The 115,343-nt window shown below is 43.2% G+C and carries 106 protein-coding genes (1 of these 106 running past the window's edge); 62 read left to right on the top strand and 44 right to left on the bottom strand.

Going from position 1 to position 115,343, the window contains the following annotated elements; translation table 11 throughout:
* Together BLP33_RS24205 and BLP33_RS27580 are read left to right on the top strand one after the other, a co-directional pair.
* Window positions 1-745, top strand: the 3' portion of a protein-coding gene (locus BLP33_RS24205; protein WP_090534036.1) for an alpha/beta hydrolase. Its footprint begins 47 nt before the window's first position; 745 of the gene's 792 nt are visible here — the last part of the coding sequence; the start codon falls outside the window, past its left edge; the stop codon is at window positions 743-745.
* Between the two features lie 31 nt (window positions 746-776).
* Window positions 777-917, top strand: a complete 141-nt coding sequence (locus BLP33_RS27580) for a hypothetical protein (RefSeq protein ID WP_175490104.1) — start codon at window positions 777-779, stop codon at window positions 915-917.
* 407 nt (window positions 918-1,324) lie between these two features.
* Here the strand turns inward: BLP33_RS27580 and BLP33_RS24200 are convergent, their stop codons facing one another.
* Window positions 1,325-2,383: an alpha/beta fold hydrolase gene (locus BLP33_RS24200; protein ID WP_090534034.1), complete on the bottom strand. Its 1,059-nt coding sequence runs from the start codon at window positions 2,381-2,383 to the stop codon at window positions 1,325-1,327.
* 330 nt (window positions 2,384-2,713) lie between these two features.
* On the opposite strand from BLP33_RS24200, the gene BLP33_RS24195 reads away from it, so the two are divergent.
* From BLP33_RS24195 to BLP33_RS24185, 3 genes are all read left to right on the top strand, one after another.
* Window positions 2,714-5,005, top strand: coding sequence for a GH92 family glycosyl hydrolase (locus tag BLP33_RS24195; RefSeq protein WP_090534032.1), 2,292 nt, complete (start codon window positions 2,714-2,716; stop codon window positions 5,003-5,005).
* A 443-nt stretch (window positions 5,006-5,448) separates the two neighbouring features.
* Complete coding sequence (locus tag BLP33_RS24190) at window positions 5,449-6,567, top strand: Gfo/Idh/MocA family protein (RefSeq protein WP_090534030.1); 1,119 nt, start codon at window positions 5,449-5,451, stop codon at window positions 6,565-6,567.
* 284 nt (window positions 6,568-6,851) lie between these two features.
* The gene (locus tag BLP33_RS24185; protein WP_090534028.1) at window positions 6,852-7,118 is read left to right on the top strand and encodes a DUF4342 domain-containing protein; all 267 of its coding nucleotides are present in this window, start codon (window positions 6,852-6,854) and stop codon (window positions 7,116-7,118) included.
* Between the two features lie 52 nt (window positions 7,119-7,170).
* On the opposite strand, the gene BLP33_RS24180 is transcribed toward BLP33_RS24185, so the two are convergent.
* The gene (locus BLP33_RS24180) at window positions 7,171-8,058 is read right to left on the bottom strand and encodes a dienelactone hydrolase family protein (RefSeq protein WP_090534027.1); all 888 of its coding nucleotides are present in this window, start codon (window positions 8,056-8,058) and stop codon (window positions 7,171-7,173) included.
* 331 nt (window positions 8,059-8,389) lie between these two features.
* Between BLP33_RS24180 and BLP33_RS24175 the strand changes: the two genes are divergently transcribed.
* Window positions 8,390-9,427 (top strand): hypothetical protein, encoded by a 1,038-nt coding sequence (locus BLP33_RS24175; protein WP_090534025.1) that lies wholly within the window; start codon window positions 8,390-8,392, stop codon window positions 9,425-9,427.
* Window positions 9,428-9,463: 36 nt separating this feature from the next.
* Here BLP33_RS24175 and BLP33_RS24170 read toward each other — a convergent pair whose 3' ends face one another.
* The 7 genes from BLP33_RS24170 to BLP33_RS24140 form a co-directional block, all read right to left on the bottom strand.
* Window positions 9,464-10,066 carry a DUF1684 domain-containing protein gene (locus BLP33_RS24170; protein WP_090534023.1) on the bottom strand — a complete coding sequence of 201 codons (603 nt, stop codon included), beginning with the start codon at window positions 10,064-10,066 and terminating at the stop codon, window positions 9,464-9,466.
* A gap of 536 nt (window positions 10,067-10,602) precedes the next feature.
* A complete protein-coding gene (locus BLP33_RS24165; RefSeq protein ID WP_217633221.1) occupies window positions 10,603-11,004 on the bottom strand; it encodes a nuclear transport factor 2 family protein in 402 nt (133 codons plus the stop codon).
* Window positions 11,005-11,021: 17 nt separating this feature from the next.
* Entirely contained in the window at window positions 11,022-11,561 is a 540-nt protein-coding gene (locus BLP33_RS24160) for a carboxymuconolactone decarboxylase family protein (protein ID WP_090534021.1), read from the bottom strand.
* Between the two features lie 20 nt (window positions 11,562-11,581).
* Complete coding sequence (locus BLP33_RS24155; RefSeq protein ID WP_090534019.1) at window positions 11,582-12,154, bottom strand: DUF417 family protein; 573 nt, start codon at window positions 12,152-12,154, stop codon at window positions 11,582-11,584.
* A 67-nt stretch (window positions 12,155-12,221) separates the two neighbouring features.
* On the bottom strand, window positions 12,222-13,079 hold the full coding sequence (locus BLP33_RS24150) for a helix-turn-helix domain-containing protein (protein ID WP_090534017.1): 858 nt from the start codon (window positions 13,077-13,079) through the stop codon (window positions 12,222-12,224).
* Between the two features lie 419 nt (window positions 13,080-13,498).
* On the bottom strand, window positions 13,499-14,701 hold the full coding sequence (locus BLP33_RS24145) for an aminotransferase class V-fold PLP-dependent enzyme (RefSeq protein ID WP_090534015.1): 1,203 nt from the start codon (window positions 14,699-14,701) through the stop codon (window positions 13,499-13,501).
* A 126-nt stretch (window positions 14,702-14,827) separates the two neighbouring features.
* The gene (locus BLP33_RS24140) at window positions 14,828-15,295 is read right to left on the bottom strand and encodes a GNAT family N-acetyltransferase (protein ID WP_090534014.1); all 468 of its coding nucleotides are present in this window, start codon (window positions 15,293-15,295) and stop codon (window positions 14,828-14,830) included.
* Window positions 15,296-15,386: 91 nt separating this feature from the next.
* On the opposite strand from BLP33_RS24140, the gene BLP33_RS24135 reads away from it, so the two are divergent.
* Both BLP33_RS24135 and BLP33_RS24130 read left to right on the top strand, forming a co-directional pair.
* Window positions 15,387-16,832 carry an aminotransferase-like domain-containing protein gene (locus tag BLP33_RS24135; protein WP_090534011.1) on the top strand — a complete coding sequence of 482 codons (1,446 nt, stop codon included), beginning with the start codon at window positions 15,387-15,389 and terminating at the stop codon, window positions 16,830-16,832.
* Window positions 16,833-16,907: 75 nt separating this feature from the next.
* Window positions 16,908-18,605, top strand: coding sequence for a fibrobacter succinogenes major paralogous domain-containing protein (locus tag BLP33_RS24130; protein WP_090534007.1), 1,698 nt, complete (start codon window positions 16,908-16,910; stop codon window positions 18,603-18,605).
* Window positions 18,606-18,635: 30 nt separating this feature from the next.
* Here the strand turns inward: BLP33_RS24130 and BLP33_RS24125 are convergent, their stop codons facing one another.
* Genes BLP33_RS24125 through BLP33_RS24115 form a run of 3 tightly spaced genes read right to left on the bottom strand, consistent with a single transcriptional unit; the run spans window position 18,636 to window position 20,971 of the window.
* The gene (locus BLP33_RS24125) at window positions 18,636-19,058 is read right to left on the bottom strand and encodes a DUF1801 domain-containing protein (RefSeq protein ID WP_090534005.1); all 423 of its coding nucleotides are present in this window, start codon (window positions 19,056-19,058) and stop codon (window positions 18,636-18,638) included.
* Window positions 19,059-19,100: 42 nt separating this feature from the next.
* Complete coding sequence (locus BLP33_RS24120; protein ID WP_090534003.1) at window positions 19,101-19,841, bottom strand: LytR/AlgR family response regulator transcription factor; 741 nt, start codon at window positions 19,839-19,841, stop codon at window positions 19,101-19,103.
* Window positions 19,838-20,971 carry a sensor histidine kinase gene (locus tag BLP33_RS24115; protein WP_090534001.1) on the bottom strand — a complete coding sequence of 378 codons (1,134 nt, stop codon included), beginning with the start codon at window positions 20,969-20,971 and terminating at the stop codon, window positions 19,838-19,840. The genes BLP33_RS24120 and BLP33_RS24115 overlap by 4 nt, the downstream gene beginning before the upstream one ends.
* 786 nt (window positions 20,972-21,757) lie before the next feature.
* Between BLP33_RS24115 and BLP33_RS24105 the strand changes: the two genes are divergently transcribed.
* Window positions 21,758-24,223 (top strand): TonB-dependent receptor, encoded by a 2,466-nt coding sequence (locus tag BLP33_RS24105; protein ID WP_090533997.1) that lies wholly within the window; start codon window positions 21,758-21,760, stop codon window positions 24,221-24,223.
* A gap of 59 nt (window positions 24,224-24,282) precedes the next feature.
* Here BLP33_RS24105 and BLP33_RS24100 read toward each other — a convergent pair whose 3' ends face one another.
* Window positions 24,283-25,179: an AraC family transcriptional regulator gene (locus BLP33_RS24100; protein WP_090533995.1), complete on the bottom strand. Its 897-nt coding sequence runs from the start codon at window positions 25,177-25,179 to the stop codon at window positions 24,283-24,285.
* 239 nt (window positions 25,180-25,418) lie between these two features.
* Between BLP33_RS24100 and BLP33_RS24095 the strand changes: the two genes are divergently transcribed.
* The 4 genes from BLP33_RS24095 (at window position 25,419) to BLP33_RS24080 (ending at window position 33,486) form a co-directional block, all read left to right on the top strand.
* Window positions 25,419-26,453: an aldose epimerase family protein gene (locus tag BLP33_RS24095; RefSeq protein WP_090533993.1), complete on the top strand. Its 1,035-nt coding sequence runs from the start codon at window positions 25,419-25,421 to the stop codon at window positions 26,451-26,453.
* Between the two features lie 65 nt (window positions 26,454-26,518).
* Window positions 26,519-27,904 carry a sugar porter family MFS transporter gene (locus BLP33_RS24090; RefSeq protein WP_256382339.1) on the top strand — a complete coding sequence of 462 codons (1,386 nt, stop codon included), beginning with the start codon at window positions 26,519-26,521 and terminating at the stop codon, window positions 27,902-27,904.
* Window positions 27,905-27,918: 14 nt separating this feature from the next.
* The gene (locus tag BLP33_RS24085; RefSeq protein WP_090533990.1) at window positions 27,919-31,257 is read left to right on the top strand and encodes a DUF5107 domain-containing protein; all 3,339 of its coding nucleotides are present in this window, start codon (window positions 27,919-27,921) and stop codon (window positions 31,255-31,257) included.
* Between the two features lie 15 nt (window positions 31,258-31,272).
* Window positions 31,273-33,486: an alpha-galactosidase gene (locus tag BLP33_RS24080; protein ID WP_254780245.1), complete on the top strand. Its 2,214-nt coding sequence runs from the start codon at window positions 31,273-31,275 to the stop codon at window positions 33,484-33,486.
* Between the two features lie 243 nt (window positions 33,487-33,729).
* Here the strand turns inward: BLP33_RS24080 and BLP33_RS24075 are convergent, their stop codons facing one another.
* Window positions 33,730-34,728 carry a hypothetical protein gene (locus tag BLP33_RS24075; RefSeq protein ID WP_090533986.1) on the bottom strand — a complete coding sequence of 333 codons (999 nt, stop codon included), beginning with the start codon at window positions 34,726-34,728 and terminating at the stop codon, window positions 33,730-33,732.
* Window positions 34,729-35,026: 298 nt separating this feature from the next.
* On the opposite strand from BLP33_RS24075, the gene BLP33_RS24070 reads away from it, so the two are divergent.
* Entirely contained in the window at window positions 35,027-35,815 is a 789-nt protein-coding gene (locus tag BLP33_RS24070) for a helix-turn-helix domain-containing protein (RefSeq protein ID WP_090533985.1), read from the top strand.
* 19 nt (window positions 35,816-35,834) lie between these two features.
* Here BLP33_RS24070 and BLP33_RS24065 read toward each other — a convergent pair whose 3' ends face one another.
* The gene (locus tag BLP33_RS24065; RefSeq protein WP_090533983.1) at window positions 35,835-36,329 is read right to left on the bottom strand and encodes a DUF6265 family protein; all 495 of its coding nucleotides are present in this window, start codon (window positions 36,327-36,329) and stop codon (window positions 35,835-35,837) included.
* A 212-nt stretch (window positions 36,330-36,541) separates the two neighbouring features.
* On the opposite strand from BLP33_RS24065, the gene BLP33_RS24060 reads away from it, so the two are divergent.
* The gene (locus tag BLP33_RS24060; RefSeq protein ID WP_090533981.1) at window positions 36,542-36,976 is read left to right on the top strand and encodes a pentapeptide repeat-containing protein; all 435 of its coding nucleotides are present in this window, start codon (window positions 36,542-36,544) and stop codon (window positions 36,974-36,976) included.
* Between the two features lie 383 nt (window positions 36,977-37,359).
* Here BLP33_RS24060 and BLP33_RS24055 read toward each other — a convergent pair whose 3' ends face one another.
* Entirely contained in the window at window positions 37,360-39,237 is a 1,878-nt protein-coding gene (locus tag BLP33_RS24055; RefSeq protein WP_090533979.1) for a M1 family metallopeptidase, read from the bottom strand.
* A gap of 146 nt (window positions 39,238-39,383) precedes the next feature.
* Here BLP33_RS24055 and BLP33_RS24050 point away from each other — a divergent pair, with 146 nt between their 5' ends.
* The 6 genes from BLP33_RS24050 (at window position 39,384) to BLP33_RS24025 (ending at window position 43,700) form a co-directional block, all read left to right on the top strand.
* The gene (locus BLP33_RS24050) at window positions 39,384-39,620 is read left to right on the top strand and encodes a hypothetical protein (RefSeq protein WP_090533977.1); all 237 of its coding nucleotides are present in this window, start codon (window positions 39,384-39,386) and stop codon (window positions 39,618-39,620) included.
* A gap of 189 nt (window positions 39,621-39,809) precedes the next feature.
* Entirely contained in the window at window positions 39,810-40,370 is a 561-nt protein-coding gene (locus BLP33_RS24045) for an NUDIX domain-containing protein (RefSeq protein WP_090533975.1), read from the top strand.
* 39 nt (window positions 40,371-40,409) lie between these two features.
* Complete coding sequence (locus BLP33_RS24040; protein ID WP_090533973.1) at window positions 40,410-41,141, top strand: lysophospholipid acyltransferase family protein; 732 nt, start codon at window positions 40,410-40,412, stop codon at window positions 41,139-41,141.
* A gap of 554 nt (window positions 41,142-41,695) precedes the next feature.
* A complete protein-coding gene (locus tag BLP33_RS24035; RefSeq protein ID WP_090533971.1) occupies window positions 41,696-42,169 on the top strand; it encodes a ribonuclease H-like YkuK family protein in 474 nt (157 codons plus the stop codon).
* Window positions 42,170-42,228: 59 nt separating this feature from the next.
* The gene (locus BLP33_RS24030; protein ID WP_090533970.1) at window positions 42,229-43,065 is read left to right on the top strand and encodes a sulfurtransferase; all 837 of its coding nucleotides are present in this window, start codon (window positions 42,229-42,231) and stop codon (window positions 43,063-43,065) included.
* Between the two features lie 161 nt (window positions 43,066-43,226).
* Window positions 43,227-43,700, top strand: coding sequence for an SRPBCC family protein (locus BLP33_RS24025; protein WP_090533968.1), 474 nt, complete (start codon window positions 43,227-43,229; stop codon window positions 43,698-43,700).
* Between the two features lie 32 nt (window positions 43,701-43,732).
* On the opposite strand, the gene BLP33_RS24020 is transcribed toward BLP33_RS24025, so the two are convergent.
* Entirely contained in the window at window positions 43,733-44,482 is a 750-nt protein-coding gene (locus BLP33_RS24020; RefSeq protein WP_090533966.1) for a DeoR/GlpR family DNA-binding transcription regulator, read from the bottom strand.
* Window positions 44,483-44,548: 66 nt separating this feature from the next.
* Between BLP33_RS24020 and BLP33_RS24015 the strand changes: the two genes are divergently transcribed.
* A complete protein-coding gene (locus tag BLP33_RS24015; protein WP_090533964.1) occupies window positions 44,549-45,109 on the top strand; it encodes a 5' nucleotidase, NT5C type in 561 nt (186 codons plus the stop codon).
* Window positions 45,110-45,179: 70 nt separating this feature from the next.
* On the opposite strand, the gene BLP33_RS24010 is transcribed toward BLP33_RS24015, so the two are convergent.
* The 4 genes from BLP33_RS24010 to BLP33_RS23995 all read right to left on the bottom strand — a co-directional run bounded on the left by BLP33_RS24010 (window position 45,180) and on the right by BLP33_RS23995 (window position 50,168).
* Window positions 45,180-46,028 carry a hypothetical protein gene (locus BLP33_RS24010; protein WP_090533962.1) on the bottom strand — a complete coding sequence of 283 codons (849 nt, stop codon included), beginning with the start codon at window positions 46,026-46,028 and terminating at the stop codon, window positions 45,180-45,182.
* 20 nt (window positions 46,029-46,048) lie between these two features.
* Window positions 46,049-47,425 carry an acetylxylan esterase gene (locus tag BLP33_RS24005; RefSeq protein ID WP_090533960.1) on the bottom strand — a complete coding sequence of 459 codons (1,377 nt, stop codon included), beginning with the start codon at window positions 47,423-47,425 and terminating at the stop codon, window positions 46,049-46,051.
* The gene (locus tag BLP33_RS24000; protein ID WP_139160062.1) at window positions 47,400-48,632 is read right to left on the bottom strand and encodes an acyltransferase family protein; all 1,233 of its coding nucleotides are present in this window, start codon (window positions 48,630-48,632) and stop codon (window positions 47,400-47,402) included. The genes BLP33_RS24005 and BLP33_RS24000 overlap by 26 nt, the downstream gene beginning before the upstream one ends.
* 585 nt (window positions 48,633-49,217) lie before the next feature.
* On the bottom strand, window positions 49,218-50,168 hold the full coding sequence (locus BLP33_RS23995; protein ID WP_090533956.1) for a tRNA modification radical SAM protein MnmL/YtqA: 951 nt from the start codon (window positions 50,166-50,168) through the stop codon (window positions 49,218-49,220).
* Between the two features lie 204 nt (window positions 50,169-50,372).
* On the opposite strand from BLP33_RS23995, the gene BLP33_RS27235 reads away from it, so the two are divergent.
* Entirely contained in the window at window positions 50,373-50,597 is a 225-nt protein-coding gene (locus BLP33_RS27235; protein WP_139160061.1) for a hypothetical protein, read from the top strand.
* 48 nt (window positions 50,598-50,645) lie between these two features.
* Here the strand turns inward: BLP33_RS27235 and BLP33_RS23990 are convergent, their stop codons facing one another.
* From BLP33_RS23990 to metK, 10 genes are all read right to left on the bottom strand, one after another.
* Window positions 50,646-51,437, bottom strand: coding sequence for a DUF5995 family protein (locus tag BLP33_RS23990; protein WP_090533954.1), 792 nt, complete (start codon window positions 51,435-51,437; stop codon window positions 50,646-50,648).
* 66 nt (window positions 51,438-51,503) lie between these two features.
* Complete coding sequence (locus tag BLP33_RS23985) at window positions 51,504-52,250, bottom strand: sulfite exporter TauE/SafE family protein (protein ID WP_090533953.1); 747 nt, start codon at window positions 52,248-52,250, stop codon at window positions 51,504-51,506.
* 72 nt (window positions 52,251-52,322) lie between these two features.
* On the bottom strand, window positions 52,323-52,805 hold the full coding sequence (locus tag BLP33_RS23980) for a DoxX family protein (protein ID WP_090533951.1): 483 nt from the start codon (window positions 52,803-52,805) through the stop codon (window positions 52,323-52,325).
* Between the two features lie 200 nt (window positions 52,806-53,005).
* Window positions 53,006-53,398, bottom strand: coding sequence for a hypothetical protein (locus BLP33_RS23975; protein ID WP_139160060.1), 393 nt, complete (start codon window positions 53,396-53,398; stop codon window positions 53,006-53,008).
* A gap of 868 nt (window positions 53,399-54,266) precedes the next feature.
* Window positions 54,267-55,292: a hypothetical protein gene (locus tag BLP33_RS23970; RefSeq protein ID WP_090533947.1), complete on the bottom strand. Its 1,026-nt coding sequence runs from the start codon at window positions 55,290-55,292 to the stop codon at window positions 54,267-54,269.
* A 148-nt stretch (window positions 55,293-55,440) separates the two neighbouring features.
* The gene (locus BLP33_RS23965) at window positions 55,441-56,016 is read right to left on the bottom strand and encodes a hypothetical protein (protein ID WP_139160059.1); all 576 of its coding nucleotides are present in this window, start codon (window positions 56,014-56,016) and stop codon (window positions 55,441-55,443) included.
* A 149-nt stretch (window positions 56,017-56,165) separates the two neighbouring features.
* Complete coding sequence (locus tag BLP33_RS27230; RefSeq protein WP_139160058.1) at window positions 56,166-56,522, bottom strand: hypothetical protein; 357 nt, start codon at window positions 56,520-56,522, stop codon at window positions 56,166-56,168.
* 245 nt (window positions 56,523-56,767) lie between these two features.
* Window positions 56,768-57,844 carry an AAA family ATPase gene (locus tag BLP33_RS23955; protein WP_090533940.1) on the bottom strand — a complete coding sequence of 359 codons (1,077 nt, stop codon included), beginning with the start codon at window positions 57,842-57,844 and terminating at the stop codon, window positions 56,768-56,770.
* Between the two features lie 722 nt (window positions 57,845-58,566).
* Entirely contained in the window at window positions 58,567-59,085 is a 519-nt protein-coding gene (locus tag BLP33_RS23950; protein ID WP_090533938.1) for a hypothetical protein, read from the bottom strand.
* A gap of 454 nt (window positions 59,086-59,539) precedes the next feature.
* Complete coding sequence (gene metK, locus BLP33_RS23945; RefSeq protein WP_090533936.1) at window positions 59,540-60,790, bottom strand: methionine adenosyltransferase; 1,251 nt, start codon at window positions 60,788-60,790, stop codon at window positions 59,540-59,542.
* A gap of 217 nt (window positions 60,791-61,007) precedes the next feature.
* Here metK and BLP33_RS23940 point away from each other — a divergent pair, with 217 nt between their 5' ends.
* From BLP33_RS23940 to BLP33_RS23785, 31 genes are all read left to right on the top strand, one after another.
* Window positions 61,008-61,895, top strand: a complete 888-nt coding sequence (locus tag BLP33_RS23940) for a diacylglycerol/lipid kinase family protein (RefSeq protein ID WP_090533934.1) — start codon at window positions 61,008-61,010, stop codon at window positions 61,893-61,895.
* 5 nt (window positions 61,896-61,900) lie between these two features.
* Entirely contained in the window at window positions 61,901-62,236 is a 336-nt protein-coding gene (locus tag BLP33_RS23935) for a translation initiation factor (protein WP_090533932.1), read from the top strand.
* 431 nt (window positions 62,237-62,667) lie between these two features.
* Window positions 62,668-63,501, top strand: coding sequence for a MotA/TolQ/ExbB proton channel family protein (locus BLP33_RS23930; RefSeq protein WP_090533930.1), 834 nt, complete (start codon window positions 62,668-62,670; stop codon window positions 63,499-63,501).
* An 87-nt stretch (window positions 63,502-63,588) separates the two neighbouring features.
* Window positions 63,589-64,212, top strand: a complete 624-nt coding sequence (locus BLP33_RS23925; RefSeq protein WP_090533928.1) for an ExbD/TolR family protein — start codon at window positions 63,589-63,591, stop codon at window positions 64,210-64,212.
* Between the two features lie 6 nt (window positions 64,213-64,218).
* Window positions 64,219-64,764, top strand: a complete 546-nt coding sequence (locus BLP33_RS23920) for an ExbD/TolR family protein (RefSeq protein WP_090533926.1) — start codon at window positions 64,219-64,221, stop codon at window positions 64,762-64,764.
* A gap of 40 nt (window positions 64,765-64,804) precedes the next feature.
* Window positions 64,805-65,635, top strand: coding sequence for an energy transducer TonB (locus BLP33_RS23915; RefSeq protein ID WP_090533925.1), 831 nt, complete (start codon window positions 64,805-64,807; stop codon window positions 65,633-65,635).
* A gap of 223 nt (window positions 65,636-65,858) precedes the next feature.
* Window positions 65,859-66,779, top strand: a complete 921-nt coding sequence (locus BLP33_RS23905; protein ID WP_090533923.1) for a PstS family phosphate ABC transporter substrate-binding protein — start codon at window positions 65,859-65,861, stop codon at window positions 66,777-66,779.
* A 17-nt stretch (window positions 66,780-66,796) separates the two neighbouring features.
* Complete coding sequence (locus BLP33_RS23900) at window positions 66,797-68,494, top strand: tetratricopeptide repeat protein (RefSeq protein ID WP_090533922.1); 1,698 nt, start codon at window positions 66,797-66,799, stop codon at window positions 68,492-68,494.
* 176 nt (window positions 68,495-68,670) lie between these two features.
* Complete coding sequence (locus tag BLP33_RS23895) at window positions 68,671-69,042, top strand: NADH-quinone oxidoreductase subunit A (RefSeq protein WP_090533920.1); 372 nt, start codon at window positions 68,671-68,673, stop codon at window positions 69,040-69,042.
* A gap of 122 nt (window positions 69,043-69,164) precedes the next feature.
* Window positions 69,165-69,707: an NADH-quinone oxidoreductase subunit B gene (locus tag BLP33_RS23890; RefSeq protein ID WP_090533918.1), complete on the top strand. Its 543-nt coding sequence runs from the start codon at window positions 69,165-69,167 to the stop codon at window positions 69,705-69,707.
* Complete coding sequence (locus BLP33_RS23885; protein WP_090533916.1) at window positions 69,707-70,210, top strand: NADH-quinone oxidoreductase subunit C; 504 nt, start codon at window positions 69,707-69,709, stop codon at window positions 70,208-70,210. The genes BLP33_RS23890 and BLP33_RS23885 overlap by 1 nt, the downstream gene beginning before the upstream one ends.
* 138 nt (window positions 70,211-70,348) lie before the next feature.
* Window positions 70,349-71,560, top strand: coding sequence for an NADH-quinone oxidoreductase subunit D (locus BLP33_RS23880; RefSeq protein WP_175490103.1), 1,212 nt, complete (start codon window positions 70,349-70,351; stop codon window positions 71,558-71,560).
* Window positions 71,553-72,077, top strand: coding sequence for an NADH-quinone oxidoreductase subunit NuoE family protein (gene nuoE, locus BLP33_RS23875; RefSeq protein ID WP_090533912.1), 525 nt, complete (start codon window positions 71,553-71,555; stop codon window positions 72,075-72,077). Before BLP33_RS23880 ends, nuoE begins: the two co-directional genes overlap by 8 nt.
* Window positions 72,078-72,080: 3 nt before the next feature.
* Window positions 72,081-73,439 carry an NADH-quinone oxidoreductase subunit NuoF gene (gene nuoF / locus BLP33_RS23870; RefSeq protein WP_090533910.1) on the top strand — a complete coding sequence of 453 codons (1,359 nt, stop codon included), beginning with the start codon at window positions 72,081-72,083 and terminating at the stop codon, window positions 73,437-73,439.
* Between the two features lie 115 nt (window positions 73,440-73,554).
* Window positions 73,555-74,544, top strand: coding sequence for an NADH-quinone oxidoreductase subunit G (locus BLP33_RS23865; RefSeq protein ID WP_371328329.1), 990 nt, complete (start codon window positions 73,555-73,557; stop codon window positions 74,542-74,544).
* Window positions 74,544-75,587 (top strand): NADH-quinone oxidoreductase subunit NuoH, encoded by a 1,044-nt coding sequence (gene nuoH / locus BLP33_RS23860; RefSeq protein WP_090533907.1) that lies wholly within the window; start codon window positions 74,544-74,546, stop codon window positions 75,585-75,587. Before BLP33_RS23865 ends, nuoH begins: the two co-directional genes overlap by 1 nt.
* A 4-nt stretch (window positions 75,588-75,591) precedes the next feature.
* Entirely contained in the window at window positions 75,592-76,089 is a 498-nt protein-coding gene (locus BLP33_RS23855; RefSeq protein WP_090533905.1) for a NuoI/complex I 23 kDa subunit family protein, read from the top strand.
* 57 nt (window positions 76,090-76,146) lie between these two features.
* Window positions 76,147-76,650, top strand: a complete 504-nt coding sequence (locus BLP33_RS23850; protein WP_090533903.1) for an NADH-quinone oxidoreductase subunit J family protein — start codon at window positions 76,147-76,149, stop codon at window positions 76,648-76,650.
* Entirely contained in the window at window positions 76,650-76,979 is a 330-nt protein-coding gene (nuoK, locus tag BLP33_RS23845; RefSeq protein WP_090533902.1) for an NADH-quinone oxidoreductase subunit NuoK, read from the top strand. The genes BLP33_RS23850 and nuoK overlap by 1 nt, the downstream gene beginning before the upstream one ends.
* Before the next feature lie 143 nt (window positions 76,980-77,122).
* Complete coding sequence (nuoL, locus tag BLP33_RS23840; protein ID WP_090533900.1) at window positions 77,123-79,036, top strand: NADH-quinone oxidoreductase subunit L; 1,914 nt, start codon at window positions 77,123-77,125, stop codon at window positions 79,034-79,036.
* Window positions 79,037-79,061: 25 nt separating this feature from the next.
* Complete coding sequence (locus BLP33_RS23835) at window positions 79,062-80,537, top strand: complex I subunit 4 family protein (RefSeq protein WP_090533898.1); 1,476 nt, start codon at window positions 79,062-79,064, stop codon at window positions 80,535-80,537.
* Between the two features lie 22 nt (window positions 80,538-80,559).
* On the top strand, window positions 80,560-81,942 hold the full coding sequence (locus BLP33_RS23830; RefSeq protein WP_090533896.1) for an NADH-quinone oxidoreductase subunit N: 1,383 nt from the start codon (window positions 80,560-80,562) through the stop codon (window positions 81,940-81,942).
* A 55-nt stretch (window positions 81,943-81,997) separates the two neighbouring features.
* Window positions 81,998-82,642, top strand: coding sequence for a DedA family protein (locus BLP33_RS23825; RefSeq protein ID WP_090533894.1), 645 nt, complete (start codon window positions 81,998-82,000; stop codon window positions 82,640-82,642).
* A 33-nt stretch (window positions 82,643-82,675) separates the two neighbouring features.
* Window positions 82,676-83,224 (top strand): inorganic diphosphatase, encoded by a 549-nt coding sequence (locus tag BLP33_RS23820; RefSeq protein WP_090533892.1) that lies wholly within the window; start codon window positions 82,676-82,678, stop codon window positions 83,222-83,224.
* A 4-nt stretch (window positions 83,225-83,228) separates the two neighbouring features.
* Window positions 83,229-84,569, top strand: coding sequence for a hemolysin family protein (locus BLP33_RS23815; RefSeq protein ID WP_090533890.1), 1,341 nt, complete (start codon window positions 83,229-83,231; stop codon window positions 84,567-84,569).
* Window positions 84,570-84,583: 14 nt separating this feature from the next.
* A complete protein-coding gene (locus tag BLP33_RS23810; protein WP_090533888.1) occupies window positions 84,584-85,291 on the top strand; it encodes a 16S rRNA (uracil(1498)-N(3))-methyltransferase in 708 nt (235 codons plus the stop codon).
* The gene (locus tag BLP33_RS23805; protein WP_254780243.1) at window positions 85,291-85,953 is read left to right on the top strand and encodes a DUF4159 domain-containing protein; all 663 of its coding nucleotides are present in this window, start codon (window positions 85,291-85,293) and stop codon (window positions 85,951-85,953) included. Before BLP33_RS23810 ends, BLP33_RS23805 begins: the two co-directional genes overlap by 1 nt.
* 228 nt (window positions 85,954-86,181) lie before the next feature.
* The gene (locus BLP33_RS23800) at window positions 86,182-86,682 is read left to right on the top strand and encodes an acyl-CoA carboxylase biotin carboxyl carrier protein subunit (protein WP_090534109.1); all 501 of its coding nucleotides are present in this window, start codon (window positions 86,182-86,184) and stop codon (window positions 86,680-86,682) included.
* Window positions 86,683-86,834: 152 nt separating this feature from the next.
* Window positions 86,835-89,903, top strand: coding sequence for a SusC/RagA family TonB-linked outer membrane protein (locus BLP33_RS23795; RefSeq protein ID WP_244311223.1), 3,069 nt, complete (start codon window positions 86,835-86,837; stop codon window positions 89,901-89,903).
* An 18-nt stretch (window positions 89,904-89,921) separates the two neighbouring features.
* Window positions 89,922-91,286 carry a RagB/SusD family nutrient uptake outer membrane protein gene (locus tag BLP33_RS23790; RefSeq protein ID WP_090533883.1) on the top strand — a complete coding sequence of 455 codons (1,365 nt, stop codon included), beginning with the start codon at window positions 89,922-89,924 and terminating at the stop codon, window positions 91,284-91,286.
* Between the two features lie 172 nt (window positions 91,287-91,458).
* A complete protein-coding gene (locus BLP33_RS23785) occupies window positions 91,459-91,845 on the top strand; it encodes a nuclear transport factor 2 family protein (protein ID WP_090533882.1) in 387 nt (128 codons plus the stop codon).
* A 69-nt stretch (window positions 91,846-91,914) separates the two neighbouring features.
* Here BLP33_RS23785 and BLP33_RS23780 read toward each other — a convergent pair whose 3' ends face one another.
* Window positions 91,915-93,573: an SUMF1/EgtB/PvdO family nonheme iron enzyme gene (locus BLP33_RS23780; RefSeq protein WP_090533880.1), complete on the bottom strand. Its 1,659-nt coding sequence runs from the start codon at window positions 93,571-93,573 to the stop codon at window positions 91,915-91,917.
* 242 nt (window positions 93,574-93,815) lie between these two features.
* On the opposite strand from BLP33_RS23780, the gene porV reads away from it, so the two are divergent.
* On the top strand, window positions 93,816-94,985 hold the full coding sequence (porV, locus tag BLP33_RS23775; RefSeq protein WP_090533878.1) for a type IX secretion system outer membrane channel protein PorV: 1,170 nt from the start codon (window positions 93,816-93,818) through the stop codon (window positions 94,983-94,985).
* Window positions 94,985-95,467: a 2-C-methyl-D-erythritol 2,4-cyclodiphosphate synthase gene (gene ispF, locus BLP33_RS23770; protein WP_090533876.1), complete on the top strand. Its 483-nt coding sequence runs from the start codon at window positions 94,985-94,987 to the stop codon at window positions 95,465-95,467. The genes porV and ispF overlap by 1 nt, the downstream gene beginning before the upstream one ends.
* A gap of 97 nt (window positions 95,468-95,564) precedes the next feature.
* Here the strand turns inward: ispF and BLP33_RS23765 are convergent, their stop codons facing one another.
* The 7 genes from BLP33_RS23765 to BLP33_RS23735 all read right to left on the bottom strand — a co-directional run bounded on the left by BLP33_RS23765 (window position 95,565) and on the right by BLP33_RS23735 (window position 105,048).
* Window positions 95,565-99,020: a glycosyltransferase gene (locus BLP33_RS23765; protein WP_090533875.1), complete on the bottom strand. Its 3,456-nt coding sequence runs from the start codon at window positions 99,018-99,020 to the stop codon at window positions 95,565-95,567.
* Between the two features lie 66 nt (window positions 99,021-99,086).
* On the bottom strand, window positions 99,087-99,266 hold the full coding sequence (locus BLP33_RS23760) for a FeoB-associated Cys-rich membrane protein (RefSeq protein ID WP_243770706.1): 180 nt from the start codon (window positions 99,264-99,266) through the stop codon (window positions 99,087-99,089).
* A 41-nt stretch (window positions 99,267-99,307) separates the two neighbouring features.
* Window positions 99,308-100,501, bottom strand: coding sequence for an ATP-grasp domain-containing protein (locus BLP33_RS23755; protein ID WP_090533871.1), 1,194 nt, complete (start codon window positions 100,499-100,501; stop codon window positions 99,308-99,310).
* 291 nt (window positions 100,502-100,792) lie between these two features.
* The gene (locus BLP33_RS23750) at window positions 100,793-101,620 is read right to left on the bottom strand and encodes a type 1 glutamine amidotransferase (RefSeq protein ID WP_090533869.1); all 828 of its coding nucleotides are present in this window, start codon (window positions 101,618-101,620) and stop codon (window positions 100,793-100,795) included.
* A gap of 132 nt (window positions 101,621-101,752) precedes the next feature.
* A complete protein-coding gene (locus BLP33_RS23745; RefSeq protein WP_090533867.1) occupies window positions 101,753-102,850 on the bottom strand; it encodes a carboxylate-amine ligase in 1,098 nt (365 codons plus the stop codon).
* 125 nt (window positions 102,851-102,975) lie between these two features.
* Complete coding sequence (locus BLP33_RS23740; RefSeq protein WP_090533865.1) at window positions 102,976-104,202, bottom strand: ATP-grasp domain-containing protein; 1,227 nt, start codon at window positions 104,200-104,202, stop codon at window positions 102,976-102,978.
* A gap of 138 nt (window positions 104,203-104,340) precedes the next feature.
* Window positions 104,341-105,048, bottom strand: coding sequence for an esterase family protein (locus tag BLP33_RS23735; RefSeq protein WP_090533863.1), 708 nt, complete (start codon window positions 105,046-105,048; stop codon window positions 104,341-104,343).
* 164 nt (window positions 105,049-105,212) lie between these two features.
* On the opposite strand from BLP33_RS23735, the gene BLP33_RS23730 reads away from it, so the two are divergent.
* The 4 genes from BLP33_RS23730 to typA all read left to right on the top strand — a co-directional run bounded on the left by BLP33_RS23730 (window position 105,213) and on the right by typA (window position 108,543).
* Window positions 105,213-106,001: an alpha/beta hydrolase gene (locus tag BLP33_RS23730; RefSeq protein ID WP_254780241.1), complete on the top strand. Its 789-nt coding sequence runs from the start codon at window positions 105,213-105,215 to the stop codon at window positions 105,999-106,001.
* Between the two features lie 40 nt (window positions 106,002-106,041).
* A complete protein-coding gene (locus tag BLP33_RS23725; RefSeq protein WP_090533860.1) occupies window positions 106,042-106,257 on the top strand; it encodes a type II toxin-antitoxin system VapB family antitoxin in 216 nt (71 codons plus the stop codon).
* Window positions 106,257-106,640, top strand: coding sequence for a type II toxin-antitoxin system VapC family toxin (locus BLP33_RS23720; RefSeq protein ID WP_090533858.1), 384 nt, complete (start codon window positions 106,257-106,259; stop codon window positions 106,638-106,640). Before BLP33_RS23725 ends, BLP33_RS23720 begins: the two co-directional genes overlap by 1 nt.
* A gap of 91 nt (window positions 106,641-106,731) precedes the next feature.
* A complete protein-coding gene (typA, locus tag BLP33_RS23715) occupies window positions 106,732-108,543 on the top strand; it encodes a translational GTPase TypA (RefSeq protein WP_090533857.1) in 1,812 nt (603 codons plus the stop codon).
* A 32-nt stretch (window positions 108,544-108,575) separates the two neighbouring features.
* Here typA and BLP33_RS23710 read toward each other — a convergent pair whose 3' ends face one another.
* Together BLP33_RS23710 and BLP33_RS23705 are read right to left on the bottom strand one after the other, a co-directional pair.
* Window positions 108,576-111,386: a S8 family peptidase gene (locus BLP33_RS23710; RefSeq protein WP_175490102.1), complete on the bottom strand. Its 2,811-nt coding sequence runs from the start codon at window positions 111,384-111,386 to the stop codon at window positions 108,576-108,578.
* A 97-nt stretch (window positions 111,387-111,483) separates the two neighbouring features.
* Entirely contained in the window at window positions 111,484-112,314 is an 831-nt protein-coding gene (locus BLP33_RS23705) for a M57 family metalloprotease (RefSeq protein ID WP_090533853.1), read from the bottom strand.
* Window positions 112,315-112,597: 283 nt separating this feature from the next.
* On the opposite strand from BLP33_RS23705, the gene BLP33_RS23700 reads away from it, so the two are divergent.
* Complete coding sequence (locus BLP33_RS23700; RefSeq protein ID WP_090533851.1) at window positions 112,598-112,936, top strand: PadR family transcriptional regulator; 339 nt, start codon at window positions 112,598-112,600, stop codon at window positions 112,934-112,936.
* Window positions 112,933-113,595, top strand: coding sequence for a hypothetical protein (locus BLP33_RS23695; protein ID WP_090533849.1), 663 nt, complete (start codon window positions 112,933-112,935; stop codon window positions 113,593-113,595). Before BLP33_RS23700 ends, BLP33_RS23695 begins: the two co-directional genes overlap by 4 nt.
* Before the next feature lie 68 nt (window positions 113,596-113,663).
* Here BLP33_RS23695 and BLP33_RS23690 read toward each other — a convergent pair whose 3' ends face one another.
* The 3 genes from BLP33_RS23690 to BLP33_RS23680 all read right to left on the bottom strand — a co-directional run.
* Complete coding sequence (locus BLP33_RS23690; protein WP_254780239.1) at window positions 113,664-114,122, bottom strand: aspartyl protease family protein; 459 nt, start codon at window positions 114,120-114,122, stop codon at window positions 113,664-113,666.
* Between the two features lie 248 nt (window positions 114,123-114,370).
* Complete coding sequence (locus tag BLP33_RS23685; protein WP_090533847.1) at window positions 114,371-115,000, bottom strand: response regulator; 630 nt, start codon at window positions 114,998-115,000, stop codon at window positions 114,371-114,373.
* 73 nt (window positions 115,001-115,073) lie between these two features.
* Window positions 115,074-115,343: sensor histidine kinase (locus BLP33_RS23680; protein ID WP_254780237.1), on the bottom strand; the 270-nt coding region annotated here is incomplete at its 5' end.

The raw sequence follows: 115,343 nt of genomic DNA, 5'->3' as shown, positions 1-115,343 counted from the left end.
AGTCTTTTTGTCTACTTTCAGCCCAAAAAACAGCTTGGCTCAAACTACACCTGCTGTAAAGAACATTGTGATAGTACACGGCGCTTTTGCCGATGCATCGGGATGGGAAGGCGTATATAAAATATTAAAAAAGGATGGATACAACGTAACTGTTGTGCAAAACCCGCTTACTTCGCTCAATGATGACGTTGCCGCAACCAATCGCGCCCTGGAAAAACAGGATGGCCCCGCGGTGCTGGTAGGGCATTCATGGGGCGGTTCGGTAATTACCGAAGCCGGCGTATCGCCCAAAGTAACAAGTTTGGTATATGTTGCGGCTTTTGCACCGGAAGTTGGCCAGTCGACCCTGGATGTTTATCAGTCGGGCCCGGCACTTGCCAAAAATGGTATCCTGCCTGCCGATAAAAATGGCCTGGTATATTTTGATAAAGCGCTCTTTCACGAATGTTTTGCAGCTGATTTGACTGAAGCGAAAGCAGATTTTATGTTTGATTCACAACAGCCGATTGTTGGCTCAAGCTTTGTAGCCCCATTAACACAGGCCGCCTGGAAAACCAAACCAACTTATGGCATTGTAGCCACCATGGACAAAGCCATCAACCCCGAACTGGAACGTGCAATGTATAAACGTGCCGGTGCTGTAGTTACAGAGGTTAAAGGCAGTCACGTTATATTTATATCGCAGGCCGCCGCCGTGGCCCGCGTAATTGAAGCTGCTGCAAAAAATGGTTCTGAAAAAAAATAAGGTAATGTTATTTTAATTCATTTACTAAAAGATGGAAAGGGGCGACCGTTTTAACGGCTGCCCTTTTCCTGTTGAAGAGCGGTATACAATCTTTGCCATGATGGTATTGGATACCGCTACGAGTTCCAACAGGTTGTTCCGCAGATTTAAGGTAGCCCGTAAAACCAATTGATAAAGCCAGTCTGGTAAAATATATAGTATAGCAAGCGCAGGTCAAACCCATAGAGGTTTAAATTACGCAAACTCATCTGTTGCCTGCTGTGCTATAATAGACTCTCACAGATTTAATTAGCTTATAAATAAAACGATCAGTTTAAAGCAATCAATTTGAGTTGCCGCCCGGGCGGGATTCGGGCATTGAAGGGGGCTATTTCTGCAGTCTTGCCCTTTGTAAGATTTGATTGCTGGTAACAGATTTTAATGAATAGAGCTCAACGATGATTGCACCAGAGGTGCAAAAGGGTTTTAGAAAGACAGACAGGTGTGAGCACCTGATTTTAAGTAAACAAAAAACCAGGATCTGAAATGCATTTTAACATTTCCTTTCCTGGTTTACTGTGTTATTTAAAAAAGGGATTATTATCTGGCAAAGCTTTCGGCCTCTATAATGGCGTCAGCAAAGGCTTTAGGGGCTTCCTGAGGCAGGTTGTGGCCTATGCCCCCGGTAATAGTATGATGTGCATATTTACCTTTAAAGCGCGCGGCATAATCAGCAGGCTTAGGGTGAGGAGCGCCGTTGGTATCGCCTTCAAGGGTTACAGTTGGTACAATGATTGGAGGTGCGGTTGCTAATTTTCTTTCCAGGTCATCATATTTTGCCTCACCTTCGGCAAGGCCCAGGCGCCAGCGGTAATTATGGATCACGATGGCAACATGGTCGGGATTGTCAAAAGACGGGGCGGTTTGCGCGAAAGTGGCGTCGTCAAATTTCCACTTAGGTGATGCTGTTTCCCAGATGAGCCGGTTAAAATCACGCCTGTTTGCCTCGTAGCCCAATTGGCCGCGCTCGGTACTGAAATAAAACTGGTACCACCATGATAGTTCTGCTTTGGGCGGTAATGGTTTTTTATTTGCTTCCTGGCTGCCTATCAGGTAACCACTTACCGAAACCATTGCTTTGCAGCGCTCGGGCCATAATGCCGCCACAATGTTAGCTGTACGAGCGCCCCAGTCAAACCCGCCGATGATTGCACGGTCTATTTTCAGGGCGTCCATTAGTGCGATAACATCGGTAGCTATTGCTGCCTGCTGCCCGTTCCTGAAAGTTTGTGCCGAAAGAAATTGTGTCGTGCCGTGGCCGCGCAAATGAGGCACAATAACCCTGTAACCGGCTTTGGCAAGTATAGCTGATACCTCAGTATAGCTATGTATATCATATGGCCATCCATGAAGCAGGATAACAGGCTGTCCGTTTGCCGGGCCGCTTTCCGCGTAGCCAATATTAAGCAGGCCTGCATTTATCTGTTTGATCGAGTCGAAAGAGGCTGTAGAAAAAAGAGTATTGTTTTGCCGTGCCGGTGAATCTGCCTGTTTGGTTTCGGCTTTAAGTAAACCGAGACCGCCTAACTCTGCTGCTGCAACTGTTAATGCGGAGATACCAAGAAAGCGGCGACGGCTGAATGTTGTTTCGTTGTTCATGTTTTTCGGATTAGTTTGATTAATAATTCGCCTTCAGATGCTTTCCTCATCATCGGGCATAACAAAAGTACACCGGCACCAGGATTATAGAAGTGGTTGATACATGAACCGGACAAATGGTGACTTCAGTTAGACATATTCCCCGCCAGATTTGCCATTATCTGAAATAGTTGGAAGTGGCAGTGCTAGTTGGAGCGCAGTAACAACTAATCCTTACGGTTTATCGGTACCGGCCAGGTTGTATAACATCATTATTTTACTTGTGCATGTAACAATTAGCAACGATTGCTGTATTTTGCTGAAATTTTTTTGTTAATACGCTGTCCGAAAATGAAGTTCATCCCCAAAATTGCAAGCCGGTTTATTTATATCATTTTCTTGTTGTTTCCGTGGCCGGTTTTTGCCCAAAACCTGGTTAAATATGTACAGCCCATGGCCGGTACAGCTATTGCCACTACAGCTTCCGCACTAAAACATGGACAGGCGGCTGATACACGGTTTGCCAACACTATTCCCGCGGTTACTGCCCCCTTTGCCATGACACAATGGACACCCGAAACCGAGAGCGGCGAAACCAAGTGCGTACCTCCATATTATTATAAGGACGGCCTGTTCAACGGCCTCCGTGGTTCGCACTGGTTAAGCGGGTCATGTACGCAGGACTATGGCAGCTTTACCATTATGCCCATCACAGGCAAGCTAAAAACAGCTAATTATAGCGCCGCATTTAAACATACTGATGAACTGTCCTCTCCTCACGTTTATAGCATCAATCTTAATCAATATAAAGTGAGTGCCTCGGTAACCTCCACAGAGCGTTGCGGTATGATGCAGTTTACCATGCAGCAGGCCGACAGCCTTTATTTATTGATCAAAGCCAATAGTGATTATCATGAGGGTTTTGTGAAAGTAGATAAGCAAACGGGTGAGATATCGGGCTATAATCCTGCTCATCGTATTTACCAGGGTTGGGGAAAAAGCGCGGGTTTCAGCGGTTTCTTTGTGATCAGGTTTGAACAGAGTTTAGGTAAAACGGGCACTTTTGCAGGCGATAAAATATTTATTGCGGATAGCATCAAAAACGACGCAGGTACAGGGATTTATGCCGGATTTAAGCTCAATAAAGACGAAAAGCTAACGATCAGGATTGGCACTTCGTTTACCAGTTTGGAAGGCGCCCGCAAAAACCTGGAGGCCGAAATGCCGGGGTTTGATTTTGATAAGATGGTAGAAAGCAGCAGGGTAAAATGGGAAAAGGCCTTAGGGCAAATCAATATTTCAACTAAAAATGAGCAGGATAAACGGATCTTTTATACGTCATTTTACCATGCCATGCAGCATCCGCGTCTTTTTAATGATGTTAATGGCAGATACCCGCGGTTTGCCGGCGATTATCAAATGGAACAATTATCAAACGGCAATTATTATGATGATTTTTCGATGTGGGATATTTACCGGGCACAGTTGCCACTGTTTGAGATCCTGAACCCATCTTTGATCAATAACCTGGCAAAATCACTGATCCTGAAAGGTAAACAGGGTGGCTGGATGCCAGTGTTCCCCTGCTGGAATAGCTATACATCCGAAATGATCGGCGATCATACGGCTTCTGTAATCAGTTCGGCATATTTAAAGGGGATCACTGATCTTGACGCTGAAGAAGCTTACCAAATTTTAAGGCATAACGCTTTTGAACTACCCGCCAATCGCGCCGATTATGTAGAAGGCAAAGGCCGCAGGGCGTTGGATAGTTATTTGAAATATCAATACATCCCGTTAGAAGATAGCGTACGCGATGCCTTTCATAAAATGGAACAGGTGAGCCGTACAATGGAGTATGCTTATGATGATTACGCGCTGGCGCAATTTGCAAAAGCTTTAAAAAAATCTGCCGATTATACCACACTCACCAAACGGGCAAAATATTATGCCAATGTATTTGATGCTGCAAGTGGCTTTGTTCGCGGTAAACATGCTGATGGCACGTGGGTATCTTCCTTTGATTCTGATAAAAAGGCGACTTATATTACAGAAGGTACCGCACGTCAATATACCTTTTATGTACCGCAGGATGTCCCCGGCTTGGCAAAGTTGATGGGTGGTGCGAAGAAACTGGAACAGTCGTTAGATAGCCTGTTTGAAAAAGGCGAATACTGGCATGGCAATGAGCCGGGGCACCAGATCCCTTTTATGTATAATTACACACCATCGCCATGGAAAACGCAAGCCGCTGTACGCAAGATCCTGGCTGCGGAATACAGTGATGGTCCAGGTGGTTTGGGAGGAAATGATGATGCCGGCCAAATGTCGGCCTGGTATTTGTTCGCTGCTATGGGTTTTTACCCGGTAAACCCGGTTTCGGGCGAGTACCTTTTGTGTTCACCTTTCTTTGATAAAATTGCTATCACGCTTCAAAACGGCAAAAAGTTCGAGATCATCTGTCATAAATCAAGCCCTAAATCAATCTATATCCGCTCGGTGAAATTGAATGGTAAAATATTGCCTAATAATTTTATCCGTTACAACGATATCAGCAACGGCGGTAAGCTCGAAATATATCTGAACGATCAACCGGGAAATAACTGGGCAGTTAAACCATTAAATCAACCTAAGGGTATGTGATATAATGGAGCTTAGCATCGGAAGGTATTTAAAAACAGATCGAAAAATGTGATGGCGTATAAACCATATTTTAGGGGTGTTTCGCAAGGGCTGCGTTAGGGATAGAAGCGTAAAGCCCACAGCGCGGGTTAGGTTTGTGCGCAGGCAAGGCGAGGACTTGCAGCGGATAGCCCGGCCGCAGGCAACGTCCATGTTATAAAATAGATAAAAAAAATGCTTAATAATCAATGTCTTATGATGGTTTCATTGTGATGGGCAAAGCAATCCCAAACAATGGAGAGCTACTCTATAGGTCGGGCCGGGCTTCGTTCCACGCATTACGATTTTCTTATTTGTTTTTAGCTTCTTTTAGAAGGAAGCTCTTCATTCCCTGTAAAAATCAGATGACTTAAGTGTATTTTACCCGGAAATATGTAAATTGTCATAAACCAAAAAACATACCTATGAATTCTCGTCGTGATTTTTTACAAAAGTTGGGCTTATCGGCCCTGGCCCTGCAACTTGTACCACACTCAGGATGGGCAGCAGAAACAGATAAAACTGAACAGGTTTATGACGGTCCGGTATTACGTGTGGCCATTATGGGACTTGGAGGCTATGGAACCATAGTAGCAGAAGCTATGCGGAAATGTACCAAAGCTAAACTGGTTGGGGTAATTAGCGGAACCCCATCAAAAGTTAAAGCATGGCAAAGCAAATATGGCATCCCCGAAAAAAATTGCTACAACTATGAGAATTTCGACAACATCAAAAATAACCCCGATATCGACGCGGTATACGTTATTACACCCAACGGTTTGCACCGCGATTTTGTGATCAGGGTAGCTGCAGCCGGTAAACACGCTATATGCGAAAAGCCAATGGCCGTGAATGCCAAAGAGGGGCAGGAGATGGTTGATGCCTGTAAAAAGGCCAATGTAAAATTGTTGGTTGGCTACCGGATGCATTTTGAACCCAAAACGCTTGAAGTGATCAGGATGAGGCAAAACGGCGAGTTTGGGAAGATCAGGTTTTTTCAGGGGCAATGCGGGTTTACCATCGGCGATCCCACACAATGGCGGTTGAATAAAAAGCTTGCCGGTGGCGGCTCTATGATGGATATTGGGATCTATGCCATCAACGGATCACGCTATATGACCGGTGAAGAACCGATATGGGTTACCGCCCAGGAAACTAAAACCGATACGGTGAAATTTAAAGAAGGGGTTGATGAAACCATCCAGTTCCAGTTCGGCTTCCCAAGCGGGGCGGTTGCGTCTTGCCTGTCAACCTACAATATGAACAATCTCGACCGATTTTTTCTTGATGGAGAAAAAGGCTTTGCCGAAATGCAGCCTTCTACCGGCTACGGGCCAATTAAAGGCCGCACCCATTTGGGCGAGCTTAACCAGCCCATTACCACACACCAAACCGTGCAGATGGATGAAATGTGCGAGATTATATTTAATAACAAAAAACCGGTAGTACCGGTAAACGGCGAAGAAGGAGTGAAAGACCTTAAAATTATTGATGCCATTTACCTTGCTGTTAAAACCGGGAAGAAGGTGGAGATAAGTGTTTAATATTGTTCAAAGGTAAAAACATACGTATGTGCCGAATTTATTTCGGCACCTCATTGGATATTCACGCTTGCCAGGTTTCACAATTAATTCGTGCAGAGTTGTTCACCGCTTTACTTTGGAAATGGGGTGCCGAAATAAATTCGGCATGAGGGGTTTGCTTTTTTTAACCAATTGAGAAGCCTTTGCAGTAAGGAAATTAATATTCCACCTGCTATCGGCATATTTAGCCGAACCTGTAACAAGCCGCTGGTATGCTCATCTAAATATAAAAACTTAGAAAAAACATGAGCACCAAAGAAACATTTTCAATTAACGGTGAAGCGTTATTGGGAAAGATAAAAGAGATAATTAACGAAGGTAAAGCCAGCAGGATCACCATTTCGGACAAGCACGGTAAAGAGCTAATGACTTTTCCGTTAAGTGTTGGCCTTTTCGGGATGATCCTGGCACCGGTTTTTGCTGCCGTAGGTACCCTGGCCGCACTGGTTACGGAATGTACCATAACGGTAGAACGGGAAGAGGAAGATAAAGAAGATACCCCCAAAGAATAAGGTATCTTCACAATATGATCCTGCGAAACTAAAGACCTGAAATTTCAGGTCTTTAGTTTAAATTCTCATTAAAAAAATCTATAGTCCTTTTCCAGGCCAGTTCTGCCGCGGCTTTGTCATAACGTGGAGTTGTATTATTATGAAAGCCGTGGTTCGCGTTTTCATAGATATAAGCCTGGTATTTTTTGCCATTTTCTTTAAGCGCTTTTTCGTATGCCGGCCAGCCCTCCGTAATCCGGGTATCCAGGGCCGCGTAATGCAGCAACAGCGGCGCTTTAATTTTAGGGACATCCTCAACAGCCGGCTGACTTCCGTAAAATGGAACGGCGGCAGCCAAATCGGGAACACGTACAGCCATCATATTGGCAATTCCTCCGCCAAAACAAAAGCCCACAACACCCACCTTACCATTGCAATCCCTATGGTTTTTAAGGTATTCATAGGCAGCTATAAAATCTTCCTCCATTTCGCCTTTATTTCGTTTGGCCTGCATGGTACGCCCTTCGTCATCGTTGCCGGGATAGCCGCCAAGCGGCGTTAATGCGTCGGGTGCAAGGGTAATAAAGCCGGCCAGGGCGGCGCGTCTGGCCACATCTTCAATGTAAGGGTTTAAGCCCCGGTTTTCGTGAACAACCACTATGCCGCCCAATTGCTTCTTTGCATCTGCAGGCTCTGATAACAGGCCTTTAATTGTTCCGCCGCCTTTGGGCGAAGGGTAATTAATATAGCCCGATTTTAAACGCGGATCGTCGGATTTTACCTGTATGGCACCCTGGTAATCGGGCATCAGGAAACTCATTAGTGCGGTTACGGTAAGGCCGCCCACTGCATACATGGAGAGCTTTTGCACAAAGGAGCGCCTGTCGAGGCGGTTATGCGCGTAATCATCATACAGGTCAAACACTTCCTGTTTGATATCTTCTTTGCTGATTTGGTTCATATTTCCAGAGGCTTTGTTCAAATTTACCGGTTAGGTTTTGTTTAGGGTGTAACAGTCTCGTTACCGGTGATGTTTTGTGTGTTGAATTGCAAGAGTTTCTACATGGTATGTTTTTATTTCCTTACAACCTGGAAACTGTCAGACCGGTAACCACAAACTTTGAAAGCTTATTTTAACTGCCGGGCTGTTTTTGTTTTCAGAGGTAATGTTTGATTATATTTTTGATTCCGGCGTGATGAAACTTGAACAAACTTGAACCTGTTATGAATATGCGGACACCTTCTGCTCTTTTACATTTGTTTACCAGGCAGCATGCCTTATAGTTTAACTCATGAAACCCACTGCATTAAAATTTTTAAGCTTTATAATATTATTGATTTGGAGCATTCCGCTGAACGCGCAAACACTATATGTAGATGTAAGCCGGGGCAGGGATGATGCCCCGGGTACGCAAAGTGAACCGCTGGCAAGCCTGGAAAAAGCGGTTATCAAGGCAAATACGTTTAGCGGTGAAGAGCCCATTACCATTAAGATTGCGCCCGGCCTTTATACCATTAAAAGTGCATTGGCAATTCGTGATGAAAGTAACCGGCAGGTTGCTGAAAAATACACTTTCGAAGCGATGGTCATGCCCGGTGATCCCGACTGGGCACCGGCCAAAATGCCGGTTATTCAATGCGTGGCCGATTCCAACAGGGCCGGTAAATTAAAGCATGCCAGTTCCGCTTTCCAGGTCAGCCGAAATCATGTAGTAATTAAAGGACTGAAGTTCACCGGTAACCCAAACCCGGCATCAGAGTATTACTATGTTATAGAAAGGAGGGACAGCACATTGACCGGACTGGAAATTTCCCAGTGTTATTTTATCGGGGAAAAGAATTCTGCACCTATACAAGGAGGCGTTTTTGCGCAGGGAGCCGGTATCCGCGTAGACCATTGTATATTTTATGGGGTAAAAAACGCCGTTATGGTGTTCCTCGGGATCAGGGATTTTTCACTCACTCATTCCATTATTTACGGGGCCTATGAAGGCGCTGTTTGGTACGGTTACGGCCGGAGTTCCAATGTGCCGTTTACGTTCAGTGATAATATCGTTACCAATTGCAATTATTTTTGGATAGGTTACCGTGGTGCACATGCTAACTATAAGTTTGCCAATTCGCTTATCTCCGAAAACGCTTTTTATTTGGGCTTTAACGAAGAGGACGTAAAGCCAGACCGGCTAAATAAGCCTATAGAACAGAGTATCCAAAAAGTTGGAAAAGTAACCCTGAGCGAAGTGCAAACCAAAGGCATACCAAAAGATTACCTGAACCTTTCATCTTCATCACCGGGGGCGCACATCGATGCCGGTATTTTTGTAAGGTAAAAAATATTTAATGTGCTTGTTTAATGCAGATTTAGATCAATGCCCTTTCCCAAAGTTTTTTTCGCCAGCTTCAACTGCCATATCAACCCGGTTTTCGTCGGGAGGTTTAGGGCATGAATAGCCGCTGCTGAAAGCGCAGTATGGGTTGTAGGCTTTATTGAAATCTATAACAATCGAGCCGTTTTTAATGTCTTTGGTGGTAAGGTCGATATAGCGGCCTCCGCCATAGGTTTCAGAGCCGTTTGTAGCATCGGTAAAAGGCAGGAACAGATAATTGCTGAAAGCAGGGTTTTGTGACAGGGCTATGCTTTTGTAAATGGTTAACTGCATTGGTTTACCCTTTAGCGTAAACGAAAGTTGGGCATAACGTGTATATTGGCTACCTGCACCGCTGAAGGTAGGTATAATAAAAGTTGGTTGATTAGTCAATAATTCAGCTTTAGCAGTTACGCGGTAGGTACTGTCGGCATCATAAAACCTTAAAAATTGCAGGTCATCTTGTTTAAGCGGCGATCGCGGGTCCTTTAAAAAGTCATCCTTATAATTTTGCCTGAAGGCAGCGATCTGTTCTTTATGACTTTGTGCAAAACTGTGTTGGCCAATGGAAAAGATAAATAGAAGGACAATGAAATATTTCATGTGTGGTGCAGGGATTAGGCTCAAAGATAACTTAGATGCAACTCAAAAAAAAGCGTCATTTGCGAGGCCGAAGCAATTCCAGGCTTCTGTCTCATCAGGGTCTCTCGTAGAGGACCCGGATGTTCCTAACTGACAGGAGACTGTATATAACGCACGAAAAGCAGGCGTACCTGCTTGGGGAAGCCATCAGGGTCCTCTGCGAGTTTAAGTTTACCCACAAAATTGCTTGTCGTTTAAACAGCAAGTCGTTGTGTTTTGCCCCTCTGGGGCAAAGGGTATTCTATAACTTTACGAGCTACAAACCTTTTGCACCTCTGGTGCATCTGTCCTTGGGCAATTAATACATGTTTATTAAATTGTAAAATCCCCCAGAGGGGGAACAGGTTTGTAGAAACAACGTCACACCCCTTACCCGAACCCCAGAGGGGTTCAACTTATCAGGAATACCCAATTTGACTAATGATTTTATGGGTAAACTTAAATCTACGAGAGACCCTGATGGAACGTAAAATGAGTTTATGATATGCTGTATGACGTTAAATCACCCCTTCAATAAAAAACTTATTGATCCCTTCAATATCACTCAAATGGGTAGTTATCCGGCTAATCTTATTATCAGTAATATCGCAAACTATGGCTACCTGCTCATCCAGTATCAAATCGCCACGGCTGGCAGTATTGTGAAGCGACAGGGCTACACTATCCAATCCGTATAGAATGTGGTTTAATTGAACCATTACCCCAAAATCACGCAGCTGACCGGCACGTTTAATCACGGCATCGGCACCAACAGCAGGACCCGAAAGCAAACTTGTTCCTGGCAGGGTCCAGGTAACATCATTGGCAAGGGCCGGGCGCATGAGCTCCCAATCACGATTTTTTAGTCCTGTTAAAAACTTATTGGCTAACTGTCCTTTTACTTCTTCTGTGGTTTTCATGATGAAATGTTTAGATATTAGTTAAGAGGCTCAGCGGCAGGAAAATCTACCGGAACTTCGGTGTTGGCAAATACGTAGTTAGTGTACACACGTATGGTAATAAAGGCTATAAGGTCCATCAAAGCGGCTTCATCAAAACCGGCTTCGTAAAAGTTATTTACTATGGTTTCATCGCCTTTACCTTTATTTTCAACAATTGACTTGGCTAAACCGATAATGGCATTCAATCTGTCATCAGCTGTATGGCCTCTCCTGATATCAAGGGTTTGTTCTTTAGTAAAGCCGCGTTTCATGGCCAGCATACTATGACCGGCTAAGCAATAAGCACAACCGTTTAGCTCCGAAACGATAAGGGCAATGGCTTCCCTTTCTTTGGGGGTAAACACGCTTTTGCTCATGTCATCCTCCATATCCATAAACATTTTAAGTGCAGGTGCCGAATAACCCATAGTAGCATAAAGGTTAGGTACTTTACCAACGCGTTTTGTGAAGGTATCAAACATTACCTGCGCTTCGGCACTTACCTGTTCGCGGGTGGGAACATTTATAGTTTTCATGATTATATTATGGTTTAAGATTATTTACTTGCTGTTTTACGTTTTAGATAAAGTTGCGCGGTTTCGCTCATAGTGATGATGGCACCGCCAAGGATCACGACATCTTTAATAACCAAACGACCGCGGCCTGACAGGTATGGGAAGCCCCATTGGTTATCGGTTAAATGTGGTACCCAGCTTTCGGGCGTAGTTACCAGGAAGGAAAGCGTGCCCAAAGTCATGATAAATACCAGGATACTGGCAATCATACTTGGTATTGGTGCAACTTTATAAAGCGCAACCAGTATGCCCAGTGTTACCAGGAAAATACCCAGGCCAACAGAAAAGCCGTAAGTGTTGTTTTCGATATGCCATTGGTGGTTGGCAGCAATCAGTTCGCCTTCTTTATTGATGTGTTTTTTATATTCGGTTGGGTGATTGTAAAAGAATGACATCACCGGACTGTTGGCCACAAAGGGTACAACGCCATCGGCTTCGTAAGTGAAAAATTTTAGCCCGCCTATCCAAAGAAATACGACTACGATGCCGAAACGGACTGCTTTTTTACCAAGCTGATCAAGGCCGGCTATGGTATTTATGATTGAAGTTTTCATGTTGTTGTTTTTTGATAAAGCAAAACTACAACGCTATGAGCCCCGCAAACATGGACGAAACGGGGTTTTATTTGTACAAATCCGCGACTATGGAGATGCCTGTTTTATCGCGAAAAGTTTGGGGCGATACTTTGGTGAACTTTTTAAATACCCGGCTAAAATAAAACTCATCCTGAAACTTCAGGTTGTAGGCAATTTCTTTGATGCTTTGCCGGGTTAAATGAAGCTGTTTTTTTGCTTCGAGGATCAGCCGCTCCTGTATTAATTGCGAGGGCGATTTACGGAAGTATTTGGTACAACGCCGGGTTAAATTATCAGAAGATATGGCGAGTAACGAGGCATAATCTGATGGTTTATGCAGATCAAGATAATGCTGGTTAAGCAACGTCCGGAACTTTTCCATCAGTTCATCTTTTTGGGGTTTATCCTCACCGGTACTGATGCTATTTATTTTTATGCTGCTGGCCTTGGCCAAAAAAAGCTGCAGGTAGGCCCGCAATACAATTTCGGATGGTTGCGGCTGCATAAATTCGTCGTCCATCTGCATCAGTAACAGCTCAAACACTTTTACATCCTGCGGGGTAAGCACAACTATTGGATCAATATAGATGTTGTTAAATAATAACCCGTTGCAGGCTACCTCTTCGCGGTGGTACTCGATACAATAAAAATCACTGTGAAATTGTAAGATATTGCTTTTTATGGCGCGGCACTCATCTACATAAATAATCTGCAGCGGGGTCGAAAACAACAACACCGGGCCTGTAAAAGGGAATGCCCCAAAATCTGCGTGGAAAATACCCGACCCTTCAGGAACGAGGTAAACGGTATATTCAGAAAACTGGGCAGGCGTACATAAAATATCTTCCCGTACATCCTGTAACCCAAGTAAAAATTCACCTGCTTTATCGCGGATTGCTTTCAATGGCCAATGATTTATGGCACTAATATAAATATACTCTGCTTTTTATAGCGACAACGACTTTTATGAGGCCGAGTTTGCGCTCAAAAATTACAAAACATCAATAGATGCAGCTGTTTTGTTGACAACTTTTATCAAGCAAGTTTAAGCGTTTTTCGCTTGAACTATAACCCGCTATTGTTGGTGACAACACCATAGGTGTTCGGAAGAAATAAAAAAAGCGAGGGATTGTGCGATTCCCTCCCCTGGGGCGGGTGTAGGGAGGGAGGCATTCACAGACTTATTCGCCTGAAACGACGTATAAACCCCTCCCTGCCACCACGAAATCCAACCGCACCCCTCCCAAGGGAGGGAATTAAAAATCTTCCGAACACTTCTGGTGACAACACCAACAATAGCCAGGGCGCTTAATCGTGCGAATGTTAAACACTCACTCTAACCAACTCTTCTAAAACTCCGCATAAGGTATCAATCTCCTCCTCAGTATTATAATAATGCACGGAAGCCCTTACAATATTATTTAAGTGGTTTTTATTCATGTAAATGAGGGTTGAAACCGCCTTGCCAACTGATACGTTGATGTGCTTTTCGGCCAGCTTGTTTTTTACCGTTGCGGCCTCCATGCCATCTGCCGAAAAAGTTACGATACCGGATAACTCGTCGCCAAAATCATGAACGGTTACGCCGTTAATATTTTTTAGTTTTTCGCGTAGTAAGCCGGCTAAATATTGCACCCGCTGCCAGGTACGGTCAACACCGATATTGAGCGCATATTCAACCGCCTTGCCAAGACCAAGCGTTAAGGCACGGCTTTTTTCATACACTTCAAAACGGCGGGCATCATTACGCGGTTTAAAATCAGTTTGGGTTACCCATTGGGTAGTGAAGCCGTCCATGAAAAATAGCTTCAGCTTATCCTGAATTTCTTTGCGGACATACAGAAAGCCGGTACCCCTCGGCGCCCGCAAATACTTCCTGCCGGTTACTGCCAGCATATCGCAGCCAATGGCCTGTACATCCAGCGGCACATGGCCCACGCTCTGGCAGGCATCAAGCAGGTACAAAATATTGTGTTTGCGCGCTATCCTGCCTATCTCTGCTACCGGGATCATGCCCCCTGCGGTTGAGGGGATATGGGTTACGGCTATCAGCTTTGTCCGGTCAGAAATAGCATCTTCCAAAGCCTGTAGCCGGAAATTACCCTGATCATCATTAGGGATCACTTTAAACTCAACACCCAGTGTTTTTTTAGCATGCAGCAAACCTATCAGGTTGGTTACATATTCCATTTCGCAGGTAATGATCTCATCGCCGGGTTTAAAATCAATGCCGTTAAAGGCAAGCCACCAGCCGATACTGGCGTTTTCAACAATGGCAATCTCATCCTTACGGGCGTTGATGAGCCTGGCTATGAGGGTGTAGGTGTTTTCCAGCTCTTCACGGTAAGTGTACTCTGTTTCATAGCCGCCGTTTTGCGCTTCTTCGTACAGGTAATCTATCACGGTATCAATCACCACATCGGGATGCAGGGATGAGCCTGCATTATTGAAGTGGATGGTTTTTGTTGTGCCCCGGGTTTCGGTCCTTAGTTGCTGTACTTCCTGTTCGCTTAGTATATTTTTCATAAGGTTGAGATAGATTGGATAATTTGATTTTCGGTGTAGAGACGCATCACATGCGTCTCCCGTATGCTAAGGGGCTTGTCCGTTGAAAGACGCATGTGATGCGTCTCTACAAAAAATTGAAGGCTGTTAGTTATTTGTAAAGTTTATTTCCATCATGATATCCGCCCGTTTGTAGGTGCCGGGCTCAACAGGGATTTCGGTAAAGCCCAGTTTGCGGTAAATGTGGATGGCATTTTCGAGCACCCTGTTCGAAAACAGTACCAGCTTTTTTACACCCAGTTCACGCGCTTTATCAATACCGGTTTGACATAGAAACTGACCGGCGCCAGCCCCGCGACTGTCTTTATCAACCGCCATTTTGGTAAGCTCGTAAACGCCGTCTTCTATATATCGCAGTGCTACGGTGCCAATAATTTTTTGGTTCGAAGTGACAAAGTAAATGCTGCCGCCTGTTTTAATGATGGCCTCGTCGGGATTTTCCAATACCCATTTGTCAAAAGGCTCAACGGTAAAATACTCTTCAAGCCATGCTTTGTTAAACTTTTCAAAATAGGGGGCATGTTGTGGCTGATAATCGATAACGTGTAGTTCCATGTGCTTAATTATTTGATCATTACAAAATAAAAACATCCGGCAATAGAAAAACAGATGTAGTTTTATTAATTTTGAGCATAACAGATTTTGCATGGAAAGTCCGGTACTCAATACAGACAACGATTTTTTATACTCGCAGATAGCCGCCCGGATCGAAAAGCAGATTAAACAGAACCTGCTGAAACCCGGCGACAAGCTGCCGTCGGTAAGGGCGCTGAGCCAGGAACAGGGCATCAGCATGAGTACGGCTTATAAAGCTTATGTTGAGTTAGAGAACCTGGGGTTGATAGAGGCACGTACCAAATCGGGCTACTATGTAAAATACCTGCCCGCCCGTTTTGCGAGTGTGCCCGAAACCAAACCTCCGCTTAAAAAGGTTAAACAGGCCAGCGTTGCCGAAATGATTGCGATGGTTTACCGCAACATGTCGGAAGACAGCGTTTTGCAGCTCTCGCGCTCATCGCCGCCGCTCAGCCTGATTCCGCTGGCAAAGCTCAGTAAATCCATGATGGAATCTATCCGTAATAGTCCATCGGGTAATATCACTTATGAAAACCCGCAGGGTAATATCGCTTTGCGCAAACAGGTGGCTAAAAACGCTTTTAACTGGGGTGGTAATATTACTGAAGATGATGTGATCACAACGCAGGGCTGCCTGGAAGCTTTGATATTTTGCTTAAGGGCGCTCACCAAGCCCGGCGATACCATTGCCATTGAAAGCCCTACCTATTTCGGGATTTTCAATGTAATGCTTAGTCTGGATTTGAAAGTATTGGAAATTCCGGTTAGCCCCGATACCGGCCTCGACCTGGAATATCTGGAACGGGCTATGAATGAAGTGCCAGTAAAAGTATGCCTGTTTGTTACCAATTTTAGTAACCCGATAGGGGTTTGCATGCCCGATGAGCGTAAGCAGCAACTGGTGCGCCTGCTTGCTGAAAAGCAAGTTCCCTTAATTGAGGATGATATTTATGGTGAGATCTATTTTGGAAAAAGCCGTCCGCGCACCTGCAAAAGTTATGATAAGGATGGCTGGGTAATCCTTTGTTCATCGGTATCCAAATCAATAGCGCCCGGTTACCGGGTAGGCTGGTGCATTCCGGGCAGGTTTAAAGAACAGGTGCTGAATATTAAAATGATGCATTCCATAGCCTCGGCCACACCTACACAGGCAGCCATTGGTCATTTTTTTGAAACCGGGCGCTATGACCTGCACATGAGGCATTTGCGGAAGGCGTTATATACCCAGTGCCTGCGGTATACCCAGGCTATTGCAACACACTTCCCGGCAGGTACAAAGATCAGCAGGCCACAGGGCGGTTATGCACTTTGGGTTGAGCTGGATAAGAAGGTAAATGCCTTTGAACTGTATCAATTGGCAATAGAGCAAAACATCAGCATAGCTCCCGGCCAGATCTTTAGTGTTGACGGGCGGTTTACCAATTTTATCCGCATTAGTTTTGGGTTAGCTTTTGACGGGGTGGTTGAAGAGAGTTTTAAGGTGCTGGGGAGATTAGTGAGAAATTTGGCACAGTAGTGGGATAGTTATTTAATATTAAATTAATAAAAATAACCCGTTGGTAATATTTATCTTCGCCGCAAAATATTGTTAATGAAAACCTTAAAAACCTGCCTTGTCATATTAATAGCATTTGCTATCGGTTGTAGTAAAACTGAAAATGTTGCTCCGCCTGCACCTGTAGCACCTACGTTTGGCGATTTTGCTATCCCTTCAAAAGAATTTGGCGATCCAGCTTTCAAAATAACCGCTCCTAAAAGCACCAGCGATGGTGCCATAACTTATACCAGCAGTAATACCAAAGTCGCAACTGTTAGCGGCGAAACTATAACCGTTAAAAGTTCAGGGGCTTCGGTAATCACGGCGCACCAGGCCGCGACAAAAGCTTTCCTGGCCGATTCTGTTAAAACTACTTTCACGGTAGGCCTGTCATCGCCAACCCTTACTGATTTTACCATTGCAGATAAAAAAATAGGCGACGCGGTATTCACGCTCGTAAACCCTAAAAGTAAGAGTACAGGGGCTTTTACATTTAAAACTAATAACCCGGCTGTAGCTACGGTATCAGGCAATAAAGTGACTATAGTGGGGGCCGGGCGGGCTTCAATTGTAGCTGTACAGGCGGCCACAGTCAACTTCAAAACAGATTCTATCACCGCAAATTTCACCGTAACGGGTTTAAAGCCTACTTTGGGAGCGCTTACTCTTCCTGCTAAAAAGGTTGGTGACCCCACTTTTATTATAACCAACCCAACCAGTAACAGCACGGGGTTGTTTACTTATAAAAGCAGCAATACAGCTGTGGCTTATGTTACCGGCAATATGGTAACCATTAAGGCCGCCGGCACTACGATAATTACCGCCATACAAAGGGCTACTGCCACCTATAGCGCCGACTCGACCAAGGCCACTTTAACTGTTACAGCCAGACCGATTGCCCCTAACCTTTATAGTTTTGTATTGCCCGATAAACGAGTTGGAGATGCACCTTTTACTATAACTGCACCGGGCAGTACAAGTGCCGGGGCTTTTACTTATGCCAGCAGCAATACAGGCGTGGCTGCTATAAGCGGCAATATCATCACTATTAAAGCAAAAGGACAAACAACTATAACTGCAACTCAGGCTGCTAATGGCAATTATACATCGGGAAGTATAACGGCTGTTTTAACTGTGGAAGACCGTGCTTTAACCGGAACGGTTACCGATGTGGATGGTAATGTTTATAAAACAATCACTATAGGTACGCAAACCTGGATGATTGAAAATTTGAAAGTTACCCATTATAATGATGGTACGGCCATACCAAACGTAACCGAAGATAATACCTGGAAAGGACTTACCACCGGCGCTTATTGCAACTATAAAAATGATGCTTCTATAGCGGCTACTTATGGCAAATTGTATAACTGGTATGCAGTTACAAATACAAAAAAACTTGCGCCGAAGGGTTTTCATATCCCAACCGATGCCGAATGGACAACCTTGTATAATTATTTAGGCGGCGACCGCGAAGATGGGAAAAAGATCCAGGAGCAGGGCACTGCACATTGGTCTGCCAATACGGGTGCTACCAATAGTACATTGTTTACCGCATTGCCGGGAGGCGGACGTATTTTCGATTCGTTTCAAGGAGTATTTGCCAGCTTAACTTATGATGCCTATTTCTGGAGCACAACAGCCAACGGAGCTTCAAATGCCTGGTATATGGACCTTTATGTTAAAGGCTATTTTGAACGGCATGACAGTCCGAAATACTATGGTTATTCGGTAAGATGTATTAAGGATTAAAAGTATAGTAATGGTAAGCTAATGCTGCCATTATTTGCAATGTGTAGTTTCCGCGTGTTTAAATGATTCGTCGAGCAATTGCCTGAGCACAGTATTATCTACATCGGTCAGTTTAACAATATGCGTACAGCCGCCGCTTTGCTTGTGCTTACCTAATTTCTGCAGCAATTGTTCCTTGCACTCAAAGCCTGGAAGATAGAGTGTTAAAGAACTTTTACGGGGCGAGAAAGCTATAAGCGGGGCATCACCCTCACGGCCGCTTTCATATTTGTAATGATAGCTGCCAAAGCCTACAATGGCCGGGCCCCACATTTTTGCTTTGTGGCCGCTGGCTTCTTCCATCAACGCGGTCAGCTTAAAGCTGTCGGCCCGTTTGGTTTCATCGGTAATGGTATTGATGAAATCGCTTACGCTTGCTACGGTTTCCGTGGTTTTATTGGTGTTTTTGGCCATGGCTTAAGCAGGATAAAGGTTAAAAACGGATATATAAATATATCACGAAAATTTTATTTTATCCCATAGTTTATTAGCAACAACCTGCCGGATCACCTGTTCGCGGTAATTGCGGCTTATAGGGATGCGGTGCTGCCCGATAAAAATATCATTCCCCTCAATACCATCAATTTTGCCGGTTGATACGATGTATGATTTATGTACGCGGATAAAGAGCTTGCTATCTAAATTTTGTTCAAGGCTTTTGAGGTTAAGCAGCGTGATATATTTGCCTTTGGCAGTAAATATAGTAACGTAGTTTTGCATCCCCTCCACGTACAGGATCTCATCGAAGTAAATCTTTTCGTATTTATTACCGCATTTTATAAAGAAGTAGCCTTCATCCGCTTCCGTTTTTGGTGCACCGGGTTGGGCCCAATTGTTGAGCAGGCGGTGATAATCTTTAGCTTTATTGGCCGATTTAAAAAATCGGTCGAACGTGATGGGTTTCAGCAGGTAATCGAGCACATTGAGCTGGAAACCTTCTAATGCATAGCTTGGATAGGCTGTGGTGATAATTACCATCGGAGGTTTCTGCATGATCTTTAAAAAATCAATACCATTCATTTTCGGCATCTGGATATCCAGAAATATCAGGTCGATAGCCTGGTGATCAAGTAGCTTGATCAGTTCGAGCGGGTTTTCGCAGGTGCCGGTTAAATTCAAAAAATCAACCTCGCGTACATAGCTGGCTAATCCTTCGCGGGCTAAGGGCTCATCATCTATTATTACACAGTTCATCATAGTGAGGCCATTTGAAAGGTTGCGGATGATTGTTCCAGTTCGGTTAAAGTTAATTGCAGGTGTACCTCAAAGCGGTCTCCGGTATTTTGGATCTCCAGCTTATGAAGATCGGGGTAAATCAGGTCAAGCCGGCGCTTTACATTTTTCAGGCCGATACCCCCAAAGTTCACAAGCCCGGTTCCCGGGTCGTTTGATGCGCTGTTGGCAACATAAAAATCGAGCTGATCGTCTTTCAATCCCAATCTAATCGCAATCCAGTTAGGGTGTTCCGCCTCTTTGGATACATGCTTAAACGCGTTTTCTACAAAGGTCATCAATATAAAGGGGGCTATGCCTAAATGGCCGGGCAGGGGCTCATCTGCCTCAAAGGTAACATGCACATTATTGTTTTGCCGAAGCTTTTCCAGCTCGATAAAGTTTTCGAGATAGCTAAGCTCTTTTCCTAAAGAGATTTGCTGGTCGTTGCACTCGTACAACTGGTACCGCAGTAATTCAGAAAATTTGGCCAATGATGCTGATGCCATGCCGGGGTTTTTATGGATCAGGAAAAATATGGAGTTGATACTGTTGAATAGAAAATGCGGGTTAAACTGGTATTTCAGGAATTTAAGTTCGGTTTCCAGTTTCTCTTTTTCGAGCAACTGCTGGCGGTGCTGGGTTTGCAGCCAGTTTTTGGTGAGTTTAATACTCATTCCCAAAGTCATACTGGCTACGGTAGAGGGGAAGGAAGTATTATAGAAACTCATGAAATTGCCCGGATCAACGCCAAACATTTTTTTTACTGAGCAGCCCGCAAAAAAAGCACTTAAATAATAGCCGCCGTTAATAAGCGATGATGTGCCGATGATGGTTAGCGAAAGATAAATTACATATTGGGTAAGCCGCTCTTTTTTCATAAACCGCGGCATTAAGAAGTAAAGGTTAAAATATACCGCCAACGCCTGGAAAACTACATAAGCCAGGATCTTGACACTATAAGCCGAAAAAAACATCGATTTAGCCGCTGCCACAGGGTTAGCCACCGCTATAGTAAACCAAAAATAATGGTACACACACCAAAACGGGATATGGTACAGCTTGTATTTAAACAGCCAGTTTTGGTTTAAAGTATCAACGGATAAACTGTTCATATTCTCGTTTAATTGTTTGAGATGCTATATCTCTGCCACTGTAAGTGCCGGTACTGCCTACTTTATAAGAAAAAAAACCGTCATTGCGAGGTACGAAGCAATCCCCGATCAGCAGAGCAACCAAGCAAGTTCCTCTGTATAGTTTGGGATTGCTTCGTTCCTTATAATGACGTGATTGTAAGTTATTGATTATTAAGTATATTTTTCTTGATGGATTTTATAACATGGGCGTTGCCTGCGGCCCGGGCTTTCCGTTGCAAGTCCTCGCCTTTCCCGCCCGCACCCCCTTTGCGCGCTCCGGGCTTTACACTGCAATCCCTAACGCGGCCCACGCGCAACACCCCACGCGCAACACCGTTAAAATATATTTTACATGTCATTTCATTTTTTTTCAGGTTCCCTGATGGGTACTCGCAATGACGGCCGTTATATAGTGCCCCGTACCTGTAGGGGCTCGCAACAACGGCTGTTATAAACTGTTTCCCGTCCCATCAGGGTCTCTCGCAGAGGACCCTGAGGCCAGCGCGTTCCAATATCCTACCTAAAGATACAGCAATTGCACTGATTTATATTTTGTTATTGTATCAACCTGCACAAATAATTGACCAAATGCAGGCTTTAACTTATAAGCCGTAAAAAAGGCAATATAGTTTTGGTTTTAAACCCATTAACCCGCTTCTGTGTATCTCATCAATTATCTCATGTCACTCATCATTCACGTTTTTTAAAGTTTAAAGCACCGTTTTTATTTGCCGGTATAACCACCAAAAAGGTTACAAACGCCACATGAAAACTTTATGTATCAGTATGTTACTTATTTGCCTGGCACAAATAGTAAATGCCCAGGTGTCGGGCAGGGTTACCACGGCCGGCAGCCAGCCCTTGCCATATGTCACTGTATCGCTTGTCAGAACTACAGATTCATCTTCAGTTAAAAGTATGCTTACCAATGAACAAGGAGGCTATAATATTGCGGATGCCCCTTCCGGGAATTACCGGTTGCGGTTAAGCAGTATCGGCTATCAAACCTGGTTTTCATCGCCTTTTGAAATCAGTGGGAGCAAGGATGCAAAATATCTTGCGGTTATTGTGATGAAGGAGGACACCCGGCAATTGGGCGAGGTGGTAGTGCGGGCAAATAAGCCATTGTACCAGCAGCGCAGCGATGGTTTAGTGGTAAATGTTGAAAGCAGCGTGCTTACCAAAGGCAGTACGGCCCTGCAGGTGCTGGAGCGTTCGCCGGGCGTAACTATCGATCACCGGGATAACGGGATTGCGCTAAATGGTAAAAGCGGGGCTACTGTAATGATCAACGGCAAGCTGGTGCGTATGCCGCTTGCCCAGGTCATGAATTTGCTTAATGGTACCAGTGCCGATAATATTGAAAAAATAGAACTGCTGAGCACCCCGCCCGCCGGATACGATGCTGAAGGCAGCGCCGGCATCATCAATATTGTAATGAAGAAAAGCAAAAAGCAGGGAACAAACGGCTCCTATTCCTTAACCGGCGGTTACGGCATGGGCGAAAAAGGCACGGCCGGCATCAACCTCAATCATAATACTAAAAATGTTAACCTGTATGGCTCCTACACTTTCCAGCACGACAGGACCTATACCGATCTTTTTATTACCGGAAGCCAATACATGCCTTTTATCGGAGGCAATGCCGAGGTAGAGTTTTACACAAAAACTAAAAGGATCAGCAATAATCACAATGCCACCCTGGGTACTGATATTAAGCTGGATCCTAAAACTACCATAAGCGTTAACCTGAGCTATAACAACAGCCATTCGCCTACTTATACCTACAGTAATGCGGGCTATAAGATCCTGCCCGATTCATTGCTCAGGTATATAGGTCATATCAACGGGAACGGCCACTGGGATAACCTCACCAGCTCGCTTAATATTGAACGCGTGCTGAAGGACGGGGAGAAGATGAGCATGGAAGCCGATTACATCCATTATGGAAATAACAGCCCAAGCGAAGTTAATACTTCCTTTGTAAACAAATACGGTGAGCAGGTGTACGCCAATAACAGCGTAAGCGCGCAAAGGCAACGCGGATTTGCCAATACGGCCATCAACGTAGGTGTGTTTAAAGCCGATTATACCAACCAGCTATCGCCCTTGCTAAAACTGGAAACAGGTATTAAAGGAACGCATACCGGCAGTTCAAGCTCATCAGGTATCGAAAATTTTAACAATGGGGTTTGGAAGCGTAATATGCAGACCGCCGCGAACATATACATGAAAGAGGATATTGGCGCGGTTTATCTGTCCCTCACCTGGCAGTTGGGCAAAAGCATAAGCCTTAATACCGGGACGCGTTATGAGTATTCCTATACCAATATGGATAACCCGCAAACCGGCGGCAATATTGTAAACCGTAAACTGGGAAAACTGTTTCCGACAGTGCTGTTTACCAAAAAGCTGGGCGACCGGTCCGAATTGCAGCTGTCCTATACCAAAAGGATCAGTCGTCCATCATATGACGACCTGGCCTCATACTTTGCATACAGCGACCCTACGGCGGTTTACACCGGCAATCCTTTTCTTAAACCAACCATCACCAACAATATAAAACTGGGCTATAACTACGGCGACTATAGCTTTTCCCTACTTTACAGCCGGGATGATAATGCCATAACCCGCTATCAGCTCAGCGAAAGCCCTGCGCACGATATTTTGTTCATTTCGCCACAAAATCTGCCGTATCAAAACTACTTTACCTTGCAGGCCAATGCGCCGTTTAAAGTAAGTAACTGGTGGGAGATGACCTATAGCTTTGTTGGCGGCCTAAGGCAGTTTAAGGAGGATTATACTTTACATCCATTAACCAAATCGTACTTCGGATATTCCTTTAATTTTAACCAGTTGTTTAAGCTGCCCGGCAGCTTTTTGGCAGAGGTATCGGGACAGTACAATTCCCTGTCATACAATGGCACAACGAGGGTTGATGGTTTTGGGGTGATCAATGCCGGGATCAAAAAAGAGCTGAAAAATAACGGGGGCAGCTTGCAGTTATCAGTGGCCGATGTGTTTAGTGCCGCACAGATCCATGTGCGGTACGGCACACTTACACGTGAGGCTTTTGACATAAAGAGCAACGTACTTGTCAATACCGAAACCAGACGTTTCCCGGTAATTAAACTTACTTATTCAAAGTCGTTTGGCAGCACAAGACCCGCGGGCCTGGGGAAACCGGAAAGCGGTTCAAAAGAGGAGAGTGAAAGGATGAGGAGTAACTAAGTCATCTGTTTTATTCCCTGGCATTTCTCGCCGCCGGCTTTAACCCGACCTGCGCCGGCCTACCGCTTATGTGTTTTCCTGTACTTTGACGGCGACATGCCAATCAGCTTGGTAAATAGCCTTGAAAAATAATAAGGGTCGTCAAAGCCCAGTTCTGAGCAAATTTCCTTAATGCTCCTGTCGGTAAAGTACAGGTACTGGCAGGAGGTTTGAATCTTGAGCAGGTTAAAATAGTTAATAGGTGATGAGCCTGTTTTTTGTTTAAACAGCCGCAAATAATGTGATGCCGAAATTCCCTGCTGTTTTGCCAAATGCATCACTTCAAACTTTTGACTGATGTGTTTTTTCATATAAGCGATGGAGTTGCTCACAAAATCGTTATCATAATCAATCGGGTTGGTTTGCTTATAATAAACCAGCGAGGAGATAAAATTGAGCAGGTTGATGTTAACGATCTCCATTTCTTTTTCATGATAGCTGTGTTCAAGCACGGCGTAGATCTGTTCGTAAAGCTTGATCCGGCTGCTGTCGTACGGAACAGATTGTACCACAGGCTGCCCGTTTTCGAGCGAGCGCTCATAGATCAGGTGCGAATTTAGCCCGCTGAAGTGTACCCAGTAAATGCTCCAGGGATTGGTTTCCGAGCTTTTATAACGATGTGCCACGTTACGGGGGATAATGAAAAAAGTATTGGGTTTAAGGGTGTGGTCCTGGCCCCCTAAATAAACATAGCCTTCTCCATCAACGCAATAAAGAAAAATATATTCGTTGCTGCCTGTACGGCGTTCACGGTCATGAAAGGCCGCCTTGGGATAATAGCCGATAGCGGTAAGGTAAAAGCCTTTGATCAAAGCATTGCTGGTGATGGCTTTTTTTATGTTTGGTGGCAATACGATCATTTTTTGACCGATAAAGCCTTCTTTGATCCGTTTTTTAGGTTCGGCTATCACATTCATAACGTTGCTGTATAACTGGCGATTAAAGGTATTTATTTTTTTTATCCCGGCAAGATTTTAATACCTGCCGGCAAATGATAGTATTATCCATCACTTTTTAAAGAATATCCATTTTTTTAACACCTGTTTCATAGTAGGTTTACCAAAACCAATTAGGGCTAAAACAAGTCAGGCAAATTATCTGGCTGTTTAATGAAGCTGATAACTTATGAACAAACAATTTAAATATCTGAACGTACATGGCTGTTAACACCACAACCCGTTTATGGGGGCAGCATAACGGTCATAACGTTTATCTTTTCAAAATTGAAAACGAGAAGGGGGCCTATGTTGAACTTACCAATTACGGCGCGGCCATTGTATCAGTTGTGGTGCCCGACAGGCTGCGGCACTTTGAAAACGTGGTGGTTGGTTTTCCTGACCTGAGCGGGTATTTAACCGATAGCTGCTACATCGGCTCAACCATAGGCCGGTACGCCAACCGTATCAGCAGGGTAAAATTTCAGCTCGAAGGCGAAACTTTTCACCTGGATGCCAATGAAGGTAAAAATTCCAACCATGCCGGTAAAAGCGGTTTTAACTATAGGGTGTTTACTGCCGAAGCTTTTGATAATGGCGTAATGATGACCCTGACCAGCCCTGATGGCGATGGGGGTTATCCCGGTAAGTTGGAGCTTATGGTTATCTATACCTGGAGCAATGATAATGAGTTGCTGATCAATTATAAAGCTACTACCGACAAAGCTACGATAGCAAATTTTACCAATCACGCTTACTTTAATTTATCGGCATTTAAAAGTAAGATCTATAACCACAAACTTACCCTGCTGTCGGATAGTATTGTGGATTTGCACGAAGATTATACGCCGAGCGGGGCAATTATACCAGCCGGGCAAAAGGCTTTCAATAATAACAAGCTGGGCGATAAATTTAATATAGATGAAAACCGTGTTGAGGGCCTTAACCTGTTTTACATTATCAACACTGGAGACAGGGAGAACGGCTTAACTTATGCCGCTCTTTTAACCGACGAAGCATCGGGCCGTGCCCTTAAAGTTTATACGGATTATCCCGGCGTGTTCCTGTACACCGGTGATTATTTAAGCAGCACTACGCCTATACATACTGGCCAGGGGGCGAAACCTTTTGATGCGTTGTGCCTGGAGTGTCAGCATTATCCGGATAGCATCAATCATCCTGATTTTCCGCAGGCTGTATTGCGGGCAGGCGATGTATATAACCAAAGTATTTTATACAAGTTTGGCACCCTATGAAGCTGAAAGCAAAAGGCAGAAAGCCCAAAGCTTATTTAATAACGGACTGTAATTAAAGTAAATTTATACAGAGAGAAGAAACTAACCAATATCAAATGACCATCGATTTTAAAAAAGAAGTAAAATTTAACAGCGGCTATATTATAGGGATCTCCTTTATATCGGCACTGGGCGGTTACCTGTTCGGCTTTGATTTTGCCGTAATATCGGGTGCGCTGCCGTTCCTCCGCAAGGAGTTTGCGCTTGACCCTGTTTGGGAGGGCTTCCTTACCGGTTCCCTGGCGCTGGGCTGTATCGTGGGCTGTATCATAGCCGGCCGCATTGCCGAAAAATACGGCCGTAAACCAGGCCTGATGGTTGCGGCGTTTATTTTCGCGGTATCGTCACTGGGTATTGCCTTTTCAACCGGGCTCACTTATTTTATCATTCTGCGTTTTGCAGCGGGCATAGGGGTAGGGATGGCATCAATGCTTTGCCCCATGTACATTGCCGAAATTTCTCCGGCACAGGTGCGCGGGCGTAATGTAGCTATCAACCAGCTTACCGTGGTATTGGGCATCCTGATCACCAACCTGTGTAACTATTTTTTGGCCGACAGCGGCGATAATGCCTGGCGCTGGATGTTTGGTTTGGGCACGGTACCTGCCGCGGTATTTTTATTAGGGGTTATAGCCCTGCCCGAAAGCCCCCGGTGGCTGATCAAGGCCGGTCGGCACACTGATGCCGAAAAGGTGCTTTACAAAATAGGCTCCGAAGGTTTTGTGACTTCAACACAGCAGGCCATTGAAAAATCGCTTAGCGGCGTAAAAAAGCAATCGTACCGCGCCGTATTTGAAAAAAGCGTACGCCCCGCCGTATTGATAGGTATTACACTGGCTGTGTTTCAACAGTTTTGTGGCATCAATGTGGTGTTTAACTATACTTCAACCATTTTTGCCTCGGTGGGTTCAAGCTTAAACCAGCAATTGTTTGAAACTGTATCCATTGGTATAGTTAACCTGGTTTTTACCTTGCTGGCCATGTGGCAGGTTGATAAGCTCGGCCGTAAGCCGTTGATGCTCATTGGTTCATTGGGCTTATCCATATTTTATATTGTATTGGCTTACCTGCTGCAAAATCACCTGGCGGCCGGGCTGGTATCCATATTTGTGTTGCTGGCCATCAGCACTTACGCGCTTTCACTTGCACCTATAACCTGGGTACTTATTTCAGAGATCTTCCCTAATAAGATCCGTGGCGCTGCATCAACAGTGGCCATTGTATCGTTATGGGCTGCCTATTTTATATTGGTGTTCACCTTCCCTATACTGGCTAAGGTGCTGGGCACTTACGGGCCATTTTATATGTACGCGGTGATCTGCTTTTTAGGCTTTTTGTTTGTGCTTAAAAAAGTGAGAGAAACCAAAGGTCAAACCCTTGAAGAGTTAGAAGAAAATTTAGTAAGACATTAATAATCATAAGCCACATGAATAATTTGTATGTAAATGTTTGGGAAGAGAAGGTAGTTATCCCAACCTACGGTATAGGGAAGCCCGATAAAAATCCCATGTTTTTTGAAAAGCGCGTTTACCAGGGTAGCAGCGGCAAGGTGTACCCTAACCCGGTTATCGAAAAAATTTACGACGAAAAAGAAGATAAAGAATACGCAGGCCTTTACCTCGAAAATAAATACCTCAAAGTACTCATCCTGCCCGAGCTTGGCGGCCGTATCCAGATGGCTTATGACAAAATCAGGGACCGCCATTTCATTTATTATAACCAGGTAATTAAACCGGCATTGGTAGGGTTAACCGGCCCCTGGATTTCGGGCGGTATTGAGTTTAACTGGCCACAGCACCACCGCCCAAGTACTTTTGAGCCGGTTGACTATAAGATTGAAGAAAATGCCGATGGCAGCAAAACTGTTTGGGTTAACGAGGTTGAGCGCATGTTCCATACCAAAGGTATGGCCGGTTTTACGCTGCACCCGGATAAGGCTTACATCGAAATAAAAGCGAAGCTCTATAACCGCTCGGCCCTGCCGCAAACTTTTTTATGGTGGGCAAACCCGGCGGTGAAAGTTAATGACGATTACCAGTCGGTTTTTCCGCCTGATGTGAACGCGGTGTTTGACCATGGTAAGCGTGACGTATCAACATTCCCGATAGCTACAGGTACTTATTATAAAGTTGATTATTCGCCGGGTACAGATATCTCAAGGTATAAAAATATCCCGGTGCCAACGTCGTACATGGCTATCAACTCCAACTATGATTTTGTGGGCGGATATGAGCATGACAGCCAGGCCGGTTTGCTGCACGTAGCCAATCACCATGTATCGCCCGGCAAAAAACAGTGGACCTGGGGCCACAGCGATTTCGGCGTTGCCTGGGACAGGAACCTAACCGACGAGGATGGCCCGTACATTGAGCTCATGACAGGTATGTTTACCGATAACCAACCCGATTTTACCTGGTTGATGCCGCACGAGGAAAAACATTTTACCCAATACTTTATGCCATACCGCGAGCTTGGCGTAGTAAAAAATGCTACCAAAGATATCCTGCTGGCACTTGATTATAAAGATGGCAAACTACTATTGAAAGTTTACGTAACCGGCGAGCAAAACAACCTGAATATCAAACTGCTGCATGATGGCAAAGTATTATTGAGCGAAAAAGTTTGCATTGTACCAGAACAGGTTTATACCCGCGAGATGGCTGTTAAAGATATTAACGAGAATCTTTTGCTGCTTACTGTACATTCGGCAGTGGGCAAAGAACTCATCAAATATGATGCAGCAAGCAATAAGTTGAACAATATCCCGGAGGCAGCTAAACCAGCTTTATTGCCTGCCGATGTGGAAAATAACGAGCAGTTATTTTTAACCGCGCAGCATTTGGAGCAGTACCGCCATGCTACTTATAGCCCGGTACCTTATTATGAAGAGGCCCTGCGCCGTGACCCGAAAGATATTCGCAATAATAATGCTTTAGGCTTGTGGTACCTGCGCCGCGGACAGTTTGCTAAAAGCGAGCCTTATTTCCGCAAGGCGGTTGAAACCATCACCCAGCGTAACCCTAATCCTTATGATAGCGAGTGTTATTACAATTTAGGTTTGGCGTTGAAATTCCTCGGCAAAAAAGAGGATGCTTACAAAGCATTTTACAAAGCCACCTGGAGCAATGCCTGGAAAGATAGCGGCTATTTTTCGGTAGCGCAGATAGACCTTGAAAACGGCGATTACGAACTGGCGCTTGATCACTCGCTGTCGTCATTAGATAGAAATGCCAATAACAGTAAAGCCTATGTTTTGCGCTCGGCGGCTTTCCGTAAGCTCGGGCGTTTTGAAGATGCTGTCGAGGTAGCTACAGCGGCAATAAAAAGGGATGCGTTTAACCTGGGCGCTCTGTTTGAGCTGGTTTATGCTTACAAAGCTTTGGGTGATGAAGAAAAAGGCACTGCCACCCTTAATGAACTCATTAAACTATCGCGCGGTTATTACCAAAACTACATTGAATACGCACTTGATTACGCCAATGCAGGTTTGTACCAGGAAGCTACCGATTTGTTGAATTATGCGGTGAACGGTGATGTTACCAGCCCGATGGTATATTATTACCTGGGCTACTTTGCTATCCAGATGGGTAATAAGGAACAGGCATCAGCACGCTTTAAGCTGGCCTCAGCTGCCGATTCGTACCTGTGCTTCCCCGATAGGCTGGAAGAGATCAGCGTACTGAAACTGGCCGCTGAGCTCGTGCCCAGCGATGCCAAAGCACCTTATTATTTAGGCAACCTGTTTTATGACAAACTGCAGTATGATGATGCCATCGCGACCTGGGAAACATCGGCAGAGCTTGATGATACTTTCCCAACAGTATTCAGGAATCTGGGTATAGCCTATTATAATAAACGTAATGACCCGGCAAAAGCTTTAATTTGTTTTGAAAAAGCCTTCGCGCTGGATAGAACAGATGCCCGTGTACTGATGGAACTTGACCAGCTTTACAAAAAGCTGAACTATTCTGCAGAAGCACGACTGAATTTTGTTGAAGCTAATCTGGAGACTGCCAAACTTCGTGATGATGTTTATTTAGAGCGTGCAACGCTGTATAACTTTTTAGGCGAGTACCAAACCGCGTTTGAACAGGTGGTGCAAAGAACATTCCACCCATGGGAGGGCGGCGAAGGCAAAGCTTCGGGGCAATATGTTGCAGCTTTGGTTGAATTGGCCAAGCAAAACATCCGCGATGGCAAATACAATGAAGCCATTGAACAGTTAACACAGGCACAAACCTACCCACATAATTTAGGCGAGGGTAAACTATTCGGCACACAGGAAAATGATATCTTTTACTGGCTGGGCCAGGCCCATGAAGGCCTGCAGCAAACTGAACAGGCAAAGGCTTATTTTGAGCAGGCAGCCATAGGTTTGGAAGACCCGACAGCTGCTGTTTTTTATAACGATCAGCAGCCTGATAAGATCTTTTATCAGGGTTTAGCTAAAAAATGTCTGGGTGACAGTACATCGGCCGAACGAATCTTCAAAAAACTGCTTAATTATGGTATCGGGCACATGGATGATAACGTAAAAATTGATTACTTTGCCGTCTCGCTGCCAAATTTGCTCATTTTTGAAGATGATCTGCAGGTAAGGAACCGCGTGCATTGCTACTTTTTACAGGGACTGGGATACCTCGGTTTACGTGATTTCGAGCAGGCACAAAAGGCCTTTACCGAGGTTCTGAAACTTGATGCCGGGCACTTTGGAGCAAGGATACATCAAAACATGATAAACCAAATTACCGAAGCAGCCGGTTAAACCAAAAAATCACACGTGAGAACTACTCAAAGAAAAACTTTACCACTGGGCCTGCTTTTCGCAGGCTCAATGCTGTTGGCCGGCAGGGCAGCAGCGCAGGATGTAACCATCCCTGTTGAAACACAGCACATTGCTATTGTATTACAAACCGATGCCGAAAAACACCTCAACATGGTGTACCTGGGTGCAAAGCTTGCCAATACAGCCGAGTATGCAGGCATCTCAAAAATGTACAAACAAGCCGATGATTCGGGCGTACAAAACGATGCTTACACACCATCAGGCTCAGCCAGTCTGGGTGAGCCGGCTATTACAGTTACCCATGCCGATGGTAATAAATCATTAAACCTAACCTACGTAAACCATACGGTAAGCAAGATTGATGATGATATTTCATTACTGGTAGTTACCATGAAAGATCCTGCTTATGATTTTGAAGTAAAGCTATACTACAAAACCTATTTTAAAGAGGATGTTACCGAACAATGGTCGGTAATAAAGCATAACGAAAAGGGGATAGTGACACTTGATAAATATGCATCTGCCAATTTAAACCTGAAGGGTAATACTACCGGCGGTTTCTGGTTAAAACAATACCACGGCAACTGGGCTATGGAAATGCAGCCCGAAGAAGCCCGTTTAACCCATGGCATTAAAACTATCGACAGCAAATTGGGTACCCGTGCCAACCTGTATGAGCATTCGATGTTCGCCATATCAATGGATAAACCTGCTACCGAAGATGAAGGCAAAGTGCTTTACGGGGCTATGGAATGGTCGGGCAATTTCAGGATTGATTTTGAGCTGGATGTGGCCAATAACCTGAAAATTATTGCAGGGATCAACAATGCCGCTTCCGAATATCATTTAAAACCAGGTGTTGAATTTACTACGCCAGCTTTCCTTTACACTTACTCTGATCATGGTAAGGGCGACGCCAGCCGCAAGCTGCAAAGTTGGGCACGCCAATACAAAATTGTTGACGGTAACGGCTCAAGGCTTACCCTGCTCAATAACTGGGAATCAACCTATTTTGATTTTAACGAGAGCAAACTTGCCGGCCTGCTAAAAGATACCAAAAAGCTGGGCGTCGACTTGTTTTTGTTGGATGACGGTTGGTTTGGCAACAGCCACCCGCGTAACGGCGATAATGCAGGTTTGGGCGATTGGCAGGAAAATAAACAAAAGCTTCCAAATGGCATCAGTTCGCTGGTAAAAGAAGCGCAGGCCAATGGTGTAAAATTCGGCATCTGGATTGAACCGGAAATGGTTAATCCTGCCAGCGACCTGTACAAAGCCCATCCTGATTGGGTGATTAAACAGCCCAACCGTCCTGAAAAATACTTCCGTAACCAGTTGGTGCTTGATCTGGCTAACCCTAAAGTGCAGGATTTTGTATTTGGCGTGGTTGACGGTCTGTTCACCAAAAATCCTGATTTGGCTTATATCAAATGGGACTGTAACGCGGTAATCTATAACGCGTATTCAGCATACCTGAAAAAAGACCAGTCGCACATTTATGTTGATTATGTGAATGGTTTATACAATGTATTGAAACGCGTTCGTGCCAAATATCCTAAAGTGCCTCTGATGCTTTGCTCGGGCGGCGGCGGAAGGGTTGACTATGGTGCACTGCAATACTTTACCGAGTTTTGGCCAAGCGATAACACTGATCCGCTGGAACGTGTATTTATCCAGTGGGAGTATTCATTCTTCTACCCGGCAATCACCAGCTCAAACCACGTTACCGATTGGGGCAAACAACCCATCAAATTCCGTGTGGATGTAGCCATGATGGGTAAAATGGGCTTTGATATTGTTATTGGCAAACTAAGCGAAAACGATTTGAGTTTCTGTCAGTCGGCGTTGAAAAACTATGACGGCTTAAAAGATGTGATCTGGCACGGCGACCAGTACCGCTTAGCTTCGCCATGGGATAACGACGCGGCATCTATCATGTATGTAAACGACGATAAATCAAAGGCAGTAATGTTTAACTACCTGGTGAATAACCGGTACGGCTCGGGTACCAAAGTGCCTGTACGCCTAAAAGGCCTCGACCCTAATAAAAAATACCGTGTAAAAGAAATTAACCTTTATCCGGGCGCGGGTTCGGTTTTAGGCAAAGAGGATTTAACTTTTACCGGCGATTTCCTGATGAATGTGGGTATTAATCCCGGAAACAGCGCTTATCACACCAGTGTAGTGTTGGAGTTGGAGGCGATTTGATAAAATCGATTTGATATTATAAAGAAGCCCCGGAGCATTAATTGTTCCGGGGCTTCTTTTATTTAGGGGGGGCTCAAAGATATGTCATCCATCGCTGCAGCAAGGCTTTGCCCGGTGCCCCCTTTTTTGTTTGTCATGTTGTTTCAACACCCCACTCGCTAAGCAATCGCGCTGAGCAAATCGGCTACTTGTCCTGTGGGGTGCCGAAACAAGGTCGGCATCACGACGGGGATTTATAGCCTGTTATCTCAACTTATCTGTAATATCAAAATGCTCAACCCTTGCAGCGCCCAGCGGCAGTTTGCTGCAGGCAGAGTAGAAAATATAATCCTTATCCTCAGTAATACCCGGTAGTAGTTTGTTAATAACCTTCCCGATCTGCGTGTTCTCGCTTTTTACCGCGTTGGTATCGGCAATGTTTACTTTGGTTGTATAAAAAATTACCGGGAACCAGCCGTGGCTGTTTTTCTGATTGCCAATCCGGAATACCCGCGGTTCGCCTGCAACACCATCAATTACTACCGGGAAACGGTATTGTTTTACTGTTGCCTCGGCAGCATCCTGGAATAATTTGCCTGCATCGGTATCGTGTTCGTATTGCCAGTAGTCGTTAGGGGCGGTACATTGTAAAGCAAGCTCAAGGGTTAAACGGGCATCGGCAAAATGCTGTTTATTGTATTTCTTTTTTCCCAGCTCATAAAGCTCCGGGGCTGTTTTGCCATTAATTTTATAAGTATTTACATTTACCGAGGTTAGTTTCCAGCCATAATCGTATTTGGCATACAGAGCGGTAATCATTTCCTGATTAGGCAGGTTTTTATCCTTTGGCAAAAAAAGCGCCATGTACATTTCATGGGTAATACCATTATAGATCATTTTATAACTGTTAATGCCTGCCGACGGATTGCCTATGGTATCTGTACTGCGATGTTTATTTACAATGTAATATTCATCGTAAATATCATAGTCGGCAGTTTTAACAGCGTTGCCTACCAAGTCTATTTGCCTTAGATTTGACTTGTCGTCCAGCATCTCCCGCGATTCCATATTGCTGATATCATCACTGTTGCCGGTACGGAGGTCATGGAGCAGTTGTTCGTTAAGTTTGTGGAAATCGTCGCGTTTACCGCCGGGAATCTGGTCGTTTCGCCATGCTCCCGGCTGTTTAATACAGCTTTGTAATGATATAGCCAGTAAAGCGAAGGGAATGAGTTTAATTGTGTTTTGGTATAGGGTTTTCATATTATCCGTAATAATATGAAAAAACACTCAATTGTACTATCGCCACTGGTTTATGAATAATCAAGCTTTTGCATAACGGGATATAGCGGTTGGCTGTTTCACTTTAAGCAGATAAAATCCGGTTTGGAAAAGTTAACATTACTGACATTTTACTAAAGAATCCTGCCAGTTTATGTTAAATATTTATGGGTATCATAAAAAATGGTTTCTTTTGAATTTGCCTTTTCACAACCTGTGGCTATATTGCTTTTAATTACCAAATGTGTTGCGTTCCCTTACAAGAGGAACTGAAATTTATATGGAAAACTTCAATGAGATTTTTGATCTGGAATACTTCTTTCGCTTGTCGCCCGATTGGTTATGTGTTGCCGGGTTTGATGGTTACTTTAAAAAAATTAACCCGGCTGTTTCCAAAACTTTAGGTTATACCGAAAGCGAACTGTTTGCAAGGCCTATCGATTCATTTGTTTATCCCGAAGACAGAAGCATCACCGCAAGTAAACGTGAGAGTATAAAGAAAAACAATCCGCTGTATAATTTTGAAAACAGGTATGTAACCAAAAGCGGAGAAATAGTATGGCTTTCATGGATCTCGATGCCGGTACAAAAACAGCAGCTGGTTTTTGCTATTGCCAGGAATATTACCGACAAAAAGAAACTGGAAGAATTTAGCAAAGTATCACTCGTATCGGTAAAAAATAACGAAATTGAAAGAGGGGCGGAGTTAAGTACACATAATCTAAAGCCAATCAGTGAACTTTCTATTGCCGATCAGCTTTGGCTTTATGAGCTTGAAACGCTGGTAAGAAAATATATTGGAAAAGTTGATTTGATCATTGTATTGTTAAGTAATGAAATGGGTTTAAGTGAAAGACAACTGCACCGGCGCATAAAAAACACCACGGGTATTACGCCAAATAATTATATCCGGCGAATCCGTTTACTGATGTCGATGGAGGCAATCAATAGTGGTAAATACCGTACCGTGGCCGAAATATCTTATATAGCAGGGTTTGAAACCCCGGCTTATTTCCGGAAACTGTTTAAAGAATTTTATGGTCGTGATATAGCCGAATTTTTGCAATAGATATAAAGCCACTCCTCTCTTATTTGACCCTTTTCATTGGGAATTGTATTGCCTTTTGCCTGCCTTTCCTTGTCTCCGATATTTCGGCCACCAACGAGTCGTTAGTGATTTGGGTATAGGTTATTTTTTGCGGAAAATCATGTTCCGGATTTTCAAAAACGAGGTGTTTGTTGTTAGATGAGGTAAGCGTAAAAGTTACCGCTTTGCCGCCATTTTGATTTTTTACCGTTGGGATATAGTAAAGCTTGCCTTTATGTTGCTCCAGTCGGATATGTTCGGATGATACCGTATCTGCACCAGTCAACGAATAGCTTCTGCCGATAAAGGTGCTGTCGTTAAGCTTTTTCCATGTTTCAATATCCACTGTTTTTGCCGATTGATTTTTCCAGCTGCCGATCAACCATTTAGCGTGTGAAATAGGATTGTATTTTTGTTGCGCATAAGATGAGGTATGAGCAAGTGTAATAAAGGCCACAACAAGCAGTAGTGATTGGATATAACGAAGCAGGATCATGGTATTTTGATAAAGTATTTGAATTTACGAAATTATATATCAGTATGTATTCAAATTTCAGGCAAAGGCACTAAGCCGCAAAGATTTTAACTTAGCGCATTTGCGACTTAGCGACAGCACAACCTTGTCGCAAATACACCCGTTATTTGTCGCGTGTATAACCTTGCTTTGGCGTTCATTTTCAGCATCTTTGAATAAATCAATAATGAATCATGGAAAACTCAACAGCTAACAGCCCCGAAGTTATTGTTATAAAAGAAACTCAAAAGGTACTTGATGTTAAATGCGCTCTGCTTAATGGTTCAAGCTTTGAGCAAACGATGATGAACAATGCAAGCTTTAAGGATGTTTGTATAACCGGGCTTAAAATTGAAGATGCCAATTTGAGTGACCTGGAAATAAAATACGCCCAGCTTGGCGGTGCTTATATCCATGATATAGGTATGCCGCCCGAAGGTCATCCGGCTTATGATCCTGCTGCAAAACAACGCCCCCTTAAATTTGAGAACTGTGACCTGCAGGGCAGCACAATAACCGATTGCAACTTAAGTGGTGTTGATATTACCGATTGTGATATAGCCGGTATGAAAATCAATGGGATTGATGTGGGGGAACTGCTGAGGGCATATCAGAAGCAGGGGGAATAGTGAATGTGTATGGCGCATACATCATGGTGCTCTGCGAGTTTAAAATTGCTTGTGGTTTGAAAAGTCGTCGTGTTTTGCCCCCTCTGGGGCAAGGATATTCTATAACTGTACAAGCTACAAACCTTTTGCACCTCTGGTGCACCTGTCCTTGGGCAATTAATACATGTTTATTAAATTATAAAAATCCCGCGGAGGGGAAAAAGGTTTGTAGAAATAAGGTCACACCCCTTACCCGAACCCGAGAGGGGGGCACCGCGTGCTATTGAACAGTGAGCCTGCATAGCGTATACATCAGGATCCTCTGTGAGAGATCCTGATGGGACGTTTTTTGGGTTATCACATTATTAGCTTTCGGCTTTCGGCATTTAGCATTTAGCTTTCAATTATTTAGGAGCCACCCACACATTATCCTTTTTATTGCTATCAGGATCATAGGTAGTACCAAGTACAATCTTTTTAACCGCTTTTTTTGCAGTGAAATTAACTGTGGTTGTTTTGTTACCGGTAGACCAAACAGCAATACTTTTGTGTATCAGTTCGGAAGTGCCATCGGTATAACTAATGGTTAGGTTAACGGGGATGGGCTTACTGCCAACTTTAGTAATTGTGGCAGCATATTTTAACCCGGCGTTAGTCACTTTGCTGATGGCGAGATCGGTTACGCCATTGTCAAAGAACCAGGCTTTCCAAAACCAGTTAAGGTTTATGCCCGAGCCGGTGTTCATACAATTAAAAAAGTCGTACGGCATAGGGTGTTTGCCGTGCCACTGGGCAATATAGTAATGCAGTGCCTTGGTAAACAGCTCGTCGCCAAGCATATCTTTTACATATAAATAGCCCAGGCCTGGTTTGGGATAACTGTCGGTAAAACTGGCTGGGCCAGTGAGCATAGGTGTAAGTGTCATTACCGGCACGTCAACCTCGTGGCCGGCGCTTTGTTCAACTGCGGCAACACCATATGGGTCAACTATAGAAGGATCAATCTCCGGACTTACCAGCCATTCGCCTATGGTTGCCCAGCCTTCATCCATCCAGCCGTATTTGGTTTCGTTAATGCCCATGTAAAACGGAAACATGGTATGAAAGATCTCATGATCGGTAAGCTCAATGGCATCGGCCTTATCTTCCAGCGGATTATCATTCACCATCATCGGGTACTCCATTTGGTCTAAACCATCAAAAACGGTTTCATGCTGGTATGGATACGGCCATTTCGGAAATTTGTAGCTCATCACCTCAACCGTTTTGCGGGCATAATCAACTACTGCATAATAGTCTTTATGATTTTCGTTAAATACCGCATCAACGCGGGTACGCCTGCCGGTTTTCGGATCAACCACCAGGCTCGATGCTTTCCATAAATAATGGTTGCTGGCAGCAAAAACAAAATCGGTAACGCTATCAGCCTCAAACTTCCAGGTGTTAGTTGGATTGTTTTTGGTGATGTTGCCCGCTTTAATATCATCTTCGGTAATAATATCACTTACCTTATTACTTGCGCCGGCATCAGCAATGCGTTTAACGATCCGGCTGTCGTAAACGTCGCCGGCGTTTTTCAGATCGCCTGTAGCCCAAACTTTATAGTCGCCGGGTATGGTGATCTCCGCGCTGAAATGGCAAAAATCGTTATAAAATTCCTGTGAGCCAACGTATGGATAATCGTTCCATCCATCAATATCGTCATAAACTGCTATACGCGGGAAGAAATAGGCAATGAAGAATGCACCGGTATCAACTTGACCGGTGCGGATATGTGAGCCCTTGTTTAATGTATAAGCATAGCTGATATCAAAATGTGCTTTTTGCTTTGGAGCGATAGGGGGAACACGCTGCGTCATGTTTGTGCCGTTGATACGGCGGGTTTTAGCGCTGTCAGGCGTTTTATTATCTATGCTAAGGCTTTTGATCTGTACCCCATCGGTCAAGTCACCTGCCGAAACCTGCATTTGACGTGCCGAACCCTTTTTATATAAGTTGGGGTACAGTTTAAATTGTACCCGCTTTAACGTATCGGGGCTGTTGTTAACATAATCGATACCAACTGTCCCGCTTAACAAGCGGGTTTTAGGGTCGAAATTTACCTTTATCTTATAGTCGGCCGTGTTTTGCCAGTAATTTTTGCCGGGTGCCCCGGTTGTGGTGCGCGTTCCTTTGGTGTAGGTTTTTTGCAAGTTTACAGCTATGGGTAGGCTTTGCTGGGCCAATGCTGCAGTACCGCTCAATAATAAAGCAAAAGGCAATAATTTTTTAATACTGATCATTTATGCGGATATATATAAGTTATATTTGATGTAAATATAATAAACCGTTACAGAACCCGGTAAGCGATAATTTGTATCGCCGGTATGTTACAGGGCAAATCAACTCACGGTTTTGAGTAGTTTATCCATTTATATAAATAGTATCCATGACTGCCGAAAAAATGATCATTGTAACCGGTAAGCAATACCTTGAGCTAAAACAAAGTTTAGAAAGCGGCGAGGGGCTTACCTATAATATAGGTACTGATAAGCATCCCGAAATGGTTAAGATCACCAACATTTATATGGACACTGATCCCGACTTTACCCGCAACCCCCGCCAGTTTGCCCGGATGCACGAAGACCTGAACGTGCAAGTGAAACTGGAGTATGTAGTGGAGTAGATAAAAAACAAACGAACCAGGGATTGGTTTTGTGTGTCAGGAGGTGAGGAGAAATCTTCTACGCCATGTTTTTACAGGTTTAGTTGTAGGGCCTGATATAGAAGATATCTCTTTCGCGCCATTACTCACAACCTGCGCTGCTCTGTCGAAATGACATTTTTTTAATAAAAAGATGTCTATTTTTAGGCCATGCATCACCCTGAAGATAACCCCTGGAAAATAACGTCCCAAAAAAATATCTACGATAACCCCTGGATCAACCTAACCGAATACCAGGTTATTAACCCTTCCGGTAATCCCGGTATTTATGGTAAAATACATTTTAAAAATGTGGCGATTGGTGTTTTACCCTTAGACGCTGAACTAAATACTTATCTTGTAGGGCAATTTCGCTTCGCATTAAATCAGTACAGCTGGGAAATGCCGGAAGGTGGTGGCCCTGAAGGTACGGATCCGCTCGAATCGGCCAAACGTGAATTGCTTGAAGAAACCGGGTTAAAAGCCTCTCAATGGACGGAGATCCAGCGCCTGCACCTCAGCAATTCAGTAAGCGATGAGTTGAGCATATTGTACCTGGCCCGGGGCCTTGAGCAGTTTGAAGCCGAACCCGAAGAAACCGAACAGCTGATTATCAGAAAAGTGCCTTTTGCTGAAATTTACCGTATGGTTTGCGATGGCGAGATTACTGATTCCATGACTGTGGCCGCGGTACTTAAAGTGCGACTGTTGCTAACAGAAAACCGTTTGTAAATTATTGCATTACTGAAAAAAATATAACTTTGCCCATTGATGAAGAAGTTATTAGGTTATATCCTGTCGCCCTTTGCCATAATTGCATTTTTTTTAGCCCTGGTTATTTTTCAGCCCATCCAGTGGATCTGCTTTCGTTTTTTTGGCTATGCCGCGCACAAACGTTCGGTTGATATCCTGAACTTATGCCTGTTCCGCACTTTTTATATCATTGGCGATACGGTAACTTTTATCAATAAGCAAAATTTGCCGATGGGTAGGCCAATTATATTTGTGGCCAATCATCAAAGCCTGCTCGATATCCCCCCGCTTATTTATTACCTGCGCAAGTATCACGCCAAGTTTGTTTCTAAAATAGAGCTTACCAAAGGGATCCCCTCTATCAGTTACAATCTGAAACACGGCGGCGGTGCTAATATCGACAGGAAAGACTCCCGCCAATCCATGACCGAAATGATAAGTTTAGGTGAGCGCATGAAAGCCAATAACTGGTCGGCAGTGATCTTTCCGGAAGGTACCCGCTCTAAGGATGGTGTAGTACGGTCTTTTCAGCCGGGAGGTGTTGCCATGCTGCTAAAAAAATGCCCTGAAGCATTGCTGGTGCCCATCGCCATAAAAAATAGCTGGAAGGTTGTACAATATGGCTTTTATCCGCTTAATACTTTTATATCCATGACCTGGACGGTACTTGAACCGATTGAGCCCGGTAAAACCTCGATTGGCGACCTGGTATTGGAAGCCGAGAACAGGATCAAGGCTGCGTTGTCCTGATTTCGGATCTCGGAATTTCGATTTTGGTTTTTTTTATTTTTGGCTCGCGCGGATAAAAAGCGCGGGATTGAGCGATTCCCTCCCTTGGGAGGGTGTAGGGAGGGGTTTCATAGACTTGTTTACATCGTCAAAATAGCGGATAAACCCCTCCCTGCCACTACACTTCTCCAACGCACCCCTCCCCAAGGAGGGAATTCGAACCTCTTCCGAACACCCCAACTGGTCGAAGTTTAGCGATAGCGTAATTTCGTCCTAAAATGCCTTAAGCTTTCAGCTTAACTATACAATCAATTTACTTTTCCGCTTCCGCAAGCAGAATGCTTGCCCGGTTTTGGGACGAAGTTACGCTATCGCTAAACTTCGACCAGTAAAAAAACTCCTTCCTCTTTAATTTCGAAATCCCAAATCCGATATTCGAAATGCAACCAACCTGTTAATAATCAGGTAAATGTTAACAAATAAATCACACGTTATTTACGTTAATATGAAACGTTATCGCTTATTTTTATAGACCCATAAAAGAGGTCGCCTAAAATTTACCTAAAATAATTTTTATGACCTGGAGAAAATTCAGCGGCGAAGTAATCCAATCGCCCATTATGGAAGAGGTTGAAAAGGCAATTGAACGCGAAGCCCTCCTTGGCAACAAGCTAAAAGTATGTATCGGCACCGACTCGCAAGTTAAAGGATCCGTAACGGATTTTGCAACGGTGATTGTGTTTCTGCGCGAAAAACGCGGCGCTTTTATGTTCATACACCAGGAGCGTACTTCGCAAAAAATGAGCATTAAAGAAAGGATGCTGAGCGAGGTGCAGAAGTCTATCGACATTGCTTACAAGCTTTGCGATTTGCTCGACCTGTATGATGTGGAGCTTGAGGTACATGCCGACATTAACACCAACCCGATGTTTAAAAGTAACGCGGCCCTGCACGAGGCTATGGGTTACATCCTGAGCATGGGTTTTGTGTTTAAGGCCAAGCCCGAGGCTTTTGCAAGCTCATACTGCGCCAATAAAATAGTGCAGTAAATTTGCCGAAACCCAAAGCGTGTATCTATATTTGATATTAAAACATATCAGATATACCTATGTCGCCACTTATTGAAATCAACGACCCGGCTTTAGCCGCACAGGATACTATTCTTATTGATGCCCGCGGAGGGCAGGACTCTTACCAGCGTTACCTGGCAGGCCATTTAAACCACGCCATCTACGCCGACCTTGATCAGCACCTTACCACTAAACCCGATGACCCTGCCTTTGGCGGCAGACATCCGTTGCCTAATATACAGGAGTTTGCCGTACTGTTAGGTAACTGGGGCATTACACCCGACAGTCACGTAGTGGTTTATGACGATAAATCAGGCGCGTTCAGCGCATCACGTTTGTGGTGGATGCTGCGGGCAATTGGTCATGAAAACGTACAGGTACTAAATGGCGGCTTACAGGCCGCTAAAGATGCAGGTATAACATTTAGCACTGAAGTTTATACCCCGGTTGCCGTTGATCCGTACCCGGTAACACACGAATATGCAAATACTGTTGAGATAGCGGAGGCCGGAGAAGCTGCACAGGATCCCTCACGACTGGTAATTGACGTACGCGAAACGCCACGCTACCTGGGCCAGACAGAGCCTTTGGATTTGATAGCCGGCCATATCCCCGGTGCTTTAAACCTGCCTTATATCAACAACCTCGGCGCCGACGGTAAGTATTTACCCGCTGATGAGCTGCGCAAGGCTTATGATGCTGCAATTGGCGATGTAGCGCATAGCGAAGTAATAGTTCACTGCGGTTCGGGTGTTACAGCCTGCCATACCTTACTGGGTATGGATTACGCAGGCATCAACGGCCCAAAGCTTTACGTTGGCTCCTGGAGCGAATGGTCAAGAAGGGATTTGCCAATAGGGAAGGAAGATCGGTAGGGTCAGAAAAAAATGTCATTGCGAGGAACGAAGCAATCGCACGGACGCAGAGCGGTTCTGTATGGTATGCGATTGCCGCGCTACGCTCGCAATGACATCATTTTATAGCCCATTGGGCGAGTCGACCAAAACACTTATCCGTCCCTTCTTGTTACGCCATCGTGAAAACATACGTTTTAAAAAAAGAACAATCCATTCCTATCAGCCTTGATCAGGCCTGGGATTTTTTTTCGTCGCCATTAAATTTGGCTAAGATCACACCCAGTGACATGAGCTTCGTAGTAACATCTGATTATACCGCCGAGACAAAAATGTACCCTGGAATGATCATCACTTATAAGATCTCGCCGTTATTAGGTATTAAAATGCACTGGATGACAGAGATCACCCATGTTGATGATAAAAAGTATTTTGTTGATGAGCAGCGTTTCGGGCCATACGCGCTATGGCATCATCAGCACCATTTTAAAGAAATAAATGGCGGTGTTCACATGACCGATCTTTTACATTATGCTATCCCTTATGGCGCGATTGGCAGGCTGGCGAACACTGTTTTTGTTAAAGGCAAGGTAGAACAGATCTTTGATTACCGTACCAGGGCGATAGAGGATCTGTTTGGGAAGTACAAGTATTAAACCACGGGCCGAAAGCCCGCGGTAGTATTATATTAAATAATATTAATGCCTGCTTCCTTGTATGCCGAAAGTTCTTCATTGTCGGGGGATACATCGGTAATGATGGTGTCCAGTTCTGTTACCGGGCCTATGTAATAAGAATCGGCTTTATTTATTTTTTCTAAGGTGGATAAGGCGATAGTTTCTTTCGATACTTCTATCATCGTTTTCTTGATCTCGGCCTCTTCATAATCCCTGGTTGTGATGCCGATGGCAGGGTGCACACTGCAAATCCCGAAAATGCAAAGATCGGCCCGGATATTCCTGAAGGCATTGATGGTTTCATGGCCGATGGTAGTAAAGGACGATTTATACAGACGCCCCCCGGCAAATATCACCTCAACTGTTGGATGATCTTCAAGCGCGCTTGCAACCGGAAAGCTGTTGGTAACTACGGTGATCCTCAAGTCATCCGGCAGGCTTTCAGCCACAGCTAATGTTGATGTACCGCCATCAAAAAGTACAACCTGTCCGTCTTTTAAAAAACTCAACACTTTTGATGCGATGACTTTCTTAGAGGCAATATCATGCTTTTCCCTCGCGCGGTAATGGTGCGGAATGGGAGAGTGGGCAACCGCGCCGCCCCTTACTGCTGTTAGCAACTTCTGGTCGGCCAATACTTTAATATCCCGGCGTACTGTATCTTCCGAAACATTGAGTTTTTCGCTCAATTCGGCAAGCATAACTTTGTTGTCTTTTGATACGTGATCTAAAATGATCTGGAGTCTTTCTTCTCTTACCATGTTTGCAATATGATGCGAATTTATAAATAATTTGCAAAATATTGCAATTTTGTTTTGATTTGTTGCATGAAAACGCAAACAAAGAAAACTATCGCCATCGATATGGACGGTGTTATGGCCGATGTTGAGCCGCAACTGATCAAATATTATGAACAGTTGTACGGCATTACAACAACCCTTGAGGCTATTGATGGCTTATCACATGCCGAGGCTTTTCCCTTAGATGCTGCAACGAAGGCTTCCCTGAACCTGCCCGGATTTTTCCGTACGCTGCCGGTTATGCCCGGCGCTATTGAGGCTGTTAGAAAATTGATTGAAGATTACGAGGTATACATTGTATCCGCCGCTACGGAATTCCCGCTGTCGTTATCCGAAAAGTTAGAATGGCTTCAGGAATATTTCCCGTTTATCAGCTGGCGTAATATTGTGCTGTGTGGCGATAAAAGTATCATCCATACCGATTACATGATAGATGACCATTGTAAAAACCTCGACTATTGCAGCGGCAAAGCCATCATGTTTAACGCGCATCACAACAAACATGAGCACCAGCATGTGCGGGTTCACAATTGGGATGAGGTGTTGAACCTGTTTGAAATGGAAAAAACTTCTGCAGATTTAGCATAGCAGAATCTAAAGAAGTTTATTGATAACTATTGCTTTAAGCTTATGCCTTCCACTTTTAGCTTTTATAGGGCTACTTCGTATCTATCCGGTAATTAAGTGATGCCGAAAAACTGGAACCTGCGCCGGTATTGCGCCCGGTAATAAAGGTGCCGCCTGTTAAAAACAGCGACAGGCTTTTAGCGAACGCATGGCCATAACTTAACGATACCTGGTTAAAAGCAAAGTTTTTACTGGCGCTGGGGTTCACGTTAAAATCCTTATTAATACTGGTGGCATAAAAGCCGCCTACGCTTAGCGAGATCTGCTCGCGGAATTTTTTATCAAGCGTTAAACCATAAGTGGCATTGTACCTGTCCTGGAAAACACTTTCGTAACCAAAGTACTCGCGTACACCGTTTTCAAGAATGAAGAATGAGTTTTTGCCGAATAAATGCCCGCTGCCGGCAAAGGCCAGTTTAAGTTCTCCCCCTTTTTGGTTATAGCCAAGTGCGGTGTTGGTATACATAGGTACAATAGCCGTGCCCTGTAAGCTGAAGTAATATTTATAACTGATATTGGCCAGGTAATACCTGATACCCACTTCCAGGTCCTGAAAACCTGAGCTTTTGCTTGTACCAAGATCAGTACTAAAAGTATTTATTACATAAGGCGCAAGTACCGATAGGGTAAACTTACGGCTTAAGCCAACTTCTGAGTATAAGGAATAGCTCCATGAGCTGAACTTACCATTATTGGCAAAGGCACCTTTATGGCTGTCGGCATCCCAGGCTTTATTGGCAAAAAAGTAAGTTGCTGATGGCGATAGTGAGATCCTGCCCGGCCTTACCGGGAAACCTCCTGCATAACTTTTACCTGTGGCTAAGGCAAATATTACTATCCCCGTAAGTAAATATTTTGATAAAGTATTTTTCAAGGTCATGTGTGTAGATTTTAATCGTTTTAAAATAAACCAAAGGTGTCGCGCATCCAACGGCCTTCATAATCCTTATATACCTGGCTTACCTCGTGCCCAAGGTTTTTAAATACCATTAAGTGCTTATCGCCACGCATCGAATTGAACACCGCGTAACCATTGCCTGGGGGTACATATGGGTCCAAAAGGCCTAAGCCCAAAATAGTAGGACATTTTATGGTTGTTACAAAGTTTTTGGTATCGTAATAGTCAAGGTTGTTGAGTACCTGGTTAAATGTTACGCCAGGCTTACTTAAAACATATTTTTTAATGTCGTTAATGGGCCATTCAACGGTGCCAACCAGGTTCCGGATATCGCTCATGATAGGGTTTTGTGCCGAGCAAAGTGTAACCCTATGATCAAGGCCGGCAAGCGCCAGCGATAAGTAACCACCCATACTGCCGCCGGTAGCCAGGATCTGATCGTGCCTTAAATTAGGCTGCGCATAAATAAAATCAACCGCGCGTACGCAATCCATAATCACGCCGCGCATTACGTACTTGTTTTTATCCTCAATGCGATAGGAGATAAAAGCATCGCGCTCGGTATGGATCACATCGCGGCTGGTACCTTGCCCACGGGTATTAAGCGTGATGATTACCAGGTCGGGATCGAGGCCTACTATGGGGTATAGCTTTACCTGGTAGCCGGGTAAGCCAAGCAATACCGAAAACTTCTTGTTTTTATTTTTGCTGATGGGCACCGTCATGTAACCGCGGATGGTAAGGTTATCCAGCGATTTCATTTCTATTTCGTAAACCTTGCGGTTTTCGGTGTTCATGGATGGCACTTCGGTGATTTTGTAATTGGGTTTCACTTTGGCCAGCTCATCTTTGGCGGTTTGCCAAAACTGGTCAAAGTCGGCCGGCCTGGCATATTGCGACCGGATTTCCTCCGGCCTGATCCCAAAAGCGCGGCGAGTGGTATCGTCATAATCGCTCACATTGATCATCATGTTAACCTTGTAAAAACCTGTTTTTAGGTTGGGTACCTCAAAATCATATTTGGAAGTGCTTTTTTTGCCCAGGTTTACCGGCTTTGACAGGGTTTTAACAATTTGCCCATTTTCGGTAGTGATATTGTATGATATGCTGCCTTCCTGGTTAGTATCATAAGTGTTTTTAATTTCAAAGCTGAACGAGGCTGTTGAACTGAATATACCATCCTTATTATTGATAGTTAATACCGTTGATACTTCATCATCACCACCGCTTTTGCCGGTATTCTCCGCCGGGTCTTTTTCGGTTTCCTGTGCCATGGCCGGTAGGGCGGCACACCAGGTCAGTAAAACGAAAGCAATGATCAGTAGTTTGTTAGCGTTTTTTAGCATGTTGTAATTAGGCTTTAATCTTAGCTGATTCATTTTCGGGATTACGTGCTTTGTTTTTAATCAGGAAATCAGACTTACGGATATAATGATTAAGTGGTTCTTCAATTAATTTAAACAACGTTATGGAAACGATATTTAAAACGATAAAGGCATACAAAAGGTTTAAGCTATCATACTCAAAAGGCGAATGCCAGTCGACACCCCATTTATCATAAAGCTCAAAAACATAATCGTTAAGACTGTTCATGCCCTGATGGATGAAATTGTACATAAAGCCTAAGTGGATCAGGTAAAATATGTAGGAGCTTTTGCCCAGCAGTTCAATAAAAGGGTGTGCTAAAAACTTTTTAAGGAAGGTAGTTTCGGTGAGCAGACCATAAAAGAAAATGGCAATCGAGGTAGCCAGCAGATAGTTATTAGTTATAATGCCCCAGGGATTATGCAAGCCTGCCTCATATCCTTTCGGGATGGTCAAGGTGGACATGATCCACACGCAAAAAAAGATCATGAAAAAGCCCAGGTAAGTGAACTTCTTTTTGCTTGTACCCTCCAGTTTTTGTTTCCGAACAATAAGCGCCAGCTGAATGCCCGCGTAAAACTCAAAGCATCGGCCTAAAAAGGTGTACAGCATCATGAACGTAAAGTTGCCGAAGAAACCGAACCAGTTTATCCGACTAAAGATAAGCACCAGCAAAACACCCAAGCCTGTAGCCGCGATAGGCTGGATATAAAACTTTTTGTATTTAGTGGCGATAAGGAAAATAAATGGTGCCGAAAAGTAAAAGCATTCTTCAACCGTGAGCGACCAGCCCTGCGCAATGCCGGTAAACTTAAACTGATCAAAAAAGCCGCGCACAAAAACGATGTTCATGAAAAACATAACCACCGGGTTTTGCCCTGCCGTTACTGTTGGACTTTGCGTAAAATGATAAGCTATGAACGCCCCAATGGTAAGCAATGCATACATGGGATAGATGCGCGCCACCCGGTTTTTAAGGTATTGCAGAAACCAGGCTTTTGTTAATTTAAAACTATCAAAATAACGAAATGCGATCAAAAAGCCCGAAAGCACAAAGAAAATGGTAACCCCGATATGGAACTCGTTAAAGAAACGTTGCACAGAGTGGGGAAATTTCTCATCAAACACATAGGCAAAATGCGAAATGAAAACCAGGTAGGCCGCCATGGCCCTTACACCAGTTAATGCCGGGATATAATTGGATTGTGCTCTTTGTGACAAAATAGACGATTTTAACTTTCAGATCAATTTAATTATACGTAAATGTTTGCAAAAGGGATACCAATGTTTAGGAAGTAACAGCCGGCAAGTGGTGATATTTTAAGTTGCAGTGGCAGCTTTTAGTTGCAGGGAGAAGAGCATTGATTTGCTTATTCGTTAAACCAGAACCGGGATTTGGGGGGATTGGCCGGATTGATGGATTTTGTTGACTCGTAAGTTTCCAAAGCTTTTTTATAACATCGTCATCGCGAGTACCCATCAGGGAAATCCTGAAAAAAACCGTGATGACGTATAAAGTATATCTTAGCGATGGTGCGCTGGGCGCGTTAGTGATAGTAGCGGATACCGGCCTTGTGGCTAATGCCCGTGCAGTATGAGCGGATAGCACGGGCCGCAGGCAACGCCCATATCACAAAACAGATCCAAAAATACCTTTGATAATCAATACTGCGCTATTGTTGGTGTTGTCACCAACAACTTCTATTTGTTCAATAAACCATTATTCTTAATTGCTTTACCATTAATAGCCGAGGGGTAAATGTTGTTGGTGACAACACTAACAACGGCAGAGTAATCCGGCAAATCCTATAAATCAAGGTTCAGGCGGTTTCCCTGCACCACACCTCTGCTTAAAATTTTCTGATCAATATAATACTGGATTTCTGATTTTTTCAAACCCCAGTTGGGGGCGATGAGCAGTTCGCGGTCGCTGAGGCCGAAGAGGCGCTGGATCACGATATCGGGGCGAACGAGCGGTAGCAGTTCGCACAGAAAATCGGCATATTCGTCAATACCAAACAGGTGAAATGGTTCGCGTTTGTATTTTACGCCCATTACCGAGCCTTCAACAATATGCAGGTGATGGAATTTTACAAACTTGATCTGTTTAAAACGGTTGATCTCGTCGGCATATTTCAGCATCATTTCTTTAGTTTCCCAGGGGAAACCGAAAATAGTATGCACGCAGATATCCAGTTTCGAGTTTTCGACCAGGCTCAGGGCTTTCACTAGTTCTTCGTGGCTGCAGCCCCGGTTGATCTGGTTTAGGGTTTCGTTATAGATGCTTTCCATACCCATTTCCAAATCAACATCAAAACGATCGGTATAGCTTTCCAACAGCGCGATTTTTTCAGCATCGATACAATCGGGCCGGGTACCTACCGAAAGGCCTACAATATCTTCGGTACCGTAGCTCAGGGCTTCATCATAAAGCATTTTGAGGTAATGCGCCGGGGCATAGGTATTGGTATTGGGCTGAAAGTAAATAATAAACTTATCGGCGTTATTGCCTTTACGGGCGCGTTCCATGCCCTCCTCAACCTGCTGCCTTACAGTAGGGGCGTTGCGGCTAACCGAAGGGGTAAAGGAATCAACATTACAATAAGTGCAACCGCCGTAACCCTTCGAGCCATCGCGGTTGGGGCAGGTAAAACCACCATCAACAATTACTTTAAACACGCGATGGCCTTTGTATTTTTCCTTAAGCCATGGTCCGTAATTGTTATAGCCTTTTTCCCAGGTTGTTATTGTTTGCATTTATGATTTCACCGATTTTTGGATGAAGGCACCAATTAACAGCTGCTTTCATCGATCAGGGGGCAAAGATAATGAATTTTGATGAGGGAGAGTTTATTGTTAGGAAGGCTTATATAGTACGTTATCGACTTTATATTTAATTGACTGCCCGACGATACACAATATTAATTATTATTGTATTATAAATAATCTAAATTCCAAAGCGTGTTACACATAGGCTCAACGCTCGAAACAATTGGTTTACTTGGTGTATACCTGTGTAATATTCCGCTATATATTTATAAAATACTGCGTGCAGTGCTTACAGGGCAACATCTTCCCAGCTATCGGTATCTCTTTTATATACCTCAATGGCTTAACAATTATGTGAAGTTTTTTGGTGGAGGAATGCTGGTATTGTTTTTTGTGCTGATCGCAATTTACAAATAGGATCTCCCACCTCTTCTTGCAATTTAGCGTTTACCCAGCGCTAAACATCTAATTCACCTTTAAATAAGTCTTTTTATAAGTACTCAAAATCTCTGTTATTTTGGATGGATCACGTTTTTCAAACAGGTGAATGATCCATACGGTAATACGCAGCATCCCAACGGGGTTAACGATGCCAAGTCCCAGTTTATTGATATCGCTGTCCCTGCTGGCTATCTGCTTAGGATAAGCATCTCCGGTACGGGTAAACAGGTCTTCGGCAAAGCACCAGGCACCATCGCGGGCGTTGCTCAGGGCAAACTGAATAAGGATAGAATTATTTTGCGCATGCAGGCCCGCCAGTGACAGCAGCGGCGAGATCTGGTTCAACTCGCTGATCACCTCGTAGGTAAGCGCCGATAGTATAGTATTGATGGAATTAAAATCATTATGAACTTCGGTTAGCGGCTGGTTGAGCTTGTTGGCTACTTCAACAACGGCAACACCCAAATCAAGGTTGATATGCGCGTTCATGCCGATGAGCAGATGCTGTAATACCAGCTTTGATGATTTACTAAAGATACCGAACGCCAGTTGCCAGCAGTTGGAGCAAGGCTGCTTTTGTTGCCAGCTGCGATAGGCCTTGATGTACCTGTTGGCGAAGATTACGTCCAGTTGTTCCATGCGGGCAGGGTTTTCAAACTCACCGTTTTGGATGCCTTCCCTTACCTTGCAGGTAACCTTATGGTACAGGGCCGCGAAATACCCCGCCCTGCTGTCGGTTTTTATAGCGTCGGCAATAATAGCCTCTAACTGTTCAATAATCTGGTTAATAGTTTGGGCTGGTGCAATAGGTTCCATAGCAGGCAGATAAGTCCAGGTAAATTATTTATTTTAAAGATAGGTTTTTTGTTGATGGCTTGTACATCAGGTTTTTATGTTGAACAGGCAAAATACAATTAAAAATAGCCCGATAAGCAGTAAACCCCAATATACATACCTGAAAAATGAAGCGCTATTTAGCTTGTGATTAAGATATCGTCCTAAAAAAATCGCGGGGAAAACAGCCGGTAGCGACATGATAAAATATTTCAATACTTCCCCGATAATTAGCCCTTTAAAAATATAGCCTGCTACACCAATTAAGCTTGCCGGTAAAAAGTATCCCTGAAGTGTTGCCCTGAAATTTTGAGCGCTCCATTTGCGCATGTTACCATAAACAACCAGCGGCGGCCCGTTAACGCCATAGGCCCCTCCCAAAACGCCCGAGAGAAACCCACAGATAAACAACCATAATTTACTATCATGATTAAGCTTAAAGCTGTTTTTGCCAAACATGGCATATAACGAGTAAAGGATGATGAGGGCACCCAGCCCTGTTTTTACCCAAAACTCGTTGCCATATATTAAAATCAGCAAGCCGATGGGGATGCCTGGTATAGCAAAAATGATAAGCCATTTCGCGCTGTTAAACTGGATGCTGCTATGATCCTGTATCACCACTACCAGCGCAATCAAAACAGAAATGAGTACCGAAAGCGGAACGGCAACGCCAAGAGGGATAAATATGCTTAGTAGTGGTACAGCAACCAGCGACTCGCCAAAACCAAAGGTCGATCGCACCAGTGTTGCAATAAAACTTATAATAAAAATGTAAAGAAAAACAGTGTACATATCAATGTGTATTAAACCTATTGATCATTTGCCGGGGAGGCTTAATGATCAATAGGTTGTTATTAATTTTTATTACGACTTAGTTGTGCCTCGTTTCGACGACAGAATGGAATCGACAGAGAATATACCGCCTCCCGAGATCAGCAGCGAGATTAGTCCGGCGATATACAATAAATTGATCTCATATCCCGGCGGCCCGAAAACCGGCCCGTTGGGAGTTAAACCAATGGTTTTTACCGAACTGAAACCATAATGAATTTGAATACCGAACATGGCTACAAGCATAATGCCGATAAGTGGCAAGGCGGTTAAGCTTACCATAAACCCGGCAAACATGGCCAGGCCGCCAACCAGTTCTGTTAAGGTTGACATCCACGCCATAGCATGCGGGAAAGGGACATGTATCTGGGCCAGCAGGTTTCCGAAGGCTTCCGGACCTTTAATTAATTTTGCCCAGCCATGTGCCATAAAGCCGAAGCCGATAGTCAGCCGCAGAAACAGGGGAGCTGATTGCCGGTAATTTTTACCGGTTATTGAAAAAATATGTTTGATCATGATTTAAAAAAATGATATGCAATGATCATTTAGGCCGTGTATACAGATGCCGCTGCAGATAGCAACATCAATAACAGAAAAGCCGGTGATCATTAAAAAATTGAATACAAAGAGCCGTAAGGCGTTAGTGGACAATGCTTAATTTAAACGCACAACGTAATTGTTGCGTGGCGAGAAGCATAAAATGGGGCAGGAAAGGTTCAGATCAATAACGACCTGTTTGCCAAATAAAGCGGGATGGGATTTAAACCCCGGGCAGCGGGGTAGGGGTATAAAACAACAAGCCTTTTTAACGGGGCTATGCTCCCAAAAAATGCTGCCGCAACAACAATTGCCAGGAGCAAGGGGATTGTTGTTTTTGATACAACTTCCTGGTATGGTATAATTTTATCGCCGCTATTGTATGCGTTACATACGTCATCAACAATAGCTTTGATATCGCGCGGGGCCTTTTGCTCTTTATTTTGAGACGAATGGCTGGCGAGCGAACACAAAGTATTCCTTACCGGGCAGTAGCCAAGCACCAGGAAAATCACCATCATCATCAAACTTAGTGATGAACGTATGGGCTTAATGTTTTTTCCGCGTATCATGCTTTGGCCTTTAACAATGTTTTTGGCGTAATGGTTAAACAGGTATCGCAAAGATAATATGTTTTAAAGAACGGTATTGTAACAAGATAATGCACAACAGGAGGAGATTAAATTAAAACCAGGCCGCGTGAGATATGCGTGGCTGCGTTTTGAAAGCTAACAAAGGTAAAATTCAGGACTTTTTGCCAAAAGCGATGAGCTTGATAACATGCATAACACGGCAGCAAACGCTAAAGATTTATATAAAGCGCCGAATACGCTGTAATTTACGGCACAAATAAGTGTAAAGTTATTTTGATTTTGTTGCGTGTTGGAGGTTTATTGCTAATAATATCCTAATTTTTTAACCTGAAAGAAATAATAATTGTAAAAGTGCCTTTCGTATATCAAAAAACGACTGTTTAATAAAACTATAGCCAGTTTTATACGTACTAATTATTGTATTAATTAATTATTCACCTAAAATTAAACACTATGATTACGTTATTATTGGCATTAAGCGCAAGTGCATTATGCGGTTTTTTTGTTGCGCACAGTACAAAGGAAAATGAATGTTAAATGTAATAGACTAAACGGGGTAATTATGTGAAAAGGCTGATCAGAGATGATTAGCCTTTTTTGTTGGATACTTCTTTCGGTACGAACGTTGGCTTTCGCTACCGCAAGGCCAATGTCATTAAGTTAAGGAATCCCCCAGAGGGGTACCAAAATAACCGTGCCAGAGGTACGGAACACCGGAGTTGTGTACCTCTGGCACACCGGAAATTTATTCCTATCCATCTCTACAAACCTTTTGCACCTCTGGTGCAGCCTGTCAATTTCTTAACTTAATGACATTGCGCGTGCGCCAGCGAAAGGGCAGGGTTTTTTAAAGCTTTTCGATATTTATATAGTTGATTACACTTTCGGTCAAATAATCAAACAAAGCGAGATCTGATTTTGGGAAATAAGGGGTGATAGGATAGAATCCTTTATCGTCTGCCGAACCTTTAACGATTTTTGGAGGAGCTTCAGTAATATGGTACCAATAAGTGCTCAGGTCGCGCATGAAAAATTCGTAAGCAGCCCCTATTATCCCAATTCCTGGTTCAAAAACAAATCGGTCCATACCGCGATAGTAACTTACGCCGTCCTGTATCCAACTGTCAAGCAACCAAAATTTGTATGCCTTTTTGCCTTTATCCGAAATTATATAAGACAAATTGAGCATCGGGCCGCCTTCTACGCCCAGGCTGGTTTCAGAATCATACTTGTTGTAGTTTGAAGAAAAAGCACCATTCGCCCGGTAATATGCAGATTCATATTCGGCCGTACTTCGCATTTTTGCATTCAAATTAAGTCGAAATCCGGCAGGCTGTTTATTAGCACTATCGCCAACTGTTAAAAACTCTGTAAAACAATCGGTAGCATTACAATAATAGCCGTCGTTTTTTTTAAGTATCAACTCGTAATTAAAATATTTCAATCTATCCAAGCCATCTTTTCCCTCGTTCTGGTATCTTGAAAATTTGTTTTTCATTATATCATATAACTCATTCAAGTTAATTACTGGTGCTTTCAAAGTATCAATGTCTATTTTCTGCCATTTCGGGTCTTTGCTAAAAAGAGAAGGCATCACAGAAAATACAGCTAAGTCCTTTTGGTTAAACAAAATGTTAAATATTTCAATTGTCAGGTCGGTTTGTGGTTGTGTAAATAGGCTACTTTTAAGGGTCACTCTGTGAGCCGAGGTGCCTTTTGGTAAAGCAGCAGCGTCGAGCAAAACATATCCGGCAGGCGGAATTTGAAAATTTCGGAACATCATCCCATTATTATTAAACCCTTTCGGCGGTTGTTGAGCCGTCGCGATTTTAATTGTACCGAAAAGCAGTAGTATTAAAGCTTTTTTTTTCATATTTATAGTGTAGATATAATACCTACGTAGCAATTGCCTCAATAATCTTAGTGAACATGCGTACTTCAGCGGAGAATTTACAAAGTAATTGACAACCCCGTTATATGTTTACAATTAGCCATTTCATAGTTACATACCTTGGTAAATTCTAATTCATCGCGAGAGGCAACACTATCGACTTAAGCAAAATACAATCAATAAAATTCAGTTTCTCACTATCGCTGAAATTGATGAGGTTTTGTATTGAATTTTCAAGCTGATCATACTGTTCCTGTCGTTTTTCATACATCAATTTTGTTTTTTCATCCAGTTTGCTTTGATAATCGTTATTTTCCCAGCCCGTCATAAATCCGCAACCGGCATTATTTGTAATCATCAGCGGTAAAATATAAGTTCGACCAGGTAGGTTCTTTACCTGGTTTATATTTACGCCTTGCTGATTTATTATTGTAATAACTTTCGCGATTCCATCTTTTATAAAAATGGGGGTGGTTGTGGTATAAGTAACATTGGTAAGTTGATGCTGATTGTTAATATTAAAACGTATAAATACACAGCCTTTCCAACAGGTACTTTTTGCTGAATCAATGTTAGGTTTGTAATTATTTATAAAAGCATACTTTATTCCATCAAAACCCCTGATCACATTATCCTTAGAATGGATTTGCGCCATAGATAATTGGGACAATAACGGAAACAAAAAAAACAAGAACAACTTTTTCATAATGTTTGATTAATTGCAGCTTTTTCCAGTTAAACCTTCTCTTTGAAATTCGGTATAAAACCAACCAAGAATAGTAGTATCGCCAACCGCTTCATAGTATGTCTCTTCATTATGATCTCCGAGGGCTTCACCAAAGCCTTTTTACAACATTACCTATTACCTTTGGTGAGCACCGGTATGAAGATTGGAGACAACATAACGGCTTTTCCGGTAAAGTCTTTATTGTTAAACTTCAAATAAGACTCAAGGTACCCATTGGTGTAATATTTATTGGAATTAGGTAATTGGGGTTCATAACTCACCGGAATCAATAAAGAAACGTCTTTATAGGATTTTATCCTGGCATACTTTTCAAGCGTCGCCTTGTCATCATGCCATTTTTTCCTGTTATCGAATGCCTTAACAAATGTAGAATCTGCACTGTCTGAGAACCGCATATCTGCCACCTTTCCATTCTTGTCAATGTCAATTTTCAACACCGCAAACGTCGGTGTTGTGGTAGACATATACGACGGATTATAAAAGGAGTTGTACACGGTACCGGAGAATTCAGTTAAAAGACTATCAGACAGGGTATGTTTATATTTGCCTTCACCCAGCATTTTGTCTTGTGCGTTCACGGTACTTATCCCCGCTGCCGCAAGCGTCCTCGCTTGTGGCCCGCGTTTAGGTCTGCAATGTGAAAAGCCGCATAGCTTAGCATGAAGCCCACAAGCGAGGACGCTTGCGGGAGCGTAATTAGAAAAATTCATCATCCCCCCGCCACCCCCAACACCCTGTTTACCGCCGATAAGCTCATTTCCAACCTGCCGGCAATCTGCCTTTGGCTCAAACCCTGCTTATGAAGCGCGAGTACATCTGCGGCCCGGCGTTGCCGTTCTACCTGGCTGTAGCGGCGCAGGTGTTTTACCTCGTTATCGGTATGGGAGAATACAAACTGCAAAAAGCCATTTTGCCTTTCCAGCCAGCCAAGGCATACGTTATGGCTGCCGTACATTTCGGCGGTGCTGCGTTGTTTTACCTGTTTTAGGTAGCGGTAGCCGGGCAGGGTTTGGCTTTCGGCCATGGCGAAGGCGCTGTCGGCAAAGTTGATGAGCATTTTGCTGCCCTGCAGGTCGTTACGGGTAATAGGCAGTGAAGGGTTGCGTTTAGGGGTGTGGGCCAGCACCAGGATGCTGAGGCCATGGCGGGTTTTAAGCAGTTTGAGCTGTTTCATGAGCGAGAGGGCCTGGCTGCTGCGCTCGGTGCCGTTGCGCAGGCAGGTAATATTATCAATAATGAGCACCCTGGCATCGGTACGCTTAATAGCGCGACTAAGCGCGTGGGTAATAAACTCATCAAAAGTTTTAAAATCTTGCGGCAGGCCGGTCATCTGGTCAAACTCACCGCGGTAAAAATTTTCGTGAAAGGTGTGGGTGGTGCTGCCATCGGTATAGCGCTGTTCAAATTGTTTGCCGGTGAGTTCAAAATCAATGTAGAGGACCGGGCAGGGTTCGGCATCCATTTTAAAAGGCGTAATGGCCTGTCCGCGGGTAATGCTGTCGCCCAGTTGTACGGCCAGTAAACTTTTGCCCATGTTGGTATCGGCAAACAGGATGCACAGCTCGCCCTCAAGCCAAAACTCGCCGAACAGCATCCGGGGCGTTTGGCGTTCGCGTTCCATCTCCATCCATGTACTGGCCTGGTGAATAATAAAAGCATCGGGAGGGATAGCGTCAGGGTCATAAACCCTCGGGCAGATCCCTCTTTTAGCGTCTCTTCGCGCCGCCTCGCGCACATCGGCGCGGATCATTTCTACAACCAGTGGTCGTCCATTTTTTTGAATCATGGTGTTATGTCGTTGATAAATTAATGCTCAGTGTTTAGGGCAAAGTCGTAAGTCCCGGGTGAAGCGGCATAAGTGTTCAGAAGAAATAAAAAAAGCGAAGGATTGCGCAATTCCCCTCTTGAGAGGGGTGGAGGGGTGTGTTACTCTACGCGCGACTTATCGCTTGTATAACACACCCCTGCTCCCGCTTTTTTCCAACGCGCCCCCTCTCGAGAGGGGAGTTTGATGCGTTCAAGCTGAATTAACCTCATAAGTTAACGGCTATGCTCCCAGCGGAGGGAATTAAAAACCTTCCGAACACTTACGGCATAACCCCGACTTATGGCTTCGGACGTAGAAATGTTGACTTAATGTCCCGGGAAATTTTCATAAGCCCTCTCCAAAGGAGAGGGTTGTGTGAGGGGCAAATTTAGCTGTAGGTTTTTGCAATATTGGTGGCGCTGTTTTGTCAGTACCTTTCGATAAAATGGAGGGTTCAAATAAAAAACTCAAAAAAACAGCAAAAAATACATGAAAAATACAAGGCAAAAAACGAGTTGAACCGCTGCTTTAATGAGCGGTTAAATTTACTGGTGAAAAGCTTTAATTGTTGATAATCAAATATTTAACTATGTTTCACCAAAAATGCTAAATAGTTGATTTTTAAGATGTTTCATTAAACGCTTGTTTCGCGTTTCGGCTCTCAAAAAATGGAACACTTGTGATTTTTAAAAAAAGAAGGATCAGGAAATTTCACTTTTTTTTCGGGAATCAAAAAAATGGGACACCTCATTTGTTACAATTCCGGGGTGCAGGCTAAACACCACTTTAACTTGCAGTACCATACTTATAACAAGGCAAACCAACCATGCCGCAAACCATTTAAGTGATAGCCTGGTGTTTATAACGGCCTTAAAAAAGAATACGGTCATTACCAGCAAGGCTAAAGCTATAGCATACGTAAACTGCTCCCAACTGCTCACCGGTATATACCTGAACACATACACAGAAAACATGGCGCAGCTGCCCGCCAGGCTGGCAAAGCTCATACGCCTGATGAAGACCCATTTGTTGGTTTCGAGCAATATGATAGCCGCTATAACCATGACTACCCATTTACTGCATGCAACAACGTTGGATAACAATATGGCCTCGGGCGTAACCACATAGCCAAACTTTTGTTCAATGAACCATGCGGTTATCATGACTGATGCGGCAAAGTTTATGATGGCGGTTATGGCGTTTCGGGTGTTAGCAGGCATTTAAATTGGGCTCGGGGATTTTGGGTGATAAATGTATGTATTTATAATTTAATTAGGAAAGCGGGAGTTTGGTTCGAATGGTGTTGTTTTTGTCAGCAGGAAAGCTTTGGGCGAAACCGGGCAGAACAATGCGGGGGTTGCGGGTACGGAAGGGCATAGCAAGTTTTTGCAGAAGCAATGGCTGGAGGGAGCGAAGCAGGGCAAAATAATTGCAGCCCGTGGTTCTGGCTGGTTTGCAGGGTAAAGGCCCGTGCGGCAAAAAAGCCTCCCTGCTGACTTGATGTTTGGCTACTTTGCATCTAAGGTAAAGTAACAGCCCCGGCGGTAACTGAGCGGGCCAATGATTTTTGTTATTACTAAAGTACTTTCCTGCCTTATAAACAGGATGGCCCCAAAACAACAATAGCGACAGGTAAGCCCGTCGCTATTGCATATATTATATAGGTGTAATTAATTACAACCCGAAGGCTGCTTTAACCTGGTCAACATGATCAAGCTTTTCCCAGGTGAACAGCTCAACTTCGCGTTCCAGTTTGCTGCCGTCGTGGCCAACAAAAGTTTTGGTAACTATTTCGTTAGGCCTGCCGAAATGGCCGTAAGCCGCGGTTTCGCTGTAAATAGGGTTACGCAGTTTAAAGCGGGTTTCAATGGCGTATGGGGTCATATTGAAAATGCCTTCTACTTTTTTGGCAATGTCACCGTCGTGCAGGTCGACCTTAGCGGTGCCGTAAGTATTTACGTAAATACCCATTGGCTGTGCAACGCCGATAGCGTATGATACCTGCACAAGCACTTCATCGCACAAACCGGCGGCAACCAGGTTTTTAGCGATGTGTCGGGTAGCGTAAGCGGCCGAACGGTCGACCTTTGAAGGGTCTTTACCAGAGAAAGCGCCGCCACCATGTGCACCTTTACCACCGTAGGTATCCACAATAATTTTGCGGCCGGTTAAGCCGGTATCGCCATGCGGCCCGCCGATAACAAATTTACCGGTTGGGTTAATGTGGTACTTAATATCGTCGTTAAAGAAATGGGCGTATTTAGGATATTTAGCTTTAACACGCGGAATCAGGATACTGATGATATCGGCGCTGATTTTGGCAAGCATGGTTGGCTCGTCGTCAAAGTCATCGTGCTGGGTTGATATAACGATGGCATCAATACGCTGCGGTTTGTTGTCGTCGCTGTACTCAAGCGTAACCTGCGATTTTGCATCCGGGCGAAGGTATTTGATCTCGTTGTTTTCGCGGCGGATGGCTGCAAGCTCAATTAATAAAGCGTGGGCTATATCAAGGGCAAGCGGCATATAGTTGTCGGTTTCAACAGTGGCATAGCCAAACATCATACCCTGGTCGCCGGCACCTTGTTCTTCTTTGGCGGTGCGGTCGACCCCCTGGTTAATATCGGGCGATTGTTCGTGGATGGCCGATAGCACACCGCATGAACTGCCGTCAAACATATATTCGCCTTTGGTGTACCCGATCTTGTTGATCACCTCGCGGGCAATCTTCTGTACGTCGAGATAGGCTTTTGATTTTACTTCGCCGGCTAAAAAAACCTGGCCTGTGGTTACCAGCGTTTCGCAGGCAACTTTCGATTCGGCATCAAATGCTAAAAAATGATCAATCAGCGCGTCCGAGATCTGATCGGCCACTTTATCCGGGTGACCTTCTGATACAGACTCTGAAGTAAATAAATATGACATAAAATTTAAATAAGTAAAGTAAAAATCGACTGGGAGGGTTTTAAGACGGATCGGGCAGTAAAAAGAAGCATGGTTTTAGCACTTTTTTACGTGGTTGCAATCCGGCTCCGGTGTAAAAAGGAGCATTAAATCAGTCCACATTCGGGCGGTAAAAATAAAACAAATTTCACAAAGCCGAAAATACATTTACTTTTGAAGATTGAAATAATATATATAGTTGAAACGGAAAGCGTTATTTATAATAAACCCAATTTCGGGCGGGAAGAAGAAGGACGGGGTGCCTGAACTGATTAAAGATACTGTTGATGCCGGTGTAATGGAGCCGGTTATAGCGTTTAGCGATGGCATAGCCCATGCGCGGGTAATAGCGGCCGAGGCTGTAGGCAAATTTGATACCGTGGTGGCCGTTGGCGGTGATGGCACGGTTAATGAAGTGGCTTCGGCCATTGTAGATACTGATACGTCGCTTGGCATAGTGCCATTTGGCTCGGGCAACGGGCTTTCGAGGTTTTTAGGGATCCCTATGGATACACGGGATGCTATTAAAAACCTTGCCTCTGGCCGTACCGAAATTATTGATTCGGCCAGGATTAACGGGCAGCCGTTTTTTAATATGGCAGGCATGGGGTTTGACGCCCACATCAGCGAGATCTTTTCGCATGGTAAAAAGCGCGGTTTTATCAGTTATATAAAATCGTCGATAAAAGAGGTGGTTGGCTACCAGCCGCAAAACTATCACCTGGATATCGACGGAAAGAAATATGATTATAAGGCATTTATGCTCAGTATAGCCAATTCTTCGCAATATGGCAATAATGTGCATATATCGCCCAAAGCAAGCCTGCAGGATGGTTTGCTGGATGTTTGCGTGATAAAGCCTTTTCCGTTGTGGAGGTTTCCGGAGATGAGCATGCGCATGCTGATTAAAGCAACCGAAAGCTCCAAATACGTAGAAATTATCCGCGGTAAGCAGATCCTGATAAAAAGGGAGCATACCGGCCCCATTCACCTGGATGGCGAACCGCAAGTGGCGGGTACTGGCATAGATATTACTATATTGCCAAAATCATTAAAGGTTATAGTTGGCCCGTCATTTAAAAATTGATCAATATGGCTAAGAAAAATTTTACAGGCGTAGTTTACTCAACCGACCCTGATTTTCAATACCAGGAAAACGGCGGGGGAGGGGCCGAAACATTGCCGCCACAGCAGCAAAATCTCAAAATATATCTTGACCGTAAAGGAGGCAGCAAACTGGTTACCCGCATTGCCGGGTTTATTAGTGCCGATGCTGACCTGGAAGCTTTGGGAAAAAAGCTAAAATCGAAATGCGGGGTTGGAGGTTCGGTTAAAGATGGCGAAATACTGATCCAGGGCGATTTCCGTGATAAAATACTGGTATTATTACAAACCGACGGGTATAAAGCTAAAAAAGCCGGCGGGTGATCTGAAAAAATAAACAATTATAAACCGGTAGTTTAACAGACTTATTTAAAAGATGCGCTTTTAAACAAAATGTACAACTATCTGTTACAAAGCTTGCATCATAGTTAAAAGGTACAGATACCTTTTATAAACTTAAAAAAAACGGGCTATTTTAGCTTGGTAACACAAATTTTATGTGTTATCACTTGCTATTTTTAAAAAAAATGGTTTTCATTGCATATAATTGTGTTGGTAACACACAATAAAATTGTAATGTTGCGTTTATATTCACCAACAATACACAGAATGATATTCTGTATTAAAAAATTGTAAAGAATAACATAAATGGTTTTTTTAATTCAATAAAATTCTATTTTTGTTATTCCCAACAAACAGCGCATTTTAACTAACTTATAAAATAAACAAAAACAAAAACTAAAAATTCAAAAGTAATGGCAAACGCACCAACAAAACCAACTACTCCTGTTAAGAAAGAAAGCTCAAGTGCATCTGGCATGTTTGCTTCTTTAACCATTCCAATCTGTCTTATTGTTACAACCTGTATCTTTATATTCATTTTAGGCGATCCAAGCCACTTTAAAGGTGGTGATGTTAACGCTTACCCAACAGACATTTTCGGCACAGTTCACAGTGGTGGTGTTATCGTACCGGTGATCATGGGTTTCTTATTAATGGTTATCGTTTTCTCTATCGAGCGTTTCATCGTTATCAGCAAAGCTTCAGGTACTGGTAGTGTTGATAGCTTCGTAAGGAAAATCCAATCTCTTTTAAATGCCGGTAACATTGCAGGTGCTTCTGCAGAGTGCGACAAACAAAAAGGTTCTGTTGCTAACGTTATCAAATCAGCACTGAAAAAATATGGCGAAATGGAAGCTGAACCAAACCTTGACGTTGACCAAAAAACTTTAGCTATCCAAAAAGATATTGAAGAAGCTACAGCTTTGGAAATGCCAATGCTTGAGCAAAACTTAACTATCATCGCTACTTTGGTATCTATCGGTACATTAACTGGTCTGTTAGGTACGGTTGTGGGTATGATCAAAGCGTTCTCTTCATTAGCAACTGCCGGTGTACCTAACCAGGTTGAATTATCGGCTCACATTTCTGAAGCCTTGATCAACACTGCATTTGGTATCAGTACTTCAGCTATTTCAATTGTTATGTACAACGTATTTACATCAAAAATTGATAAGTTGACTTACGCTATTGACGAAACCGGATTTAGCATTGTACAAACATTTGCTTCATCTCACAAAAACAAATAAGAATATATTAGTGCTATGCCTCATGCACAATAAGTTAGGGGCAAGATAGTTAATACTGAAACACTATATATTTTTAAGAAATTTAACATGGCAAGGATAAAAGTTCCAAGAAAGAGCACCGCAATTGACATGACCGCTATGTGCGACGTGGCGTTTCTGCTGCTTACTTTCTTCATCATGACCGCAAAAGTAAAAACCGAGGATCCGGTACCTATTGATATACCAAAGTCTTCAATCCAGCAGCCAGTGCCTGAGTCTGATTTTGCTACAGTATCTGTAGGTGATCAAAAAGCTTTCTTTGGTGTTGAAGGTGTTGATATCCGTAAGGAAACTTTGAACCAGATGGGTTCAATATATCATATGACCTTTACCCCTGAAGAACAAACAAGGTTTTCTTCTATCAATTCATTTGGCGTACCAATGAACCAGTTGAAACAGTTTATCGCTTTATCTGCTGATCAGCAAAAGAAATATGCACAGCCGGGTATCCCGAGAGACTCTGTTTCGGCAGAGCTTACCAACTGGATTCGCCAGGCCCGTATAGCTACCAAAGCCTTACATAACAAGGAACTTCGTTTAGCTATTAAAGGTGATAGCAAAGAGGAATATCCGGTTATAAAGGATGTTATCGGTATTTTGCAAAAGCAAAAAGTTAACAAGTTTAGTTTAATTACGGATTTGGGCAGCGCCGGTGGTGCTCCAAAAAAATAAAAGACCATGGCAGAATTAGATACCTCCGGGGGAGGCAAACATAAAGGCGGTAAGGTTCGCAGTAAGAAGCAATCAACCCGTGTAGATTTAACCGCGATGGTTGACCTGGCTTTCTTGTTGATCACCTTCTTCATCATGACCACTACACTCGCTAAACCAAAAGCGATGGACTTGGCCATGCCTGATAAGGATGAAAAAACAAAAGATCAGATGGATATTGCCGCTTCTCGTTCGATGACCATTTTATTGGGAAGCGACGATAAATTGGAGTGGTACATCGGCGAGCCGGGAAAATCAGCGCCCACAATTGACAATTTTGGCCCTAACGGGTTACGTAAAACGTTAATTGAAAAAAGCAAAGAAGTACAGCAAAAAACAGGCAAATACATGTTTGTTGTGATTAAACCAAGCGATAAATCAAAATATAAAAATATGGTTAGCACGCTTGATGAGATCAATATCGCCAATATCCAAAGCTATGGTATCGTTGATATTTCAGCACCGGAGATTGAGTTGCTTAAAAAAGACGGCTTGTACAACGATAATAAATAATATTAAATAACGTTATAAACTTCCATTAAAGCCTTAACAGATGTTAGGATCAAAATTAGACATACTAAAGCAGGAATGGATCGACGTTGTTTTTAGTAATCGTAATAAAGCCTATGGCGCTTACGAGCTAAGGAAAGAGAATTCAAAAAACACCAGCAGGTCGTTGATCATTGCTATTGTGGTTTTTGTATTTATAGTTTCTTTGCCAACTATCATCAACAAGATCAAAGGTCTTATCCCAGCGAAAGACGAAAAAGTGAAGATAACAGACGTGGTTCTGTTGCCTCCGCCACCGGTTGACCAAACCAAAAAACCACCCCCGCCGCCACCTGAACCGCCAAAACCAAAGGTAGACCAGGTACGTTTCCCTCCTCCGGTTGTAAAACCAGATAACGAGGTTAAGGAGAAAGATCCACCAACAGTAAAAGAGCTTGCTGTTGCTGATCCTGGTCAAAAAGACCAAAAAGGTGATCCTAACGCCGACATTAGAATTGATGAGCCGGTAGGTAACTCAGACGTTAAGCAGGTTGTGGAAGCCGATCCTAACCAGATCTTTACTTCTGTTGAGCAAGTTCCTGAATTTGCCGGCGGTTTGGAGAAATTTGGTCAGTATTTGAGCAAAAATATCAGGTATCCGGCCGTAGCCCGCGAAAACAATACACAAGGACGTGTAATTTGTACATTCGTTGTGGAAAAGGATGGTTCTTTAACCGATATAAAGGTTGTAAGAGGCATCGGTAGTGGCTGCGACGAAGAAGCAGTTCGTGTATTGAAAAATTCACCAAAATGGAAACCGGGTATACAAAACGGTCGTCCGGTTCGTGTACAATACAGTGTTCCAATCAGCTTTACTTTAGCATCTGAAGAATAAGTAATGCCATTTAATTACAATAAAGAGCAAAAATCGCCCAAAAGGCGGTTTTTGCTTATTTTAGGAACTGCTGCATTTATTTGCTTTGTGGTTTTAGGTCTCATGATCATGTTTTGGGACGCGCTCCCGCTGCAACTGCAACATTATCAACGTTTACTTTTCGGTGCGTTTATTATAGGATATGCGATTTTGAGGTTTTCGAGATTGTTTAAGAAGGATCAGTATGAAGATTAAATTAGGGGTTGTATATGTATTGGTTTTAATTGTTTTAATAGCCGGTTTACAGGCTTGTAAGCAAAAACAAGTAAAATCCGTACCAACCGACAGCTTCAACGCCGGAAGAGCAACTTTCGTAGCCGATGAATCTTTTTCGCCTATAGTAGCACAGGAAGAATATGTTTACAGAAGCCGGTACCCCAACGCCGACCCGGTATTTATTTATAAAACAGAAAACCAGGCTGTAAATATGTTGTTAAACGACAGTGTTAGGCTTGCGGTATTATCGCGCACGCTTGATACCGCGGAGCGTAATATAATAACGCGCCGTACGTTGAGTGTTGAGGTAGTACCTTTTGCGGTTGATGCAATTACATTAATAGTTAATAAGTCATCAAATGATACCGCTATTACTGTCGCTCAATTAAAAAAGGAGCTTAAAGGCCAGGGGAACGGAAATAAAACTATAGTTTTTGATAATCCGAACTCAAGTTTGGTAAGGTATTTGAAGGACTTCTCTGGTAATAAGGAGTTTAAGCAAAAGAATATATACGCGCTTAAATCAAATATCGAAGTTATTAAGTATGTAAGCGAACATCCTGACGCATTAGGCATTATAGGCTTTAGCTGGATTAATAACCCGGAAAAAGAGTATGCGGATTATGTTGAAAAAGTGAAAGTTGTAGGGGTTAGAGATGAAGGAAACAAACAGTATCCTAATGAATATTTTAAACCTTCGCAAGAATCACTTGTCTTAAAACAGTATCCCTTGAGCAGGAGTTTATATTTGATCAATTGCTCAAGTAAGAATGGTTTGGCAACGGGATTTGTTACGTTCCTGGCCAGTGATGTGGGGCAACGGATAATACTGAAATCGGGTTTACTGCCTGATTCAATTCCCCCGAGAGAGATAATTTTAAAAAAGTAAACTATAACTAAATAAAGATGAAAATGATCAGTAAAATAGCTAAGGCTTCATTAGGACTGGTATTTTTAGGTTCATCATCAGTTTTTGCGCAAAGTCTTGCCGACGCCAAAAAAGCTATTGACGCCGAACAATATCAGAAAGCAGAGTCGATGCTCAAAACGCTTACTACTACTCAGCCAACCAAAGATGAGAATTTCTTTTATCTGGGTTGGGTGTACATTAAACAGGACTATGCTGATTCGGCGAAAGTCGTTTTCAATAAAGGTATTGCTGCAAATCCAAAATCAGCATTAAATTATGCCGGTTTAGGTGCTGTTGCCCGTTTGGATAAGGATAATTCCGGAGCAACAACCAACTTTAATCAGGCTGTAGCTTTGGCAGGTAAGGACGCAAAACCTTACACGTATGTAGGTTTATCATATTTGCTGCCTACTACAACCGATAAAAAAGTTGCGCCCGCTGATGCAGATGCTGCTATTGCAGTACTGACTAAAGGAAAAGCTATTAATGCGAAAGATGTTGATTTGCTTATCGCTTTAGGTGATGCTTACCGCTCTGTGTTAAAAAGTAACGAAGCGTACTCAAACTATTCTGACGCTTCTACGCTTGATCCTAAAAACCCGGCTGCTAAGGTTGCAACTGGTGTATTGTATAAATTTGCTAATAACTTTGATGGCTCTGAGCAGCAATTTAAAGACGCATTGGCTATCAACGCCAACTATGGCCCTGCTTACCGCGAGTGGGCTGAAACCGACCTGCGCTGGTCATTAACTGACCCCAAAATGGCATCAGCTAAAATTAAAGAAGCTGTTGATCATTACAAACAATACCTGAGCTTAACTGATCAGTCGGTAGAATCTCAAATGCGTTATGCCGACTTCCTGATCCTTGCAGGTGATTATAAAACTTTACAGCAGGTGGCTACTGATTTGTCAAAATCAGCGAGCACCAATGCAAGGGTTTATCGTTATTTGGCTTACGCTGCTTACGAAAACAAAGATTATCAAAACGGTTTAACTGCAATCAATACCTGGTTTCAGAAAGCTGATCCAAAACGCATCATCCCTCGCGATTATTTATACCAGGGCCGTTTGCAGGTTGCCCTTAACCAGGACTCGGTAGGTATACTTACTCTTAAGAAAGCTTTAACACTTGATAGCACTCAAACTGATGTATATGCTGAGATAGCTAAATCATATTTCCGCCAAAAGAAATATGCTCAAGCTGGTGATGCTTACAGGGAAGTTACTCTTAAAGGTGGTCACAGCGTTAAATTAACCGACTATTTTTACGAAGGTATTAGCTATTATTATGGTTACGATACAAAAGCTCCTAACGATTCACTACTTACACGCGCCGACAGTGCATTTAGCTATGTAATTGCCAAAACAGCTACCAGTCCGTTTCCGGATGCATTTTTATATCGTGCACGTGTTAACGACCTAAAAGAAAAAGACCGTAATAACATTTCAGGATACGCGAAGCCATACTACGAAAAGTATATCGAAGTAGTTAATGCAAAGGGTGCCCCTGACGAAAAAACTAAGAAAAGTTTAGCGGAAGCCTACGCTTATCTTGGCACGATTTACCAGTATAAGGAGAAAGACGACGCTAAAGCATCCGAAAACTTTGCTAAAGCGCGCGAACTGGATCCTGCTAACAAAAGTGCCGCAGCTTACTTTCAACACAAAGGTGGCGCTGGAAAAGGCAAATAACATTATAAATTAACAGATATGAAGGGTCTCCTAAAAAGAGGCCCTTTTTTTATTCCGGTTTGAGAAATTGATTAATGACGGCGATTTGTAATCAATATTAACAACGAATTGCAGAAATGATTAACAACCTTATAAATCACACTTTTTTATTATTAAGGCATTAGTATATTTGCAGCATGGAAGCACAAAGTTTACCGGTTAATTATTTACCCATCATATTTCAAATGGTGGTTGCTTTAGGGTTTGTGGTAACAACAATGTTTGTAACGCATAAAATAGGGCCCAAAAGAAAAACAAAAGATAAGCTGACCCCTTTTGAGTCGGGTATTGAGGTGGTGGGTAATGCCCGTACTCCAATCTCCATTAAATATTTCCTGGTAGCCATTTTGTTTGTGCTGTTTGATGTGGAGGTTATTTTTATGTACCCGTGGGCGGTAAATTTCAAGGCTTTAGGTACTACAGGTCTTATTGAAATGTTTATTTTCATGGCGACACTTCTGCTGGGTTTTATCTACGTAATAAAAAAGGGAGCTCTAGACTGGGATTAAGTTTAGATTGATTCTAAATATATCCCCTCTATACCGTAGTGTACTTTTTACATCGTTATTATTGTAAATTTGCTGCTATTATCCACATTTAGTGGTGATGGTTTTTCTATCAATTTAGTTCAATGAGTGATATTCAATTAGTTGATGCCCCTGCCGGAGTTGAAGGCGCCGGGTTTTTTGCTACCTCGCTTGATAAAGTAATAGGCATAGCACGCTCAAATTCATTATGGCCTTTGCCGTTTGCCACTTCATGTTGCGGTATTGAGTTTATGGCCACCATGGCATCTCATTATGATCTTTCGCGTTTTGGTGCCGAGCGTTTAAGCTTTTCACCCCGCCAGGCCGATTTATTAATGGTTATGGGTACTATAGCCAAGAAAATGGCTCCTGTACTGCGCCAGGTATACCTGCAAATGGCCGAGCCACGTTGGGTAATGGCTGTTGGCGCCTGCGCTTCAAGCGGTGGTATATTTGATACTTACTCCGTTTTGCAAGGTATTGACGAGGTTATCCCGGTTGACGTTTACGTACCTGGTTGCCCGCCGAGGCCAGAGGCTATTATAGATGGTTTTATGAATATTCAGGAGCTGGTAAAAACGGAATCCCTGCGCCGCAGGAGCGAGCCTAAATACCAGGAGTTATTAGCTAAATACGGAATTCAATAATGGCTAAGATACCTAACGAAGAGCTTATTAAAGCTATAGCCGATAAATTTGATACTTCAGTAACGGTTGTTGGTGAGCCGTATGAACTGCTTACCGTTGAAACTGGCCGTGAAACAATCATCGATCTGCTTACTTTCCTGAAAACGGATCCGGCCCTTAAATTCATTTTCCTGACAGATATTACAGGTATTCATTACCCTGAACAGGAAAAGCCGATAGGCGTTATTTATCACCTGCATAGCCTCACTACTAATACCCGTATCAGGATCAAGGTATTTTTGGCTGATGCTGATGTGCATATCCCAACTGCTACGGTGCTTTGGGATGGTGCAAACTGGATGGAACGCGAAACTTATGACCTTTTCGGGGTGCTATTTGACGGTCACCCGGATTTGCGCAGGATTTTGAACGTAGATGATATGACCGCTTTCCCAATGCGTAAGGAGTTTCCGCTGGAAGATCCTAACCGTGTTGACAAGAAGGATTTCTATTTTGGAAGATAATACATAGATGGAAACAAGAAATTGAGACATAAGAAACAAGAAATAGGAAAGTAAGAAAGGGGGAGGAAGTTTCCCGTCTTGACTCTTTATTTCTTGATTCTTGACTCTAAAAATTCCTGACTCTAATTAATAATACTGATGCAAAATCATCCTGTATATACAGATAACGATCCGCAAAGCGAGCTATCAACCCTTAACCTGGGGCCAACTCACCCTGCTACCCACGGGGTGTTTCAAAATGTGCTCCAGCTTGATGGCGAACGCATCGTTAGCGGTGTATCAACCATTGGTTATATACACCGCGCATTTGAAAAAATTGCCGAGCACAGGCCTTTTTACCAGATAACCCCGCTTACCGACCGTTTAAACTATTGCTCATCGCCTATCAATAACATGGGCTGGCATATGACAGTTGAAAAGTTGTTAAATATCCAAACTCCAAAGCGCGTTGATTACCTGCGCGTAATTGTGATGGAGCTTGCCCGTATAGCCGATCATATCATTTGTAACGGTGTATTGGGTGTGGATACCGGCGCGTTTACAGGCTTCCTGTACATGATGGAGCACCGTGAGGCTATTTATGAAATATATGAAGAAGTTTGCGGATCGCGCCTTACAACAAATATTGGCCGTATCGGTGGTTTTGAGCGTAACTTCAACAGCCGTGCGTTCGATAAGCTGCGCGCATTTTTAAAGAACTTCCCTAAAACCCTTAAAGAGTTTGAAAGCCTGTTTAACCGTAACAGGATCTTTGTTGACCGTACCAGGGACGTAGCTGCTGTTAGCGCGGAAACTGCTTTGAGCTACAGCTGGACCGGGCCGCTTTTACGTGCTGCCGGTGTTGATTACGACGTAAGGGCTATGAACCCATATTCATCGTACGAAGACTTTGAATTTGAAGTTCCGGTAGGCGACAATGGTGATGTTTACAGCCGTTTTTTGGTTCGCAACGAAGAAATGTGGCAAAGCTTAAGGATCATTGAACAGGCTTTAGCCAAACTTGATAAAGAACCAAGCGATATTTTCCACGCTGATGTACCTGAATTTTACCTGCCTCCAAAAGAGGAAGTATATAATAACATGGAAGCTTTGATCTATCACTTTAAAATTGTGATGGGCGAAATTCCAACCCCCAAAACTGAAGTTTATCATTCGGTTGAGGGAGCTAACGGCGAGCTGGGATTTTACCTGGTTAATGATGGTGGCCGTTCACCGTACCGTTTGCATTTCCGCAGGCCAAGCTTCATCAATTACCAGATGTATGCGCCAATGAGCCGCGGTATGTTATTATCAGATGCTATTATTAACATGAGTAGTTTAAACGTTATAGCCGGAGAGTTAGATGCTTAGAGTTGACGAAGCTCAGGAACCGGTTGAATTTTCGCCGGCACTGATCAGCAAATTTGATGAAATAGTTAGCCGTTATCCGCAGGGGAAGCAAAAATCGGGCTTACTGCCGATCCTTCACCTGGTACAGGCCGAATTTGGCTGGGTTAGCGCGCCCGCGATGGATAAGGTTGCCGAATATTTAAGCATCCTGCCTATTGAGGTATACGAGGTTGCTACATTTTATACCATGTACTTTTTACGCCCACAAGGCAAGTACGTGCTGGAAGTTTGCCGCACAAGCGGTTGCTGCCTGGTAGGTGCCGAAAAGATCATGGATCATATAGAGGAAACCCTTGGTGTAAAAGAAGGTGAAGTTACTCCCGACGGCTTATTCAGCTGGAGAGGGGTAGAGTGCCTTGCCGCCTGTGGTTTTGGCCCCGTATTGCAAATTGGCCCTGAATATACTTTTTATGAAAACCTGACCAACGAGTCGGTAGATAAATTGATCAGTGATTTAAAAGCGAAAGCTAAGAATTAAGTTATGGGACGGAAATTACTTTTAGAACATATAAACGTACCCGGCATCAACACATTTGATGTTTACCGTTCAAAAGGTGGCTATGCTTCTGTGGAGAAAGCATTGAAAACCATGTCGCCTGAGGCGATTGTTGAAGAGGTTAAAAAATCGGGCTTACGCGGTCGTGGCGGTGCGGGTTTCCCTACCGGTATGAAATGGAGCTTTTTGGCTAAGCCCGAAGGCGTTGCGCGTTACCTGGTTTGTAATGGTGACGAATCGGAACCTGGTACTTTTAAAGACCGCTACCTGATGACTTATATCCCTCACTTGCTGATTGAGGGCATGATTGTATCAAGTTTTGCGCTTGGTGCTAATACATCATACATCTACCTGCGCGGCGAAATGATGCCGCAGGTAAGGATCCTGGAAAGAGCTATCGCTGAAGCAAAAGCAAAAGGTTTCTTAGGAAAAAACATCTTAGGTACCGGTTACGATCTTGAGCTTTACGTTCAGCCAGGCGGTGGCGCTTATATCTGCGGTGAAGAAACCGCTTTATTGGAATCATTGGAAGGTAAACGTGGTAACCCGCGCATCAAACCTCCGTTCCCGGCTATTGCAGGTCTATACGGTTGCCCTACAGTGGTAAACAACGTTGAATCTATAGCGGCAGTTGTACCTATCATTAACGAAGGAGGCGACGAATATGCTAAAATAGGTATCGGTCGTAGTACAGGTACCAAATTGATCTCTGCAGGTGGTAACCTGAAAAAACCAGGGGTTTATGAAATTGAACTCGGTGTACCTGTTGAAGAATTTATTTATTCTGATGAGTATTGCGGTGGTATCGCCAACGGCAAACGCTTGAAAGCAGTTGTTGCAGGTGGTTCATCAGTGCCGATTTTACCGGCTAACCTGATCCTGAAAACTATCAATAACGAAGCCCGTTTGATGAGCTATGAGTCATTGTCAGATGGTGGCTTCGTAAGTGGTACTATGTTGGGTTCGGGTGGTTTCATCGCTTATGATGAGGATGCCTGTATTGTACGTAATACCTGGAACTTTGCCCGTTTTTATCATCACGAAAGCTGCGGACAATGTTCGCCTTGCCGTGAAGGTACCGGCTGGATGGAAAAAGTATTACATCGCCTCGAGTATGGTCATGGCAAAATGAGCGACATGGACCTGCTGGTAGATGTATCTAAAAAAATAGAAGGAAATACCATTTGTCCGCTGGGTGACGCGGCAGCATGGCCTGTGGCCAGTGCTATTCGCCATTTCAGGGATGAGTTTGAATGGCACGTAACTAATGCGAGCGAAGCAACTTCAACAAACTATGGTTTAGCGCATTATGCTGATCCGCTGAAGGTTGTAGAGACTGCGTAACCCCTCTAAATCTCCCCGATGGGGAGACTTAAAAAAGAATGAAACCCTATTAAGCCCTCCCCAAAGGGGAGGGTTGGGTGGGGTGATTTATAAACGACGTTATTATTAAATGTCAATGAAAGTAACAATAGACGGAATAACCGTTGATGTAGAACCCGGAACAAGCATCCTGAACGCCGCAAGGCAAATAGGAGGTGATATTGTTCCGCCTGCAATGTGCTATTACTCTAAGCTACAGGGTAGCGGCGGTAAATGCCGTACCTGTTTGGTTAAGGTTACCAAAGGATCAGAAAAAGATCCGCGCCCTATGCCTAAACTGGTGGCTTCATGCCGTACCGGTGTTATGGATGGGATGGAGGTACAAAATATTACTTCGCCGGAGGTTATTGAAGCCCGTAAAGGCGTGGTAGAAATGCTGCTGATCAATCACCCGCTTGATTGCCCTGTTTGCGACCAGGCCGGCGAATGCCACTTGCAGGATCTGGGCTTTGAGCATGGAGCAGCTAAAACGCGCTATGAATTTGACCGCCGTACATTTGAAAAGATAGACATAGGTGACAAAATTCAGCTGCACATGACCCGTTGCATCCTTTGCTACCGTTGTGTGTTTACTGCCGATCAGATCACCAATACCCGTTTACATGGCATCCTGAACAGGGGCGATCATTCTGAAATTTCCACTTACATCAGCAAGGCTGTTGATAACGATTTTTCGGGTAACATGATTGACGTATGTCCGGTAGGTGCTTTAACTGATAAAACTTTCCGCTTTAAAAACCGTGTTTGGTTTACCAAGCCTGTTGAAGCACACCGCGATTGCGATAAATGCTGCGGTAAAGTAACGCTTTGGTACAAAGGCGAAGATGTGATCAGGGTAACCGGTCGTAAGGACGTTTATGGTGAGGTTGAAGAGTTTATCTGCAATACCTGCCGATTCGATAAAAAGAAAACTGCCGATTGGGTTATTGAAGGCCCACGTAAAGTATCTCACCACTCTGTGATCAGCGCTAACCATTACGAGTTTACACCGCTGCCGGTTGTTAAAACCAACCCGGTACTGATGGAAGCTAATAAAGAACAATTTGAAAGGGAGACCCGCTTATAATGGAAACTACCGATTTAATATTCAGGATCGTACTGATCGTTGTGATTTTCGCTATCAGCCTGGTTGTGGCTATGTATTCAACCTATGCCGAACGTAAAGTTGCTGCATTTTTCCAGGACAGGATAGGCCCTAACCGTGCAGGTCCATGGGGTATTTTACAGCCCCTTGCCGATGGCGGTAAGATGTTTTTGAAAGAAGAGATCATCCCTACCAATGCAACTGGTTTTCTGTTCATTGTTGGCCCTTCGCTGGCTATTTTAACTGCTTGTATTGGTTCGGCTGTTATTCCATGGGGATCAGCTATTCAAATTGGCGGTCGTACTTTTGATTTACAGGTTACCGATATCAACGTAGGTGTACTTTACATTTTTGGCGTAGTATCATTAGGTGTTTATGGCATCATGATTGGTGGCTGGGCATCAAACAATAAATATTCGTTATTAGGTGCCATCCGCGCTGCATCTCAAAATATCAGCTATGAAATTTCAATGGGTTTATCCATCATAGCGTTGCTGATGCTTACCGGTACATTAAGCCTTAAAGAAATTGCCGAACAACAACATGGTTTTGCCTGGAACGTTTGGAGACAACCACTTGGTTTTATCCTTTTCCTGGTTTGTGCTTTTGCCGAAACCAACCGCTCACCATTCGATTTACCTGAGTGCGAAACCGAGCTTGTAGGTGGTTATCATACCGAATACTCATCAATGAAATTAGGTTTTTACCTGTTTGCTGAGTATATCAACATGTTCATATCATCGGCGGTAATGGCTACTTTATATTGGGGTGGTTATAACTATCCAGGTATGGATTGGGTTGCCGCTCATGCCGGCCCTACTATAGCGCCTATTATTGGTGTTGTTGTATTATTTGGTAAGATCTTCTTCTCTATCTTCTTCTTCATGTGGGTACGGTGGACAATCCCGCGTTTCCGTTATGATCAGTTGATGGACCTTGGCTGGAAAATATTAATACCATTGGCTATTGCCAACATTGTGCTTACAGGCGTAGGCAGTACATTACTTACACACTTTGGATATTAATCAAATGGAATCATTAAGCAATAAACGAAAAGTACTGGAAGTTAAGCCACTCAATTTTTTAGAGCGTGCTTATCTGCCGGCCATTGTGGGCGGTTTATCCACTACAATGAAACACTTTTTCAAAAAGCCGGTAACCATCAGCTATCCTGAAGAAAAGCGTGAGTTTTCAGAGAATTTCCGCGGCATGCATTCGCTTAAACGTGATGAGGATGGCAGGGAACGTTGCACAGCCTGCGGCCTTTGCGCATTATCGTGCCCGGCAGAAGCTATTACCATGACAGCAGCCGAACGTCAGAAAGGCGAGGAGCACCTGTACCGCGAAGAGAAATACGCTGCTGTTTATGAAATCAACATGCTGCGCTGCATTTTTTGCGGTTTATGTGAAGAGGCCTGCCCTAAGGAAGCTATTTATCTTGACGGTGATATTGTACCTGCCGACTATTTAAGGAAGGATTTTATTTACGGTAAAGACAAATTAGTAGAAGCACCCTTAAATCAATAAAGAAGTTTTATACCTTTGCCCTGCCTAAAAGGGTAAAGGTATTTTGTAAATAAAAACATGAGTACATTTTACTTCATCGCATTTTTGTCCATATTCTTTTCGATATTGGTAATCTCGGCCAAAAATCCGGTACATAGTATCCTTTATCTGATCCTTACTTTTTTTACTTTCACCATTCACTACATTTTGCTTAACGCTCAATTTTTGGCGATAGTAAACTTCATCGTGTACATGGGCGCTATATTGGTATTGTTCCTGTATACGCTGATGCTCATCAACCTTAACAAGGAGTCGGAACCTGTAAAGCCTTTCATGGTTAAAATAGCCGGTGTTTTTGGCGGCGGCATCTTGGCTGTAGCTGTTGCATCTTCACTTAAACTGATGGGCGCATCAAACCCGGTATTGTTACAAAACCCTGATCTGGGCCTTGTAAAAAACTTAGGTAAAGTATTGTTCAACGAATTTTTATTGCCATTTGAAGTATCATCCGTATTGCTTTTATCAGCGATGGTAGGCGCGGTATTATTGGCCACTAAAGAAAAAGAACCTAAAGCAGCATAATGGAAAGTTTAACAAATACTATGCACGCCGTGCCGCTTAATCATTACATACTGTTAAGCACAATCATTTTTGCTATAGGCGTAATGGGCGTATTGATCCGCCGTAATGCAATCGTGATCTTCATGTCGGTTGAGTTGATGCTTAATTCGGTTAACCTGCTGCTTACCGCGTTTTCGGTATACAGGGGTGATGCAACCGGGCAGGTGTTCGTGTTTTTTATCATGGCGTTGGCCGCTGCCGAAGTTGCAGTTGGTTTGGCTATTATCGTGATGATCTATCGTAACACAAACTCAATTGATATCAACGTACTGAACAGGTTGAAGTGGTAATAGTTATTTCGGATTTCGAAGTTTCGATTTCGGAATTGTAATAGCTGATTAGTAATAAAACAAACGTTGTTGCCTCTTTCCCGCAATAGCGATTAGATAATTAAAAACGTATAACGTAACGCGTAAAACGTACAACATCGAACATGGATAAATATATCTGGCTTATTCCAATACTACCGTTAGCCGGTTTTGTTATAAACGGACTTGGCCGTAATTCATTATCAAAAAGTGTAATTGGCTTTATTGGCAGTTTGCTTGTACTGGTATCATTTGGTTTAAGCATTGCAGCTTTTTTCCAGGTAAAATCAACCGGAGTTCCTATTAATGTCAACTACTTTACCTGGTTTGCGGTTGGGTCATTAAAATTTCCTTTCGCATTCCTTATAGATCAGTTAAGCGCTATCATGCTGCTGATCATTACAGGCGTTGGCTTCCTGATCCACCTGTATTCTATTGGCTACATGCATGACGACGAAGGTTTCGGGAAATTTTTCGCTTATCTCAACCTGTTCGTTTTCTTCATGCTGCTGCTGGTTTTAGGTTCAAACTACCTCATCATGTTTATTGGATGGGAGGGCGTAGGCTTGTGCTCATACCTGCTGATCGGTTTCTGGTTTACCAATCCTGATTATGCAGATGCAGCGAAGAAAGCGTTTGTAATGAACCGTATCGGTGACCTTGGTTTCTTATTAGGCATCTTCACCATTATTTATGTTTTCGGTAGCATCCAGTTTGCAGAGATCTTTCCGAAGGCAGCTGTTATGAAATCAGGCGCTGGTCCACTGTTTATCATTACCATTTTACTATTTATTGGTGCCTGCGGTAAATCTGCGCAGTTGCCGTTGTTTACCTGGTTGCCAGATGCGATGGCCGGCCCAACTCCAGTTTCGGCTTTGATCCACGCTGCTACCATGGTTACAGCCGGTATCTATATGATTGCCCGCTCAAACATATTCTATACTTTATCTCCGGATACAATGGAGATTATTGCTTATGTAGGTTTGGCCACGGCTCTTATTGCAGCACTTATTGCGTTAACGCAAACAGATATTAAAAAGGTATTGGCTTATTCAACAGTATCTCAATTGGGGTATATGTTTTTAGGCCTGGGTGTTGGTGCTTATACAGGTGCTTTCTTCCACGTGTTAACACACGCTTTCTTTAAAGCTTTATTATTCCTTGGTGCAGGGTCAGTGATCCACGCCATGAGTGGTGAGCAGGATATGCGTAAAATGGGCGGCTTGAAAGGCAAGATCAAAACTACGTTCACCACCATGATGATCGGTACTGTAGCTATCGCCGGTATCCCTCCTTTGGCAGGTTTCTTTTCAAAAGATGAGATCCTGGCACATGCTTACGCCTATAGCCCTATATTCTGGGCTGTAGGTGTATTAACTGCTATGCTAACCTCATTCTACATGTTCAGGATGATGTACCTTACATTTTACGGAAAATTCCGTGGTACCCATGAGCAGGAGCATCATTTACATGAATCGCCTCCAACCATGACTATTCCGCTTATTGTGTTGGCTATACTTTCATTTTTTGGTGGTTTTATAGGTGTGCCGGAAGTATTACACGGGCATCACGAACTGGCACATTTCCTTGAACCAGTTTTCAAAAAATCAAATGAGATTTTGGGCGAACATCATTTGTCCGAATCACTTGAGTATGCTTTAATGGGTACTTCGGTAGTATTGGCTTTAGCTGCTATGGCATATGCTTATGTTAAATATGCTAAAAATGGTAGTGTACCTGTTGCCGATACTGAAGAGCGTCCGGCGTTGACCAGCTTATCATACCACAAGTTTTACCTTGATGAACTTTATGACCTGATTGTTCGCAAACCACTCGACTGGCTTTCAACCTTCTTCTATAACATCATAGAGCGTTTAGGTATCGATGGTTTGGTGAACGGGATTGGCAGAGGAACAATTGAAACCAGTAAAGGCTTGCGCCTGCTGCAAACAGGTAATGTAGGTTTCTACATATTTATAATGGTACTGGGAATTATCGCGGTATTACTGTATAGCGTATTTGGATTAACTAAAATATAAACGATAAGCGTTTAGCAACATAAAAATGACCGTTAGTATATTACTTTTTTTGCCAATAGTTGCCGCTGTTATAACTGCCCTGCTTAAAAACGGGATAGCTAAACATGCTGCATTATTTTTCTCTGTTGCCCAACTGGTAATAGCGCTTATATTTTTAAGCAAATTTGTTCCGGATGCATCAACCCAGTTTGTAATTGATGTGCCATGGATCAGCAGTTTTGGAATTTACTTCAGTGCCGGTATTGACGGGATCAGTATGATCCTGGTTTTGTTGACCACCGTGCTTGTACCATTAATTATTTTAACAACCTATCAGCATCAATATAAAAACGAAGGTGCCTTTTATGGTCTTATCCTGTTTATGCAGGCTGGTATGCTGGTTGTATTTACCGCCCTCGACGGATTTTTGTTTTACGTTGGATGGGAAGCGGCATTGATCCCGATCTACTTCATTTGTGCCCTTTGGGGAGGTGAAAACCGCATCCGTATTACCATTAAATTTTTCATCTACACCTTTGCCGGTTCGTTGTTCATGCTGGTAGGCATTATCTACCTGTACCTCCAATCTCCCGACAAAACTTTTGATATCCACAATTTCTATAAAATGACTTTGGATGTTAAACATCAGAGCTGGATCTTCTGGGCGTTTTTTCTGGCCTTTGCCATCAAGATGCCTTTGTTCCCTTTCCATACCTGGCAGCCTGATACTTATACCGAAGCTCCATCTGGCGGGACCATGATGTTATCAGGTATCATGCTTAAAATGGGTATTTACGGTGCTATCCGCTGGATGATCCCTAATGCCCCGCTTGGCTTTTATCATTTCCAGGCGTTGGCCATGATCCTTGGGGTTATAGGTGTAGTTTATGCTTCTATTATCGCCTTTAAACAAAAAGACGGAAAACGCCTGGTGGCTTATTCATCAATAGCACACGTTGGCCTGATTGCTGCGGGTATTTTTGCCTGGAATATTGCCGGTGTTCAGGGCGCCATGATTCAGATGCTTAACCACGGTATTAACGTTGTTGGCATGTTCTTTATCTGGGACATCATCAGCCGCAGGCTAAACACCCGTGAGATAGATCAGCTTGGCGGTATCGCGAAGGTAGCCCCTAAATTTGCAATAGGTTTCCTGATCATATTATTAGGTACAGTGGGATTACCGCTTACCAATGGTTTTATTGGCGAGTTCCTGTTGCTGAAAGGTGTATTTGATTTTAGCGTACAGCATTATGTAAACCTGGTACTGGCTGCAGTTGCAGGTCTTACCATCATTTTTGGTGCGGTTTACATGTTACGCCTTTATAAAAACGTAATGCAGGGTGAAACCAACCCGCTTACAGCTACTTTTGCTGATGTTAGCGGTACTGAAAAGTTAACGTTGTGTATCATTTGTGCCCTGGTTATTGTATTGGGCATTTATCCTCAGCCTATTCTGCATATATCTGAAGCTGCGGTAACGCAACTGGTAAATCAGATAGGTTCAAAGTTTACAATGTAGGTTTAAGATTTTAAAGAAAAGAATGAATACTATAATCATCATATCTGTTTTACCTATAGTGCTGCTGTATTTAGGGCTATATAAAGCGCAAAAGGCTTTGCTGCCCGTTACTGTTATAGGATTGCTGGCTGCCTTGGGTTTTGCAATTTGCCAATGGACTTCAAAAGATACAGCTGAGCCGCTTTATACCGGCATGCTGTTGTTCAATAATTTCTCGGTTGTATTTTCAAGCGTTACCATTATATCTACTATTCTGATCCTGTTGCTGTCAAAAGGTTACTTTGAGCGTATCAGCAGGCACACGGCGGAATATTATGCTATTATCCTGTTTTCACTGACAGGCATAATCGTAATGGTATCGTTTAATAACCTTGTGATGCTGTTTATCGGCATCGAGATCATGTCGGTGAGCTTATACATCCTGGCGGGTATTAAAAAGAGCGATTTCGCTTCAAATGAAGCAGCTTTGAAATACTTTTTGATGGGTGCTTTTTCAACCGGTTTCCTGCTGTTTGGTATGGCGCTGTTGTACGGATCGTCAGGTTCATTCAATATCGATACTATCAGGGAGTATGTAATTAACCATCCACATATCGATCCTATGTTTTATACAGGCATATCCCTGATCATTGTAGGTTTATGTTTTAAAGTAGGTGCAGCCCCCTTTCATTTCTGGACACCGGATGTATACGAAGGTGCGCCTACGCTGATCACGGCTTTCATGTCTACAGTAGTTAAAACGGCGGGGTTTGCAGCTTTCCTGCGTTTATTTTCAGCCTGTTTCCAGCCATTGTCTGACTTCTGGACACCAATAATACTTGTAATCACTATTATTACCTTATTTATAGGCAATATCACCGCGTTGTATCAGCAAAGCTTTAAGAGGATGCTTGCATTTTCAAGTATCTCTCACGCCGGCTACCTGTTATTTGCAATCGTGTCATTAGGCGCTGCCTCAGGTAATTCGGTATTTGTATATGCGACAGCATACTCGATAGCTTCAATCATCGCGTTTGGCGGTTTAATATTAGTACAGCAACAAGGTGGAAGTGATAACTTTGAAAGTTTTAATGGTTTGGGTAAGAAGAACCCGTTCCTTGCCTTTGTATTAACTGTAGCCATGCTTTCATTGGCGGGGATTCCGCTTACTGCAGGCTTCATCGGTAAATTCTTCATGTTTTCGGGAGCGGTAGGCCGTTATCATATCGGTTTAGTTATTATAGCTGTGATTAACGCTATCATTAGTATCTTTTACTATTTCAGGGTCATCATCGCCATGTACTTCCGTACCGACGAACGCGCAGAGCTTGCTGTGCCGGTTTATTATAAAGTAGTATTCGCACTTTCAGCTCTCGCTACAATCCTTATTGGTGTTTATCCCGATCTTATAGCCCGTTTCATATAATCGGTATTGATAACTGCAAATTGATATAATATTTGTAGTTTTACAGATATAGTGAATGGAAAGTTTCTGGGAATACCTTCAAAATTTAACTGACGCACAATCCATAATAAGCAGGGGTGGTTTTTATCTCTTGCTTATTGTTGTTTTTGCTGAAACCGGTTTATTCTTTGGTTTCTTTCTGCCCGGCGATTACCTGCTGTTTATGGCTGGTTTATTGTGTGCCGCTGGTAAAGTTGATGTTTCTATAACTACGCTGGTATTGTCATTGATAGGCGCCGGAGTATTAGGCAATTTTACCGGGTATTGGTTTGGTTACCGAACGGGGCCGGTATTATTCAATAAAAACGACTCACTATTTTTTAAGCGGCGCTACGTAGTACTGGCCAGTGAGTTTTACAACAAACATGGAGGGATGGCGCTTATTTTAGGGAGATTTTTCCCTATTGTTAGAACATTTGCTCCTATATTTGCAGGTGTTGTTAAGGTTGATATTAAAAGATTTTCGGTTTATAACCTTATTGGCAGCGTGGCCTGGGTATGTGTATTTACGCTGGGCGGTTTTTTTTTAGGGCGAAGGTTCCCTCAACTGCAGGATTATCTGCAATACATTGTACTGGGATTGATAGTAATTACAACAATTCCGCTGGTTATTGCTTATGTTAAAAAGAAACTTCGTGAAAAAAACGAAAAAATAGATTAGTTAATAATTTTATATACTATATAATAAAGATAAATGAGTACTCTGCATCCATGGCACCAGGTTTCACCAGGTGATAATATCCCTGAAATAGTAAACGCTATTATTGAAATTCCAAAAGGATCAAAAGCGAAATATGAAATTGATAAAGAATCAGGCTTGCTGAAGCTCGATCGTGTGTTATTTTCATCTGTAATGTACCCGGCTAACTACGGCTTTATCCCTCAAACCTATTGCGATGATAAAGATCCTTTGGATATCCTTGTACTTTGCTCAATTGATGTTTTCCCAATGTCTATCATTGAGGCTAAGGTAGTAGGTGTAATGCACATGGTTGATAACGGAGAGCAGGATGATAAGATCATTGCAGTGGCTAAAAATGACATGTCGGTAAATTATATTAACGACTTAAACGAATTGCCTCCACATGCCATGACCGAAATTGTTCGCTTTTTTAAAGACTACAAAAAATTAGAAGGCAAAAACGTAACCATCGAACATTTGTTAGGTGTGCGTTACGCACATAAAGTGATAAACGAGAGTTTGGAGCTGTACAAGTCTACGTTCCCTGTGTATCAATCTTAAATAAATGGACCCCGCACATTACGAGATTAGTTTATTTTACATTTTCGCTACCATATTTTTGGTTTTACTCAATGGCTTTTTCGTAGCTGCGGAGTTTGCCATGGTAAGGGTTCGGGGTTCGCAAATCGAAATTAGGGCTAAAGGCGGCAGCGGCGTAGCCAAAGTTGCCCGGGGCATACTGCATAATTTGGATGGTTACCTGGCTGCTACACAGCTGGGTATTACCATTGCTTCACTGGCCCTTGGTGTTGTGGGCGAGGAGGTTGCGACCAACCTTGTGATCCGCGCTTTCCTGAGCGTAGGCATAACTCTTTCTCCCGGTTATATTACGGCCAGTCATATCCTGGCTTTCAGCTTTATTACCATCATGCACATAGTTTTTGGTGAGCTTGCGCCTAAATCGTTAGCTATCCAGAAATCGGTACGTACAGTGATGGCTGTTTCATTGCCGCTCAGGTTCTTCTTTGTGGTTTTCAGGCCATTTATTTGGGTGCTTAATAATTTCGCAAATTTCATCCTGAAATTGTTGGGTATAAGCACCGTTGAAGGCAGTGAAACCCATCATAGTTCGGAAGAACTGCAATACCTGTTGGAGCAAGGTAAAGAGACTGGTGCACTTGATTCAAATGAGCACGAACTTATCCAGAACGTGTTTGATTTTAACGAGCGGGTGGTAAAAAACATCATGGTACCACGTACCAAAATTTCGGGAGTAGATATTGCTTCAACCAAAGAAGAGCTGCTGGATATGATCATCAACGAAGGTTATTCGCGGATGCCGGTTTATGACGATGTGATAGATAAGATCATAGGTATAGTACACGCAAAGGATATTTTGCCACTACTGGCCCGGAACGAGGAGATTGTACTGAAAGATATTATCCGCAAACCATATTTCATCCCGGAAACCAAAAAGATCAACGATCTGATGGCCGAATTGCAGCAAAAGCGTATCCAGATAGCTATTGTACTTGACGAGTTTGGCGGCACCGCCGGTATGGTTACGCTGGAGGATATTGTAGAAGAATTGGTTGGCGAAATCCAGGATGAGTATGATGAAGAAAAGCCGATTGTCGAAAAAGTAAATGAGCGTGAGTTTATAGTTAATGCGCTTGCATCTATTTACGATGTGAACGAGCATTTACCACATGATTTACCTGAAGATGGCGACTTTGATACCGTATCGGGCTGGCTTGGAGATATCTTCGGAAAGATCCCCGATGTTGGTGAGCAAAAAGAGTCGAATGGATATAACATCACTGTACTGAAAAAATCCGACCAAAATATTGAATCAGTTAAACTCGAATTGCTGATAAATGAAGAAGATGCAGTAGATTTACATTAATCTGCTTATCCATAATGCAACTTTTTTATACGCCTGATATTGACGCCTCACATCCACAATACTTTCTGAGCGAAGAAGAAAGCAAACACGCTATACGTGTGCTGCGCCTCGAAGCGGGCAACGAAGTTCAACTGATTGACGGAAGGGGTGGTTTATACACAGCCCTGATCCATGACGGACACCCTAAGCGTACTATCCTTAAAATAACATCGGTAACTACCGAATTTGAAAAACGCAACCATTATCTACACATCGCGGTAGCACCAACCAAAAATATTGAACGCCTGGAATGGTTTTTGGAAAAAGCTACAGAGATTGGTATCGATGAAGTATCGCTGATCGTCACCCAGCGTTCAGAGCGTAAGGAGGCCAAGGTGGAGCGTTTAAATAAAATCATCACCGCTGCTATCAAGCAATCCCTTAAAGCCTACCATCCGGTATTAAATGAACCCTTAACGTTAAATCAGCTACTCGATAAACCCTTCGATGGACAAAAGTTTATTGCCCATTGCGAACTAGGGGAGAAATTTAACCTGAAAGACGAAATAGCCCCGCGGGGACGTTATTTGATACTAATAGGCCCGGAAGGTGATTTTGCGCCGCCGGAAATTGATAAGGCTTTACAAAACGGTTTTAAACCGATATCTTTAGGTACAAGTCGCCTACGTACGGAAACGGCTGCGCTGGGGGCTTGCTTTGAGGTGAATTTTTTAAACAGGTGATGAAAAGAATAAGGTTAGCATTGGTTGTTTTATTTGCAGCTATAGCAATGAGCAGCTTTAATGCCCCTGCCTATAAAATTGCACGCCTCAAATACAGCGGCGGCGGTGATTGGTATGGCGACCGCACGGCCTTACCTAACCTGATCAAATTCTGTAACGAAAACCTCAAAACCAATTTTGATGATGATGATGAGGTGGTTGAAGTAGGCAGTGCTTCTTTATTTAATTATCCTTTCACTTTTATGACAGGGCATGGTAACGTGATCTTTTCCGATCAGGAAGCCCGGAACCTACGTAAATACCTCACCGGCGGGGGCTTTTTGCATATTGATGATAATTACGGGCTCGACCAATATATTCGCCCGCAAATGAAGAAGGTGTTTCCCGAGCTCGATTTTGTTGAGCTGCCGGTTAATCATCCCATCTACCATCAAAAATATGACTTCCCGAACGGCCTGCCCAAAATTCATGAACATGATGGTAAGCGCGCCCAGGGTTTTGGTTTGATATACAAAGGCAGACTGGTTTGCTTTTATACCTATGAGTGCGATTTAGGCAATGGCTGGGAGGATTATGGCACCTATGCCGGCGATACCCAGGAAGCCCGCCAAAAGGCTCTCAAAATGGGCGCGAATTTAATTCAGTATATTTTTACTCAATAGGAGCTGCTCTTATCCGCAGCTTTCAATTCTTTTAACGCTATTGGAGATGGAATTTACTTGTTGCTGTATTGCAAGTGAAATTATACAGGGTTTATTGAAGGTTTTATATAAAGCAATTGAATAATATTAAACTATAAGCTTTTTAAATTTTACTTTCAGCTTTTATATAATATGTTTAGCTTTATATCAACCCCTAATATAAACCGCTTATCCTCAAATGCAAATCCTATGTATAAATTGAGTATTAATGAACGCTACAGTATTGAAGCTGAAAGAACCGTTGCGGCGGGCTTACTTATTAACGGGGTTAAAAGTAAAGCCGATATTAAACAGTTAAGGCCGGGAATCTATCATGTTATTGAAAATAACCGCTCATACAATGTCGAGATAGTTAATTTTAACGGTAACGAGAAAACTGCTGAAATAAAGGTTAATAACCATATTTATTATATTACCGCTAAAGATCAGTTTGATATATTACTTGATAAGCTTGGATTTAGTGATTTAAACAGTGCCCGGATTAGTGAAATAAAAGCCCCCATGCCGGGTTTGGTGTTGAAAGTATTTGTAAATAAAGGAGATATCATAAAAAAAGGTGATAATCTCTTTGTGCTTGAAGCTATGAAAATGGAAAATATTATCAAATCGCCGGCTGATGTTGTTGTTGAAAAGATATTAATAAAATCAGGAGATAAAGTTGAAAAAGGGCAGATCTTAATGTCGTTTTAACTGTGTGTTATAGCTTAAATATGCGATAATAACATTTTTGTAACGAACTGAACGTAATTTTAAGGTTTTTGTTGTTTCTGCACATTTTTTTTACGAACTTACTTTCTTAATTAACAATATTAACTTTTATGAAGAAACATCTACTAACAGTCATGTTACTGTTTTCTTGTATGGCTATGGTTTTTGCTCAAAACCGGGTTATTACAGGTAAAGTAACAGACCAGAAAGACGGCTCGCCCTTACCGGGAGTAAGCGTAACCGTAAAAGGCTTAACAGGAGTGGGCACCCAAACCGACATTAATGGCAGTTACAAATTAAGCGTACCTGCTACCGCCAAAGTTTTGGCTTTTAACTTTTTGGGATACAAACTTGCCGAACAATCAATTAATGGTAGCATTGTTGATGTTCAGTTAACAAGTGATTCGAAACAGCTGACGGAAGTTGTAGTAGTGGGTTATGGTACGCAGAAGAAGGCCAATATTACAGGTTCAATATCTTCAGTATCTGCAAAGGAAATTGAAGGCACCCCAACCACTTCTATTGAGCAGGCTATACAGGGTAAAACAGCTGGTGTATATATTCAGTCAGGAAATGGTAAACTTGGGCAAGGGATCCAGGTTAGGGTACGCGGCTCATCTTCAATATCTGCCGGTTCGGAGCCATTATATATTTTGGATGGTATGCCAATTACCACCGATAACTTGTCAAGCACCGATGCGCCAACCAATCCGCTGGCGGACATTAACTTCAATGATATCGAATCTGTACAGATTTTAAAAGATGCATCGGCAGCTGCAATTTACGGTGCTCGGGCTTCTAATGGTGTAGTTGTAATTACTACCAAAAAAGGCAAGGCAGGTACTCCTAAGGTTAATTTTTCAGCATCATATGGTAAAAGTACACCGTCAAGGCACCGCGAGTTCCTGAACGCCAAACAATTTGTACAGATAATGGAACGTGCGGGTGAGGGTGCAGCCAAGCAGGACTTTGCTGCCGGGGCTTACGATACACTCGACGACGCACTTGCCGATTATAAATCATATGTTGAAGATAATTTTACCTCCCTTTCGGCTGGTACTGATGATTGGAAAACAGGCAAGATCAATACAAACTGGGAAAGGGCTGCATATCAAAGTGCTCCACAACAACAATATGATTTAAACATATCTGGAGGTAACGACAAAACTACCTATTATATGGGGGGGCAATATCTTGATCAAACGGGTATATTGATTGGTAACAGCTTTAAAAGGTACTCGGGGCGTTTAAATTTGGATAGCAAGGTAGATAAAAACTTGAGTATCGGTATGAACTTAAGTTTTGCTAATACCATTAATAACAGGGTTTCAAACGATAATGCTTTCAGTACACCTTTGCAATCAGTGGCTTTATCGCCAATAACACCATTAATTGACCCTCGCAGCGGTTTAATAAGCGGTACCCCTCCGGGCGAATCAGAAGATTTTCCATTGTATTATAACCCGCTGATCAGCAAGAACAATGCGTTTTATCAGGCGACAGTTTACCGCACTATCGGTAATGTATATGCCAATTGGGAAATTGTAAAAGGCCTAACCTTCCGGTCGGAATTTGGTATTGATCAATTAAACCAGGCTGAAGATAGTTACTATGGAAGTGCTACTTTCCGTAATACAGGTACTAACAATGGTTTTGGTCAAAATACAACCACACAAGTATTGAACTATAATACCAATAACTATTTTAGTTATAAAACTATTTTTGGTCAGGATCATTCACTGGATTTAACGTTGGGAACAACCTATCAAAAATCCCGTACTGTTGGTAACGATGTACAGGGGCAGGAGTTTGCCTCTGATGCTTATAAAAAACTAACCGCGGCAGCAGTAATTGTTTCAGGTGCATCGTATGATAGCCCGTACAGCTTTTTAGCCTATTTCTTCAGAGCCAATTATGCCTATAAAGGAAAATACCTGTTTTCGGGAAGTATCCGTAGAGATGGATCGTCAAGGTTTGGTGTGAACAATCGGTATGGATTTTATCCATCAGGCTCCGTAGGCTGGATACTAACAGAAGAGGACTTTTTGAAAAACAATAATCTGTTAAGTAATTTAAAAGTTAGGGCAAGTTATGGTTTAACGGGTAACGCCAATATTGGAAATTTTTCGTCATTGGGTTTATTTTCCGCAGCAAATTATAATGGTGTAGGCGGTCAGCGCTTTTCACAAATAGTTAATCCAAACTTAAAGTGGGAAACAACCGCAGCACTTGATTTAGCTGTTGATTTTGGTTTCTTTAACAACAGGTTATCGGGTAGTTTTGATTATTATAAGAAAAACACCCGCGATTTGTTATTAAACGTGAACCTCCCTGGCACGTTAGGCATATCAAGGCAATTGCAAAATCTTGGTAAACTATCTAATAAAGGGTTTGAGTTGGAGTTATCATCAGATAATTTTGTGGGTAAGTTCAAATGGTCAACAAGTTTGAATGCTTCATACCAAAAAAATTTAATTACCGATATAAAAGGCCAGGTTATAACTGATAATAATATCAATTATGTAATGGCCGGTCAGCCGATAGGTGTATTCTACATGCCCGAATATGCAGGAGTAGATCCTGCCAATGGAGATGCTTTATATTACAAAAACGCAAAGGGAACCGACGGAAAGCTGGATCGTACTAAAACAAACGATCCTACCCAGGCACAAAATGTTGTAGTAGGCTCGCCAACACCTAAATACTACGGAGGTATTACAAATACATTTGGTTATAACGGAATTGAATTGGCGGTAACCTTCCAGGGTGCATTTGGCTACAAAGTGTATAACAATGGAGGCCAATATATGAGCACAAGTGCAGGCAATGGCTTCGATAACCAAACTATCGACCAGTTAAAATACTGGAATAAGCCCGGTGACATAACCGATATACCTGAGCCTCGTTTATTTTATGGAAATGGCATCAGTACTTCAAGCAGATACCTTTCAGGAGCCAGCTACGTTCGTTGTAAAACAGTAACGTTAGGTTATACATTGCCAAAAGCTGTGGTTAGCAAATTGAGGCTGCAAAAAATAAGGGTATATGCTAGCGCCTATAACCTGTTTTTAATTACCAAGTACAAAGGATGGGATCCTGAAGTAAATTCAGACGAGTTGCCAAGTAATGTTGATCTGAGTAATGACTTTTACTCGGCCCCGCAGCCCCGTACTATAATATTTGGTATTAATATAGGCTTATAATATTAAAAAATTACAAAAATGAAAAAGATAAAGTTTATATATATATCGGCAACAGCATTGGCACTTTTTTTAAGTGCATGTAATAAACAACTTAATATAAAGCCGGTTGAATCTGTTGATCAAAACCAGGCTATTAAAACAGCCAAAGATGTTCAGGGCGTTTTGGTAGGCACTTATAACCGGTTGGGGCAGGTTGACCTTTATGGCGGCCGTATATTTATGGAGCCCGATTTGTTAGCTGCACAGGCTGAAATTACCTGGACTGGCACTTATACAGGTTTAACGCAAATTACTGTACAGGCTATAACGAGAGATAATAGTTTTGTTGAAAACACATGGTTGGATGCCTACCAGGTAATAAATCAGGCCAATACTGTGCTTGCCAATTTAGATAAAGCTGATAACGCGGATGATAAAGCAAGATGGGAGGGGGAAGCTAAATTTATAAGGGGGTTGATGTATTTTGACTTAGCCCGCTTGTTTGGAAAGCCATGGAATGATGGCGATCCGTCAACTAACTTAGCAGCCGCTATCGTATCAAGTCCAACTACTTCTGCTGATAGCGAAGGGGCTAAAGTTGGCCGGTCTACAGTAAAGCAGGTTTATGATCAGGCTATCAGCGATTTGACGGCTGCCAAAAGCAAGCTGCCGGAGGATAATGATTTCTATGCCAATAAATATTCCGCCTCGGCAATCCTTGCAAGGCTTTATCTGCAAAAAGGCGATTATACCAATGCCTTAAAGGAGGCTAATACTGTTATTACATCCGGCGCGTTTTCTCTTGTGCCTGATTACACCAAGGAGTTTTTACTGTCAAGCAAACCATCGCATCAGGAAAATACTACTGAAGATATCTTTGCTATACAGGTTACTCAACAGCAAGGTATAAATAGCTTGAATGAATTTTATGCCTCATCTGCAAACGGAGGGCGCGGAGATATTAAAATAACAGATGATTTTTTGGCAGAATTTGAAGCCAACGACGTAAGAGGCCAGTTTTATACTGTCACATCGGTTAACAGAACTAAAAAGTTCGATAATCAATATGGAAACGTACATGTCGTGCGCCTTGCAGAGATGTATCTTATCCGTGCTGAAGCTAACCTCCGTGGTGGAACATCCACAGGTGCAACGCCGGCAAGTGACGTTAACACCATCAGGCAGAGGGCTGGCCTTGACCCTTTAGTAACTGTAAATCTTGCTACAATATTAGCAGAACGCAGGCATGAGTTATGTTTTGAAGGAGGGTTTTTTCTGCATGATGCGAAAAGGCTAAAACAAAGTGCAGGCGGGCTTCCTTACAATTCACCGAGACTGGTGTATCCAATCCCTCAACGCGAAATTTTGGCTAATTCAAAGTTGGTGCAAAATGAAGGTTATTAATTGTCAATAGCTTTAATAATATGGATCCCGGATAACAGTATTGTTTTCCGGGATTTTTATTTAGGATATAGATCCTATTTTTACCCGAGTGATGGCTATCCGTTATCTAAATGCGATTAGATTATTATTGATGTATCAATCGATAAATAAAATAACCTAAATTATACAAACCATGAACGATCAACAAATACTTGCCGCCCTGAATGCCCACTGGCAGGCATCGGCCGCTGGTGATATCAACGCAGAACATGATATTTACGATGATGACGTTATTTGTGATTATCCTCAATCAGGCGAACGAATTTTTGGGCGCATTAATTTACAGGCCTTGCGCGGGCATCATCCCGGTAAACCATCAGGTTTCCGTGTCAGGAGGATTCTGGGAAAAGGCGATACATGGGTCACTGAATATACCATTAACTATCAGGAAAAGCCGGTCTACACGGTAAGCATTATGGAGTTTCGTGAGGACAAGGTAATACATGAAACACAGTACTTTGCCGACCCCTTCGAAGCCCCGGCCTGGCGAAGCCAATGGGTTGAGCCGATTGATGGATAGATAAAACTTTAAAACAAATAAGGCCTCTCATTACTGAAAGGCCTTATTTCAAAATATCTGTTATAAAAATTATCTTGTTTTAAACGGCTTAGCTTTTTTAACCGGGTAATGTGGTTTGCCATTAGGGTTAATTTCAGGAGCGCCAACTAAGGTCATTGCACAGCGGAAACCAACCTCCGCACTCGCCTCGTCCTGATCCATAAAACGACGGGTAGCAGGGTTTAGCCAAAACGCCATATCGTTCCATGATCCACCTTTGTATACTTTAGAATGGTCGTTAACCAGCGTGGTTGTGCCGTAAAGAGCTTTATTAACTTCGTCTTTTTCGCCCCTCGCATCCGGGTTGTAAGCTTTACCCGAGTTTTTAGGCAGCAATGAATCAACCGGCAATGACCCTGTTTGGGGAGTTGCAAGCGGCGCGTTTGGATTGGCGCTTTGCGCGACTGTATTTTGTTGCTGTAAAGCTAAAAGTTCGCTGTATTTTAGTTTCTTATTAGCATGTGCGGGATCTTTGATTGGCTTGCCGTATTTATCTTTTGCATAAAGTCCTTTGCTTGGATCTGCAAGGCGTTTGTTTGAAAACTCATTACCGCGGAAAGGGTTAAAATCTTCAAACTCCTCAAATGATGTTTGGCGGTAGGTATCAGCAACCCATTCGTTAACATTACCCGCCATGTTATATAAGCCAAAATCATTAGGTGCATATGAACGTACAGGGGCGGTAATGTCTGCCTTATCGTTCAGGTAACCGCCAACACCGGCGTTATCACCGTTGCCGCGTTTAAAGTTTGCCATGATCAGGCCGCGTGTTTTCTTTTTTGCCGAACGTACACCCATACCGTTCCATGTATATATTTTGCCATCATCGATGTTTTCAAACTGGGTGTTTCCTGCAAGCGCCAATGCTGCATATTCCCATTCGGCTTCTGATGGTAGACGATACGCTTGCTTAAGGATCCCGTCTTCCATACGTACGGGCCTAACGGCTTTGCCGCCTTTCCCTGTACCTGCCTGGGCATTAGGGCTCAGGTTAGGCATCATTTTTTTACCATCGATGCCTGCCCCGGTCATCTGGCCGTTCAGGTAAATATCAGTATTAAAAGGTTGTCCGTTCGCTGCAATGCCGGCGTCACCGCCACCACCTTTTTTGCCCATATCTTTCCACGCTACCATTTTTCCGGTTTCGCGTAAAATGTTTTCGTTGGTACGGTCGGTGCGCCATGAGCAATAATCCTGTGCCTGGTCCCAGGTTACGCCTACAACAGGATAATCCTGAAAAGCGGGGTGACGCAGGTAGTTATCTACATATGGCTCATTATAAGATAAGGGATGACGCCAAACCAATGTATCAGGCACGGCATTGTAATATAACTCACGATCCTGCGGGAAAGTAATGTTTATCCAATGCAGGTAATCAAGCCAATCCTGATTTGATACCTCGGTTTCGTCCATGTAAAAAGAGGGTACGGTAACCCTGCGGCGTACATTATTATAATCGTAAGTTATGTCCTGATCGGCGCTGCCTCCCATAACAAAAGTACCACCCTCAATAGGCACCAATCCGGGTCCTGGCGATGGATGGCTTTGCCTGAAACGCTCATAACCGCCGTTGTTTTTATCGTTATAAGTTATACCCGTTTTTTGCGATTGCTCACGTTTACTGCAGCTACTCATCACGGCACCTAAAGCCAACAATCCCAGAGCAGTTTTAGTAAAAAGTATTTTCATATTTTTACAGTTATATTAAGTGGTAAATTTATAAAAAAATGGATACAGTGCTTATGCTAATGAACCATTATTTAGAAATAAATACTACAATTATCAGGGGTTTTAACGAAAAATTAATGAAATTAGTTGCGTTGATTTAAATTTTTGATTTAACTTTCAGCAAAAGTGCGGACTTGAAAATGTGAAGCAAGTCATGGTCCCATAGTTATAAAATACAAATTGTTAAAACCTAACTCCTACAAATGAAGTTTTTTACATTTCGAGGCCTTGCTATTATTACACCATTTTTGTTGCCACTTGCTGCGGCTGCGCAAACAAATCCTAACGGAAGTAATATCAATGCAATTCCCACCGAAGTCCCGTTTTTAAATATTTCACCTGATTCGCGTTCGGGGGCTATGGGGGATGCGGGCGTGGCTTTGTCGCCGGATGTAAATGCGAATTTTTGGAATCCGTCAAAGCTTGCATTTTTAGAAAGTAATGATGCGTTATCTGTATCATATAGCCCCTGGTTAAGGCATCTTGTGCCTGATATCAGCTTATCATACCTGAGCTATGCCCATAAAATTGATGAGCGGAATACAATAGGTGCTTCGCTCCGCTATTTTAATTATGGTTCCATTCAGCTTACCGACGATAATACAAACGACCAGGGTACTTACACGCCAAACGAGTATTCGTTAGATGTTTCATTTGCCCGCAAGTTTGGCGATAATTTTTCACTGGGGCTGACTGCCCGGTATATTCATTCCAATATATCAAGTATTTCGTTTGCCACCGGCTCAAGCCAGGCGGCAAAAGCCGGCAATGCTTTTGCCGCAGATGTTTCACTATACTACACGGCGCCTTATGGTGACGGCAACACTTTTGCTTTTGGAACACACATTTCAAATATTGGTACAAAAATCAGCTACAGCGATGTGGGCAACAAGTATTTTTTGCCGGCCAATTTGAAATTAGGGGTGGCTAACACCTGGCAGTTAGATGATGTTAATGAGTTTACAGCAACCTTTGACATCAACAAACTGCTGGTACCAACCCCGCCCCTGCGCGACAAAGATGGTAAGATCATTAAAGGCAAGGATGATAATGTATCGGTGCCGGCGGGTCTTTTTCAGTCGTTTGGCGATGCACCGGGTGGTTTCAGTGAAGAGTTGAAAGAGATCAGCTTTTCGCCGGGTGTTGAATATTGGTACAACAAACAGTTTGCTGTACGGGCAGGCTATTTTTATGAAAACCCCAACAAAGGCGACAGGCATTATGTTACCATGGGTATTGGGTTTAAGTACAGTGTTTTTGATTTTGATTTTTCGTACCTGGCAGCCAGCCAGCAAAATAGTGCCCTGGCCAATACTTTGCGCTTCACCTTGTCGGCAAATTTTGGCGGTACAACAAATGCTTCTAAAAGATAATGGGTAAAATTAAGGTAGGTTTTGGGTTTGATGTACACCAGTTAAAGGAAAATCACCCATTTGTTTTAGGCGGGGTTAAACTTGAGCACCATGCCGGTGCTTATGGCCACTCAGATGCCGATGTATTGTTACACGCAATTTGTGATGCCCTGCTGGGTGCAGCAAACCTGCGCGATATAGGTTTTCACTTTTCAAATAAAGACGACCGTTGGAAAGGCATCAGCAGCCTGGTCCTTTTGCAGCATGTAGTTGCCCTGATCAAAGAAAAAGGGTTTGTTATTGGCAATATCGATGCCATGGTATGTCTTGAGGCTCCGAAGATCAACCCGCATATCCCGGCAATGAAAACCTACATAGCCGAAGCTGCGGCTATTAGCGAAGAAGATATTTCCATTAAAGCTACTACCAACGAGCAAATGGGTTTTATCGGTAGGGAGGAAGGCGTTGTGGCTTATGCGGTTTGTTTGATTGAAAGGGAGTAAGGAAACACTCTATAGTTACAAACTAAGGGCATAGTCGTCCGAAGTCAGAGACTTCGAATCCGTATACTATAGTTTGTAACTAAAGGATCTTTTAATCCTAACTATAATGCATATACAACAAATACACAATCACCGCAACTATTGCCACGCCAATTACCATATATATTGGCTGCGCTTTTTTGCTTCCTGAGCCGTCAACTTTCACATTGCCGGTACGCTTAAGAACGCCCCATCCGCTTAACTCGCCTTTTAATGCTTTTCGCAGCGATTTAAACAGTACGTAATACATCAGCTGTCGCCACATAAAGCGCTGCGGAATAATGTAGATGAGCTTCTTGTAATCCTCTTTTTCCATACGGAAAGCGATGATGCCTACTATAAAATCAACCACCACAAATGCCACGTAGTAAAGCAGCATTTTTTCGGGCTTTTCACCAAATAGCGCGAACAGCATCATCAGATCTGCCAGGGGAGAGAACAACGGTAGTATGATCTGGAATATCAGGATGTTAGGCATCCCCACCATTCCAAAAAACTTATACTTTTTGTTAAACAGCGCGTCGCGGTTTTTCCAGAAACTTTGCATCACTCCAAAACTCCAGCGGAAACGCTGTTTAAGCAGCATGTTAATGGTTTCTGGCGCTTCGGTGTACGCGATGGCTTCGGCACAGTTGCGTACCACGTAGCCTTGTTTCAGGATACGCATGGTGAGGTCGCAATCCTCGGCAAGGGTATCATACGTAAAGCCGCCCGCGCGAAAAATGGCCGACTTACGGAACGCTCCAATAGCCCCCGGCACAACGGTAATACTATTGATGAGATCAAACGCGCGGCGGTCCATATTTTGCGCAGTAATATACTCTATCGACTGCCAGCGGGTGATGATATTGGTTTCGTTGCCAACTTTAACCGTTCCGGCCACAGCACCTATTTCCTCATCGGTAAAGTAGGTCATGAGCTGATAAACAGCATCAGTTTTGAGTTGGGTATCAGCATCAATACAAACCACAAAATCATTTTGGGCATGGGTGATACCAAAGTTTAATGCTGATGCCTTACCTCCGTTTGGTTTGGTTAGGATCTTGATGAGCGGATTACCTTTATAGGCGGATTCTACAACCTCAAATGTTTTATCTTTTGATCCGTCATCAACAAAAATGATCTCGAACGATGGATAATCGGTTTTAAGCAAGCTTTGTATTGTTGCTACTGCGTTAACTTCCTCGTTGTAAGCAGGAACAATGATGCTCACCGCAGGCATCACATCGGCATCGCGATCAAGCTTTTTGGATTTTTTATCCACGCCTCGCTGCCTTACAGCCAAAATGCCAATAAGCACAATGCGGCCAATAGCCAGGAATATAGCCGACAGGAATATATAGATCAGCGCCCAGTTTATATAGTAATAACCATGAATAAAAACATCATAGGCGGGCCCGAAAATGCCTGTGCTTGGATCCGGTTTAATCGGCGGCATCAGATCATCCTTAGTTTTGCCCAGCACATCGGCAATAGTGGTAAACTGGTACCCGTGCGATTTAAAGTAATGAATGATTGCAGGAAGGGCTTTAACGGTTTCTTCACGGGTATCACCTCCTGCATCATGCAGTAATATCATCGATCCGTTATCTTTTTGCCTTATGGTGCGGGCAATAATACTATCGGCAGTTACGCCGGGCTGCCAATCCCAGGGATCGATAGATTCGCCGATGGTGATATAACTTTGACGGCGGCTTTCTGCAACCGGAATAACCTCGGCAAGGGTTTGCGGCTCGGCATCGGCATTAAATGGCGGGCGGAACAGGATAGTGCTTCGGCCGGTTACCGATTCAATAAGTTTACGCGTGGAGTTAAGCTCCAGGATCACCCTTTTTAAGCTGATGGTTGAAATATCGGGGTGGAAAAACGTGTGATTGCCTATTTCATAGCCTTCTTCGTATTCGCGCCGCAGCAACTGTATGTTTTTTTCGGCCATGGAACCCACAACAAAGAATGCTGCCGGTACCTTTTCGGCTTTAAGGATATCTAAAATACGTGGGGTAAAATCGGGGTCGGGGCCATCATCAAAAGTTAAAACTACTTTCTTAGGAGCATAACCATACCTGCGGATCACATATTTAGTGGGAAGTTTTATATAATGCTGATCGAGAATGGTAAATGTAGATGTATCCATTTTTACATCAATTACCCCGGTGGTAGGCGTGGTAATGAGGTCAAGCACCTCGCCATCACCATCGTAGTCAACATTTACACGGTTGTTTAACCCTACAGATGTAAGTTTCCGCATATCCACACCTGTCTTTTTCAATGAGTCTATCGACAGGTTTTTCTGGAAAAATGTCCACAAACGCGGATCTTCGGCACCTAAACGCCATAAAGCCACGCCGCCGGTGGCCCAGTCGTCGGCCATGCGGATTACATTAAAGTTTGTTGCCGCGTCTGTAAAGTATATGGAATGGTCAAGACTGTCCTTGTCCATATAAGTGAAGTGTAAATTTGCCGAATTTGGATCAAAGGTGATCTTGCTTTTTTGCTCTTCGGCGGTACTGATAGCCTGCTGATAACCGATAGTTTTACCTACACTGCCTTCGGGCCAGTCATAGGCGCCGCCTGCGAATGTTAAAATTATTTTTTCTGACGGAACTTTCGAACATACATCATCGAGGATTTGTTCAACCCAGCGCTGATTTGAAAGATCGCCGGCATTAGTTGCTTCATAATGTTCATCAATAGCCATGATGAACAGGAAATCGTTTACATGCTGGAGCTTTGTGATATCAAAGCTTTCATCCTCCGGCACTACGTTTTGAGTAACCAGGAAACCTTTGGCATGCAAGGTTGCATAGAGCTCATTTTGAAAAGCTATGTAATTTTTACTGTTGCGGTCCCTCACCTCATCAAAATCAACATTGACACCCTTCAACTTGTTTTTGGTAAGCGAGTTAGCTATGCTGTTAATAAAATTACTACGAAGTGTTTTATTGTTAACAATACGGTCTACATCTTTAGTATCATAGCCGCCATGTGTGTTGTTGTAGTTTACGTAGTTTGACAGTGATACAATAATCGGCTTGTTGTATTTTTTATTGAGGTTCATCAGCCCGGTATCGAGCTTGGTTACAACGGTATCAGTTTTAGGTAATATAGAAAAGCCTTCGCTCACTACCATATCCAGGTGGCCAATATTCACCACCAGCGAGTTATAAGCCTGGGGTTCCCACGCACGATAAAAAGCGGCGTTTATACGGTCTTTATTGTTAGGTTGTTTAAGCTGGTGTAATTTTTTTGCCCTCTCAAGTGCTTCTATTTCAGATTTTTGAATTTTGAACGATTTGAACTTCGTTGACTTTTTTAATTGCTCGAGTTCCTCCCTGGTCATTTTTTTGGGAGCAGGGTTAAGGTTGGGAAGCTCGGGGTAATAGGTTGAGCGGATAGTAACAATAACGGCTATTATACCAATAATCAATGCAGCCAGTAGTACACGGCTCAACCATTTAAAACGGTTCCACCTACCGGGATTATCAGCCTGAAAAACTTGCTTGCTTGATGACATTAAGAAAAATTACTTTATTAAAAGTATGGGTTACTTATGAAGATTGTATGAAATAAGAATTGGGCATTATTTGGTGGTTTTTCCGGGTTCGATACCTGAAAAATCAACACCGCATTTGCAATTGCCGCCGCAGCTTTTTTTAGTAGTAAGCGCCCTGTACATCATACGGCCAATGTAAAAAACAGCGCCTGCAAAAAGTATCGCGATAATGATGATCTGCATATTCATAAAGACAAAATTAAGCATTATTTAATATATACGTACAGACAGGGTAATTAGTACAAAGTTTAACGGGGCATAAAAGCAACCGTGCCGCCAACCCAGTTGTAATCTTTATTATAACGTACGCCTATCATTTTTCCACGGCTTAACCGCGCAAGGTTTATGGCAAGTGTGGGTTTTTTATCCCCATCGGGCCAGAGATAAAGCAACCTGATCTCGGCCTTTACGCCGCCTTCCGGCGATTGTACAACAGGTTCGTAATTTACCTTTTCCTGTAAAATCCAGTTTTCAGGATCTGTAATAGTTGTTATGTCTTCCTTACTAATATCGATAATTACACCCTGACCCGCAAAGGAGAACAACGGTTTAAGCACATAGTTTTCCAAATTGGCAGGGATTTGTTCTAACTGGTGCAAAAACTGAGTTTTGGGAATGTAATTGCCTGTTAAAAAAGGCATGGTGAATTTACTGACCCGATAAAACCAGTTGGGATGAGTGATCCATTCAACCTCAAGGGGCTGCCTGATATCGGCTACTTTGGTAAAGATCTCCGGATCGCCCGCTATCTCATCAAATATTAAACGATTATAAATGCGTTTAATTTGTTTCTTTTGGTCGCCCACCATGTAGTAAAGCTTTTTGCCATCCTGGATCAGGTCGGACAATGACACAACCGGCGTGCCGATGTACTTTTGGGTAAGGTAAAAATCAACCGATGTTTTTTGCTCAGGGGCGTTTACATCCATTAGCACAACTTCATCAGGATGGTAAGTACCTACGATTGTCTTTTTGAGCAGATCGAGATAGTTTTCCCTGTCCAACCCTCCGAAAAAGATAGTTTCGTCGGCAGGGATATCATAAATTCCCCGGTAGGTATTGCCCAAATGTACCTGGAAGCCATAAAGTGAAGGAAAGCCCTGTAATTCGATGAGTTTGGGTACGATATTGCCCTGCTCATCCTTACAGATGCCAAAATCCAGGGCGATAAAATGCGGGTGATCATTTTCATTGGCCACCCGCCAAAAATCAGGAATAGCCCGTTCGGTCAGTTCTTTGAAATTGGGCTTGAGGATAGTATCAACAATATCATTACCGGCGGCGATGAGCTTATTACGAAAATCGGCAGTCAAAAACACCGGTGTTTCCGCAACACGGAACGGAACAGGTTTACGTAGCCCTTCATTAAGAAGATTCAGAAATTGACTGTACTTTTCCTCGCTGAATGTGTTGTTAAATGTTTTTCTGGCTGATGGATTCATCGATAATTATTTTTAAATCAAAGTCATATTGAGTTTTAAATCCGTGACCTCTAAAGCTGAAATGACATCTCCACGCCGTCATGCTGAACTTGTTTCAGCACCCCACAAGAAAGGTAGGCGATTTGCTTAGCATGTGGCTTAGCAAGTGGGGTGTTGAAACAAGTTCAACATGACGATAATTTATTAATCGGGTCATGCTGAGCCTGTCGAAGCATAGTGGACAGGGCCTCTGCGCGCGTCCTTCGACAGGCTCAGGATGACAGTCCCGCTACACAAAAATGAAATTACAGTTTATATCACACCCAACGCACTTTCTACCGCCATATCCAAAAAATTAGGAATAAGCGTATGCTGGGTATGTGTTATTTTATCCGGATCGTCGAGGCGTTCAAGCATCTCGCGGTATTTAACCTCGCCATGTTCGCTAATGACTTCGTCCTTTTTTTCTTCGCGAAGCAGCATCCCCTTCATTCCTCCGGCATCGGCCTCGGGGTGAAATTGTGTGGCAAAAAAGTAATCGTTATACCTGATCGCCATCATCGCCCTTGGCAAATCAACATGCGGCCGTTCTTTTTCTATCGCAACCAGTTGCATGCCTAATTCATTAAAGCGTTTTTCATCAGGGTTGATCACCTGCCAGCTGCGCGAATCAACGGCATAAAAAGGTTCGGCCAAACCTTCAAATAAAGGCTCATTTAAGCCAATGGCTGTTTTATTTACCGGCAGCACCCCGAATGAAGGGGAGCGGCGCATATTAATATCGCCGAGCTTGTAATAACGGCACATTAACTGAAACGAGTGGCACACAAAAAACACATGCTTTTTATTGCTGTTGTTAGATAAGTTGTGATCTTCCAGTTTATTAACCAGGTTAAAGTATTTCTTTTCCCACTCGGTACCCTCGGTTTCCAATGGATTGCCGGGTCCTCCGCTTGATATATAAATATCAAAATTGAGATCGGCCATTTCGCATTTGCGGCGTACATCAAAGATCTGGTAAGTTAAATTCAGATCGTGTTCGGTTCGGTATCGCTTTAAAATATCCTGGAAACCGCGCATACCCTCGTTCGCTATCCCATCATACAGATCAAGTATGGCCACTTTTATTTCCGGTTTCATATGCCCCCTCTAAATCTCCCCTGATAGGGGAGACTTTTTGTTTTAATGTTTAAAAAATAATCTCCCCTTTTATATCCCAAACTGTTTAAAGCCCTCCCTTCCGGGGAGGGTTTGGGTGGGGTGAGTGGGTCACTACAACCCCTTCAAAGTTTGTGAGGTGATATAATCCACCACATCGGCAAAGTTATTGTTTTGCTGGTAAATGGCCAGTTGCCTGTCGGCACCGGTGCCGTGCTCCAGGATATTGTGTACGTATTGCAGGTCATCGCGTGAGCCAAGCTCATCAACTACATCGTCTACAAAATCAAGTAGTTCCAATATTAACGATCGGGTATTTACCTCCATTTCCTTACCAAAATCTATCATTTTGCCGTCGATACCGTACCGGGCTGCACGCCATTTATTTTCGTTAATGAGCGCGCGCGAATAGTTAATAAACTTCATGTTTTGCGCCCTGAGCTTGTACAACTTGGCACATAAAGCCTGGAATAAAGCGGTAAACGCAATGGTTTCATCAACCAGCATAGGGCAGTCGCAAATGCGGAACTCAATAGTCTCAAAGAAAGGATGTACCCGGATATCCCACCAGATTTTTTTGGCGTTATCAATGCAATTGGTTTTTACGAGCAGCTTTATGTAGCGGTCATACTCCTCGATACTGCTAAAATAATCGGGGATACCGGTGCGCGGAAACTTATCAAAAACCTTGGTACGGAATGATTTGAAGCCCGTGTTCCGCCCTTCCCAAAACGGCGAATTGGTTGAAAGGGCATACACATGCGGCAAAAAATAGCGCACCTGGTTGGCAATATGAATAGCCATATCGCGCGACTGGATGCCAACATGCACATGCAAACCAAAAATGAGGTTGGAGCGGGCCGCCTCCTGCATCTCATCCACAATTTCAAAATACCTGGGGTTATCGGTAATTAATTGATGCTGCCAGTGCGAAAACGGGTGTGTACCCGCGGCGCCAATCCGCAGACCAATATCACCTGCCAGTTGCGCTACCGTGGTACGAAGCTTACTTACCTCTTTGCGGGCTTCCTGGGTATTGCGGCAAATATGTGTACCCACCTCAACTACAGCCTGGTGCATTTCGGCTTTCACCTGGTCTTCATGGATTTTTTGGGCTGCATCCACAATTTTTTGCTCATGCGATTTTAGCTCCCGCGATACCGGGTCAATCACCATAAATTCTTCTTCAACACCTAAGGTAAATTCGTTCATAATTGGTTAGGGTTATTACTTAAAAAACGGTTGTCATTTCGACCGTAGGGAGAAATCTTATACGAATAGCTTATCGCGCGTACAGGATTTCTCCTCGTTCCTCGTTCGAAATGATAACCTTTTATTTATTTCTTAGCTGCCTTTTTAGGCTTAGGCGCTGCTTTTTCTTTTACGGCTGTAGCTTTGGCAACAGGCTCTTTTACCACAGCGGTTTTTACTGCCGCTTCTTTCACTGCGGCAGCTTTTACCGCCGGTTCTTTTGCTACTGCCGGTCCTTTTGCCACAGCTGCTTTTGCTGCGGGTGCTTTGGTTTTCTTCGGTTTGCCCTCGTCTTCAATAGCATGGTCAACCACAGCCACGGAAACATCTGCTTTAACAGCCGCTTTTTTTGCAACTGCTACCAACGGCATTTTTGCTGCCGAAGTTTTTACAAATTCGCCCCAGGTAAGGTTGTCAAAGCCGTCTTTTTGTTTTTTTGCGCGTTCAATGGCATAATCGGCGGCTGTTTCAACCACCCATTCAAAGTTTTCCTGGCCTACGCTGGTAACTTCGGCGTCGGGGGCGGGGTTACAAAAATCAATAGCGTAAGGTATGCCATCGCGAACGGCAAACTCCACTGTATTAAAATCGTAACCTAAATATTGGTTTAGTTTTATCACATAATCTTTAATGGTGTCCAATAGCTTTTTAGATGCAGGTGCTTTACCATGCTCATAGCGCAGGTGGTGCGGGTTACGCGGCTCATACTGCATAATGCGCACATGCTTGCCGCCAATGCAATAGCAGCGAAAGTAATCGTCAAAAATAACCTCTTCCTGCAGCATCATTACATACTGTTTGGTTTTATCGTATTTGCTGAAAAAATCTTTCTCATTTTCCAGCTTATAAACTTCTTTCCAACCGCCGCCGTCAAAAGGTTTCATATAGGCAGGGAAACCTACATAGTTGAAAATGCCATTCCAATCAAGCGGGTAAGCCAGGTTACGGAATGATTTGCTGGTGGTATCATCCGGCAATTCTTTTGATGGCAGAATTACAGTTTTAGGTACCGGAACTCCGATTTTTACAGCAAGGGCGTTGTTAAAAAACTTTTCGTCAGCACTCCACCAAAAAGGGTTGTTGATTACCGCTGTACCACAAATAGCCGCGTTTTTTAGGGCCGCGCGATAGTAAGGCACATCCTGCGAAATGCGGTCGATGATCACAGCATAGTCAAGCGGTTCGGCCTGCATTACCTTATCAAGGCGTACAAACTCGGCACTGATGCCTTTTTCTGCTTTTTGGTTCACGCGGTCAACAAATGCCTGCGGAAACGAATCTTCCTGTCCGAATAAGATACCGATTTTTTTCATGGTAGTAGGTGTTTTTATGTTTGTTTTTCTTTGGGTTTCAGGTTGATGTAAATCTTGCTCTTTATTTTTTCATTTTTTTCCTGTCTCTTAAACTCTTGCTTTTTATTTTCTTGTTTCTTGAATCCTGATCTCTTGTTTCTATTTAATCGTTGATAAATAATGCGGGAACATTTCGCGCCAGATGGGCCAGTCGTGATTGGCAAAAGGGCGGATATCCAGCCAGTGTTTAATGTTTTTTTGTTTTAAAATATTTGAGAGCTGGATATTATACCCTTTACATATGTCATACTCGGATGTACCAAGTACAATGTTCATTTGCCAAAGGTCATGATGGTTACTGCCCGGCAAAAAATCGACCGGGTTATTATAAAAAATGTTATCATCATAATAACCATCGGTAAACATTTTAATATCAAAGGCCCCGCCCATGGTAAACAAATGCCTCACCTTTTCAGGATGTTTGAACGCGAAATTGGCGGCATGATAGCCCCCAAAACTACAGCCGGCGAGAGCTACCTTGCCAACGCCTGTTTCATGCATGACCCAGGGGATGAGCTCGTTTATCAACATGCGATCGTATCCTGCATAGGTTTTGGCCCTGTCGGCCGGGTGGATGCCTTTATTGTACCAGCTGCGGTCGTCGATAGTATCGGGGCAGTAGATTTTCACCAGTCCATTATCAATAAACCATTTTACACTCTCGATCAGGCCGAAATCTTTGTTTTGATAATAGCGGCCTTTGGTAGTAGGGAAAACGATCACAGGATAACCGCGGTCGCCGAATACCAGCATTTCGAGGTCGGTGTTGGTGTTGGGTGAGTGCCAGCGGTGAAATTTTTCGGTCAAAGCTTGTAGTTTTTATAATGATTGTAAGTTAGGAGGTTTGTTTGAAAAAGGCAACAGCCTGATAATATTAATCCTTAGCCGCCAAAAAGTAAAAAGTATAGCTTATTTTTGCGCCCTTAATTTTAATTTAGAAAGAGATGTACCCGGGCTGGCTTGATACTGAAATGACAATAACCGAACAAGAAATAAATATAACCTCGGCACTGCTGGAGCGGGAAGTGACCTTAACCATCCTGAAGCCGGAAGACAGTGATATCGCCGAACCGCTAAACCTGCTGCTGCTTAATGACGGACAGGAGCTTGAGAACCTCGGATTAAAAACCACGCTCGAAACATTATATAATACCAATCGCCTTAAGCCGCTGCTGATCGTAGCTATCCATGCCGGAGATAGCCGCCTGGATGAATATGGCATTTCTGGTAAACCCGATTTTAAAGGCCGGGGTGCCAAAGCAGGTGTATATACACAATTTATAAAGGAAGAACTATTGCCTCAATTACTACAATTAACCAGCTTTACTGAATTTGATGCAACGGCCTTTGCTGGTTTTTCGCTTGGTGGTTTATCTGCTTTTGATATTGTTTGGAATAACCCGGTGTTATTTGATAAAGCGGGCGTTTTTTCAGGTTCGTTTTGGTGGCGGGGAAAAGACCTGGCCAAAGGCTATACCGACGCCGACAGGCTGATGCACCAGGTGATCAGGGAAACTAAAACCAAACCGGCTATCAATGCCTGGCTGCAAACCGGCACTAAAGATGAAACCAGCGATCGAAACAAAAACGGCATTATTGATGCCATTGACGATACCATCGACCTGATCAAAGAAATGGAAGCCAAAGGTTTTAAACGCCCGGAAGAAATTCAATATGTTGAAGTAGTAGGAGGTACCCATGACACTGCTACCTGGGGCAAGGCGATGGCCAAGTTTTTGGTTTGGGCTTTTGGGAGATAACGTATAGTTTTTGTAAATTAGCTTAATTAAGTTTAAGAACATGGTTAGTGCTGCACTTATAAAAAAGCTTGATCAATTGCCCCCTGATTTACAAACTCAGATAGAGAAAGATGTGGATAGGCTTTTGAAAAAAATTACTAATGCTGAATTGGTAAACAGTGATCAAACTATAAGAGGATATGGAAGTTTAAAAGGGAAAATTTGGGTGTCGGAAGACTTTGACGAACCGCTTGAGGATTTTAAAGATTATATGTAATGCAATTGCTTATAGATACACAAGCAATTCTTTGGTTTCAAGCTTCTGATGACAGATTATCTAAAACAGCCAAACAATTAATTGAAAATCCCGATAACCAATGCTATATAAGCATGGCATCACTATGGGAGATGGCTATCAAGGTTGCTTTAAAAAAGCTTAATATCGAAATTGGTTATGAAAATTTTTATAGCTATTTAATAGGGAAGCAATTTGAGGTTCTTGATATAACACCTTATCATTTAGTTAAATTAATATCTCTGCCTCATCATCACGGAGATCCTTTTGACCGCCTCATTATCTCGCAGGCTATCTCTGAAAATCTTACCATCATTTCGGCTGATCAACACTTCAAAGCCTACCCGGCAAGCGTACTTTGGTAAACTCAATGTTAATTCTAAACAATAACCGCTAAACGCTTTATAATCTCATAATTTAACCTTACCTTTGCGCCAAATTTAGAGAGGCATTTTCATGCAAAAAATCAGAAATATTGCGATCATCGCGCACGTTGACCACGGTAAAACTACTTTGGTTGATAAAATCCTGCACAGCTGTGCCATTTTCAGGGACAATGAGCAAACCGGAGAGTTAATCCTTGACAACAATGACCTTGAACGTGAGCGTGGTATTACCATCGTTTCAAAAAACGTATCTGTAAGGTATAAAGATGTTAAGATCAACATTATTGATACCCCTGGTCACGCCGATTTTGGTGGCGAGGTTGAGCGTGTATTGAAAATGGCCGATGGTGTATTATTACTTTGCGACGCTTTTGAAGGCGCTATGCCTCAAACTCGTTTCGTAACTCAAAAAGCTTTGGCTTTAGGCCTTAAGCCAATTGTGGTTGTAAACAAAGTTGATAAAGAGAACTGTCGCCCTGAAGAAGTTTACGAACAAATTTTTGAATTATTCTTCAACCTTGAAGCTACCGAAGAGCAGCTGGATTTCCCGGTTATCTACGGTTCATCAAAACAAGGCTGGATGAGCACCGACTGGAAGAAACCTACGGAGGATATCTTCCCGTTGATGGATGCTATATTAGAAAACATTCCTCCGGCCCCTATCGCCGAAGGTACGCTGCAAATGCAGATTACCTCTTTAGATTATTCATCTTTCGTAGGCCGTATCGCTATCGGTCGTGTAGCCCGTGGTACAATCAAAGAAAACCAGCCGGTATCTTTGGTAAAACGCGACGGCACTATCCAAAAATCAAGGATCAAAGAACTTTACACTTTCGAAGGTTTGGGTAAAGTAAAGGCTACCGAAGTAAAATCTGGTGATATCTGCGCTGTAGTTGGTATCGACGGTTTTGATATCGGTGATACTATTGCTGATTTTGAAAATCCTGAGCAATTAGAGGTTATCAAAATTGATGAGCCAACCATGAACATGTTGTTTACCATCAATAACTCGCCTTTCTTTGGTAAAGAAGGTAAATTTGTTACTTCACGCCACGTACGCGACCGTCTGTACAAAGAGATGGAGAAAAACCTGGCGCTTAAGGTTGTTGAAACCGAGTCGCCTGATTCATACCTGGTTTATGGCCGTGGTATCCTTCACTTGTCAGTGCTGATCGAAACTATGCGTCGTGAAGGTTACGAGTTACAGGTAGGACAGCCTCAGGTTATCGTTAAACACATTGATGGTGTTAAATGCGAGCCGGTTGAAACCCTTATAGTTGACGTTCCTGCTGAAGTTGCCGGTAAGGTAATTGAATTGGTAACTCAACGTAAAGGTGACCTGTTGATCATGGAACCAAAAGGTGATTTACAGCACTTAGAGTTTGAAATTCCTTCACGCGGCATCATCGGTTTACGTAACAACGTATTAACTGCTACTGCCGGTGAAGCTATCATGGCGCACCGCTTTAAAGCTTACGAACCATGGAAAGGGCCAATCCCTGGCCGTTCAAACGGTGTATTGATCTCGATGGAAAAAGGCAACACAACTGCTTATGCAATTGACAAACTGCAGGACCGTGGCCGTTTCTTCGTTGATCCGGGTGTTGATATTTACGAAGGTCAGATCCTTGGTGAGCACATCCGCGATAACGATTTAGTGATCAACGTTGTTAAAGGTAAACAATTAACCAACATGCGTGCATCAGGTAGTGATGATAACGTTCGTATCGCACCGGCTATCAAATTCTCGTTAGAAGAATCGATGGAGTATATCCAGGCTGATGAATACATCGAAGTTACACCGCAAAGCATGCGTTTACGTAAAATCTACTTAACCGAAAACGAGCGTAAAGTAAACGCAAAAAGGTTTGTTAATCAATAAATTTCAATAAACAAGTATATGAAGCCCTTCGGTTAACCGGAGGGCTTTTTACTTATCAGCTTACCATTATAAACTACTTTGCCATTTAGTTCGATGGTATAAACATACACGCCTGCCACAAGATTTACGGGGATACTGTTTTGTAATTCATTGATGTTTTTAACCAGGGTTAACTTACCATCGATGCTGTATAGTTTAAATTCGTAATTATTGATATCGCCGCTGATGATATTGATCTGGCCGGCAACAGGGTTGGGGTATATAACAAATTGGTTGGGCTGTAAATAAACAGCATCGGCTATGTTGGAGTAAATAATATCGCCGTTGATTGTGGTGAGTTTTGCCCTGTAATATTGTTTGCCTTGCCGGAGATTATTGTCTGTATATATATAATCCACCGCTGTACTAACCGGAATGGTATTTAAAGTAACGTATTGGCCGGCAGTTGTTGTTTTTTCCCATGTGATGGATTTAAGATTATAAACACTGCCCAACTGCAGGTTGAGCACAGTGGTATTGTTAACTACATTTGCCAATAATGTTTTTACATAGCAGCCAACCCCCTGCGTGGTAGCATTAATGGTATAACTTTTTAGGCCCTCAAAACCACTGCCTGTAGCGCTCACCGCAAAATAAGTTGAAGTTTGTTGTTGCGCGGGTATAATGATGCTGGTATCAGCTGTTGATACAAGTTTTTGAAGCAGGTTATCTTTAATAGTATAAACGTTGTAGCCAGTGCTGCCTGGTTGGGGTTTCCATTGCAGGAGCGTGCCGCTGGCGCAATTATACCCTATATCAAGTGTTAAAGGTTTTGAAATGCTGAACTCCGCGCTGGTAAAAGTTTGACCGCCGATATCCATTTTAAGCATGGTTTTGGTAAAAACATCGGGCGCTGTCCAGGTATAATAGCGGTTTTTAAGGGTGGCATTATTAATGGCCTGCCAGGTTTGGCCGTGATCATAGCTAACGCTTATTGTACCCGATGTGGTATTGAATGAGCTTTGCCATCTCAGGTAATTGTCCTCGCCGGCAAAAAGCTGGTCGCCGGCCGACGGGTAGATCCATTCAAACCGGTTTGATATGATCTCCTGGTGGGCAACATGAAATTTTTGAGCACCGGCAGTAACCCTTCTGCCCTTAACATGCACCATGTATGTGCCAGCCTCGGGGTTTTGTAAACTTATTTGTTCTGTATTGTTTAATGTATCCGCTCGTCTTTTTGCCGGGGCAGATAATGAATCGGCAGAGGGGAAGCTGCTGAGCACCCATGGTAAAATTTGCTGCCCGGATGGTGTGGTAACAGTAAGATCGAGATCATTTACCAATGCCCATGGCGCATTAACGGCCGCCGCGGGGTCATTCCAGGCCAATGAAACTTTAAGCTCCCTGCAATTCGCGGGGACCGTTATGGAATAGTCTGTTTGTGTAGCATTGCTAACCGAGCCGGTAAAAATGCGTTTTTCATTGATGGTGCGTAATGCTTCCAATGCATTCAATAAACCATAGCCTGTTTTATGGCTGGGACCTGATGAGCCTATTTCATCGGCCGAGTTAATGAGTACACTTTTTATAAGCGCGGCAGATGGCAGTTGTTTATATTGTGTTTTATAAGCTTGCTGCAGCAAAGCTACCGTGCCTGATACGAGGGCTGCAGCGCCAGACGTACCATCCTCACCATCCGCGATCAATTCGGGCTTGATGCGGCCATCATATGCGGGTCCTGCCGAGCTTAAGGGTTCGGGGGCACCCGTTCTGCCGGTGCCGCCAACCACCAATACATTTTTAGCCTGCTTAAAGTCGCCCGAGAGGTTGGCTACCCCGCTTATACCGTTGTAAACCCCGCTTTCGGGCGTAGAAGTGCCGATATTCCCCGATGAAAATACATGCACCAGCGAATCATTTTCAAGGATCTGCTGATCATAAGCGGCACTTTCGGCACCATAATAATTTTCAATGCCGGTACCATATGAGTGGTTTTGCACCGAAATTCTGAATGATTTAAAAATGGTAGTGCTATCGGGCATTAGTTGTGCAAAAGATGATGACGTGAAATTTACTTTAGGCGCAACTCCCAGGCCTTTGATATATGAGTTGCCATTGCCGCCTATAAGGGTCGCCATGGTGGTAGCGTGTCCTGATGTGATATCGGATGTTTTGAAGGATGTGAAGCTGCGGCCTAACAGGTCGAGATCATTATCATAGCGGTCTTCTTTTACCGAAACGTTAATGCCAGATCCGGTTATACCCGGAAAATTAGCGCCTATGGCCGACATGGTATTTAAGCCGAGGTCGATATCGCTAATGGCAAGTTCTTCATGAGGTTGGCGCACCTCATTGGCAAATAATATATAGTCCTGCTGAAGTAAGGCAGGTAGGTTTTCTAATTTGATTTTAAGACGTATTAAGTTGCCGGTTTGGCCGGTAATGGCTCCGGATTGTTGGATGTGGTTAATAACGGTGTCATTAACAGCGGTAACTGCAACCTCAATGGCTTGTGTGCGTGCCGGATGCTGCTTCCAGTTTTTTGCAAGGTTATCCGAAGCTTTCCAGATGGGGGAAGCGGCGCTGTTATTTATAATATTAGCATCGCTTTTGATAGCCGAGGCTGATGATACTACATAATAGTTATAAGAAACCCGTTTGATGATATTGTATTTCCGGTTATCAATATGTACCGGATCTTTAAATTTTACAAGGTAATACTGGTTGGGATTTTTTTGCGGAGATAAATATGTTGCCTTATAAAGTGAGATAATTGCCTCGTCGCTCATGTGTTTTTGTGACCATGACACTTTAAAGCATAAAAAAAGGAATAATACGGTAACAGGTAGTCTTTTTGTCATAGGCGGTAATGTGATCAAACCAATAAAGGGGAGCTGCAGCATCCCCTTTATTGATAGAGCTATTTAGTTGAAATGTAAAAAACAACTATAGGCGCTATTAGTATAAATAGTTTAACGCTATCTGATCATTGGCATTAAACGTACGGTCGGTACCGCTTGAGCAGGCTAACATCCATGAGCCGGCATCTGCCTTGGTTGGTGTGCCCGGAATGTTGATAGCGCCTATGCCTGCCGAACCTTCGTTTACATGTCGGCCGCCGCAGCTGAACGCGCGGTTCATATAGTCGGTATGACGGAAACCGATACAATGGCCCAACTCGTGCTGAATAACTGATGTTACATAACCCAGATCAGGGTTAGTGCCATAAGCCTGTTCGTTGGTGTTCATCTGGATTTGGCTATACGGGTCGCCCGACGAAGTAGGGAAGCCTGATGAACCTAAAGTGATATAACCGCCGCTTGGGCCCTCGTTAAAGCCGATGATATCGATTGTGCCGCCACTGCTAACCATTTGAAATTTAAGCGTGAGGTTTAAAGCATTGTAACGTGCAACCGCCGCGGTAGCCGCGTTAAGGTAAACAGTAGGCAGGTTTGTAACTGATACGGTTACTGTCCTGGGCAGATTTTTAACCAGGTTTGTGGTACGGTACTGCTCAACATCGGCAATTCTTAAGGTAGGGCTGGTGCTTGCTTCGGCTAAATTAGCTTTAGTGAGCAGGATATCTCCTTCAACAAGATAGCCATCGCCCTGCCTGCGCACTTCATCGGTGCTGAAGCCTAAGTTTGTAATACTTTTCAGTACATCATCCGGAATAGCGGTTGGGCTGGTGGTTGTAGTTTTTGCAGCCTTGTCTTTTGAACAGGAGAATAGTACAGAGACTCCGACAAGCACGCTTAGTCCGATCCCTAATAATAGTTTTCTTTTCATTGTTTTCGTTACGTTTTAGATGTAAAAGAAGAATTAATTTCAGCAGCCGGCCAGCGCTATTAACTTATACGCAATATATAAATAAAATGTTATGAATTTATTAATAGAAAATAACAAAAAAATATTCTTTTTAGGAATTATTGTCTTTTTATTCGATTGATATCGAAATTATAATTGTCATTTTGACTATTATGCCAATTATAGCTTTGTTTTAATTGGAGTGGTACTTTTATATTTATATACATAATTTTGTTATGTATATAAATATTTATACTTTTGATTCATGAGCACAAATCCGCTGCTAAAAGGTACTCTACAAACCATCATTTTAAAACTGCTGGAAGATAATGCTGAAATGTATGGTTACGAAATAACACAGAAGGTGAAGGAAGTTACCGGCGGCGAGATCGTGCTTACCGAAGGTGCACTTTATCCGGCGCTGCACAAACTGGAGGCTGGTGGCCTACTGGAAACCTTTACGCAGGTAGTTGATAACAGAATCCGCAAGTACTACCGTTTAACTGAGCAGGGCGGTAAGGAGGTTACCAGCAAGTTAAGTGAAGCACGATTGTTTATTGAGCAACTGCAAGCATTGTTAAATCTTAAACCTGTTGTAAAATGAGTTTACCGGTTGATGAGTTGAAATGGATTGAGCTGCGTTTGGGAGCATACCAGATCAGATATAGGAGCGTGTACCACGAAATTCTTGATCATATTATATCTGCAATAGAGGAAAAACGCCAGACTGGTGATAACCGAAATATTGAAAGCCTTTTTCAGCAAGTGGTTGACGGACATCTTGGCGGAACAGAAGGTATAAAAAAGCTTGTAGCTGAACATGAAGAAATTTATAAAGAAGGTATAAAGAAACTATGGATGCAAAGCTTAAAGCATTATCTCACGTGGCAGATGTTGGCTTTTACAATTGTGGTACTGCTGTTGAGCCTCAAGCTTCCCGACGTTGAGTTGGTAAGATCGTCGGTTTTTGTAATGTGCATTTTACTGGCTTGTTCACCAACGGTGTATTCATATTTTTCATTGCGGGACCGGGTGATGACTACAATGGATGGTAAGCTGTCGTTTTTTAGGGTTCATTTAATTAAAAAGGCATCAATATCGGCGGCTATTATCTTTAATGTTATTTATTTATTGTCTCCTGCAGTTATTGCCAATACACCAACAATAATACTGATGGCGTTAATGATGCTGTTTGTTTTATTAAACCTTGCTTCTATTCATTTTTGCAGGCAATTTACAGCTTCAAATCCTACAAACCCGTAAACATCTAAAAGAATATATATATTAGGAACAGGAGTATTTGCTATCTATACTTGACTCTTTAATAAATTTTAAACTCCGCGTTTTCTCATTCGAGGCTTTTTTAGTTTCAGTACCCGTTTCCCATAGTCAATAACGGCTTTATATTTCATTAAAATATCTCCGCCCAAAACACCCAGTACCTGCGGGTGCCCCATTTGGCCGTAGGCCACATTAATAGTGGAAAGATCAAGCACAGCTACTTCAAATTCGGCGATAGGCAAGTCGCCGATGTGCAGGTCGCTGACTGTTGCTGTAAAAGATTCCATGGTATTAGTGCCGAGGCCAGTGGAGAGTTTATCGCTGGCTAAGATGTTCATGGTTTCATTGGCTTCGGAAAGCACCGTTTGATCAAAGGCGGTTTTTGACGCGCCGGTATCCAGCACCATAATAAAAGTTTTTTCAAACAGCACAACTTCAACCAGTGGGTGGAAACCATCGTCATGCAGGTCGATAATATGGAGCGGGACAGATATAATCATTGCAGGCATGCCAATTACAGATGTGCAAATGTGCAGATTAAAGCAGTGATTATTATTGATCCTGTTAGAAAAAAATCCGGCAGTAGTTTTAGGATTTAATTAGATGGCATCTTTCACGGTGTGATCTTTCAATTGTGATAAGGTTTAGGCTTTAAAGATCACCAACAGGGAGTTAATTTTAACAACGCCTTTTAGTTTCTTTATAACGCTAAATTAGCGTTAACCATTAAGCCCTGCAATACTGAAAAAGTGGTATATCAGAATGCGCGGAATTTATTAATAGCTTCTACTTTATTTTGTACCTGCAGTTTGATGTAGGTATTGCGGATGTGTTTTTTAACGGTTCCGGTAGAGATATCGAGGCGATCGGCGATTTCTTTGTACTGGAGGCCGCGGGCCAGGTGGTTAAGTACTTCAACCTCGCGTTCGGTGAGGCTTTCGGCGGCAGGGGCAGGCGGTTTATCGGCGTCGGCATTGAATGATGCGATGACCCTTCGCGAGATATAGGCGCTCATGGGCGAACCGCCGGCGGCGATTTCGGTAATGGCGTTCCTGATCTCATCGGCCGAAGATTCTTTGAGCATATAGCCGGTTGCGCCGCTTTTTAAAGATTCAAAAATATTGGTGTTGTCGTCGTTAATGGTGCACATCAAAAATTCGGCATCCGGCACAAAGGGCTTGGCCCGCCGTATAAATTCAATGCCCGACATGCCTTCAAGGTTTATATCCACGATAAAAACATCCGGTTTAAGCTGGTCAATTTTTTTTAATACGGCTTCGGCATTGGAATAAGAACCAATTAAAGTTACGCCGCCCATATCATGAATAATCTGTTCCAGCCCGCGCCGGTAATGTAAATTATCCTCTAACAAAATTATCTGGAGCATGCTTTGCGGTAAATATAAAATGCTAATTTCCTAAATTATCCCGGCTTTCTTTATACCTATTATGGGGTATACGCTAAAGGTTTAGTTTAAGGCCGATGGATGTGCCTTTACCGTGGGCAGTATCAATTTTGAGTTCGGCGTTCAATCTTTTTGCCCGCGTGTGGATATTCCGGATGCCCATGGTTTCGTGCTTGCGCACATCGGGGTCAAATCCGCGCCCGTCATCACGGATGCTGATCTGCAGCCGGTTTTTGTAAAGATTGATTTCCAGAAAGGCGTTTTGTGCCTCCGAGTGTTTAACAATATTGTTTAATACTTCCTTAACAAGGAGGTATACCTGGCG

Source organism: Mucilaginibacter sp. NFR10 (genome assembly GCF_900100445.1).
Classification (GTDB): Bacteria; Bacteroidota; Bacteroidia; order Sphingobacteriales; family Sphingobacteriaceae; genus Mucilaginibacter; species Mucilaginibacter rubeus.
Note: the sequence above shows the minus strand (reverse complement) of the source record. Positions and strands in the feature narration are given on the sequence as shown.

Coding starts and splice junctions, on each gene's coding strand:
- BLP33_RS27580 (WP_175490104.1), top strand. CDS start 777: ATGGAAAGGGGCGACCGTTTTAACGGCTGCCCTTTTCCTGTTGAAGAG.
- BLP33_RS24200 (WP_090534034.1), bottom strand. CDS start 2,383: ATGAACAACGAAACAACATTCAGCCGTCGCCGCTTTCTTGGTATCTCC.
- BLP33_RS24195 (WP_090534032.1), top strand. CDS start 2,714: ATGAAGTTCATCCCCAAAATTGCAAGCCGGTTTATTTATATCATTTTC.
- BLP33_RS24190 (WP_090534030.1), top strand. CDS start 5,449: ATGAATTCTCGTCGTGATTTTTTACAAAAGTTGGGCTTATCGGCCCTG.
- BLP33_RS24185 (WP_090534028.1), top strand. CDS start 6,852: ATGAGCACCAAAGAAACATTTTCAATTAACGGTGAAGCGTTATTGGGA.
- BLP33_RS24180 (WP_090534027.1), bottom strand. CDS start 8,058: ATGAACCAAATCAGCAAAGAAGATATCAAACAGGAAGTGTTTGACCTG.
- BLP33_RS24175 (WP_090534025.1), top strand. CDS start 8,390: ATGAAACCCACTGCATTAAAATTTTTAAGCTTTATAATATTATTGATT.
- BLP33_RS24170 (WP_090534023.1), bottom strand. CDS start 10,066: ATGAAATATTTCATTGTCCTTCTATTTATCTTTTCCATTGGCCAACAC.
- BLP33_RS24165 (WP_217633221.1), bottom strand. CDS start 11,004: ATGAAAACCACAGAAGAAGTAAAAGGACAGTTAGCCAATAAGTTTTTA.
- BLP33_RS24160 (WP_090534021.1), bottom strand. CDS start 11,561: ATGAAAACTATAAATGTTCCCACCCGCGAACAGGTAAGTGCCGAAGCG.
- BLP33_RS24155 (WP_090534019.1), bottom strand. CDS start 12,154: ATGAAAACTTCAATCATAAATACCATAGCCGGCCTTGATCAGCTTGGT.
- BLP33_RS24145 (WP_090534015.1), bottom strand. CDS start 14,701: ATGAAAAATATACTAAGCGAACAGGAAGTACAGCAACTAAGGACCGAA.
- BLP33_RS24140 (WP_090534014.1), bottom strand. CDS start 15,295: ATGGAACTACACGTTATCGATTATCAGCCACAACATGCCCCCTATTTT.
- BLP33_RS24135 (WP_090534011.1), top strand. CDS start 15,387: ATGGAAAGTCCGGTACTCAATACAGACAACGATTTTTTATACTCGCAG.
- BLP33_RS24130 (WP_090534007.1), top strand. CDS start 16,908: ATGAAAACCTTAAAAACCTGCCTTGTCATATTAATAGCATTTGCTATC.
- BLP33_RS24125 (WP_090534005.1), bottom strand. CDS start 19,058: ATGGCCAAAAACACCAATAAAACCACGGAAACCGTAGCAAGCGTAAGC.
- BLP33_RS24120 (WP_090534003.1), bottom strand. CDS start 19,841: ATGATGAACTGTGTAATAATAGATGATGAGCCCTTAGCCCGCGAAGGA.
- BLP33_RS24115 (WP_090534001.1), bottom strand. CDS start 20,971: ATGAACAGTTTATCCGTTGATACTTTAAACCAAAACTGGCTGTTTAAA.
- BLP33_RS24105 (WP_090533997.1), top strand. CDS start 21,758: ATGAAAACTTTATGTATCAGTATGTTACTTATTTGCCTGGCACAAATA.
- BLP33_RS24100 (WP_090533995.1), bottom strand. CDS start 25,179: ATGAATGTGATAGCCGAACCTAAAAAACGGATCAAAGAAGGCTTTATC.
- BLP33_RS24095 (WP_090533993.1), top strand. CDS start 25,419: ATGGCTGTTAACACCACAACCCGTTTATGGGGGCAGCATAACGGTCAT.
- BLP33_RS24085 (WP_090533990.1), top strand. CDS start 27,919: ATGAATAATTTGTATGTAAATGTTTGGGAAGAGAAGGTAGTTATCCCA.
- BLP33_RS24075 (WP_090533986.1), bottom strand. CDS start 34,728: ATGAAAACCCTATACCAAAACACAATTAAACTCATTCCCTTCGCTTTA.
- BLP33_RS24070 (WP_090533985.1), top strand. CDS start 35,027: ATGGAAAACTTCAATGAGATTTTTGATCTGGAATACTTCTTTCGCTTG.
- BLP33_RS24065 (WP_090533983.1), bottom strand. CDS start 36,329: ATGATCCTGCTTCGTTATATCCAATCACTACTGCTTGTTGTGGCCTTT.
- BLP33_RS24060 (WP_090533981.1), top strand. CDS start 36,542: ATGGAAAACTCAACAGCTAACAGCCCCGAAGTTATTGTTATAAAAGAA.
- BLP33_RS24055 (WP_090533979.1), bottom strand. CDS start 39,237: ATGATCAGTATTAAAAAATTATTGCCTTTTGCTTTATTATTGAGCGGT.
- BLP33_RS24050 (WP_090533977.1), top strand. CDS start 39,384: ATGACTGCCGAAAAAATGATCATTGTAACCGGTAAGCAATACCTTGAG.
- BLP33_RS24045 (WP_090533975.1), top strand. CDS start 39,810: ATGCATCACCCTGAAGATAACCCCTGGAAAATAACGTCCCAAAAAAAT.
- BLP33_RS24040 (WP_090533973.1), top strand. CDS start 40,410: ATGAAGAAGTTATTAGGTTATATCCTGTCGCCCTTTGCCATAATTGCA.
- BLP33_RS24035 (WP_090533971.1), top strand. CDS start 41,696: ATGACCTGGAGAAAATTCAGCGGCGAAGTAATCCAATCGCCCATTATG.
- BLP33_RS24030 (WP_090533970.1), top strand. CDS start 42,229: ATGTCGCCACTTATTGAAATCAACGACCCGGCTTTAGCCGCACAGGAT.
- BLP33_RS24020 (WP_090533966.1), bottom strand. CDS start 44,482: ATGGTAAGAGAAGAAAGACTCCAGATCATTTTAGATCACGTATCAAAA.
- BLP33_RS24015 (WP_090533964.1), top strand. CDS start 44,549: ATGAAAACGCAAACAAAGAAAACTATCGCCATCGATATGGACGGTGTT.
- BLP33_RS24010 (WP_090533962.1), bottom strand. CDS start 46,028: ATGACCTTGAAAAATACTTTATCAAAATATTTACTTACGGGGATAGTA.
- BLP33_RS24005 (WP_090533960.1), bottom strand. CDS start 47,425: ATGAATCAGCTAAGATTAAAGCCTAATTACAACATGCTAAAAAACGCT.
- BLP33_RS23995 (WP_090533956.1), bottom strand. CDS start 50,168: ATGCAAACAATAACAACCTGGGAAAAAGGCTATAACAATTACGGACCA.
- BLP33_RS23990 (WP_090533954.1), bottom strand. CDS start 51,437: ATGGAACCTATTGCACCAGCCCAAACTATTAACCAGATTATTGAACAG.
- BLP33_RS23985 (WP_090533953.1), bottom strand. CDS start 52,250: ATGTACACTGTTTTTCTTTACATTTTTATTATAAGTTTTATTGCAACA.
- BLP33_RS23980 (WP_090533951.1), bottom strand. CDS start 52,805: ATGATCAAACATATTTTTTCAATAACCGGTAAAAATTACCGGCAATCA.
- BLP33_RS23975 (WP_139160060.1), bottom strand. CDS start 53,398: ATGATACGCGGAAAAAACATTAAGCCCATACGTTCATCACTAAGTTTG.
- BLP33_RS23970 (WP_090533947.1), bottom strand. CDS start 55,292: ATGAAAAAAAAAGCTTTAATACTACTGCTTTTCGGTACAATTAAAATC.
- BLP33_RS23965 (WP_139160059.1), bottom strand. CDS start 56,016: ATGAAAAAGTTGTTCTTGTTTTTTTTGTTTCCGTTATTGTCCCAATTA.
- BLP33_RS27230 (WP_139160058.1), bottom strand. CDS start 56,522: ATGTCTACCACAACACCGACGTTTGCGGTGTTGAAAATTGACATTGAC.
- BLP33_RS23955 (WP_090533940.1), bottom strand. CDS start 57,844: ATGATTCAAAAAAATGGACGACCACTGGTTGTAGAAATGATCCGCGCC.
- BLP33_RS23950 (WP_090533938.1), bottom strand. CDS start 59,085: ATGCCTGCTAACACCCGAAACGCCATAACCGCCATCATAAACTTTGCC.
- metK (WP_090533936.1), bottom strand. CDS start 60,790: ATGTCATATTTATTTACTTCAGAGTCTGTATCAGAAGGTCACCCGGAT.
- BLP33_RS23935 (WP_090533932.1), top strand. CDS start 61,901: ATGGCTAAGAAAAATTTTACAGGCGTAGTTTACTCAACCGACCCTGAT.
- BLP33_RS23930 (WP_090533930.1), top strand. CDS start 62,668: ATGGCAAACGCACCAACAAAACCAACTACTCCTGTTAAGAAAGAAAGC.
- BLP33_RS23925 (WP_090533928.1), top strand. CDS start 63,589: ATGGCAAGGATAAAAGTTCCAAGAAAGAGCACCGCAATTGACATGACC.
- BLP33_RS23920 (WP_090533926.1), top strand. CDS start 64,219: ATGGCAGAATTAGATACCTCCGGGGGAGGCAAACATAAAGGCGGTAAG.
- BLP33_RS23915 (WP_090533925.1), top strand. CDS start 64,805: ATGTTAGGATCAAAATTAGACATACTAAAGCAGGAATGGATCGACGTT.
- BLP33_RS23905 (WP_090533923.1), top strand. CDS start 65,859: ATGAAGATTAAATTAGGGGTTGTATATGTATTGGTTTTAATTGTTTTA.
- BLP33_RS23900 (WP_090533922.1), top strand. CDS start 66,797: ATGAAAATGATCAGTAAAATAGCTAAGGCTTCATTAGGACTGGTATTT.
- BLP33_RS23895 (WP_090533920.1), top strand. CDS start 68,671: ATGGAAGCACAAAGTTTACCGGTTAATTATTTACCCATCATATTTCAA.
- BLP33_RS23890 (WP_090533918.1), top strand. CDS start 69,165: ATGAGTGATATTCAATTAGTTGATGCCCCTGCCGGAGTTGAAGGCGCC.
- BLP33_RS23885 (WP_090533916.1), top strand. CDS start 69,707: ATGGCTAAGATACCTAACGAAGAGCTTATTAAAGCTATAGCCGATAAA.
- BLP33_RS23880 (WP_175490103.1), top strand. CDS start 70,349: ATGCAAAATCATCCTGTATATACAGATAACGATCCGCAAAGCGAGCTA.
- nuoE (WP_090533912.1), top strand. CDS start 71,553: ATGCTTAGAGTTGACGAAGCTCAGGAACCGGTTGAATTTTCGCCGGCA.
- nuoF (WP_090533910.1), top strand. CDS start 72,081: ATGGGACGGAAATTACTTTTAGAACATATAAACGTACCCGGCATCAAC.
- BLP33_RS23865 (WP_371328329.1), top strand. CDS start 73,555: ATGAAAGTAACAATAGACGGAATAACCGTTGATGTAGAACCCGGAACA.
- nuoH (WP_090533907.1), top strand. CDS start 74,544: ATGGAAACTACCGATTTAATATTCAGGATCGTACTGATCGTTGTGATT.
- BLP33_RS23855 (WP_090533905.1), top strand. CDS start 75,592: ATGGAATCATTAAGCAATAAACGAAAAGTACTGGAAGTTAAGCCACTC.
- BLP33_RS23850 (WP_090533903.1), top strand. CDS start 76,147: ATGAGTACATTTTACTTCATCGCATTTTTGTCCATATTCTTTTCGATA.
- nuoK (WP_090533902.1), top strand. CDS start 76,650: ATGGAAAGTTTAACAAATACTATGCACGCCGTGCCGCTTAATCATTAC.
- nuoL (WP_090533900.1), top strand. CDS start 77,123: ATGGATAAATATATCTGGCTTATTCCAATACTACCGTTAGCCGGTTTT.
- BLP33_RS23835 (WP_090533898.1), top strand. CDS start 79,062: ATGACCGTTAGTATATTACTTTTTTTGCCAATAGTTGCCGCTGTTATA.
- BLP33_RS23830 (WP_090533896.1), top strand. CDS start 80,560: ATGAATACTATAATCATCATATCTGTTTTACCTATAGTGCTGCTGTAT.
- BLP33_RS23825 (WP_090533894.1), top strand. CDS start 81,998: ATGGAAAGTTTCTGGGAATACCTTCAAAATTTAACTGACGCACAATCC.
- BLP33_RS23820 (WP_090533892.1), top strand. CDS start 82,676: ATGAGTACTCTGCATCCATGGCACCAGGTTTCACCAGGTGATAATATC.
- BLP33_RS23815 (WP_090533890.1), top strand. CDS start 83,229: ATGGACCCCGCACATTACGAGATTAGTTTATTTTACATTTTCGCTACC.
- BLP33_RS23810 (WP_090533888.1), top strand. CDS start 84,584: ATGCAACTTTTTTATACGCCTGATATTGACGCCTCACATCCACAATAC.
- BLP33_RS23805 (WP_254780243.1), top strand. CDS start 85,291: ATGAAAAGAATAAGGTTAGCATTGGTTGTTTTATTTGCAGCTATAGCA.
- BLP33_RS23800 (WP_090534109.1), top strand. CDS start 86,182: ATGTATAAATTGAGTATTAATGAACGCTACAGTATTGAAGCTGAAAGA.
- BLP33_RS23795 (WP_244311223.1), top strand. CDS start 86,835: ATGTTACTGTTTTCTTGTATGGCTATGGTTTTTGCTCAAAACCGGGTT.
- BLP33_RS23790 (WP_090533883.1), top strand. CDS start 89,922: ATGAAAAAGATAAAGTTTATATATATATCGGCAACAGCATTGGCACTT.
- BLP33_RS23785 (WP_090533882.1), top strand. CDS start 91,459: ATGAACGATCAACAAATACTTGCCGCCCTGAATGCCCACTGGCAGGCA.
- BLP33_RS23780 (WP_090533880.1), bottom strand. CDS start 93,573: ATGAAAATACTTTTTACTAAAACTGCTCTGGGATTGTTGGCTTTAGGT.
- porV (WP_090533878.1), top strand. CDS start 93,816: ATGAAGTTTTTTACATTTCGAGGCCTTGCTATTATTACACCATTTTTG.
- ispF (WP_090533876.1), top strand. CDS start 94,985: ATGGGTAAAATTAAGGTAGGTTTTGGGTTTGATGTACACCAGTTAAAG.
- BLP33_RS23765 (WP_090533875.1), bottom strand. CDS start 99,020: ATGTCATCAAGCAAGCAAGTTTTTCAGGCTGATAATCCCGGTAGGTGG.
- BLP33_RS23760 (WP_243770706.1), bottom strand. CDS start 99,266: ATGCTTAATTTTGTCTTTATGAATATGCAGATCATCATTATCGCGATA.
- BLP33_RS23755 (WP_090533871.1), bottom strand. CDS start 100,501: ATGAATCCATCAGCCAGAAAAACATTTAACAACACATTCAGCGAGGAA.
- BLP33_RS23750 (WP_090533869.1), bottom strand. CDS start 101,620: ATGAAACCGGAAATAAAAGTGGCCATACTTGATCTGTATGATGGGATA.
- BLP33_RS23745 (WP_090533867.1), bottom strand. CDS start 102,850: ATGAACGAATTTACCTTAGGTGTTGAAGAAGAATTTATGGTGATTGAC.
- BLP33_RS23740 (WP_090533865.1), bottom strand. CDS start 104,202: ATGAAAAAAATCGGTATCTTATTCGGACAGGAAGATTCGTTTCCGCAG.
- BLP33_RS23730 (WP_254780241.1), top strand. CDS start 105,213: ATGACAATAACCGAACAAGAAATAAATATAACCTCGGCACTGCTGGAG.
- BLP33_RS23725 (WP_090533860.1), top strand. CDS start 106,042: ATGGTTAGTGCTGCACTTATAAAAAAGCTTGATCAATTGCCCCCTGAT.
- BLP33_RS23720 (WP_090533858.1), top strand. CDS start 106,257: ATGCAATTGCTTATAGATACACAAGCAATTCTTTGGTTTCAAGCTTCT.
- typA (WP_090533857.1), top strand. CDS start 106,732: ATGCAAAAAATCAGAAATATTGCGATCATCGCGCACGTTGACCACGGT.
- BLP33_RS23710 (WP_175490102.1), bottom strand. CDS start 111,386: ATGACAAAAAGACTACCTGTTACCGTATTATTCCTTTTTTTATGCTTT.
- BLP33_RS23705 (WP_090533853.1), bottom strand. CDS start 112,314: ATGAAAAGAAAACTATTATTAGGGATCGGACTAAGCGTGCTTGTCGGA.
- BLP33_RS23700 (WP_090533851.1), top strand. CDS start 112,598: ATGAGCACAAATCCGCTGCTAAAAGGTACTCTACAAACCATCATTTTA.
- BLP33_RS23695 (WP_090533849.1), top strand. CDS start 112,933: ATGAGTTTACCGGTTGATGAGTTGAAATGGATTGAGCTGCGTTTGGGA.
- BLP33_RS23690 (WP_254780239.1), bottom strand. CDS start 114,122: ATGCCTGCAATGATTATATCTGTCCCGCTCCATATTATCGACCTGCAT.
- BLP33_RS23685 (WP_090533847.1), bottom strand. CDS start 115,000: ATGCTCCAGATAATTTTGTTAGAGGATAATTTACATTACCGGCGCGGG.